Consider the following 115,343-nt stretch of genomic DNA (forward strand, 5'->3'; position numbering starts at 1 on the left):
CGATGAGCAGCCTCGACCTTGTACTCAGCCGTGTACGACCGGCGCTTGCGAGGAGGCATGAGGACATCCTTTCAGCAGGACGACTGATCCTGCTAACTCGGTGTCCACTACCCGGGGTGAACCTCAGTACAGCCATCAGCGAAAGACCGCATAATTTGGACCGGACAGAACGCGGCTTCCTTGAACCTGCGGGGTATGGCCGCGCCGCCACGCGGAGCTTAAGACCCGAGACAGCTGCGGTGCCACTCACCCACGCAACCGTGATCATCACAGTCAGTCGCCTTTGTCCGCGAGAAGGATTCGGCTGACCGACGCTGCGCTAAGCTGAGCGACCGCACCGATCTTGCGAGTCGTCAGCTCCGGGTCGGCAGCCTTCGCGTCACAGACCAACTTTCGCCGCTGTTCCCGCAGCTCGTTCGCCTTGCTCAGCGCCTCGCTGTGCGCCAGGTCGGCAGCTTCCTTGGCGCGGATGGCTTTGCGGACGTCGTCCTCAGCAGTTGCCAGCGCCTCGGCAACGCCCTTCAGCTCGTCCAGCAAAGACGAGTCAGTACGGGCATCATCCGTCGAATCAGGCATCCGTGGCCACCTTCCCGCGCTTGCCGGTACCAACTGATTTTCCGTCCGCCGGATGCCGCAGTTCAGACGAACAACAGGCCGGACGTGGCCGCCGGTCGTAGCCGCAGTCCGGTTGCGTCGTCTGCTCCGTCGGCAACCACGCTGTAGCGTGCACGCTACCAGGTTGCATGCCTGTTACAAGGTGGCGCGCTACAGGCGGGCGGACTCGTCTCGATGGTCCCAACCTGGGCCAAGCTGCTTTGACTGGCCGTGTTCGCCAGCCTCATGGAAGCCGGTCCGCTGGACTCAAGTTCGCTACTCGCTGCCTGCTTACCGAAGCGGCGGGATCTCCCTTAGCGGCCCGGTGATGTTCTTCCGGAGCGCGCGGTAGCGGATGCGGATCTGCGCCCGCGCTTCGGGCGGCAAGGAGCTACCCGTTCGCCGGCGATGGGTTGCGGCCACGCGTTCGATCACCTTGAGCCATTTGTTCCGGGAGATCAGCGTCGCGCACGCTGGGCAGGCCGCCCAGTCACCTCTGCTGCCCTGGCTGCGGTCGTCGGGGTACACGAAGTCCCGGACCGGCAGAACAAACGCCGGGATGCCGTCGGAGCAGAAGTCGCACCGGCCGCCGCGGAATCCGGGCGGCGCGTCGATGGGCACCGGGGCGTGGTCAAGGTCCTCGGCGGCGTCAACACGCGTGTGGATGTAGCGTGCGCCCTTGTCGCTCCATTCGATATCCAGGACGTTCCGGCAGACGGTGCACACCATCACCACGTCGGATTCAGACATCAGAGCCTCCTGTGTTCGTGCCGACCCGTCGCGCGAAGGTCAACGCGTCGGCGTCTCGAAGGTGAATGCGCAACTCGACGGTCTCGTCGTCGTGGGCTTGAACCCTCCCTGATCCGCAGGGACCGAAGATCACGACCGGCTCGCCGCGTCGCTCGACGATTTCGCCGTCCAGCACATGCACGAGCTGTGCCATCAACCGATCTCGGCGGTGCCGCAGCTCCTCCGCCTCAGCGCCGCGGCCGCACACTCGGCGAATCGCCTCCCGGTACTCGGGCAGCAACCGGCGGGTGATCTCCTCCGCGATGCGGTTAGCGGAACTGGTCGGAGACACCGTGATCGTGTAGCGGGCACTCGGGTCCGGCTGAAACTGCCTCAGCTCGGCTGCGAAGGTGCCACGCAGGACGAGTCGGCCGTGATAGCGGGCTTGCCACCCGCCGTGCCGGACCTGGATCAGTTCGTCGGCCCGGCCGACAAGGAGCGCGTCGTGGTTGTCCGCGTGGTAGCCGGGCCTGCTCGACCAGCTGTCGCCTAGCTTTTCGGCTATCTCAGTCGTCAACTGGTTGACGTCGCGAACTTGCGTTCCCTTATCCATCACTGGCTCGGGTGTTGGTCGCCGGGCCACGCATGAGTGCCACGCCTGAACTCGCCGCCGCCCGGTCGCGCCCATACGGCCGGAAGACGACCGCCATCGCTCAACCATTTGTCCAGGGCTACGAACTTGTCCGCCAGAGCGACACGCTGGTCATCAGCGGCCTCGAACAGGTCTGCTGATTCCTTGCCGGTGTCCAGCTCCTGGGACCTGGTCTCAAGGTCGCCGATGTAGGCGAGCAGGTCGCGGATCTCGGCAAGCGTCTTGTCTGGGTTCATCGGATACTCCTTTTGTTCAAGCACGAATCACCACGCCTGCGGCAACCAAGCGTCGTCGTTGACCTGGTCGCGCACCGGCATCACCCATGCCCGGTAATCCTTGCCGATGCGCACATGCGTCGGCCGGTGTTCGTCTTCCTGCCGGAGCTCGATGTATTCCGGACGTCCGCGGCCACCCCGTCGCTTGGCAATTGCGGCGAAGTCCGCGAGATGCGCGCCGTTGATCGCACCGGGCGCGGTGCCTGCCGGGAGAATGCCTTTGCAGGCGTTGGGCAGGTCGGGGTAGGTGTAGTGGTCGACGAGCTGGACTGTGTGCGTTGCAGCGAAGTCGGTGACCGTCATCGAGTCGCCCTCGACCTTGAGTCGCGTTTGTCCCGCGCGACGGAGCATCGATTCCAACGCTTTGACAGCTGCTGCCTCAAGGAACACCGTTCCGGGGAATTCGCCGTCGATTCGCACCACAGCGTGCGCGGCGCGGAACCTGTCGGTGGACCAACCGTGCAAGAAGCCGAGTTCGGTGTGCAGCCGGATAAGTCCGAGCATCGGCAACGTCTTGTCGGTGCTCGTGGTCCGCGCCAAGTCGGCCAGCATGCCGACAAGGTCAGCGCCGTTGGTGGTGACCACAGCTGTTGCGGATTTCTCGATTGTCTCAGTCATTGCCTCTCCCGGGTTGTCATGGGACAGGCCGACATTCCGTGTCGGCCACGGCGTCCGGGCGAGCAGATCTCGTCCGGCACCGTGATCGCACGGGATCAGGACAGCGACGCGAGCACCATGTCAAGCGTGGCGACGGTTTGCGCGTCCAGCTTGTCCACGCCGCCCGTGACCGCGCGGACCATGTTCCGTTCCGGACGCGATGCACCCCGAACTGGCTGGGCGTGATGGGTGTAGGTGTTGACCGCCTGGACCACGCCATACGCCGTGTTCTTCCACGGAGCGACTCGGTGGTCGAAGTTCCACAATCGCGACAGTTCAGCGCGCTCCGCCGACGCCAGCGTCATGCTGCGCTTGCTCTTGCCCTCGATCGGCGCGTGTGCGTCCAAGAACGCGCGCCATGCTTTCTCGCTGACGTCGGTCTCGCACAACGTCTTGACCTCCGCTGCGAAGTCGTCGGCAACGGTGTGCACGATCGCGAGTGCATCGCGGACCTCAGTCATGCGCTTCTTGCTGTACTTGCTGTGCTTGATCTTGATCTGCTGCCCCTGCTCGTGCAGGCCCGCAGCGAGGGTGTTGTCGCACACGACCACGGTCACGGTGCGCTTGTATGTCGTGGCAAGCGATCCATCCAGCGACGTGCAGGCCAGCAGATTCGGCCGGAACTCGACGCCCTCGGGCGTGGTGATGTTCTCCGGCACCTCAACTGAAACCCACGCTTGGGCACCGCCTTTGAGCAGGCCCGCGGATCCGATTTGCAATTCGTCGTCAAGGATCGTGGCGACGTTGGACACCAGCCAGTCGCGGTACTGGTGGATTTCGTAACCATCTGCGAAGTAGCCGAATATTGCACCGGTGTCGGCGCGTCCGACCGGGAAGCGCCTGCCGTCGGCAGCCAGCGTCATGCCGCCGCCGTCCTCGTAAGTCACGGCTGCGGCCCCGTCACTGCCAGTCCAGTAGAACAGGCCCGCCGAAGCGTGCTCGGTGCGAGGCTTGTCGAACGTAACCATCGCAGTTCCCTTGACCGCGTCCCAGTAGAACAGTCGCCGGTTCACGTCCTCGACGGGAATCGCGCCCGCGTAGTGGTTAGGTTCCGCGCCTTGTTCGGATGCACGGTAGTGCCACGCCTTGCCGCGTTTGTCGGTGAACCCCACCAGTGTGTTGGTGTTGAGCCACGTAAGAGTTTCCTTGGACATGTTGTCCTCCCTTGCTCGCCCTAGTTGGCGTGGCCACGTCCTTCCGGACGGCCGTGACCAAACCGACTCGGTGCAAGGGGCACCGCGTCACACCCTCGCTCCGAAGGCGTTCACGTGTTCCACGTAGTACGGACCCGCGTAGCGAGTCCACCGGCGCGACACAACCGCAACGATCGCGGCCCAGAGTCGCGGGTTGAACTCCGGAGCCTCTCCTTCTACATGCGCACTGCGCTCAGTCAGCACGCCTTCCGGAGTTTCGCGCGGGTCCAGTTCGGACAGCCAGGTGTGCCGCCGGTACGGCCCCGACTCGGACGGTTCGCCGAAGCCCTCGCGCTCCAGCCAATCGGCGCATTCCCGCGCGTTGTCGAACGTGTATGACTCCGTGCATTCGTCGATGCGATCGCGCTCGTCGTCGCCCTCCTGCCACGGCGCGTAGCTCGCACTGTGCACATCAATGGTGATCTTCATTGGGCCTTCCTTCCACGTTCCATAGCGGACAGGCCGGGCAGCGTCTCGGTGTGGCACCACACGGCGAAGGCATCCTGAATTGCCATACGCGAACTAGCGTTTCGCCGGTTGTACTCCAGCCACGCGAACGCGAAACCGTCCGGGATCGGCACAGGCGGCTGTCCGCCGGTACGGCGGCATCCGTCCTCAAATCCCCACAGGTACGCGTTGCGGTTCGCGAACGTGATCGTTTCTTCCCAGTCACGCGGCATTCCGACCGTGAACACGTTGACCTTGACCGACTCCATAGTCATCACTTCCCTTGCTTCGCATTCCGCGGATTAGCAACTTCCCGACACAGCAAAGCTGCGCTAGCAGGCGAGCCCGCACTTCGCGCAACGCCTGCAGACGCGCATGCCGTCGCACAAGCCCTGCTCGTGTGGTGCGTAGTCGAGGTGCGCCCAGCGGCAACCGGGCCGGGTTATCAGCCACTGCGCGAACGCTTCCGGCACGCGCCGGAAGATCCCGAGGAACCGGTGAAATCCCGTTACTTCGCGCGCGTCGAACATGTAGACCAGCGGCATGCTCGTGTTCCTTTCCCTAGCGGACAGGGAAGCGCACGCGCTTCAGTCGCACATTGGCGGCGGCGGACGCTGTGCCGCGTTTCCGCCGGGCGCGCTTTCGTGCGCGCGCAACCCTGTCAGTTAGGTGGCTCCCTCTCACGGAACCGGCGCCGTGCGCCCCCGTTGCGTTCCCTGCTAGCCCTCCCTTGCCCGGGGAGCAGTCGCTAGCGTCCCGCTGGCGAGTGGCGCGGCACTGTGTCCGGCAGACTCGCCAGGGTTGTCCGTGCGTCCACTGAGGACATAGGCCGCACGGATATCGTCGCGGGTGCGTGGCTATGAAGTGCGCCGGTATCCACCCGTGCGCACGGGTGCGGATGACTCACACAGTCCCCCTCACGGGGTGGGCGCTCTGCGCGCCCGCTGGCTGGATTGAGAACGTACCGACTCGCTGACACTGGCGACGGGCGCGTAAGCGCGGCATTCGGTCCCGTGGATGGGACCGCGCTAGCAGTCTCCGCCTTCCCCGCCTAGCCACGTCGGCACGTGAGGCATCCGCTCTGTAGTTGACTCTGGCCAGTACAGGGAATTCCCTTGCGTCGTCCCGCTATCCGGGGGCCACTGGCCAGAAACTCGGCTGGCTCTAAATCTTTCGTCCCTGCCGTGTTACATCAACCATACGACGTTACAACGACAATACAATACTCCGACAGGGTGACACTATCCGCACGGTTCAAGAACGGAACATCCGTAGTCACTAGCCGACATCTGTCCACAATGGACTAAATATTCGAGAGCCGGCACAGCCTACAGACACAGGTGGCGGCCGCGGGGAGACGCGGGGCGGGATCGCCAGCCCGCGCGCGAGGAACCGTGGGATGACGGCGAGCAGACAGAGCTCGCCGTCACCCCACGGCGGCCACGCAGTCCCAAAACCGAAAGGCAACCACACGCCCAAAATGACTGTTCAGATGCCAGCCGGACACCGAGTCGGGCGTCGCATCGGCAAGGTTAGCGGGACGCCGACCTTGCACTTCATTCGGTCAAGGGGGTTCCGCTCTAGCGGGAAAGCAGAAAGGACCGCGGATAGGAATACCATTCGGCGGTAGAGAAAGTTTACCATTTGAACTCGGCAAATTTCGGCAGCATCAATAAAAACAGGTCAGAGTCGGCAGGTTGCCAGAACGCCACCGCCGCAGCTGGGAGCGCATGGGACGACCGGTTGCTAGCTCGCCCGCCGGCCGCGTTGCGGGAAACCCGTCCGGACCAGCTCGTTTGCCAAGCTGATTGTATCGTCATCGACCTCTTGGTCAATGTCGACCAACGATGTTCTGAGCAGTTGCAGCGTACGGAGAATACTGTCGTGCTGGCCGAGTTGTGTTTGCAGGCGCATGAGATCGCGGTAGATGGCTTCATTGTACGGGTCGAGTGCTCGGGCTCGTTCCAGGAGCGCGAGTGCTCCTTCCGCGTCGTCGGTTCTGGTCGTGCGGACGAGCAAGCTGAATGCGTCGAGGACCTCGCGGCGCAACGCTTCGCGAGGACCGACAAGCCACTCGGAGAGACTGTCCTCGGCAATGTCCCCTCGGTACAGCTCCGTGGCTCGCCGCAAAGCGCCAGCGGCATCAGCGGGCCGGTCGTGTCGGCGGCCAACAGCCAGTTCGTCATACAACTGCCAGAGGTCAACCGTCATGGTCGCTGGGTCGAGGCCGTAACGGCTGCCTCGCCGCACGATGATGTCGTTGAGGTCGCCGCCTGTTGCTTCCCGGAGTGCGCGCCGCATCTGCGACAACGAGGCATGAAAGCTGTTGTAGGGGCGTGTGCGCGGAGCGTCCGGCCAGAGCGCAACGTTCACCGTGTCGCGGCGGCAGCCGTCGGGATGCAGTGCTAGGTATGTAAGAAATTCCTGCTGCTTCGGAGTGAACGTGTCAATGATGTCGCGGTCGTCAAGAACACCGCAGGTGAGACGGAGCCGGCCGAGCACGAACAAGTGCAAGGACTTGTCACCGCTCGAGGCCGGTGTCGGGTTGGGCGAAGGAGCGCTGTCTGGTTCGGGCTCGTCGCGCGCAGGGGCAGCGACAGTTTTGTCGGCTGTCGTACCGAGTTCGGCACCACGCTGCAGTTCCGACGGAATGAACTCGTACTCACGCACGAACCGCTCGGGCTGTTTGGCCGCGGCGTCGCCCGGCATCTGGGCTGCAGCGGGACGTTGCGTGTGTCGCTCGTCGGGTTTCGACTGCGCAGCCTCCAGTAATGCAAGGAGGTGGTGGGCGTCGGCGGAGGGGAGCGTGAAGAGCCTCGTGCCAGCCAGGTCGTGCGTGGCGGGATTGGACGTCTCCACCGTGCCGTCGCCGCTCACGTGCACGGTGGCACCGCCCGGCCACGATCCGAGGAGCAGGCCCGCCAGGCCCAAATGCGCACCACTCTCAAGCACGGCGCGGATTCGCCGGTCGGTGTCCCGGAGTGATTCAGCGACCAGAAGGCACAGTGCGGCGGGATAGTTGCTGTGTTGCGCGTGGAGCCGATGGGAACGCGTGAGTAATTGCGTTTCCATGACATCCAGCGCATCTGAGGCCGAGTCGACGATGCATAGTTGAGCAGGTAGACGATCCGGCAGGGCGTTGTCGAACAGGTGCCGTGCGCCGGCGGCGGACGCAACGATCTGGAGCGCGCCGTCGTCGCAGCTCGATTGGGCAAGCAGCGCCGTGGTCAACGCCCGTGCTGCCGCCGCTGCGCCGGGGCCAGTCAATCCGAGTCCTCGGGTGCGGGCGAGGTCAAGCGCGATCGCCTGGCCGTCGCGGACGCCCACGACGGTCGTTCCATCGGTTCGGATCGCTTTTCGTGCGGTGGCGAGTGCGCGTTCCCGGACCGCGACGTCAGCCGGTTTCCCGCGAACGGTCTCGCCAGGTGGCGCGGCGTCGATGGCAACTCGCAAAGCGCGCACGACCGGCTGGCTCGTCGGGTCGGGCGGTTCATGCGCACCGGGCCGGTAGCGGCGGCGCCTGTTGAGGCGCACGACGGTCGCTGCGATCGTGATCAAGGCCGCAAGACCGAGACCAACGAAGCCTCCGGTAGGCAGCGAGATCCCGTCTGCGGAGGCTTCGTGGTCGGGCGCACGGTGCTCGTCCGGCTGGAGCGTAGGCGGGTTGGCGAGGATTGGTGGTCTAACTGGTGCGGGGACAGTCTTCGACGGAGTCGGCTGGCCGGGCGTGTCCGCCGGAGTGTGCAGTTCCGGCAGAACGAGAGTCCAGCCGGGCATCACGTGGTCGGGGTGACGGAAGGTCCTCCCATCGGGCTGGATGCGGTTGAAGTTCAAAGCGGCAATGGCGGGCCATGCGGTTGAGTCGCCGAGTTCGCGTTCCGCGATCTGCGAGAGCGTGTCGCCAGGTCGTACTTCCACCACGCGGCCATCCGCGGTTGTCTCCGGCGGTGCCGGAAGGTTTACCGCGTCGGCCGGTAACCACAATCGCCACCCGGGTTCGAGCAGGTCGGGGTTTGCCGACAGGAGCACGGGATTGAGCTGAGCGATTTCGTGGTAGCGGGCACCGTAGCCCAGATGGCGCGCAGCCAGGCCCCACAGGGTGTCGCCGTGTGCGACGACGTACGGAACGGCCGATCCTTCTGTTGCTGTGGCCGCAGGCGAAGTCCCGTGAGCTGTCGCGCCGTCGGGCGAGGGTCCGGGATGAGGGGGCGCGGTTGCAGCGACAGGCGCCGCCAGAGCCGCTGCGGCAGACATCGTGCTGCCGGAGAGCGTCAGGAGTGCGGCCGCGACAAGGCCGGAGATCCACCGAAACAGCGGCAAGCGGTACACCTGATCGGAAACGCCATGTATGCCGTATCGGATCTGGCGGATCGACTCAGCCGCGATGGCGACGGTCAGTACCAGCCAACCGCTCCAGGCCACGGCGACCAACAGCCAGGCCACCAGGTCGCCGGTGAGCCACGCCCACCGCACGGCTGTCCAGAGTCGCTCTGGCAACTGTGCGAGCGGAACCTGTCCGAGCGCCTCCCGAGGCAGCAAGCGGGCAGGGCTGGCATTGAGTTCGACGAGCCCTACAGGAACCCCGGCGACGACGGCCAGCAGCGCGGTCGCCGCGGCCGCTCCGCGCAGCCGCAGGGCAGTCACGGCAGGCCACCGTCACGAGTGCCGACACCGAGTTCCGCCCGAGCGCTGCCGGTTGCCGCGATCGTGCTGCCGAGCAGCCCGATCGGAGCGGGTTCAGCGACGGTGACCACCACCTGCACTGCCCGCGGCCCGGTGACAGTGACCTGGCCGGCGTGCCCGCTGTGTGCGAGATACGCAGCTGCTGCGCTAGCTGCCGCGGCACTGTCGACGGCGACGCGCGCACCACGGGTGTCCACAGCGGTGTTCGCGGCTCGCGCGGCCTCGGCAGCGAGCGCGTCTGCCCGGGCGATCGCGCGCAACCGAGCGGAGCCGTCGACCACCAACGCCAGGACGAGCAGCAGCGCGGGCACCAGGACCGCGATGAGCACACTCGTCGACCCAGCGTCGTGGAGCGACTTCCGGCTGGTCATTGAATACCTCGGTATGGATCCACAGGGCTACCGAAGGTGCTGGTAACGATGCGAGCACCGACCGGCAGCGGAAGAGCGAGATCACTGAGCCGAACGCTGCAGGCGACGCGCGCTCGAGTTGTTCCTACGTGTCCAGGGGCCATCGAAGTCACCTCCACTACCACGCTGACGTCGGCACAGGCGACGCCTGCACTGCGCAGCCGCGCGCGGGCCGCGTTCTCTCCCGCAGATTCGGCGGCGGAGCCGCGGGCGATCGAGGCCGCCCTCGCTGCAGCAGTGGCCGCGTCGTCAACGGCTTGCTGGGCCGAGCCGACTCTCGCTCCAGCAACGATCAGCAAGCCAACCGCGACGACGACCAGCAGGAGCACGGCGACTTCGACGCTCACCGACCCTTCGTCACCTCCGCAGCGAGGTGAGTCGAGCGTGCCACAGTCCGCGGTGTTCATGATCCGCCGCCATCGGACGGGACGGTGAAACGCTCCTTCACCACTCGGGCGGTCGCGGTGACGCGCAAGTCCAGACCCGGGATCGGGACGAGACGTATCGCCGTTCCGGATACGTCAACCTGAACGACCTGCGGGGACATCGAACCGTCGACCTGTGGGGCCGTCAGCATGCCGTGTCCGGCGCGGTCGACGAACGAGCGTGCGGCCTCGGCAGCGTCTCGTCCAGTCGCGCCGACTGGACGGCCGGCATCGGCTCCGGTCTGCGCGGCCTGCGAGACGACGGAATGCGCGTGCCACCACAAGCCGCCTTGCACCGCAGCAAGAATCAAAAGGAGCACCAAGGGGAACAGAATGGCCAGACCAACTGTCTCTGCCCCGGCATCCCGGGGCAGCACGCTCTCGCTGATCCTTGCCGACTCCGTGTTCATCGGGGAACCTCCGCCCCGTTCAGCTGTAGTGCCTTGACCGCCGGGGCATCGGGCAAGCCCTGCGCTCGCGCAGGCTCGGACTCCGGCGCAGGCGAGCCTGGGTTCCGCGGTCGATTCGTTCGGCCGGTGGACCTCTTCCGCCTCGCACGAACGGGCTTTTCTGCCCCTTGCCAACGGGCGAGGCTGTCGCCGGGGACATCGGTGAACTCGGCCAACTCGTCGATGCTGATGATTCCCCGGGACTCAGCCAGGGCCGACGCCAACTTGTCATCCACCTCGGACAGTTGCCGGACAGCCTCGGCACGCCGTTGGGCAAGTTCGGCGACCCGCGTCGCGATGTCTGCCCGCTTGGCAGTGAGCGGCCGGTCGTTCTCCTCGACCCGCCGCGCGATCTCGTCGTCTGTCGGGTTCATCGAATTGCACCTTCCACATTCGACTGTTCCGAGAGTTGCGCAGGGAGCGCCCCTTCCCAGGGAAAAGATCCGGCACAAGTCAGATCACGAGCTGCAGTGACTTGGTAAAAGGTCCGCTCCAGCAGGGATTCGGCAGTACTTTCCACCTCATCGACCGGGATGTTGTGCAACGACCCCAGTTCAAGTTCTGCTTGGTGCGCACTCTCGATGCCGCGGAGCTTTCGGTTCCACTCTTTTCCCAGCAGCGCAACTCCGCCCAGGGATCGGGCAGCCTGGTCCAGTTTCCGGTCGACGTCGACGAGGGCACGTGCCATCGACCGCGCGACTTCCGAATGCCGTGGATGCGCGCCAAGCCGGACACAGGTGCCCCGCGCTGAGCGGGTCTGGTCCAGGCAGTGCAGAATCTCCCACGCAAGTCGATGCGCCGCGGTAGGGACTTCTGGGTCGGGCCAGGTGCGTGCTGGTGCTGCGGCAATGTACTCAGCAGCCTCGAAGACGCGGACGGCGATCCCATTGGCTCGTGCCCCCATGGTCTCGAAATCGCGTGTCCGATAGCAGAACTCTCCCGGCCGCGCCGCTCCGCGGCGGCTGTTCCCCAGGTAGCCGCACTCGCCCGTGGTGTAGCACGCGAGATTCTCAAGCCCGCAGACCACGCCGGAACCGAAGAAAATGACCCCGACGACCGCGAGCCACAGCGAGTTTGCGCCCACAGTGATGCCGACGACGACAAGCAGCACACCCGTTACCGCTAGCCCACTGGCGCGGCCTGAGGCGAACGCACGAACCATCTCCAGCCGTAGCCGGAGTCCGGGCGAGTCCGGGTTCAGCAGGACGAATTCCGGACCGCCACTGCGGCGGGAGTCCGAGAATTCGGCGTTGTCGTGGTTGGTCATGATGTTCCCTCCCCGATGGTCTGCCGACCTAGTTGATCTGCGCCTGGTATTTCTGGACGGCGGCCCGGATCGCGACCGCAAGCCCCAGCGCGATGGCCAAACCGATAGCAACGAGTACCGCCTTCTCCACGGACTCAGAACCGCGATCCCCCGACGCACGCGCACGTGCCCACTGCTGCTCGACGACAAAGACCAGCGCGAATACGGACTTGACCACGATCAGCGCAAGCATCGCCCGCGCTCGCACCGCTCCTGCGATGAATTGCTCCCTGGACATTGATACTGCTCCTCGGAAGTAGGTGGAAACTGCTGTGTTACAAGGGCTCCCGGCGCGCTTTGGCTAGGGGCTGCCGAGAATGAGGCGGACCGCAGCTGGATACAGGACCAGCAGGAGGAACGCGGCCAACAGCAGCGCGACCGGCAGAGCAAGGCGCTGGGAGCGAGCGTTCGCGTCGGCCTTGCCGGCCGACAATGCCGCGGTACGCAAAGCAGCGGACTTCGCCAGGAGCGTCCGGTAGACGGCAGCACCGTCGGCCGCGGTGGCGACGATGCTCGCCAGGTCTTCCAGTTCGGGCACGCTCATCCGCTGTCCGAGAGACGCCAACGCGTCCCAGGCCGTCGTGCCGGCATGCACTGCGTGGTTGAGGGACCGTCGGATTCGGGCGAACGCCCACGAGTCGCCGACTGCAGCCGCCTCGTCCAAAGCCTGGCCAGGGGCTCGTCCGGTTGCCCGTTCCTGCGCCACGAGGTCGAGGTACGCCGCCGTCGCGTGGCGGAACTCTTCGCGCGCCCGGGCGGCATCCTCCTGAACGGCGAACACGGGAACCGCCGACCCGGCTGCCGCGGCGACCGCCACGGCAGCCAGTGCCACAGACAGAGGCAGTCCGAGGCCCAGCAGTTCGCAGAACAGGCAGAACACCCCGGAAGCCGCAGCAGCACCGCCAGCCCAGACCATCCGCCGGGTGATGAAGCGTTCGGCGGTCAGGTCGAGCACATCGAGGTCGTGGGCAGGGATTCCCCACCAGCGACTCGACGACCGCGCAGAACTGCTCGCGAGCCGCCGAACCCAGCGTGCCCGGCTATTGATCGGCAGCGTGCTGTTGTCACGGCGAGCACGGTCGTCCAGCTCTGCGATCGCAGCGGCAACGTTGACGGGGGCCGGGCGCAGCCATGCGAGAACGGCGAGCAGAACGGCGACCCCGACGAGAGACCCCAAGGTCGCGGCAACGAATCCGGCGCTCATTGTTCCGCTCCACCGTGAACAACCGAAGGGCCGCGCCTCCGTGCTGACGCAGGTGTGCGAGATTCGAGCCCGAGTAGCCGGGCAGGGCGGCGAGTCCGGGTCAGCATGTGCATCCACCAACAGGCTGCGCCGAGCAGTACGCCGATGCCCGCCATCACGACCTGGCCGAGCAGGTCGTCGAACGGCGCAAGGAACTCACGGGCAAACGCGAACAGCCCGGCTAGTAACACCGCGGTGATGCCGAGGATCACGTGGACGTCGGTGCGCGGTTTCGCCCGATCAGCCTCGACATCGCGACGCGCCGCCGCTTCTCGCTCGAGCGCAGTGGCGGTCGCGGCGAGGATCTCGACGAGCCCGCGCCCGCCGGTCCGAGCGCGAAGAATCAGAGTCAGCGCAACCTCGTCCGCCGCTTCGTCGCCGACCTGGTCAGCGAACGCGCGCAACGCCGACTCCAAACTGCGCGTACGGAGGCGAACCGCCAGGGTCTCGATCTCGACAGCCAACGGTTCCGGAGCCGTGCGGGCCGAGCCGATGATTGCCTGTTCCAGACCTCCGGCACCGGATCCGAGGAGATCGGCCACTCGCCGCACCCAGGCAGCCAAGGCATCCAATCGCACAATCAGCTGTTGCTCGCCGTCACCGGTGACGAGAACGGGCACCGCCACGGCTGCGGCAGCTCCCAGGAGCGCGGCAACCGGCCACCCGGTGGCCCACCACACGGCCGCGCCGACAGCACCGGCGATGAGAACCGTCCGCAGCGGCACCCTGTCGAGGTGCTTCCACCGCGGCGAGGTCGTCGAGGCTGCTCCGGCCGGAGGCTTCCAGAGGAACGCCGCACCGGAGCAGAGGACCGCGCCCGCTGCCGCGGCACCGAATACGAATGGCCACACGGTCGTCATCGCCGACTCTCCAAAACTGTCCCCGCCGCGCTGAACTGCCGGCTGTCGAATCCGTGTCGCTCCAAGCGGTCCAGCAGGGCGGGGCTCGGGACATACTCCGGAACCGCATGCCCGTCCTCCGGTGCTGGGACGAAGACCCGGGTGACGTCGGGACGACCGGCATCACCGACCGGACCGACCTCAATCACTTCCGACACGAACCGCATCCGACCAGCTGTGCGGCGGTGATCCTCGCGCGTGACATGCACGATCAGGTCGATGGCGGACGCGGTCCACTGATGCGCAGCATCGATCGCCAGCGGCGGACTGGCCAGTTGGCCGAGCGCACCGATCCGGTCGAACACCGCCAGCGCGCTGATCGCGTGCAGTGTGCACATACCGCCCGCAGCACCGTTGCCCAGTGCGCGCAGCATCGCCGTGACCTCGCCGCCGCGAACCTCTCCGACGATCACCCGGCTCGGCGAGTGCCGCAGCGTCTGCTTGAGCAAGTCGTCCAGGGTGACCTCGCCGATTCCCTCCGCGTTCGGCGGTCGTGCCTCCAGCGGGGTAACCAGCAGACGCGGTCCCAGATGCAGGCCGAGTTCGTACTCTTCTTCCACCGTGACGACATGCTCGGAATCCGGAATCTCGGTGCACAGCGCCCGAAGCAGCGTGGTCTTGCCCGCCGCAGGTCCCCCGGAAACGATCAGGTTGCACCCCGCGCGAACGGCAGCTCGCAGAAACGCCGCGAGGAGTGGAGTGAGCGTCCCGTTAGCGACCAGGTTGTCCAGGCGGACGTCGACGAGACGGTGCCGGCGGATCGCGACCCGCGGCCGGTCCGACACCTCCATCACTGCCGCGACTCGGGCACCCAGCGGCCCGCCAGCTCCGATGCGCAAATTCCCCAGCGGCTGTCCAGCGTTGAACTCCCGGGAAGTCTGCCCTTGGCGGGCGAACATCGCGGCGAGCATCTCCACCAGCTCGGCATCGGTGTCGGCGACCGAGTGCGGCCACGGCTCGATCGTTCCGTCGGCAAGCTCCAGAAGCACACGGTCGCACCCGTGCACATGGATGTTCTCGACGTCCTCTCGGCACAGCAGCTCTTCCAGCGTGCCCAGGCCCGACAGCGCGGCCACCACCGACCGGAACAACCGGCGTTCGGCCTCGACGGTCAGCGGTGGTTGCCCGGCATGAGCACGCTGACGCACCCATTCACTGACCTCCTCCGCCGTGTACGCACGCATTCGCGCCAGCTGTTCCGACTGGGACAGGGTTTTTTGGCGGTGAGCCTCGTCGCGCTCGAGCCGTGCTGCGACCGATTCACGGAGCTCACGCACAATTTTCGGCGGTACCTCCTCGGCAGCAACAGTATTCGGCGGCGCTGGAACCGCGGCGGGAGAGATCGCGTGAAGAGGGACTTCGCCGCCAGAAGGAAGCCGGTAGTCAGCGATGCCTCCAGCCGTGGAGTATCCGTTTGCGGGCAAGGTCATTGGGTGCCTCCGATGAGCGGCAGCGAAACGGGGCGCGGGTCCAAGGTCCGGATCTCGGCGGGCGTGTAACGGTGATAGGTGCCGTGGAGGCGACGCGCGACAGGAAACACCGCACGAAGCAACGCTGAACGGTGCGGCAGTGCGCCCGCACCATGGCCGTCGGAAAGAACTGCCGCAGTCTTCGTATCCTCGGGAATGCCCACAGCCACCTCGTGGCCGAGTGCCGCCCGGACCTCCCTCGTCGCGGGCTGAGTAGTGACACACACAGCCAGGGCGAGCTTCTCCGGCGCAACGCGTCCGGCCAGTTCTTCCAGCAACGGGCGGGCTGCAAGCACATGCCGTTGTGTCGGCCGCACTGCGACCAGCACCAGGTCGGCCGCCTGTACCAACGGCCACGGTGTTGCCGCGCCGAAACGGCCGACGTCAACGAGGGCATCCGCAGGACGTCCTGTCCGCGTCTTGAATGCCGCAAGCGCGACCGTCAGACGCGTCCACCCCTCCGGTCCCACCGCCGCGCGTTGCCCGGGTGCACTCAGACCGGCAAGCAATCCGACGTGCTGAACCGGCGGAACCGCCTGGACGTGATCAATGAGGGCAGTCGGATCGCCGGCCGTCGCGTGCCGCGTCGCTGTTGCATGCGAGAGCACTCCTACGTCCGCGCGGACTTGACCGGCGAGCAACCATTGTCCGAACCATCCTCGCGCAAGGTCACCGCCGTCTGGGTCGCAGTCGGCCAACACCACGGGTGCTGGCCACGTTGCTGCCAACGCGGCCAGGGTTGTGGTGGCTCCCGGCGCGCCTTTGCCGGAGATGATCGTGATCATTGCCATTTCCTTCATTCCTTCCGACGACGACCTCGGCGCGTCACGCACCCGGACCGAGTTGAGCGACAACAACCGATCCCGCCGCCGCATTGGACGCAGCAGCTGCGGCGTCAGCACCCACGACGACGTCGACCGTCACCGCACCGGACGAGTCCGGAGGCCCGACCCCGAGCACCCGCGCCCGAAACGGCACACCGGCCTGCGCCTGCTGCGCAGTTGCTCCAATGCCTCCCGAAACAGGACTGACCTGCACGAGGTCTCCTGCGCCCAAGCCACGAGCGGGAAGATGCCCCGGCTTCACCGACAACCCGATCAATTGCTCGCCCGGTCCTGGTACCGGCTGATCGACGATCTGCGCTGGGGCGAGGACGGTGCCCGCAGGCAAGGTCGAGCGCGCGAATCGGCCGACCACCTGCGCCCGGTCGCTGGCCGGGACGGAAGCAAGCGGCTGATCCGGGACTGCTTTGGCTATTCCGAGGTCCGCGTCGGCAATCGCCTGTCCCCAGCCCACGTTACGGCTCAGGACCAGCACGTCGACCCGCTCGTCCTGAGCCGTAAGCAAGGCGTAGTTGCCGTAGCCGGCCGTCGCGACCGACACGACGGCAGCACTCAATAGCCACCAACGCCGCCGTCGCGGAATTCGCGGTACTTCGGCCGCGTCATTGCGGCCTCCCGCCCCGTTGCGGTCCGCACGCAGCCGGGAATTTGACACAGCAGTGCTCACCGGGGCACTCCCTCCCCATTAAATGAAGATTATTATTCTCTTCGCGCCCTTTATCAGATTCAAATAGCGCTGGCGCTAGCTAATTCCTGTACGCAGGGCTTGTATCTCGGCAACGGAATACGTGGCCGAAGTGCGGGACAACATCTCGGGGAACTCGCCCCCGACAGCGGTCGTACCGTCGGAGCCAGTCCACTGCACCGACCACGCGATCGACCATTCCGCTCGCACCTGATCGGACGGCAGCCCGTACGAAGACACCGAGTAGACGAACCCACAGTCCGGGCTAGCTGTGTGAAGGCCAGCAGAACGGCTGTACGGAGTTCCTGGCCCGCTGCACGAGGCCGTACCACCGGCACCGGAGTCGAAGGTCATGCGCTGCGGAACCGCGGTTACCTGCGCCCACACCGGTCCGACTTGAACTTTCCTGACCGCGGTGGTCCAGGCGCTGCGTTCCGTCCAGATCCAGGTGTTCTCGCCGACGATCGTGGCGTTCCGGCCGTCCGGAAGCCGAACATTCGGCGAGTACCGAGGTACCGGCAGCGGCAACCGCAACTGTTCGAACGCCTGCGCAGCCAATTCCGCTGGCGTGGGCAGTGGCGGAGGAGCGGGCGCTGCAGCTGGAGCTGGAGCCGCAGGCAGCGAGGGCATGCAGCGCATCCCGAAGGCGCTCCCCATCGGTCCGCCCGTACGGCCGCCCACGCCGAATCCGCCGATGAAGCAGCCGGGAGGCAGCCCGCTCGGTCTGACAGACTGGTTCGGTGTTCCAGCATGTTGGCCGGGCGGCCCCGCTGCAGGTGGTGGACCGCGGTGAGCCGGAGCTTCGCCTCGCTGATCCAGCACGCGCATGTCCACGCCAGGCGGCGCGTACCTGCCAAGTGGGTCGGACGGAGTGACGATCACCTGCCCGTCGTCACCACCATCTGCCACAGCAGTGACCGGATTGACCAACGACAGCCCACCTACGACCGCGGCGGACACCGTAATCGTGGCAAGACAGCAACGAGTGCGCATCAGCACTCACCGCCCGGAAACTCGGTCTTGGAGACCTTCCACGTCCCGGCGGCTGCATCTCGAACCAGCTGCGCGTGAACCGGCATCCGTGCCACGCCAACTGTCTTCTTCGCTCCCGTCCGGGCATCCGCCTGGCCCGCGTGCGAAGCGTCCTGGCAATCTACCACCTTCGCGGTCGAACCGGACACATCGATCGAAGAGATTCGCACGGTGACCTCGCCATAAGTGGTAACGCCTGCTGCCTTCTGCCGCTGCATCGCGTCCAAGGTCGTCGTCAGCTGCGGATCCGCAGCGATTTCGGCAAGCGCGGACCGCCACGAATCCTGCGAGCCTTGGCCGACGCGCAACGAACGGGGCCAGAACTCGGTGTACGCCAGCTTGACCGCTTCTCGATCGGTCGACGGTGAGGAACTCTGCGCAGGCCGCTCAGGAGAAGGAGCAGACAAGTTGGGAGACGGCGAGGACGGCTTCTCAGTGCCTCCGCCACAACCCGTCAGGACCACGGTGCCTGCCAAGACGCCCATCAGGGCGAGAACGCGACGCCGTCCGCCACCGCTTCCAGTCAGCATTCCAAGTCCCTCCAGTTCCTTGGCCGCAGCCACGGCTTGCTCGTTCACGCCGTCACGCGATGAGAAGGCCGGCGAGCGCACCTGCCAGCAGCGACGGCCCAGCGGGGAAGCGCGTCTTCCAGTTCCTCGAGTGCGCTGCGACAACGAGCCCGACGATCGCCGTGAGGCAACTCGCTACGGCCAGCCCACGGATGAGTCCAGCCCATCCGAACCACCCTAGGTACAACGCGAGGACACCGTAGAGCGCTGTGTCGCCGCCACCCGTGTGCCGCGGCAACAGGACCTGGACAGCGGAAGCCGCTACGAACACGACAGCGGCCGAGCCGCACGCGAGCACGAGCCGACTCCATTCGCCGCGAACGATCGCGGCGGCAACAAAGGTGACTAATCCGCCAGCACCCATCGTCGTTACCAGAGCAAAGGGCAGCCGACGATACGACAAGTCCGCCAACGCCAGACTGATTCCGAGCAAGCAAGCCCAGCACCACGTCACCAGCACCGAGGTCGCACCGAACTTCAGCCAGCCGACGCAGTACAGGCCGCCGATGGCCACTGAGATCGCCAGCACCGCGGCGACGCGGGCCCGAGCCGACCTGAACGGGAGCGGGCCGGTCACTCGCTCCGAAACTGCGACCGACAACGGCCCGAGGACCAGACCTGCTCCCCCAGTCACCCACGGCAGAACGGACGTCACGAGGGCCTCCTAATACAGGAAAAAGCGTCATCGCAGTGCCTCCAGCCATGCTTTTGCGTTGCTCTCGCTACCTGCACGTGCTCCTACTGTGAACCACCGTTGCTGTGCGCGGCGGGCTCGAACGAGGACAAAATGGCGCTGATCCTGTGCTGGTTTTGTGCTCGTTTTGTGCCGATCGCTCTCGACCTGGCGATTTACCGGTGTGACAGGCGGACTGCAGCCAGCAGGAAGGGCTCCGCCGCTTGACACTTCCGAGATTCGCGTTGCCAACGCGCTGCCCCTTTGCGCCGGAACGGTGGGCCGGCAGGTGTTCCCCGTCCACCGAAGAATGGGGCGAGACGCCTGGCCATCGGCCCGGCGAGACCAGACGTCTCGCTGCTTCCGTCCCCGGCTCCGTTCCCCGGGTACCACCCCGGTCTAGCCCGCCGACCTCGAGTGAGCGCAAGGTAACGACCAGCTGAGTTTGGACTCACCACGCGCATGTTCACCCATTCAGTCCACAGAACGCGCGATCGGGAGGAAACGGTGGCGACCGGTTGTCCACATCAGGTATTCAGCTGATGTGGACAACGACGAAGGCACGTCATACGGGCAAGCGCTCCATGACGTGTTATCCCTGCTGATCGGGCAATGGACGATCCCCGTCATCACCGCGCTTGTGGTAGGCGAACTGCACTTCAGCGAGTTGAGGAACGAAGTGAACCGCGCGATCGCCGGACAGCGGACTCCGATCAGCCCGCGCGTGCTGACCGACACCCTCAAACGGTTGGAGAAGAACCACGTAGTCATCCGACGGGAGGAAGATGATGCCAAGGTCGGCACAGCACGAGTCTGGTACGACCTCACGCCGGACGGACGGGAACTGCTCAGCATGCTGAGGCCTTTGGCCAGCTGGGCGGCAAACCGCCCGAAGCCAGATCCAGCTTGATCTACATCGCGCCGCTGACCTTGACCTGATTCCGGCCGGCGTTCTTCGCCGCGAAGACCGCGTTGTCCGCAGCGAACATGACATCGTTCAGCTCAGGTCCGGCTGTGGGGAACGCAGCTGCTCCAATGGAGACAGTGATCTCCACGTGCTTGCCGCGCGTCCGCTCAACTTCTGCGGACGCCACACGTTCTCGAATGCGTTGAGCCACGGCGACTACGGATTCCGCATCGCTGCCCGGCAGCATCACTACAAACTCGTCACTGCCGAGATGCCCGCACAAGTCATCGCTCCGAACGACGGAACGCAACGCGGCACTCGCCGAGCGAAGGGCCTCGTCACCCACAGCGCGACCGTGAGCGTCATTCACTTTCCCGAGACGGTCGACGTCGATCAGCACGATGCCGAAGGTGATGCCCAGCCTGCGGGCGCGGGCGAACTCGGCTTCTGCAAGTGCTCGCCAGGTGGCAATGTTGAGGAGCCCGGTTTTGGGATCCGTCCGCGCAGCCTGCTCAAACTGCCGGACGAGCGCGCTGCGGTGCAGTGCATAGAGCGGGACGAACACCATTACGAGCAGCCCGGGAAGCTGCCCGATCAACAGGGCAGCCACGACTCCCATGCACAGAGTTGCCAGTTCGAGGAGGTTTTCGTTCAGGCGGCCGATCAGATGCTTCGGCGACCAGGTCGCTGTGGACAATGCGATAACGGACCCGACGATCGCTGAGTTGACCACGAAGTACGTCGCGACGACCGCCACGACGCCGAGCCCGGTCCACAGGCTCCGGTCGTGGCCGATCGGGATCACGCCCGCCGCGCGGCCGCACCAAGCCGCCACTTGGCAAGACAGGATCACGTTGCACACGCTGAATACCGTCCGATAGGCGTAGACCCCCTCAACGCCCCGCCAACTGCGGAACCACAGATGCGCGTAGAGCGCACCCACGACGACTGCAGCAAGAGGTGCCGGAAGGATGAGCGCCGCGGCAAGCGTCCATACCGAGGAAAAGTTCACGTGGGGCGTGTCGGCGAAACGGCGACGGCGGCGCTCGACTTGACGAGCCATCTCGGCTGCCGCCACTCCGAGACCAATCACGAGCAGACATCGGAGGAGGTCGTCCGGCGTCACTCGGGCCGATACGGTCGCGCAAACAACGACGGCGATTGCGGCTGCCTCAACGAGCAGCACGAAGGCAAGAACGCTCGCAGAGAGTGACCAGATTGACCAGCTTCTCACCCCGTGTCCCCCACGGGGGTGTCCTGAGCCGGTGGCTCGATTCATACTGATCTCGCTTCCGTTCCCAAGGGGAGGTCCGCGGTTGTGAATCCGTGTTCCTAGCTGCGGTCCTTCCCGCCGCCGGATATCCCTGGAGGGCTCGCATGCGCAACAAAGACTGGTGAACGTCGTCGGGCTGGCGGCGCGGGCTCGTCCTCGGCGGCTCTCTCCTGCCGCGGGCGGGTTCGCGTCCAGACAAAAGCAGCACCAAGAGCCACAGCGGACGCAAGAGCACCAGACGCCGCCACGGTGGATGCCGGCCCGATTCGGTCAGCCACAACACCCGCGACCACGATGGCCACACCTTGCGACGTGATGATGCAGGTGCTCAACCGCCCCATGACCGTTCCTCGGCGGTTGTCGGGAACAATCGCCAGGACAACGGGCTGCAGCCGAACCAAGTAGTACGTCGACAAAGCGCCGGACACTGCCCACGACAGAGCGGCAACCGGCAACGACGACACCATCGCCGCCGTCAAGGGCAACCCTGCGGCGACCGCCGGAATGAGCACCGTCGACGGCGAAGCGATCGATCTGCTTCTCCCGGCCCACCAGCCGCCGATAGCGCTGCCCACTGGATTCGCCGCCATCAGCAGGCCGACCGCGAACGACGCAGCACCCGCCGTTTTCGCGAACGGCGCGGCAACGCCTTCAGGCACTTCCAGCAGGCCGATCATCGAAATGAGGATCACCGGGGCGACAAGCTGAGCGGCGTAGCGCGGGTTTGCAACCGACGCTGCCGACGGCTCAGCGGAGGACGCCTGCCGCGCCGCAGGACGTGGCCGGACACCGACGAACACGATCCCGGCGCTGAGCAGGAACGTTCCGCCGTTGATCGCGAGCACCGATCCGGCTCCGAGCAGCGGCACCAGAAGTCCGCCCAGGCCGAAACCGGCGACCTGGGCGATCTGCATCGTGACCTGGCGCAAGCCGAGTCCCGCCTGGAGGAGATCCGCGGGAAGAACGTCCGGAAGCAGCGCGAGCTGCGCCCCCTTGAACGGTGCGCCAACAAGAGTCAGCACGCCGACCAGGCACCACATCGCAGGCAGCGGCAGCCCCGGCAGTGCCATCGCGATCGCCAGGCCGCCTCGAACCACGTCAGTCGCCACAATCACCGCGCGGCGCGGGTACCGATCGGCTAGCCCGGACAGGAAGAAACCGCCGAGCACGGACGGCGCGAACGTCAAGGCATAGGTCAACGCAGTCAGCGAAGCTGAGCTGGTGCGGTCGAAGACCACCAGCGCCAACGCAACCCGGGCAAGCTGGTCACCGGCGACCGACAACGCTTCGGCCGCCCACATTGCGCGGAATTCCGCGCAGCTCAATGCCGCGGAAAAGTTCCCGCGGCCGTCCTCAGCCATCGGTTCGCCCCCTCCCCGGAGCCCACCCATCCGACCCGCACCTGCACTACCGGCGATCTGCGGATATTCCAAGGTATGCCCGGGGCGTATGCAAATGGATACAAACAGCTACAGTTCACCCGTTTGAATCGCGTACGCAACGCTGAGTGACCAGGCATCCGGACGAGCTGGTGCGCGGTGGCTCAGGCGCTTCAGCCGGCGAACGCTGAAGCCTCTCCTCGCGGCACCCTCGCCGGCTGCCAAGGGGTGTCTGACGGCGCTCGAAGCAGCGGCCGACCTCGCAGAATCACCGTGATAGCTTAGGCGCTCCAAGGCGGCTCACTTCTGCCAAAGCCGCTTTGACGGGGCCGGTAGCTCAGTTGGTTAGAGCAGGAGACTCATAATCTCTTGGCCGTCGGTTCGAGTCCGACCCGGCCCACTCCACCATCCTTCGACTGAACTGCCATCGCATCGTCCCAGCCGCGGCAAGACGGCTTCCGAAACCCACCTGATTGTCAGGGTTGCCCGATATTTCGGACCGGGTTAATTCGCACCAGCGACCCGCATTGCTGCGTAAGGTCGAGTCCGTGGCGACTCAACGTCCCTTCGAGCTGAACGGCAGTCCGCTCCGCCTGCCATCGCCCGTCGTCGAACTGCAGGACGACCGTCTGAACCTGAACGGCATCCGGCTCCTGCTCAAGCGCGACGACCTGATCCATCCTGACGTACCCGGGAACAAGTGGCGCAAGCTGAAGTTCAACGTCGAAGAGGCGCTCGCCCAAGGCCATAAACAGCTCTTGACTTTCGGCGGCGCGTACTCAAACCACTTGCGCGCAACGGCCGTGGCGGGTCGGCACTTCGGGTTCAGCACCGTCGGCGTAGTTCGGGGCGAGGAGCACCTGCCGTTGAACGAGTCCTTGTCCTACGCCACAAGCATGGGCATGCGGCTCGTATACCTGGACCGAACGACTTACCGGCACAAGACCGACCCAGAGGTGCTGGACCGCCTCATAGGCCAGCTCGGCCCCAGCTATGTGCTGCCGGAGGGCGGCAGCAACGGCCTGGCCGCACGGGGATGTGCCGAACTCGTCGATGAAATGGCCGACGACTTCGACACCATCTGCTGTGCTTCCGGAACCGGTTGCACCCTGGCGGGGATCGCCGCGCGCCTCCATCCAGAGCAGCAAGCGATCGGGTTCAGCGTACTGAGGGGCGGAGACTTCCTCGGAGATGAAGTGCGGCGGTTTCAGCGCGATGCCTTCGACACCGAGACGCGCAACTGGTCGGTCGACACCCGCTTCCACTTCGGCGGCTACGCCAGGCGGACACCGGATCTGGACTCATTCATCGCCGACTTCGCCCAGCGTCATGGCGCGGCGCTGGACTGGGTGTACGAGGCGAAGATGATGTACGGAATCTTCGCGCGAGCCGAAGCCGGCGAGTTCGCTCCGGGGAGCGTCATCGTGGCGGTAGTGTGCTGATCAAACCGTTTCGTGGTAGCTCCGTTGAGCCTGTTTGGATGTGTCGGAACTGCACCAGGTCAGCTGCCACTCACCTGAATTAATCGTAAAATCGCGTCCGAAACCTAACCACATTCCGCTCATCCGCTGATTGGAGGGGTTTATCACCAATTGCAGGGTTCCGTGGTAAGTGGCTCCTTGGTAGTAGCCGCCTGGCGATGTCTGCTCGCGCCACGTGCCGGTTGCCACAGCCTTGTCCAGCGCCAGTTCCAGCCTCAGACGCGAACCTGTCGAATGCGGCAGGCTCTCGCCGATGAGCCGGTTGTCGCGTTGACGCAGAACGACATAGTGCTCGCCGACGAACTCCTTGCCCCGGCCGCTGCTCGGGTAGACGTAGCGACTGTGCCAGATTCCGGAGACGTCATCGCTCTGCGTGTTCCGTTCCCCCGTCTCCGCGGCAGCCGACGTTTCTTCCGTAAGAACCGGGCTAATAGACGCCAACGACAGCGCGGCGCTAATTTTGAGCAACAACGACCGCCGATTCACTCCGGAACCATCGCCATTCGCCCAGGTCGTCGCCATCTTGGCCAGTTCGTGAACGTCGGCTGCACCCAACCGTGCGACGACGTCCTCCAGCGAAGTCGCTGGACGCTCGATCTCTGCAAGCTGCGCTCTGCCCTGATGAGCGGAGTCGGCAGACCGATGGTCAGCGACGTCCGCAAGCAGGTCAGCCACCCTGCATTCGTAGAGTTCCGCCAGTCGGCAGAGCACGTCCAACGGCGGAGCGTGCCCTGTCGCGGCGGGCCACAGCTCCCAGTACGAGAAAGCCTTGTCAGTCTTCGGTTCGGCTGGCCAACGCAGACTCCATCGCTCGGCGGCCTCGCGCTGGCTCCAGCCGTGCGCCAGGCGAAGTGCGGTGCGCATGTTGACGTGGTACCGGTCGGACAATACTGCCGCGATCTCCGCCCACGTCCTAGACTTTGCGCGAAGCTGAGCTGAAAGCTCACGCTGCTTGCTGCGCACGCTGACCGTGGCTGACGGCATGGCAGTCCCCCTTCAGACGATTCTGAACGGACCATACGACTCTTTCAGTATGGAGCAAGTTCTCCCCGTTGAACAGGGAGACACCCTCCCCCAAGATCACAGTTGCGCCGTGTGGTTTACCCGCTTGAGCTGCGGTTTCGTTGGTTATGGCACCCCGGCGGCTGGTCAGACACCCGCAGTCGCGAACCCGACCCGCAGGCACCGCGCCCCCATTGCCAGCGGGGACAGGAGTTCCCAGCCGCCGGGGTGCCGCCAACTCCCGGCAACTGACGGAAGAGGCGGTATCGGTGATTGAATCGGCAACGTTCGACCGGTCGCAGACCGGTCGTGCATCGCAACCCGACGAAGCACGAATCGAACCGACGCAGCTCTACGATCTCGCGGTTCTCGCGCTCGTCGCCCATGCACCGCGCGCTGATGCCAACGCGGATTCCTGTCGCTGTCGTAACTGCGGAAAGCCTTGGCCGTGCAACACAATCCGGCTCGCCGCGAGGATCAGGGACGGATTCTGATGACGGCTACGGGAAGCTGGGCCCTCGGCCGCGTCTCCCCCGGGGAACTCTCTGTTCGAACTGCACGCCCAATCTGGATGACCAGCTACGAGGACGGCCTGGACCACCTTGTCAATGACGACGAAATGGTTCGCGCACTCCGGCTGGGCAGGTTCCGTGCGCTGTGCCGGACGCTGGTAATTCCTGCACCAATGACGCATCCGTCGCTGCCACCATGCCCAGGATGCGTGGCTGAGCAGCGCCGCCAACTGCACGTCGAGCGGCTGTTGCGGACCTTGGGACAGTCGTTGTCCGCGCACTCTGTCGCGCGGCATTGCTCACCTGGCTTCGTGCGCAAGCTCGCCGACGTTGCCCACCACGTCCTAGCGAGTTCTTCACCGGTCGGACGCCATGCGATGCAGGGCGAGCAAGCTGTGCCAGCCGCGGTCGTCGACCGCAAAGACTCGACTCGGCTGCGGAACGAATCGTGACGGCGAGTCTCCGAGCACGGCCCTGGACTCGCAGCGCGCTCCTCGCTATCGAATTGCGAGCCGCGCGTCTCCACGAACGCCGGGGCCTCATCGAGCTGGCGCGGAGGATCGGCGTCAACAAGGCAACTCTCTCTGCCTGGGAGCACGCCGCGAGGACACCGCGCATTGAGGACGTCGCGGGCATCCTCGGAGCACTCGGCGTTATCGGCGAGCACAAGGCACGGATCCTGGAGTTGGCACGGCACCCAGACACGGACTCGATGATTTTCGGTCGCCGGGGCGTACCCCGCCACTTCGCCGTGGCAGAGGTATGCGCACGCGCAGCGGAACGCATCGTCGATTGGCACCCACTGCTCGTGCCAGACCTACCGCGAACGGCCGACTACGCCATCTCAGTCGCCAGGTACTCACCGCCACAGACGCGATCGGAAATCGAGCACATACGCGCGCACTGTGAGGCGAACCGCGCAATATTGAGCGAGAAGGGCGTTTGCGTCTACATCGGCGAACAAGCATTGATGCATCCGATGGACGATGCGACCGTCGTCGCCGAGCAACTGCACCGTCTCATCCGAATTCAGCAGACCAACCGTCGAGTCTCCGTGCGCGTCGTGCCGAACAATATCGGCAGCCACGTTGGACTCTCTGGCACATTCACCGCCTACCAAACCGAAGTAGGACAGATCGTGCACAGACCACTTAGCTGCTGCGGGGAGTTCCTGCTTGACGGCGACGGGCTCTACGCCAACCTTGACACCCAACTTGGCGATATCGCTCTTACCGCGGCCGACTCCGCAGCATTCATCGCCCGCCACGCCATGCGACTTGCGACGGCTGCCTCGTAGATCACGGCGCGCAGGTTTGAACTCTGCCGCAGATCCCAAGAAACGCTGCCGCATAGCCATCCGGCGGCAGTGAGCACAGCGCGGAGGAGCGCTGAACCGGACAACTGTCGCACCAACAGCCGACAGGCCAGCCGTCTAACCCGCGTCTGCACCATGAGCGCGTGTCGAACACTTCGCTTGTCAGGGCCTTAGCTTCGCCAACTTACTTCCGACTACCGCCCTGGCACGGTCTCTCTGCTACAGCGGAGAGAGCACCAACCTCACGGGTGCACTCAACCTCAATGGACTAATGAGATCGCAGTGATCGTGGGCCACGCCAGCAGACGCAGGGCGCGTTCGTATGCCAGGACGGACTTCAACTCTGCCCAGAGCCGTGAACGGGCCGCAGGTAGCCCATCCACGAAACTCCCTCTCAGCGCGACGAGCCGTCGACGCTCGCCGTCGCGGCGTTGTGCGCTCAACCCTGGCTCCATGGATACAGAGCACTGAACTGATCGAACACGTCATTCAACTCCTCGTCCCGGGCCACATCGTCTACAGCGATCGACGCTCCGGAGAGCACGTCCGCGGCCGCAAGCACTCCGACGACAGCCTGCACTATCACGGCGTATCTGCCCGGCGGCAGATCAGGTGGCAACTGCACCCGAAACTCACGAGGTCCCACCCTCTGAAGACTGCCTGTCATCAATTGGTGACATCAACACCGCCAACTTCTGGTAGACCGATAAATATCCGGACTCGACCTAGCCGAAAGCGTACGGAAGCTCTCCTATCGGCTGCGCAAAGTCCACGTCGCCGGGCCATCTGGCTCTACGGTGCCCGCGCAGCCGAACCGACCTTGCTGGGGGCTCTCGCACCAGTTCGCCGCGACCACTGATGCCACGGGCGAGCCACTGTTCTGACTCCGCGACTCCATCACCGCCTGGTGATTGACTCTTGGGCCGAGGTTGCGAGACGGCCGTGGGCGCGCTCCTCAGCACGATCACCGAAATGAACCTGCACGTCCGCCTCGCACCTGGCAGCCAGGGACCCGACGTGGACGGGTTCTCCGAAAGCCACCGCGCCCACGACGAAAAGTCACTTGGCGGCACCATAACATGCAAGCAAAACTCGCCTCGGTCTCAAAATTCACGAAATATGCAAACGACTATCGGGCTTTCGGGGATATATCGCACCGCGCAACTCCTTAATTTTTCCGGCACGCGCGGAACTCGCCCAGTCTCGACCCTGACCAATGGAATCGACACGCGTCCATATTGACCAAGGAAAACAGAAAGGACTGGCATTCAGGCGGGGTTTCCTGAAGCAAACTTCGGTCGGCGATCACATCGAGCACACCAAAGGCCGGCGCCTGACCGGGCGAGCGAAGGCGTGCCGTCCCGATTTCAACTCAGAAGAACGCTCAGCGCACACAATATCGCCCCGGCCGCGAACGCAAATATCGCAACGCGCAAGCACCTGTACTTTCGCTCAACGATGTGCGAGGTCTGAAAGATCTGATCTACCAGAGCCGCGTCCAAGTGGTGTTCCGCCTGTGCCACGCTCGCTGCAACCTGTGCTCTGCCTTGCCCTACGATGTCTCCGTAGTAACCAGCGAGCTTCGGCCGGCCTCCTCCCTTACGCCGCGTCCGCGGATACACGCCGTATGCCAGCGCCGATATCGCCGAAGCCGCTGCGGCGATCCCCATCCACCAGATCCACTGAACCGAGGCCGCCAGCTGAAACGGACTCCACTTTCCGCCGAGAAGACCGTTGAGGAGCGCACTGCTGGCAATGCCCGCGGCAGCAAGCAACAGCGCAGCTTTGGCGTCCGCCCGAACCAGTTCTTCGCGTGTGTTCGACAGCAGCTTGTAGGCATACTCGCGCGAGACTTCCGAAAGCTCAATTCTCCCTCCGGAAGCGTCGACGGCTGGTTTCTCGACACCAGCGACATCGGCGGGGCCTTCTCCAACAGCGCCATCGGAGGGCAGGGGGTCAGCCAAAGTTCCGCTTCCCTGCGCGAAACGCGCGTTGATCACGCATTCGCCGCTCCCTTGCCGCGGCGAAGGAATCCTTGTTGCGCGCCGCTTCGCGCGCAATTCTAGCCCCTTCCCTGACTGCGGACTTGTACTCGATCGCCGTGGCCGCCCTGACCAAACTCGTCACGTTAGGTCGGGAATACTTGCCGGACAGGACTGCCGCACAATATTCGGCTCCGTGCTCGACACACCACTTCGAGGTCAGCACCTTCCCCTCGCGCTCGCCCTCCCCGACCCCCTCCTCCGGAATCTTATGGATTGTCGCATCCTGCCAGATGTCCGTGCTCGGAGTGCCGCAATCACAGCTTGCCGCAAGGTAGTCGTTCCCGCTGATCCATTCCCACAACGTTCCTGTCACCAACATTTGACCCCGGTCAGCCTGCTGCGCGCACTTGGCGGCATAGTTGACGGCCCGTCCCGCCCAGACTGGCTCGTGACTGTCGTCGCCAGGAATTCCTACACGTTTCACAAGCAGCGGACTGTGCGCTATTCCCACCTTCATCCCGGTTTCGGGCAGTGTGTTCCACTTTTTGGCCAGCCGCGGGGAAAGAGAATCCGCTCCAAAGGTTTGAAGCGTGATGCCTGCGCACACCGCCCGGCGGCGCCGGCCTTCTCCCCAGAACAACCCGAATCCACCGTCGCCTTGGATCGCGATGAAGTCCGCCTCGAACTCGTCGAGAATCATGGCTGCGTTCCCCGTGGCGGCTTCGTAGATGCTCGCCGTGCTCCGCGCTCGCTGGTTCAAGCCGAATCGAGTTGACCCTTTCAGGTCGAACACCACGGCAGCCGCTTCCCTCAGGCGATACCAGATCCGGGCGTCGTCGACCGGAAGGCTGGCGATGTCGAGATCGCTGCCGACGTCCTCCACTTCGGGCATCGACTCCAGTTCGTCGGCGACATGCCGGTCAGCCGCGTCGAGGAGCCCTTTCAGGTCAACTTCGGTCACTATCTAGGCCCTTCTCTCGCCCGCGCGCCAGCAGCCCTTCGGCTAACGGTTAAAGGTCGCACTGACCGGCGTAGTGTTACAGGGCGACTGGACACCGCCCGGCAGCCGAGTCGACCCGCACATCAAACCGGCTGCCGGGTCACGACTGTCGCCTCAGTATTTTCCGCAGCAGATCACCGGTTCTCTCCTCCAGTGGAACGCCCTGCGCACCACTGGTCTCCTCGATCCTTTCCGCGACACCGGCCCGGAGGCTTCGTTCAGCACCTGGGCCGCCGGAATGCGGAACCCGTCGAATACGCCTCGGTGACGTTCACCCCTCGTAGCCAATCTTGTCGATCTTGCCAGGGACGGCGACTCGGCATCGGTGCGGCCGGATGGTCGACGTATCCGGCCTCGACGCCTGCCGTACGGGCCGATCTCCGGCTCGGTGCGCAGCAGCGGTAGCCGCGCCGCCCCCAATCTCGCCGACGAGCTCGGGGGCGCACGGGATCGGCGCAGTCGTCGTTAACCCTGGCGGCGCGGCGGAGACAGGACGCACCGCGGTAGTCATCGCCGAACGGGGGACACGAACAGGGACGACCACAACAAAGGTTCGAGCCGAATTAGCCGTCGGCGACGAACCTGAACCGAATTTTCGCTGCCTAAAAATCGCTGGCGTGGTATTATTTTGACATCTTCTCGCACCGCTGCCGCAACCGGAGATTATGTCGACTCGGGTGATGTAAAGTGAGGATCAATCCCCTACTGAAGAAATGGAGTGCGCGTCATGCGGTCGTACTGTGGCTGCCTGTGCGAACACGCCGGCCACTTCGACATCTGCCAGCAGGCCGTTCAGAGCGAGCGCCGGCAGATCATCCAAGGCCTGACCATCACTCCCGATTCCGTGGTGTGCCAGGCATGTTTCGATGCAGTGCTCGCCCTGGCGAAAGATCGCCATGACGAGCAGGGGGCACGCACTACGTCATAGCCGCCGCTGGGCTGTCGAGACCAGAGTTACGCCCCTGTCTCGACAGCCCAGCGGTTTTACTTTTTGCCGATCATGACGGCATGGAATCAGAACGTGTCGGTGTCGGTCCGATTTCTGCGACATCCGCAGCACGCTGTCTCTTTTATCTCAAACCATCGCAGTTCGTCATCGCGCACGCGAGAAGTCTTCTTAGCTGTGATCGGATGCGAATTTCCAGCCGGACACGGGCGGGGCCCGCCACGGGAATGGACACGGGCCCCGCTTTTGCTGTCACGGGCGGAGCAGGAGCTTTCCGCTCGTGCGACGATCTTCCAATTCGATGTACACGTGCCGTGCTTCGGCCAACGGGAACTCCCCGCCGATGTGTACTTTGAGCTCGCCCGCGGCGATCCAGTCGAATACCTCCGCCGCGCGGGCACGCATTTCAGCGGTGTCGGCGGTGTAGTGGGCGATGCTGGGCCGGGTCACGTACAACGAGCCGCCGGAGTTCAGGCGCGGGATGTCCAGTGGCGGGGTCGGTCCGCTGGCAGTGCCGTAGATGGCAAGCACTCCGCGGGGCTTGAGGCTCGCCAGGCTGCCCTCGAAGGTGGCAGCCCCGACCCCGTCGTAGACAGCGGACACTCCCGCGCCGCCAGTGAGTTCACGGACCTTCTCGGCGAAATTCTCGTAGGGCACCGCGGCGGAGGCTCCGGAGGCCAGCACCGCAGCGATCTTCGACGGAGTGGACGCGGTGCCGATGACCCGGCCGCCGCGCAGGCCGGCGATCTGGGTCAGCAGGTGGCCTACTCCGCCTGCCGCGGCATGCACAAGAACGCTGTCGTGCGCCCCGACCGGATACGTGCTGGTGGCCAGGTACTGAGCGGTGATGCCCTGCATGAGCGCCGCGGTCGCCAGCTCGTCGGAGACGGCATCCGGGATCCTCACCGCGCGCGCCGCGTCGACGACGGCAATCTCGGCGTGGCTGCCGCTGCCGCCGCTGAACCAGCCCACTCGCTCCCCAGGGCTGAAGTCGGCCACGTCTGACCCGACCTCGGTAACGACGCCGACGCCCTCGACCCCGACCGCAAACGGGACGTCCCTTGGCACGGCTCCGTCGCGCTGGTAGACATCCATGTAGTTGATGCCGGCGACGCGGACCTCGACTTGAATCTCGCCCGGACCGGGCGCAGGCGCCGCGGTGTCGGTAAAGGCAAGTGCCTCGGGCCCGCCGTGCGCGCGGACGATAACTGCTCGCATGTGTCTGTTCCTTTCCGGTCAGCCGCGCAGGCGGACGTTGATCTGTTTGGCCTGGGGGAAGCCGGCGTGCATGCCTTCCAAGGACACTTCGCGTCCGAAGCCGCTGTCCTTGTAGCCGCCGTAGGACTGCCCGACAACCCGGCCGCCGCCCTGGTTGGCCTGAACCCAGCCGGCTTCGAGCCGGTGTGCGGTCACGAGAGCCTGGTCAAGGTTCCTGCCCCAGACGCAGGCGGCCAGGCCGTAGTTGCTGTCGTTGGCCATGCCGTGCGCTACTCAGCACCGGACCAGGACGAGCGACGCCGCGATCGGTCGCCGCCACATCACGGTCCCGCCGCTCTGTCTCGCCGAAGTCCGCGGCGGTGAAACTGCGGACGTTCGCCAAGACAGGATGCCGCGTGGATCCGCCCGATTTCCCCGAGACGGCAAAGGAAACGGGACGAATCCGCGCCGACACGACAGTTCCCGGTTACCGTCTGGCACCGCCTGCGGTTTCGGCCGGCGGCCATCCCGCCGTCAGCAGATCCTCCCGGATCGTGCGTTTCACGATCTTCCCGTAGCCGGATTTGGGCAGTTCGTCGCATTTGAGGACATGGCGCGGGAGCTTGTACCGGGCGATGCGCGGCACAAGCCACTGGAGCACGTCGTCATCGGTGAGTTCTGCACCGGCCTCGGGCACCCACAGCGCGACGCCTACCTCGCCCCATTTCGGGTCCGGCATGCCGAGCACGGCCACCTCGGCGATTCCTGGGCAGCCCAGCAGTTTCTCCTCGATATCGCGCGGAAAGACGTTCGAGCCGCCGGAGATGTACATGTCCGAGGCGCGACCGGTGATGTAGAGGTATCCCTCGGGGTCAAGCATGCCGAGGTCACCCGTGTGGAACCAGCCGTCTTCGAACGTCTCGGAGTTGGCGGAGGGGTTGTCGAGATAGCCCGCGCACACCGCGGGGCCAGCTACACAGATTTCGCCGACCTGCCCGGCCGGCAGTTCGGTGCCGCCGGCCCGGATGCTGACCTGCATGCTGGTGCGCGGCCTGCCGCAAGTGCCGATCTCCACCCCGTCGGGTCGCGGACGTCCGTGTTCGGACGGCGGGAGCACGGTGATGTTGCCGGTCACCTCGCCGAGACCGTAGTACTGCACGAGAACCTCGCCGACCGCCGCACGCGCGCGTTCCTGATCGGCGATGAACATCGGGGCTCCGGCGTAGATGACATGCCGCAGGGACGAATGCTCGTGCTGGTCGACAGCAGGGTGCTCGGCGAGCGCCTTGAGGATCGTGGGCACGGTGAACATGTTGGAGACCCGCTCGCGTTCGACCAGGCTCCACACCTCGTCCCCGTCCAGCCGCCGCGATTCCGGGATGACGGTGGCGGCGCCGCGGGCCACCTGCGGCAGCAGGTGGATCCCGGCGCCGTGGGAGAGCGGTGCGACGGCCAGCGACACGTCGTTCTCGCCCAACCCGGGCATCAGGTCCGCGATGTGGTTGACGACCACGAAACCCATCTGGTCGTGGGTGAGGACCGCGGCTTTGGGAGTGCCACTGGTTCCGGAGGTGAAGAAGTACCAGGCGTGGTCCTCTGTACCGACCTCAGTGTCGCCGGGCTTCTCCGCACAGGCCGGCAGGGCGGAGATCGAATCGGCCCCGTCGGCATCGACGAGCAGCGTGCCCGCCGGCAGGGGAAGCTTTTCCCGGACAGCGTCGGCGTGGGGCTTGCCGTCGGGGTGCACCAGCATCGCCACCGGGCGGCACACCCCGGCGATCCCGGCGACATCGTCCGGCGTCAGCCGGCTGTTGGTCGGGGCGAGAACCGCTCCCGCCCGCCACACGGCGAACATGGCCTGGATGAATTCGGGATGGTTCGGGCTGTGCAGCAGGACGCAGTCCCCTGGATGCACGCCTCGCTCTCGCAGCGCCGCCGCCAGGGCATCGGTGCGCTCGTCGAGGTCACGCCAGGTCCATCTGGTCGCGCCGTGCACGACCGCGACCCGGTCCGGGATCCGGCGCGCGGTCTGGGTCAGCAGGGTGGCGAGGTTCATGGCCCGTCGCCGCGGGATTGCGTGGGTCCTGGTCACTGAAGGGCCTCCAGCACTGTCGCGTAGTTGGCCACGGCCGCGCCGCCCATGTTGAAAACGGCGGCCCGGTCGGCCGTGGACAGTTGCATGTCCCCCGCCTCACCGGTCAACTGCATCGCGGCCAGCACGTGTTGCGAAACCCCGGTGGCCCCGATCGGATGTCCCTTCGACTTGAGCCCGCCGGACACGTTGAACGGAAGATCCCCGTCCCGCTGCGTGCGTCCCTCGGCGAGCACCTCCGCGCCTTTGCCTTTCTCCGCCAGCCCGAACGCCTCGTACTGGAGTAGCTCGGCGACGGTGAAGCAGTCGTGCGTTTCCACGAGGTCCAAATCGGACAGTGAGATTTCCGCGACACGCAGCGCTTCCCGGAAAGCGCGTCGTGCGCCGTCGAACGCGATCGGGTCGTGTCGAGCGGCCAGGGCCATCGGCTCGTTCGCCTGCGCGCGCGCCCGTACCGCGACCCCGGCCCGGCCGCTGACCGGCTGGTCCGCCGACACGACGAGTGCCGCCGCGCCATCGGAGACCATCGAGCAATCCGTGCGCAGCAAGGGATCGGCGACGACCGGGTTGCGCTCGGACTCGGTCGCGCAGAACTCGAAACCGAGGTCCTTGCGCAGATGCGCATAGGGGTTGCGGACGCCGTTGCGGTGGTTCTTGGCCGCGATGAGCGCGAGCGCCTCGCGGGGGTTGCCGTAGCGATCGGCGTACTCGCGCGCGATGCCGGCGAAGATCCCGGCGAAACTCCCCGCTCCGTCCTCGGTGCGGCGATGCGCACACCCGAGCAGGATGTCGTTGACGTCGGCTCCCGAAGACGCGGTCATCTTCTCCGCACCGATGACGAGCACCCGGCGAGCCCGCCCCGCCTCGATCTGGTCGAGCGCGGAGTACAACGCGGCGCTCCCCGTGGCGCAGGCGTTCTCCGAGCGTGTCGCGGGAATCCGCGCCAGCATGGGCTCTGCCGCGCCTACGAGAGCCGCGTCGAAGCTCTGCCGCGAGAAACCGGCGCCGAAGACGCCCACCGAGATCGCGTCGATGTCGCCGGCTTCCAGCCCGGCGTCCTCGATCGCCGAGATCGCCACTTCCGCCATGAGCGACTCGACATCCGGGTTGTCCAGTTTGCCGAAACGCGTGTGCGCCCAGCCGATGAAATGCGGTAACGCCGGCATGGTCGTCCTCCTGCCGCCGGTGAACTCCTGTGTCCGTCCCGATCCTCGGCCGAGGCAGGCTCAGGGGGTACCTCGCCAGCGCGAGAAGGACGTGACACGATTCCTCCGAAGAGAGGAAAGTGCTGTTGAGCGACCTGACGGAAGGGGGCCTGTGTGGCTGACCGCGCCTTCGAAAGGCAGGTCGACGACCTCGCGGAAACACTGCGCCGGGCCGTCGTGGTCGATGACGCCGAACTGAACATCGTGTACGCGAGCCGGCACTACGGGGACGAGGACGAACAGCGGATCCGGGCCGTGCTCCAGCACGACATCGGGCTGGAAGCGACGCGCCACATCCTCGCTCAGGGGGTGACCCGGTGGAACCGGCCCGGCCGGATCCCGCCGCATCCCGAACTGGGCATGGCGGCACGGCTGTGCGCGCCGATCCGGCTGCGTGGCCTGTTGCTGGGCGTGGTGCTCGTCATCGACGCCGACGGCTCTCTCAGCCCGGACGAGGTCGGCACCATCGCGCGAGCGGCAGAGGACCTGGCACCGCACCTCTACACCGCGCGCTCGGCCGTGGACCGGCTGCGGGACGAGCGCGAGCACGCGGTCGCGGGCGTGCTCAGCACGGACGCGGACATCCGCGGAAAAGGATTGGCGTACCTGGAGCGGACCGGTTGGCTGGCCGGAACGTCAGGCGACCACTGGCAAGTGCTGCACCTGACGGTCGCCCAGCACTCGGACGCCATCTCGGTAAAAACGGCGCTAGCGGTGGCCATCGCGGAGGTCACTCGCTCGCCGGAAGCCACGGGCACGACGACCGACAGCACCAGCATGACGATGCTGCAACACCGTCCGGTGCGGACCACGCCAGACGAGATGCGAGCCACCGCACAGAAGCTGACCCGGGCCGTCGACACATTGCTGAGTGCGCCCGGAGCCAGTGCTGCGGGGATCAGCGACCCCGTCGCATACCTGGCCCAGGCATGGCGGGCACGGGAAGAAGCCGTGCTCGCGGCTCGAGCAGCCGCCCGCGGCGACGACGGTGTGGCCGCCTGGTCGGAACTGGGGCCAGACGCACTGCTCCTCCAGTTCCCCACCGGTTCGCCAGAACGGCCGGTCGGCCTTGTGCTGCCCGCCGCTCTCCGAAGGCTGCTCGACGTCGACCGGTCCGGTCAGCTGACCGCGACGTTGGCGGCCTTCCTGGACCACGCCGGTTCCCGGCCCCGGGCCGCCGCCGCGCTGCACATCCACCGCACGACCCTGTACTACCGGCTGGACAAGATCACCGAGATCACCGGGCTCGACCTCGACGACGGCGAGAACCGCCTGCTGCTGCACCTGGGGCTACGGCTGGTCGCGCTCTCGGCCCGGTGACGGACGGACCGTTGCTCAGTCCCTGGGCGAGACAGCCGCCCCGGGCCGGGTGGCTCGTTCGACGAGCTCCAGCACGTGCAAGTAAGAATGGCCGGTCGCGCGGGTCATCCCCAGTTCGCAGGTGCGATTGCACGAGACGTAGGCAGCGAAACCGCCAGGGTGCTCGTTCAGCTCATCGGCCTGGGCCGTGGTGGCGGCAGCGGTCAGTTCCGGACGGAGCAGGCCACGGTCACCCGCGAACCCGCAGCATCCCCACGACGGCGGGACCGTGACCGATTCCGCGACGGACTCGGCCACCGCGCGAAGGTCGCCTGCCATGCCCATGCGGACCGCCGAACAGGTCGGATGCAAGGCGATGTGCCCGATCCGTTCGGTGACGGCCAGCTTGGGCAGGACATGCTCAGCGGCGAACTCCACGGCGTCGAGCACGCGGATCGCGCTGTAGTGCCGACCACCCGCCTCCACCATGTGACGGAGTCCCTCGGTACAGGACGAGGCGTCACCGACGATCGGGATACGGCCCTCCTCAGACGCGGTCCAGAGCCCCGGCAGTACCCGCGCGGCCATCTCTTCGTAGCCACGGGTCATGCCCTTCGATCGCCATGGCGTGCCACAGCACAGGCCCGGCAGGCCCTCCGGTGTCCGCAGCCGCAGACCGGCACGGGCGCACAACAAGCGGAAGGCATCCGCGGCGCCCGTACCGCCCTCCGGGGAGCCGAACATCGTGCCGGTGCAGGAGGAAAACAGGACGGCCGCCGGTTCCTCGCCCGGAGCGGGAACGGAGCCGCGACGCCGTCCGCCACCGGGAAGATCAGGCGACCACCGCGGGACCACGTCCTCGCCGGCGACCTTGCGCGCCACGTCGCTCGCGCGCGTGACCGCGGCCGCGGGAAGGTGCTGCGCCGCGGTGAGCGCGGTCGCAGCCACCCTGGTGAAACCGTCCCAATGCCGGGCCGCGGCACGCCAGGCCGCCGGAGCCACCGTCCCCGCCTGTTCTGTCCGGAGCCGCTTGACCAAATCACCGGTATTGATCAGCACAGGACAGGCGGTCTGGCACATCCCGTCCACGGCGCAGGTGTCGATGCCGTCGTAGTCGTACTCCCGGCTCAGCTCCCCCAACAGCTCGAGGTCGCCGGCCTGCCGTGCGCGTTCGATCTCCCGCCGCAGCACGATCCGCTGCCGCGGAGTGGTGGTGAGATCGCGGCTGGGGCACACGGGCTCGCAGAACCCGCACTCGACGCAGCGGTCGACCTCGTCCTCGACCCGCGGAGCGGACTTCAGGTGGGTCAAGTGGCCGGCCGGGTCGTCGGAGAGCACGACGCCGGGACTGAGCAGCCCGCCGGGATCGCACAGGCGCTTGATTTCGAGCATGATCTCGTAAAGTTCGTCGCCGTACTGGCGGCGCACGAACGGCGCCATCATGCGGCCGGTCCCGTGTTCGGCCTTGAGCGATCCGCCTCGCCGCAGGATGAGCTCGACCATGTCGTCGGTGAACCGCGCGAAGCGGTCGAGCGGGGCACCGGAGCCGAGGCGCTCGGTTAGCATGAAGTGGATGTTGCCATCCTTGGCGTGGCCGAAGATGACGTTGTCCTCGTAGCCGTGCCTGGTGAACAAGGCAGTCAGCTCTTGGCACGTCGGCAGAAGCTCGGGCACAGGGACGACGACGTCCTCAAGCAGGGCCGTGGTGCCCGAGGGCCGGGCCTCAGCGACCATCGCGTAGAGGCCCTTGCGGATATGCCAGTAAGCGGCCCGCGCAGACGCGTCGCCGGTCAGCGCCGGTGTCCCTGCGACGGGCAGCCGCTGTAGCACGACTTCCGCGGCGTCGGCTGCCTCCTGCACAGCCGCGACGGAGTCGTCCTGGTATTCGACGAGCAGCGCCGCGTGCTCACGGACCGCGAGACCGCGGAGCAGCTCGTCGGCCCGCGGATCGCGCTGGCCGACCCGCAGGGAAGTGGCGTCGAGGAGTTCGATGGTGGCGGGCCCGGTTTCCGTCAGCGCCGGAAGCGCACCGGTCGCCGCGGAAAGGTTGTCGAACACCAGCAGCCCGGTGCGCGCGTGCGCGAACACCGGCACGGTACGCAAAACGACCGAGGCGATGAACCCGAGCGTTCCCTCGCTGCCGACCGCGAGGTGGGCGAGAATGTCCACCGGGCGGGAGTAGTCGAGCAAGGAGTTCAGCCCGTACCCCATGGTGTTCTTCATTGAGAACTGCTGCTCGATGCGAGACCGGAGATGCGGAGCGTGCAGGATCCGCTGCCGCAGCGCGGCCAAGCCGCGGTGCAGACCGGGTTCACCCGCTCGCAACCGGTCGTCGGCCCCGGGCTCCGCAGTGTCGATCACCGTCCCGGAAGGCAGGACGAACACGAGCGACTCGAGAGTCGCGTAACTGTTCGCCGCGGTACCGCAGGCCATGCCGCTCGAGTTGTTCGCGACGACCCCGCCCACTGTGCAAGCGACTTCGCTGGCCGGATCCGGTCCCAGCTTGCGGCCCCAGCGCGCCAGCCTGGCGTTGACCTGCCGCACGGTCGCCCCCGGGGCCACCCGGACCCGGTGACCATCGTCGAGCACTTCGATCTCGCGGAAATGCCGGCGGGTATCGATCAGCACACCGTCGGTGCCCGCCTGCCCGGACAGGCTCGTTCCGCCCGACCGGAACGTCACCGGAACACCGGCCTGTCCGGCGGCTGCGAACACTTGCCCGATCTCGGCCGCGTCCGCCGCCGTTACCACAGCCCTCGGAGTCAGCGCGAAATGGGAGGCGTCGTGGGCGTAAGCGAGCCTGTCGGTCGCACGCATACGGACGTCGCCGGCGCTGGTGACCGCCGCGTTGAGCGCGGCCACCAGAGGCGCATCGATCTTCATCCTGCTGACTCCGTCGTTCCTCGGGACGCGCCGGATCAGCCCAAGTGCGAGCCGCCGTTAACGTCGATGGTTGTGCCGGTGAGGTAGGACGCCGAAGACGACCACAGGAACAGTACGGCGTTGGCGATGTCGAGCGGGTTCGCCAACCGGCCGAGCAGGGTTTTCGCGGTCAGTCTGGCGATCACGTCGGGGTCGTCGCCGACCATCCCGGTGTGCGTGGCACCGGGGGCGACGCAGTTGACCCGGATCTTGTTCTCCGCGAGCTCGCGGGCGGTGCCGCGGGTCAGGCTCATGACGCCGGCCTTGGTCGCGCCGTACACCGGCCCGCCGACGTAGCCGCCGCCCGTGTAAGCCGCGACCGACGCCGCCAGGACGATCGAGGCGTCGGTCGCCAGGCAAGGCACGGCCGCGCGGATCGTGTTGATCGACCCCATCAGGTTGATCATCAGACACCGCTCGATGGCTGCGGCCTCCACGTCGAGGACCCGCCCGGGCAGGGTCACGCCCGCGGAGACGAAGACGTTCGCCACCGGCTGGTCCGCCGACAGGGCGGCGAAGGCCTTCTCCAGCGCGGTGGGGTCGAGCACGTCGGCCTGATGGTAGGAAACGTGATCGCCCACGGCCCGCAGGGCGTCGCCGGGTTCCGGGGAGAGGTCGATCACCCCGACCGCGTCGGTGTGCCTGGACACCTGACGGACGACTTCCAGGCCGATACCACTGGCACCACCGACCACTACTGCGGGACGGGTGACCAGGTCGTTGTCGTCATTGATCACTGGCATGTCGCGCTGACTCCTTCGGACTGCTCGCTCTGGCACCGTCGCTGTCGACACGAAGCCATTGTGGATCCAGAAGCCAGGATACATACAATAGGGCGGTGACTCAAGGGCCTCCTCGGGCACACCGCTTCCCCGGATGCCCAGCCGGACGACACCCGGGGAAGCAGAAACTGGCTCACGACTCCAGGCCTGAGGACCGCGATGTCAGGGCAGCAGAAGAACCGTCGCCACCCGCTCAGCCCGGAACTCTCCTCGCAGAGCCCCAGCTCGTGGCCCACCCGCTCGCGCTTCCTCCGCAGATACCGGAAATTGCGAGGATTCACCGAAGCAGTTCCGCGCTGATCGGGAGGCGGAGAACCTCTGCCTGACGTTCACCAGCTCGATCCTGTCCGAGGACCCGTTCAGCTTCGGCCACTCTGTGTCCACAATGGACAATCTGAGCGAGGGCCGGATCGGATGGAACATCGTCACCAGCGTTTCGCACAACGCGGCGCAGAACTACGGCCTCGATGAGATCGTCGCCCGCGACAAGCGCTACGAGTGGGTCGACGAGTACATGGACGTGGCCACAAACCGTGGGAGGAATCCTGGGATGACGGCGTCGGCCTCGCGGACCGGAAGAGTGTTCGAGGACGCGAACTCCGGCAAAAAGGCCAAGGTTTCCGACGTCGCCGGAGCGCTGTCCAACAACCTGAAGATCGTCGGCACTCCCGAAACGATCGAGGACCAGCTCGAACAGTGGCAGGACGCGGGCATCGACGGCGTCAACATGATTGCCCAGCGATTCCCGGTTCCTGCCGGGACTTCATCGAGCAGGTCATCCCGGTACTGCAGAAGCGAGGCCTGGCCTCAGGCAGCGCATGTTCCCCGACACCGATGGCCGGATTCCCGACCGCCACCCGGCGGCCGCCCACCGTGGCGCGTTCGTCGACTCAGACGCGGGCAACAGCACCAGCGGAACCGGCGCGAGCTGGCAGTGACCAACTGGTGCCTGCTCTCCGGCGAGAGCAGGCACCGCGCTCGATCGCCAGTGGCCGGTGCGGCAGCACGGTCGCTGCACCGGCCACTGGCGATCGAAGTCCGGAACAGTTCGGCACAGATTGTTCGAATCCGAGCAGTACCCGCTCGGACAACTGGATGTTAGTATTCATATCGTGGCAGCAAAGAGCGCAAAGTCGCATCCCGAACCGATGGCCGAGCGCGTCTACGCACTGACAAAAGATCTTGTTTTCACCGGCGAACTCCCGGGCGGCCACCTCTTCAGCGAAGGCGAGATCGCAGAACGCGCAGGCGTGAGCCGCACGCCTGTCCGCGAAGCGCTTCTTCGCTTGCAGAGCGAAGGGTTTATCCGGTTAATCCCGAAACGGGGAGCCATCGTCGTGCCCATTTCGCCAAACGAAGCCGAAGACGTGCTCGACGCGCGCCAGGCCGTGGAAACTGCCGCCGTGCGCCGATTGCAGGCACGCGCCCACTTGCTGCCTTCAGCGATGAATTCGGTCCGCGCAGCCCTCGCCGAGCAGCAGAAAAATGCCGACAGCGGAGACATAACGGCATTCGCCAAGGCCGATGAGTACTTTCACCGGTCAATTGTCGAAGCTGGCGGCAACGATATACTTATCGGGTTTTACACTACACTTTCCGATCGGCAACAGCGAATGAGCGCACGCACTTTACACGTGATGCCCACTAATTTTCCCATTATTCTCCGCGAACATGGGGAACTGATCGACCTCATCGAGTCGGGCGAATTTGAACGTTTTTCGTCCGCTCTGTCCGCACACCTTGACCGGTTCCACCGCAGCTGATCCGGACCCAGGCCTCCGCAGGTCGAGCATTGACGTTCCGTCCGCACCGGACGATCAGGACACTGCTGACACGAGCGGGAAAACTTCGAACAGCCCGGTCACACGACACCTAGACCCTCGCGGTCGCGCTCTGCTCGCACGGCAGCGCATACCCTCCCGAATCACCTGAGTCGCTCCGCCTCGCAAGCCCAGGCGCAGCTCCGGCCACCACGCGCACCGCTTCATCACGGACGAAGTTCCCGCATGGCAACAACTCCGCGAAACCACGGTGGCGAACTGTCGTCATTGACGTCCTCCGGATCGGTTGTTAGGGTCATCACTCCGTGGATCCATGAGCCAGGATACACGTCCTGAATGGGTCACTCAAGGCCAGTTGCCTTCCGAGGATCCTGCGTCTCCCACGCCCGGTAGCCACCGAAGGAGCTGATCTGCCGTGCCTCCACCACCGGAAAATGCTTACCCGCATGCGAAACCGGTGCCGTCCGCCCGCTGGCGGAGGGTCGGGTTGCTGTTGTTCCTCGTCTACTTCACCGCGTTCGCCGAACGCGCCAACGTGAGCGTCGCGGCTCCGTCCATCGCTAAGGAACTGCACTTGAGCGCGGCCGCGACCGGCGTGGTGCTTTCGGCCTTCTTCTGGGGCTATGTCGCCACTCAGGTGCCAGGCGGCTGGCTCGCCACGAAGCTGGGCCCGACCCGGATCATCGCGACCTCGTTGTTCATCTGGGGGTTCGCGGCGATCGCCCAGGCACTGTCCGGTTCGATCGAGCCCCTGCTGTTCTCACGGCTGGCCATGGGACTCGCCGAGGGCGTCGTCTGGCCGACGTTCGCCGTCATGTTCGTGAAATGGTTCCCGGTGGGCGAGCGCGCGCGAGCGGCCGGCCTCTCGCTGCTGGCCCTGCCCGCCTCCTCCGTCGTCATGGCACCGTCCGCGGGATGGCTGATCCAGACCTGGAACTGGCAGACGATGTTCGTGGTCCAGGGCGTACCCGCGTTCATCCTGGGCGTGGTCGTGCTGGTCTTCCTGCGGGACAGCCCGGAACAGGACCGCCGGTTGTCCGAAACGGAGCGCGAGTACATCCTGCGGCACCGCCTGGCTCACAGCGATGACGGCAAGCGCGGTTCATTCCTGCAGGTGCTCAAGACACCGGCCGTCTGGGCGTGCAGCCTGGTCTACTTCCTCTGGCTGACCGGTTTCTACAGCTTCGGACTGTGGCTTCCGACCGTCCTCAAAGAACTGTCGGCACGAGGCATCGAAGCGGTGGGCTGGCTTTCGGCGATCCCGTTCGCGGCGGCGGGCGTGGCCCTCCTCTTCAACGCGCGGGCCGCTGACCGCTCCCGGCACGGCAAGTCGCGTTTCGTCATCCCGGCGTTGTTCCTCGGTGCGTTCGGCCTGCTCGTCCAGCACTTCCTCCCGCACAGCCTGCTTCTGCAGCTGGCATTCCTGCTCATCACCGCATTGGGCGTGTACGCGGCTTTCGGCCCCTGGTGGGCTTGGGCGCTGCAGTACGTCCCGCCGGAGCAGGCGGGGCCGGCCACCGGCGTGATCAACCTGTTCGGCAGTCTCGGCGGCCTGGTGGGCCCCGTTGTCGTCGGATACGCGGCGAACGGCGGCTCCACCCAGAAGGGCTTCTACGCACTCGGTTTCTTCATGCTGGCCAGCGCACTGGTCGCCACCGCGATCGCGAGCTTCGGAAAGCGGGCACCGGCCGCGGGGCCCGCACGCACGAGTGCACCCGTGGCGGCACAGGAAGGATGACCGTTCCGGGTGTGGACGGGCGCCATGCGTCCGTCCACACCCGGCGTCACCTGCTAGTCCGACTCCGCGAGTGCGTCGTCCTCGGGCAGCCGGCCGGCCAGCTTCTCGGCGGCGTTGGTCAGATGCCGGCATACCGCCGCCTCGGCCTTGTCCGCGTCCCCCGCGCGCAGCGCCCGCACGATCTGAGCGTGCTCTTTCCATGGGCCCTCGAAGCCTTCCGTGGCTTCCAGCACTCCGACCATCGCCCGTTCCACCACGGACCAGAGAGAAACGATCGCTCGCTGGAAATAGTCGTTGCCCGTCGCTTCCAGCAACGCCATGTGGAACTCACGGTCGGCGGCCAGCAGTGTGGCCGCGTCATAGGACGACACGTTCGGACGATGGGTGTCGATGATTTTCTGCAGCTTGCCAAGCGCCGGGGCAGGACGCGCCTCGGCCACGTTGCGGACCGCACGGGACTCCAGAGCGAGCCGCACCTCGTAGACCTCGCGGACGTCGCGCCTCGTCAGCTTGCGCACCATCACCCCACCGCCGGTCAGCGGCTCGAGGAGCCCCTCGGTGACGAGTTCCGGTATCGCCGCGCGGACCGGCATCCGGCTGACCCCCAGTTGTTTCGCCACCAGCACCTGGTTGAGCTTGACCCCGGCGGGAATCTCGCCCAGTGCGATCGCCTGGCGCATCCGGTCGCGAACCGTCCGGACAAGGGCAGTGGTGTCCCGTGGCGGCAGTTGCTCCAGCGCCGACACGTTTTGCTCCATGACCACCCGCGCTACCTCTCCTACGTCAGCTTTCAGACGCAGTATAGCGATAGGTGGCTCGTGGATCCATCAGCCATCCCGGACCGGCCCGGTGGCCGCGAGGTCCGTCCTGGCGGTCAGCGTGGCGCTGCGGTCCCAGGGGGCTCCCGGTCCTCGATGAGGACCACGTCCAAGGTGCGCGGGCCGTGCACGCCCTCGACCCGGTCAAGCTCGATGTCGCTCGTCGCCGACGGACCGGAAACGAAGGTCAACGGACGCTCGGGTGCCAAGCGCGCCAAGCCTTCCGGGACCGTGGCGACCACTTGCCGGCGTCGTACCACGCACAGGTGGTAGTCGGGCACGAGGGTCAGCGCGCGCCGCCCCTGGCCGGGTCCCCCGTCGAGCACGATCGTCCCGGTCTCCGCGATCAGCACCGCGCACCCGGTCACCACGGCGTCGACCTGGTCGAGCTGCTCCACAGCGAGCGGCGGATCGTCGCACAGCCAGCGGACCTCCGGTCCCAGCCACTCCGCCGGAACGCCCCGGGGCGCGACACCGGCGTGCACCCGCTTCGCGCTCAGCAGACCGGCGATCGTCGCGGGAACCTCCGCCGCGGCCACCCGGCACACCCGTGCCTGGTAGTCCTCGATGCGCTCGGCCGCCAAGCCGAGCAAGTCCGGGTAGGCACGGTGCCGGTCGTAGTCCCGTGGGATCGCGGGCGCCGCGGCCCGGTCCGCCAGCGCGGCCCGGATCCGGTCGAAGATCTCCGTCCGGGCCTCAGTCACGATTTTCCCTCCACCACGCGCGGAAAGACTCCCGTGCCGGAAGCGGCGCGTCACGCGAAGCGGTCCACTTCGAACCCGGCCACGGGAGCCGCGAAACGTGGTCGTGCGGCATGATCCGCGCGCCCAGCGATCCCAGCCGCTGGGCGGCTTCGTATCGTTTCGGGTCGCCGAGTACCCGGGCGAGCGCGGACATCGCCAGCGCCTCCGGCCGTCGAGCGCTTTTCGCCTCGACGGCCTTGGCCCGCAAATGGGTGAGGACGTCGGGGATGTCGATGCGGACCGGGCACACTTCGAAGCACGCGCCGCACAGCGAAGAGGCATACGGCAGCGACGCCGCCTGCTCGTCGTGCGGGTCCGCGACCAGTTGCGGGGTCAGGATGGCGCCGATGGGGCCGGGGTACACCGACCCGTAGGCCTGCCCGCCGGTCCGTTCGTAGACCGGGCACACGTTGAGGCAGGCAGAGCAGCGGATGCAGCGCAGTGCCTGCCGTCCGACCGGGTCGGCGAGTGCCGCGGTGCGGCCGTTGTCGAGCAGCACCAGATGGAACTCCTCTGGCCCGTCGCCCGGCGTCACGCCCGTCCACACCGATGTGTAAGGGTTCATCCGCTCCGCGGTGGACGACCGCGGCAACAACTGGAGGAACACTTCGAGATCACGCCAGGACGGCACGAGCTTTTCGACGCCCAGCACGGTGATCAGGGTTCGCGGCAGGGTGAGGCACATCCGGCCGTTACCTTCGGATTCGACCACGGCGACGGATCCGGTGTCCGCGACGGCGAAGTTCCCGCCGGAGACGGCCACCCGTGCGGAAAGGAACTTCTCCCGCAAGTACCGGCGTGCCGCTTCGGCGAGAGCGGCCGGCCGGGCCGGCAGATCGGCCGGGGCACCGGGCATCTCGCGCCGGAAGATGTCGCGGATCTCCTCGCGGTTGCGATGGATCGCCGGCACCAGGATGTGCGACGGCCGGTCCCGGCCAAGTTGGATGATCACTTCGGCAAGGTCCGTCTCCACCGCGCGCACTCCGCCGGCCTCGAGCGCTTCGTTGAGACCGATTTCGGCCGTCGCCATCGACTTGACCTTGACGACCTCGTCCGAGCCAGTCGCCCGGACGAGCCGGAGCACGATCTCGTTCGCCTCGGCGGCGTCACGGGCCCAGTGCACGACACCGCCGCGTTCGGTGACTGTCTTCTCCAGCACTTCGAGGTACTCGTCGAGGTGGAGCAGAACCTCGTCCTTGATCGCCGCGCCAGCCGCTCGAAGCCGCTCCCAGTCGGGCAGTTCGTCCACCACGCGCGCGCGTTTGCCTCGGATCGCTTGCGTCGCGTGGCGAAGGTTCTTCCGCAACGGGGTGTCGCTCAGGGTTTCCCTCGCCGCCTTGGGAAAAGCCGGCGTTCCCAGCCACGTCACGGGGTTGCGGACCACGGTTCCTCCTCGGTCGACGCCAGGATCTCGGCCAGATGCAGCGGACGGGCGCCGGCGTCGAGCCGCCGGAGGCCGCCGCCGATGTGCATGAGACAGGAACTGTCCCCGGCGGTCAGCACCTCCACACCCGAAGCCTGTACCGCGCGCACCTTGTCGGCGAGCATCTCCGACGACGTGTCGGCGTTCTTGAGCGCGAACGTGCCACCGAACCCGCAGCAGGACTCCGCGCCGGAAAGCGGTACGAGACGGATGCCGCGCACCGACTTCAGCAAACGCTCGGGCCGGTCGGCGACGCCGAGCATCCGCAGCGAGTGGCAGGTCGGGTGGTAGGTGACCGAGTGCGGGAAATAGGCTCCGACATCAGTCACTCCCAGCACGTCCACCAGGAACTCGGAAAGCTCGTAGGTCTTGTCCGGCAGAGTCCCGGCGAAGCCGGGCAACCGCCGGTAACTGTGCCGGACCATGCCCGCACAGGACCCAGACGGCGCCACGACGACGGCGTGGCCGGCGAATGCTCGTTCGAAGGCTGAGGCCAGGTCCGCAGCTTCCCGCCGGTAGCCGGTGTTGAAATGCATTTGGCCACAACACGTCTGCCCGGCGGGGAAGTCGACAGTGCAGCCGAGCCGCTCCAGCAGACGGAGCGTCGCCTTCAACACTCCAGGATAGAGCGTGTCGGCCAGGCAGGTGCCGAGGAGAGCGACCCGGACGCTCATTTCCGGCCTCCCTGCGCAGTCGCGCTGTCCTGCCCGACGCATCTGATCTCGCTCATCCGCACTCTGTTCCGCTTGATGGTGAGACCACTATCGCTGGGCATATAGGCACACACAATAAGAATATGAGCACAGACAGCGTGCAATAATGCACACCATGAACCTCGAAGATCTTCGTTATTTCCTGGCGCTGACGCGGTACGGAAAGCTCACCGTGGCTGCCGCCCGGCTCTCGGTGGAGCACACGACGATCCGGCGCCGGATCACGGCACTGGAGAAACACCTCGGGCAGCGGCTCTTCGACAAGACGCCCCGCGGCTGGACCCCGACCCCTGCCGGACGGCGGCTGCTGCCGCACGCCGAACGCATCGAGGCCGAGGCGGACGCCGCGGCTGCAGCCGTCGCTGATCGCGCGCACAGCCCGCAGGGCACGGTGCGGATCGTGGCGACCGACGGGTTCGGCAGCTCCGTGATCGCACCGGGGCTGGCCCGGCTGCGGACGCGACACCCGGGCATCGAGGCCGAGCTGGTGACCAGCAGCCACCTGCTCGACTACGGGGTGGGCGAGTTCGACCTCGCCGTCACCATCCACCGCCCGGAACGCCCCGGCTTCCACGTCGAGCACCTGTGCGACTACCACCTGCGTCTCTACGGCAGCCCGGATTACCTCGCGTCGCATCCTGAGATCCACGAGCAGGACGACCTGACCGAGCACGACCTCGTCTGGTTCGTGGCGTCCCTGCTGGACCTACCCGAACTCCAGAGCGCCGAGGACATCGCGGCCCAGGCCAACGTCGTGTTCCGGACCACCAACCTCTTCGCCCAGCTGGAGGCGACCGCAGCCGGGATCGGACTGGGGCTCGTGCCCTGTTTCCTCGCCCATCACGATCCCCGGCTGCGGCCGGTGCTGCACGACCACGTCCACGCCCTGCGCAGTTTCTGGGTCATCATCCCGGACCGGCTGCTCAACACCGAGCGGGTCACCACGGTCGCGGCGCATCTGGCCGAGACCGCCCGGCTCGCTGCCGGCCGGCTGATCCCGCCTGCTCCCGATACCCGGGTCAGGCGGTCTCGGTGATCGGCCGGTCCACCCAAGACATCAGCCCGCGCAGCTGCGCGCCGACCTGCTCGATACCGTGGGCCTTGCCTTCGGCCCGCAGCTTGAGGAACAGGGGGCGGCCGTTGTCGTCCTCCGCGATCCACTCACGCGCGAAAGAACCATCCTGGATCTCGGCGAGGATCTTGCGCATCTCCTCGCGGGTCGCGTCGGTGACGATCCGCGGTCCCCGCGTCAGGTCGCCGTACTCGGCCGTGTCGCTGCACGAGTACCGCTGCCGCGCGATACCGCCCTCGTAAATCAGGTCCACGATCAGCTTCATCTCGTGCAGCACCTCGAAATACGCGATCTCCGGCTGGTATCCGGCATCGACCAGGGTTTCGAAGCCAGCCTGGATCAACGCCGACACTCCCCCGCACAACACGGCCTGCTCACCGAAAAGATCGGTCTCGGTCTCCTCGGCGAACGTCGTCTCGATCGTCCCGGCACGAGTGCCGCCGATCGCGCTCGCGTAGGACAACGCGACGTCCTTGGCGTTCCCGGACGCGTCCTGCTCGACCGCCACCAGGCACGGCACACCGTGACCGTCCACGAACTGACGGCGCACCAAGTGCCCGGGTCCCTTCGGCGCCACCAGCGCGACGTCCACTCCGGCCGCGGGCTCGATGTAGCCGTACCGGACGTTGAAGCCGTGGCTGAACAACACCAGATCGCCGTCGTTCAGGTTCGGAGCGATGTCGTCGGCGTAGAGCGACCGCTGCACGGTGTCGGGCGCCTGAACCGAGATCAGATCTGCCTCGGCCGCCGCCTGCGCCGGCGTGACCACCCGCAGTCCCTGCTCCTCGGCCTTGGCACGGGACTTCGATCCCTCCGGCAGGCCGACGCGGACGTCGACACCGGAATCCCGGAGGCACAGTGCGTGCGCGTGCCCCTGACTGCCGTAGCCGATCACCGCGACCTTGCGGCGCTGGACCAGACTGAGGTCGGCATCGTTCTCGTAGTAGATCGTCGTAGCCATCGAGGACTTCCCTTCTCCGAACGCGGACGCGTCCGCATAGTGTACCCCGGCTCCTGGATCCAGGATCATGGCGTGAGGAATCGAGTAGACTGGGCAGGCGAACATGCCGGAGACGGACCTTTATGCCGAGGGATCCGGCTGCCGGCCGCGCCGTTAGCGACAGGGGGATTTCCAGTGCCCATCAGCTCCGCCGTCGACGGATTCCGGCTGGCCTATGACCGGTACGGGACGCCTTCCCCCGCCTGCCCTGCCGTCGTATTGCTCCACGGCTGGCCGGGAGACCGCTCCGACCACACCGAGGTGGCCGCCCTGCTCGCCGGCCGGTTCGACGTCGTGGTCCCGGACCTGCGGGGATTCGGCGAGTCCGACAAACACCGCCAGGATCCGTGCCGTTACTACGATCGCGCCGCCCAGGCACGCAGCATTGCCGGACTCGTCGAAGAACTCGGGATCTCCCGCCTCGTCGTGGCCGGCTACGACGTGGGAAGCCGCGTCGCGCAGCACCTCGCGAAGACGCGCCCGGACCTGGTGCGGGCCCTGGTCGTCACCCCGCCCGCGCCCGGGGTCGGCCGGCGCATCGCGGCTCCGAAGCCGATGGAAGAGTTCTGGTACCAGTGGTTCCACCAGCTCGAACTGGCCGAGGAACTCGTCGACGGCAACCCCGATGCCGCCCGCGCATACCTGCGGCACTTCTGGACACGCTGGTCCGGTCCCGAGTTCGCTTTGGACCCGCAACGCTTGGAGCACCTCGCTTCCGCCTACGGGCGTCCGGGGGCGTTCGCGGCTTCGATCAGCTGGTACCGGGCCGGCGGCGGAAGCGTCGCCAGCGCACTGGCCGAAGTCGCTCCCGACCCGGCCGAGCGGCTGGCCGTCCCGACTTCGTTCCTCTGGCCCGAACGCGACCCGCTGTTCCCCGTCGAGTGGTCCGACCGTCTCGGGGATTTTTTCGGCGATGTCTCCGTGGAGCCCGTCGGCGGAGTGGGGCATTTCGTTCCCGTCGAGGCGCCGGAGACGTTCGCCCGAGCCGTTCGCGAGGCCGCGGAGGCTCACGGCGCCTGATGCGCGAAGACCCTGGACTCTCCACAAAGGACAGAATCCTGCGGCCGCGCGCTATCGCCCTTCCGACGTGCCCTTCGTGCCTCGGGCAACCTGGATTCGGCCCACGCCAACATATCCGGTGCACCCTGCCTGCAAGATTGCGGCCCGTGACCCCCGCCGCATTTTTAAATGCAAGGATAGATACACCTGCTATTCTGACGTGGTGACAGCAGGGGCTCGCCCACCGGCCTGACCCCGCGCCGCTGGTCCGGGTACGAGATAGACCAGACAGCTATCCGCGCTCTGTTTTTCACCGTCTGGACAGCGGATCCCGCCGCACGCGTCGCTTTCACCCCACGCGGTGCCAGCCGCCACCAGCAGGCCGATCCGGGTGCGGCAAGGCCGCGCGGCCTTGCCTCGAAGACCCCGATCCTTGCCGAAGGACAACTGTGACCACGACACACTCCCCCGTTTCACTCGGGTTCGACCGATCGGTTCCCGTGGGCCGGCGCCACTGGACGGGTGCGGCCGCCGCAGTTTTCGTTTGTGGCTGGGGCGGCAACCAGTTCACCCCGCTGCTCGTGCTGTACCGCGAGGCGGGGTGGTCCGTCGCCATCGTGGACGCGCTGCTCAGCGCCTATGTCGTCGGCCTGGTCCCCGGTTTGCTAGTCGCCAGCCGGTTGTCCGCGCGCTTCGGCCACAAGCGCGTGATGACCGCGGCGGTCGCGGTGTCCCTGCTGTCCGGCTTGATGACGGCGGCCGGCGGCTTCGCCTCGGGCAGCACGATGATCACCTGGATTTCCGTGGGCCGGTTCAGCACCGGCGCCGCCGCGGCCATCGCGATGGCCGCCGGGACCACCTGGGTCACCGAACTGTCGAGCGACCCCGCCGCCGGGACCCGCCGGGGCGCACTGTGGCTGACGCTCGGCTTCGCCGCGGGCCCGGGCGTGGCCGGGCTGCTCGCACAGCTTCTGTCCACGTCGAGCGGTCATTCGGCGATGGTCGTTCCCTACCTGCCGCATGTGGTCCTCGCGGCGGTGTTGCTGCCGATGCTGCCTCGCCTGGCTGAAACGCGGATTGCCGACGGCAAACCCGTCGCCCGTCTCACAGTCGCGCGCAACCCTCGGTTCGTGCGAGTCATCCTGCCGATGGCACCGTGGATCTTCGGCTCCGCCGGCATCGCCTACGCGATCATGCCGCAGGTCGTCGGGAATTCCGTGCGGTCCTGGGGGCTGGCCTACTCGACGCTGCTGACGGTGTGCACGCTGGGCGCGGGTGCGCTCGTCCAGCCTTTGGCCAAACGCCTCGACCATCACGGCAGCGCCCGCGCCGTCGCGATTTCCATGGCCGTCATGTCCGCGGGCCTGGCCGCCAGTGCGATCGCGGCCGGCACCGGTTCGCCGGCGCTCGCCCTCGCGGCCGCGATCACCTTGGGCCTCGCCTACGGTATCGCCGTTGTTTCCGGATTGCTTGAACTGCAGCGGCTCGCCGCGCCCGGCGAACTGGCGACGCTGACCGGCGTCTACTACGCGCTCGCCTACTCAGGCTTCCTGCTGCCCACGGTGCTGGCCCTGCTCGCGGGCGTCGCGAGCTACCCGACGTTGCTGAGCGGGCTGGTTCTGATCGCCTTGAGCGGCATGCTGGTGATCCTGCGCCACTCGCGGGCACATCTGCCGGCTCCCGCGGCTCACCGCTTGCCCGAGGCCGGCTGACGAGGAGATCACCACGTGCCCGCGGTCGAACCCCCGTCGACGGTCATGATGGAACCGGTGACGTAGTCCGAACCTGTCAGGTAGAGCACCGCGTCGACGATGTCCTGCGGGACGCCGGTTTTCCCATTGGGCGCAAGGGTTCGGAAGAACGCCCAGTTCTCTTCGCCGCGAGGAAGGATCGGCGTGTCGATGATTCCGGGCGCGACCCCGTTGACCTGGACCCCGGAGCTGCCGAGTTCGAGTGCCAGGCCCTTGACGGCGTGATTGAGACCTCCCTTGGTCATCGCGGTGAGCAAGCAGGGAAGTTTGACGTTGGGCTGCATCGCGATGCAGGCGGTGATCGCGATGATGTGGCCCGATCCGTTGGCCGACATGTGTTTCGCGGCCTCCTGAGCGGGATAGAAGAACCCCTTGAGGTTGGTGTCGAGAATGGACTCGACGTCCTCCTCGGTGAAATCGCCAACCGGTTTGGCGATGAAGACGCCCGCGTTGGCGACGAGAATGTCCACCTTCTCAAAAGCTTCGATCGCCCGCGCGAACAACGTGCGAGCTGTTTCCGGCTTGCCGATGTCCCCCTCGACGAGCAGGAAGTTCTCCGGGTTCCCGATGCTCGCGGCGGCTTCCCGCAACCGCTCGGCGGTACGGGCGTTGCCGACGACGTTGTACCCCATTTTCAGGTACGCCTCGGCAATGGCCAGACCAAGACCGCTCGACGCCCCGGTCACTATCGCGGTTTTCTTCGCGTCCATTTCGACCTCCTCGATTCGTGGATACGGTGGGTGCTGCTCGTTTGCGATCAAGTCGCGTCGTAAGCGGTGAGGGGGTCGTAACCGGGCTGCTGGAGCATCGCGTGCAGAGCCCGCCGCCGGCCGCCCAGGTTGCCGCCGGCGAACAGCGGGAGCACCAGCGCGTCCTGCAGCAAGCCGTTCAGCGGATCGGCCTCTTCGTAGCTGTCGACGCCGACCACCCGCATCAGCTCGGTGATGACGCGGACAGCCGTTTCCGAGCCGAAGATCTTCGAATAGTTCGCGAGCTCCGGTGCGGCCGGATGTCCGGCGTCGACCGCATGGCACGCTCGCCAGCTGAGGGCACGAGCGGTTTCGATGCTCATCTTCGCGTCGGCCAGCGCATAACCGACGGCCTGGTGCTCGACGATGGGCACGATCCCGCCACGGCGTTCCGAACGAGCGAAGTCCAGCGCGTGCTCGAAAGCGGTCCGCATCAACGCGACCCCGAGCATTCCGATGAGCGCCGCAGCGCCGGTGAAGCTCGCCCCGCTGAGCCGTAGTCCCGCACCCTCCTCGCCGAGCAGGTTGGCGTGCGGCACAACGGCATCGCGGAAGGTGAACTCCGGCAAGAGATGAGCCCGGTAGCCCGGGGTTTCGATTGCCCGATCGAGCTGGATCCCGTCTCCCGGCTTCTCCACCGCGATGATGGAGACACCGCGTTCGGGTGGGGCGCTGGGGTCGGTCCGGCAGACGACACAAAGGACATCGGCGCCCTTGCGATCCCAGCCTGTCGCCGAGGAGACCCACTTCTTGCGCCCGGAAATGATCCAGTTCTCCCCATCGCGCACCGCACGAGTGCGCACGCCCTCACCGGGAGCGGGTGAGGCCGCGTTCGCACTGCCGCCGGGCTCGCTGGCACAGACTGCGGCCGGCGGAGCACGCGTCCCCGTGAGAAACGGTGCCAGCAGACGCGTCTGCTGTTCCTTGGTACCGCCCACGAGGATGGGCTGGAGCCCGAGCACAGTGCCCACCAAAGTCAGTGCGACGCTCGGGTTCTCGCAGTACAGCTCCTCGGCCACGATTGCGGTGTCGACGAGACTCTGATTGTCGCCGCCCGCCGACTCCGGTATGCACGCACGCAGGAAGCCATCCGCGACGAGTCGGGTATATGCGGGTTCGTTGCGAGGAAACGTTTCTCCGGCGTCCGCAAGCGCTCGGTCCTGGCCTTGACCTCACGCAGGACGTCGCGCGCGAACTGTCGTGACTCCGACCGCAGCCGGCGTTGCCGGTCCGTGAGATCAAAGCTCAACACCATCGTCGCGCCGCCTTTCCCTTGCCAGCGGAAGCCGAGTACCTGTGGGGAGGAACACGGTTCAGCACAGTGTCAGGGGCGGGCGGTCATCGGACTAGAACGAATCTGCACCGGCACTGGAACGGACGTGCACGACCTCGCCGGCCGGGCAGCGCCGCTACCGTCAGTCGTCCGGGGAAATGATCAGGACGTGCAGGGTTCGCGGACCGTGCACGCCCTCGACGCGATCCAGCTCGATGTCGCTGGTGGCGCTCGGCCCGCTGATCCAGGTCTGCGGCCGCCGGGGGTCGAGCGCGGACACCGCTTCCGGCAGCCCGGCGACCACCTGCTCAACGCGGACCAGGCACACGTGCAGGTCGGGCACGAGAGTGGCGGCACGCCGGCCCTGGCCCGGACCGTGGTCGAGCACGATGGTGCCGGTTTCGGCGATGCCGATCGCCGCGGTGGTCACGACTCCGGCGCAATGGTCGAGCTCGACGATCGGCACGCCGGGCCCGTCGGCGACGATCCCGGTGCCGTCTGGCAGGTACGCGGCCGGGAAACCGGGCGGGACCAGGATTCGCGACGCGCCGGTTCCCGCTTGGGCAGACCGGCTCCGCAGCACCTGGGCGATCGCGCCCGCGACGCTCGCCTCCGTGGTCCGTTCGACGAACGCGCGGTAGTCGGCGACCTGCTCGGCGAAAAGGTCCACGAGGTCTTCGCGCGGCAGGTCCCGGCGCTGGTCCGGCCGGTCGATGGGCACGTCGGCCGCGGGGTCACGGGTGGCCACGTCGGACAGGGCACGCCGCGCCCGCTCCAGGATCTGCGTGCGTGCGGTCACGGCTGTCCGCCTTCCTGCTGTTCCGCTGACAGCGGGCCGTCCGATTCGCGGATACCTCCGTCGGTGCGTTTCCACCAGTCCCGGAAGGACTCTGTCGCGGGGACCGGGATGTCACGCGACTGCGACCAGCCGGCGGCAGGCCCGGGCATGGGGCCCAGCACTGCCCGGCCGCCCGGCGTCGGGCGGGCGCGCTTGGCGACGATCCGTGCACCCAGCCCGGCTGCTTTCTCCGCGATACCTGTCCGGCGCGACGAGGACAGCATCCAGGACGCGGCCTTCATCGCCATGTCCTGCACCGAAGGCAGGGTCGAGGCAGCCTTGTTCTCGTCGACGACCCGGCTGCGGAGATGCACCAGCACCTCGGGAATGTCGATGCGCACGGGGCAGACTTCGAAGCAGGCGCCGCACAAGCTCGAGGCGTAGGGCAGCGAATCGGCCTGCGGGTCGGATCCGCGCAGCTGCGGGGTGAGAATCGCGCCGATCGGGCCCGGATACACGGATCCGTAGGAATGCCCGCCGGTCCGCTCGTACACCGGGCAGACGTTCAGGCACGCGGAGCAGCGGATGCAGCGCAGTGCCTGCCGTCCGGTGGGATCCGCCAGGACGTCGGTTCGGCCGTTGTCCAGGAGGATCACGTGCACCTCTTGGGGGCCGTCGCCGGGGGTGACCCCGGTCCACATCGAGGTGTAGGGGTTCATCCGCTCGCCGGTGGACGAGCGCGGCAGCAGCTGGAGCATGACGTCGAGGTCCTGGTAGGTCGGCAGAACCTTCTCGATGCCGACGACCGAGACGAGCACCTCGGGCAGGGTCAGGCACATCCGGCCGTTGCCCTCGGATTCGACAACGGTGAGCGTGCCGGTCTCGGCGACCGCGAAGTTCGCTCCGGACACGGCGACCTTGGCGCGCAGGAACTTTTCCCGAAGATGGGTTCGGGCAGCTTCGGCGAGCCGTGCCGGCTCGTCGGTGAGGTCGTCCGGGGCAGGCTTGCCGACCTTGCCCATCTCGCGGAGGAAAATCTCGCGGACCTCGGCGCGGTTGCGGTGGATGGCGGGGACGAGGATGTGGCTGGGCAGGTCGTCCCCGAGCTGGACGATCAGCTCGGCGAGGTCGGTTTCCCAAGCCCGGATGCCCGCCGCTTCGAGCGCGGCGTTGAGCTCGATTTCCTGGGTGGCCATCGACTTGACCTTGACCACCTCGTCCGCGCCGTGCCTGGTCGCGATCTCGACGACGATCCGATTGGCCTCGGCGGCGTCGTTGGCCCAGTGCACGACGGCACCCGCGGCGGTCAACGATTCCTCGAGCTGTTCGAGATACTCGGGCAGGTGCCGCAGCACCCGGTTCTTGATGGCCTCGCCTGCCAGGCGCAGCTGCTCCCATTCCGCGACCTCGCCGACTACGTTCGCGCGCTTGGCACGGATGGTGCCGGTAGCGTGGGCGAGGTTGCGGCGAAGCTGGCTGTCCGAAAGCGCTTTCTTCGCCGCCACCGGGAACTTCGGCGTGCCGAGGAAGGTTCCGCTCATCGTGCCGCCACCTCCTCCGCGACGGTCCGGACGCCCGTCGAGTCCGTCGCCGCGAGGATTTCGGCGAGGTGCATCACCTGGATTCCCGAACGTTCTCGCGAAAGCAATCCCCCGATGTGCATGAGGCACGAGTTGTCGCCCGCCACCAGAACCTCCGCACCGGACTCTCGGACGTGCCGGGCCTTGTCGCTGCCCATCGCCACCGATGTGTCGGCGTTCTTCACCGCGAACGTGCCACCGAACCCGCAGCATTCGGTCGCCGCCGGCAACTCCAGCAGTGTCAGCCCCCGGACTGCCCGCAGCAGCCGGCTCGGCCGGTCCCCGACGCCGAGCATCCGCAGCGAGTGACAGGTCGGGTGGTAGGTCACGCGGTGCGGGAAGTACGCGCCGACATCCACCACGCCGAGCACGTCCACGAGGTATTCGGTCAGCTCGTAGACCGGCGGAGCCGCCTCGACCGCGCGCACCAGGCCGGGATCTCCGGACCGCTCGGCCAAAAGCCGGTGCTGATGGCGCACGGACCCCGCACAGGATCCGGACGGCACCACGACGGTGTCGCAACCCGCGAACGCGGCGAGGTGGTTGCGCAGCAGCGGCACCGCCTCGTCCAGATAGCCGGTGTTGACCATGGGCTGCCCGCAGCACGTCTGCGCGGCGGGGAAGTCGACCTTCACGCCGAGGCGGCGCAGCAGGGTGACCACCGCACGGCCGGTCTCGGGGAACAGCGCGTCGTTCATGCACGTGACCATCAGGCCGACGCTGGACATAAGTCCTCCGGAGAAGAAGGGACGGAGGGATGTGGTCGGACCAAGATAGCTGTATGGTTCGACCAAGTGCAACATCGGCGGCGAGAAAGGTGAACTGTCCATGCGGGACAACGTGCTGACGATCGGGGGCCGGGTTCCGTCGGTCGCACCGGATGCGTGGGTCGCCGACACGGCCACCGTCATCGGGGCGGTCACGGTCGGAGCGGGCTCCGGGGTCTTCTACGGGGCGGTGCTCCGCGCGGACCTCGAATCGGTCTCGATAGCGGTCGGGAGCAACATTCAGGACAACGCGACTGTGCACGCCGATCCCGGCTACCCGGCCCGGATCGGTGCCGGGGTCTCCGTCGGACACGGGGCTGTACTGCACGGCTGCACGGTCGCGGACGGCTGCCTGATCGGGATGAACGCGACCGTCCTCAATGGAGCGGAAATCGGAGCGGAATCCCTGGTGGCCGCCGGTGCGCTAGTCCCTGAGGGCATGCGGATCCCGCCGCGGTCGCTCGCTGCCGGCGTACCCGCCAAAGTCCGGCGACCGTTGACAGCCGAGGAAGTCGAGGGCCTGCACCGCAACTCCGAGGTGTACCGCGGCCTGACCGGACAGCATCGCGCCTTGTCCGGCTCGGAGTGACCGTGTCCACCACGGCCTCTGGGCGTGAGCCGACCTACCAGATCGTGCTGAACCACGTCGAGAAACAACTGATGTCGGGCGACCTCCGCCCCGGCGATCGATTGCCGCCGGAACGGGAGCTGGCCGCCCGGCTCGGCGCAAGCCGGCAGGCCGTCCGGGAAGCGATGCGGGTCCTGCAGGCACAAGGCGTCATCCGCTCCCAGGTCGGCACCGGCGACGGATCCGGCACGATTGTCGTTCCCGCACCAGCACGGGCGTTGGGCCGCGTGCTGGCACTCCACCTCGCCGTCGATTCGTTCCCCGTCGACGACGTGACCGAGGCGCGGGTGATGCTCGAGCGGTTCTCGGCCGGCCTGGCAGCGCGGCGGCGCAAGGCCGCGGACCTGCTGCGGATGGAAGCCGAACTGGACACAATGGACGCGGATCTCGGACCTGAGCAGTTCAGCGACGCCGACGTCGCGTTCCACGTCGCCATCGCGGGCGCGGCGGGAAACCGTCTCGTCAACGAGCTCACCGTGGCCATCCGGGAATCGGTGAGACGCTTGCTGCCCGGCGCCGTGAGCGACCAGGGCGGCTGGGAGTCTCTCCGCGACCAGTTGCGGGCCGAACACCGACAAATCCATGCCGCGCTCGCCGCGAGCGATGACGCCGCCGCCGCCGATCTCATGGAGGCGCACGTCCGAAGGTTTCACAGCCACTTCTAGCCGCTGTCCCGGGGCTCCGCCCCCTGCACGGAGCCCCGGGAGCTCATCCGATCTCGAGGATGAGATCCCCGCCCTCCACCTGCTGGACACGGCTGATCGCGAGCCGCCGGACGGAACCCGCGCGCTGGGCAGTGATGGAGGCTTCCATCTTCATAGCCTCGATCGTGGCGACGACTTGGCCCTCGGAGACCGGATCGCCCTCGCCGACCTGGAGCGTGACGACGCCGCCGAACGGCGCGGCGAGGTGCGCCGGATCGGCCCGGTTCGCCTTCTCCGCGGTCTTGACGGCGGTCCGGACCGACTCGTCGCGGACGACCACCGGACGCAGCTGCCCGTTGAGCGTCGTCAGGACCGTGCGATAGCCCCGCTCGTCCGGTTCGCCGATAGCCTCCAGCTGGATCAGCAGCGTGACTCCGGGTTCCAGGGCGACGGTGTGCTCCAGCTCGGGCTCAAGCCCGTAGAAGAAGTCCTTGCTGGACAACACCGACGTGTCGCCGTAGGCCTCGCGGTGCGCCAGGAACTGCTGGGTGGGCCCGGGAAACAACAGCCGGTTCAGCGTCGCCCGGGGTTCCTCGCGCAGTTCGCGCCGGTCTTCCTCGTCGAGCGTGGCCGCCGGACCAGCCGCGGCCCGGCCTTGCAGCGCCCGCGTGCGGAAGGGTTCCGGCCACCCGCCCGGAGGGTCCCCGAGCTCGCCGCGCAGGAAGCCGATCACGGAGTCCGGGATGTCGAACTTGTTCGGCTCCGCCTCGAAATCCGCCGGTTTGACGCCCGCGCCGACCAAGTGCAGCGCGAGATCGCCGACGACCTTCGACGACGGTGTCACCTTCACCAGCCTGCCCAGGATCCGGTCGGCCGCGGCGTAGCAGTCCTCGACCAGCTCGAATCGGTCGCCCAGACCGAGTGCGATGGCCTGGGTGCGCAAATTCGACAGCTGGCCGCCGGGGATCTCGTGGTCGTATACGCGCCCGGTGGGCGACGCCAGTCCGGACTCGAATGGCGCATAGACCCGGCGGACCGCCTCCCAATAGGGCTCCAGATCGCCGACAGCCTGCAGCGACAGCCCTGTCGCGCGGGCGGTGTGATCAGTCGCGGCGACCAGCGCCGAGAGCGACGGCTGTGAAGTCGTACCCGACATCGACGGGACCGCGGCGTCCACTGCGTCGGCCCCCGCCTCGATCGCGGCGGTCAGTGTGGCGAGCTGCCCACCGCCCGTGTCGTGGGTGTGCAGGTGTACCGGCAGGTCAAATTCCTTGCGCAGCGCGGAAACCAGCTTCGCGGCGGCGGGCGCACGGAGCAGGCCCGCCATGTCTTTGATCGCGAGCACGTGCGCACCCGCGGCGACGCTTCGCTCGGCCAGCTTCAGATAGTAGTCCAATGTGTACAGTTTCTCGGCCGGGTTCGAGAGGTCCGAGGTGTAGCACAGTGCCACCTCGGCGACTGCCTTCCCGGTTGCCCGCACGGCTTCGATCGCCGGGCGCATCTGCTCCACGTCGTTGAGCGCGTCGAAGATGCGGAAAATGTCGATGCCGGTGGCCGTGGCCTCCTCGACGAAGGCGTCGGTCACCTCGGTCGGGTAAGGCGTGTAGCCGACGGTGTTGCGGCCGCGCAGGAGCATCTGCAGGCAGATATTCGGTACTGCTTCGCGCAATTGCGCGAGCCGTTCCCACGGATCTTCGGCCAGGAACCGCAGCGCGACGTCGTAAGTGGCACCGCCCCAGCACTCCAGCGACAGCAACTGCGGCAGGGTGTGCGCAACAGCCGGTGCCACCGCGAGCAGGTCTTTCGTGCGCACGCGGGTGGCGAGCAACGACTGGTGTGCGTCGCGGAACGTCGTGTCCGTGACCGCGACAGCATCTTGTTTTCGCAGTGCTGCGGCGAATTCCTCGGGTCCGCTGTCAAGCAGCCGCTGTCGGGTGCCCGGCAAGGCGCCAGCCGCGGCACCATGCAGCGGCAGTTTGCCGACCGGCTCAATCACCTGCGGGCGGGGCCCGTTCGGCCGGTTCACCGTGGTTTCAGCGAGATAGGTGAGCACGCGGGTGCCGCGGTCCGCGGGCGGGCGGGCGTTGAGCAGGCGTGGCCGATCCTCGATGAAACCCGTGGTCACCCGGCCCTCGCGGAAGTCCGGGTCGTCGAGGACAGCGGCCAGGAACGACAGGTTGGAGCTGACTCCCCGGATGCGGAACTCCGCGATCGCACGCCGCGCGCGACGGACGGCATCGGCGAAGTCGTGGCCCCCGCAGGTCAGTTTGACCAGCAGCGAATCGAAGTGCGCGCTGACCTCGGCGCCGGTGTGCACGGTCCCGCCGTCCAGCCGGACCCCGGGACCGCCGGGTGTCCGGAACGCGGAGATGACGCCGGTGTCGGGGCGGAACCCGTTGGCCGGATCCTCGGTGGTGATCCGGCATTGCAACGCGGCCCCGGAAAGCTTCACCTGGTCCTGGGTCAGCCGGAGTCCCGGCAGGGTGGCGCCCGCGGCGATGCGCAGTTGCGCGATGACCAGGTCGCGTCCGGTGACCTGCTCGGTGACGGTGTGCTCCACCTGGATGCGCGGGTTCATCTCGATGAAGACGTGGTTGCCGCGTTCGTCCACCAGGAACTCCACGGTGCCCGCGTTCCGGTACCCGATCGCGCGGGCGAAGGCGACCGCGTCCGCGCAGATCCGCTCGCGCAACTGCGGATCCAGATTGGGCGCTGGAGCGATTTCCACGACCTTCTGGTGGCGCCGCTGGACCGAGCAGTCGCGCTCGTACAGATGCGCCACGTTGCCCTCGCCGTCGGCGAGGATCTGCACCTCGATGTGGCGCGGGTTCACCACGGCCTGCTCCAGGAAGACGGTGCCGTCGCCGAACGCCGATTCCGCCTCGCGTGACGCCGCGTTGACCGCATCCCGCAGCTCGCCCGGTTCCGTCACACGCCGCATGCCACGCCCGCCACCGCCGGCGACCGCCTTGACGAACACCGGGAAACCGATCCCCTCCGCCGCCAGGACCAGCGCGTCGACGTCCGTCGACGGCTCTGACGACCGGAGCACGGGCACCCCGGCGACCTTCGCCGCCGCGACGGCACGAGCCTTGTTGCCGGTCAGGTGGAGTACTTCGTGGGAGGGCCCGATGAAGGTGATTCCCGCGTCGGCGCACGCCTTCGCCAGCGCCGGATTTTCCGACAGGAAGCCGTAACCGGGATAGACCGCGTCCGCACCCGCACGCCGAGCGGCCTCGATGATCTCGTCGACGTCCAGATAGGCGCGCACGGGATGCCCTGGCTCGCCGATCTGGTAGGACTCGTCGGCCTTGGCGCGGTGCAGCGAGTTGCGGTCCTCATAAGGGAAGACCGCGACCGTCGACACGCCGAGTTCGTACGCGGCCCGGAACGCGCGGATCGCGATCTCCCCGCGGTTGGCCACGAGCACCTTGCGGAACATCTGTCTCCTTGCCGGATCCGCAGGCGGGCCCATGCTGTGCGGATCGAGAACGTGGACGAGCGGATCGCAAGGACCATTGTGAATCCTGAGTCCTGGATCCAGGATGCTTGGACGGTAATGATGTGACCGGGAAGTGTCAATCCGCCCCGCCGAATCCCGGATGAGGCTCCCCCGCCACAGTCGACTGTGCATCTTTGCACGGCATACGTGCCAATTTTCGTCTTGAGTGTGCTGTTTTCCCAAGTCAGAGTAGGCACGACATTGACAGGTAAGGAGTGCAGCGCATGAGCGTTTTCGGTTTCGTCGGCCTGGGCAACATGGGCCGGCCGATGGCGGAGAACCTGATCAAGGCCGGCCACGAGGTGCGCGGCTTCGATGTCGTGGCCGAGATCCGCGACGCCGCCGCGGCCGCCGGGATCACGATCGTGGGCTCGGCGAACGAAGCCGCGCACGGAGCGGATGTTCTCGTCACGATGCTTCCGAAGGGCGAGCACGTACGCGCTGTCCTGCTGGCGCAGGACGGTCCGTTCGCCCAGTTGAAGCCCGGTGGCCTGGTGCTCGACTGTTCCTCGATCGACGTCGTCACCAGTCGCGACGTGCATGCCGCGGCGACCGAAGCCGGGCTGCTCGTCCTCGACGCACCGGTTTCCGGCGGCGTCTCCGGCGCGACCGCCGGCACGCTGACGTTCATGGTCGGCGGCTCGGACGCGGCACTAGAGGCGGCCGGGCCCGCGCTGGATGCCATGGGCAGCAAGATCTTCCACGTCGGCGGCGCCGGCGCGGGCCAGGCGGTCAAGGCCTGCAACCAGATGGTGGTCGGCGCGGCCCTCGCGGCCACCGCCGAAGCGTTCGTGCTCGCCGAGAGGCTGGGGCTGACGCCGCAAAGCTTGTTCGACGTCCTCAGCACCTCTTCCGGCAACACCTGGGTCCTGCACAACTTCACGCCCCGCCCCGGCCTGGTCGAGGGTTCCGCCGCCGACAACGGCTACAAGGCCAAGTTCGCCGCCGCGCTGCTCAACAAGGACCTCGGTCTCGCGTTGAGCGCCGCGGACAGCGCCGGCGTCGAACTCGTCGTCGGCTCCAGCGCGAAAGCGCAATTCGACAAGCTCGTCGAGCACGACGGCAGCCTCGACTCGTCCGCGGTCGTGAAGGTCGTCGACGTCAAGAACTGACGGCCCCGCACGAACAGTCCGACAAGCCCCGAAACAGGAGCAACCGAATGACCACCTCCGTTCCCGAGTACCTGAACTACGTCAACGGCAGCTGGGTCCCCGCCCGCGACAACACCTGGATCGACGTCGAGAGCCCGCGCAACCGGCAGATCATCGCCAAGGTGCCCCGAGGCGGCGAGAAGGACATCGCCGACGCCGTCGACGCGGCCGGCCGCGCTTTCCCGGGCTGGCGCGACACGGCTCCGCGCAACCGCGGGCGTCTGCTGCAGCAGATCGCCGACAAGCTGGAGCCGGAGATCGAACGCATCGCCCGGATCATCGCGAACGAGAACGGCAACGCCCTGCGCACGCAATCGCGCGGCGAGGTCACGTTCGCCGTGGACGTCTTCCGGTACTTCGGCTCGGTCGCCAGCGAGGTCAAGGGCGAGACGATCCCGCTCAACTCGCACGTGCTCGACTACTCCCGCCGCGAGCCGCTCGGCGTCGTCGGCGCGATCGTGCCGTGGAACGCGCCGGTGCAGCTCGCCGTCATGAAGATCGCCTCGGCGCTCGCCGCCGGCAACTCCCTCGTCCTGAAGGCCGCCGAGGACGCCCCGCTCGCGGTGCTGGAGATCGTCAAGATCTGCCACGAGTTCCTCCCGCCGGGCGTGCTGAACGTGGTCGTCGGCTACGGCACCGAGGCGGGCGAGGCCCTGATCACCCACCCCGACGTGCGCAAGCTGTCCTTCACCGGCTCCACGGCCGTCGGCAAGCGGGTCATGTCCGCCGCCGCCGAGCGGATCGTGCCGGTGTCACTGGAGCTGGGCGGCAAGAACCCCCAGATCGTCTTCCCCGACGCCGACGAGGACTGGGTCGCGCAGGGCACGATCTCCGGCATGCGGTTCGCGCGGCAGGGCCAGTCCTGCACGGCGGGCTCCCGGCTGTTCGTGCACCGCTCGATCGTCGACTCGTTCGTCGAGAAGCTCACCACCCACCTCGGCAAGCTCAAGGTCGGCGACCCCCTCGACGAGGAGACCGACATCGGCACGATCGTCAACAAGAAGCAGTTCGACAAGGTCTGCGGCTACATCGACGAGGGCCTCCAGCGCGGCGAAACCGCGGTGGCGCTCGGCGGGCTGCCCCCGGCCGACGGACCGCTGTCGGAGGGCTACTACGTCCAGCCCACGGTGTTCGTCGGCATCGAGAACTCCTGGCGGCTGGCGCAGGAAGAGATCTTCGGCCCGGTCCTGTGCGTGATCCCGTGGGACGACGAGGACGAGGTCGTCCGGATGGCCAACGACACCCACTACGGCCTGTCGGCATTCATCTGGACCCACGACATCGGCCGCGCCCTGCGCACCGCCCACTCGATCGACGCCGGCTGGATCCAGGTCAACCAGGGCGGCGGGCAGGTGCTCGGCCAGTCCTACGGCGGCTGGAAGCAGAGCGGCATCGGCCGGGAGTTCTCCCTCGAGGGCATGATCGAGAGCTTCACCGAGCGCAAGCACGTGTCCATCGACACCTCGCGGTGAGGGTCCGGCCATGACCGAAGACGCCTTCACCCAGGAGTTGAACGCCGTCCTGAACACCGATCCGCCGGCCGCCCAGGTCGTCGACCGGGTCGCCACGCAAACGGTCGACGATGTCGCCGTCGTGACCCTGGCGAAGCCTGAGGCGTTCAACGCGCTCTCGCTGGCGAGCTGGCGGCGGCTGCGGACGGTGTTCACCGAACTCGCCCAGCGCGACGATCTGCGAGCGGTGGTACTGCGCGGCGCGGGCACGAAGGCCTTCGCAGCCGGTGCCGACATCAAGGAGTTCCCCGGGACCCGCATGACCGCGGCCGCGGCGACCGACTACAACGAGTCGATCGCCCGGGCGCTGCGGGCGGTCGCGGAACTGCCGGTCCCCGTCATCGCGGCGGTGCAGGGACTGGCCGTCGGCGGCGGCTGTGAGCTCATCACCGCCTGCGACGTCCGGATAGCGTCGACCGACGCCAGGTTCGGCATCCCCATTGGCAAGCTGGGAGTCACACTCGGGTACACCGAAACCGTTTCGGTGGCCCGGCTGATCGGCCCGGCCGAGTTGAAGTACCTGCTGTTCAGCGGCGACCTGATCGGCGCGGGCGACGCCCACCGCATCGGCCTGGTGCAGCGGCTCACCGAACCCGGCGACCTGATCGACGCCGTGACCACACTGGCGGGCCGCATCCGGGCGCAGTCGGCGCTCACCCTCAAGGCCGCCAAGCTCGTCACGGGGATGGTCGGCCGCCCCCTCACCGACGCGGACGCCGACACCCTCGCGCGCTTCACGGTCGAGGCCTACGAGGGCCCCGATCTCAAGGAAGGCGTCGCGGCGTTCACCGAACGCCGGACGCCGGTGTTCGGCCGGAAAGGAGAAAACTGACATGGGCGCACTCGACGGAATCCGCGTCGTCGACCTGACCCGCTACTTGTCGGGCCCGACGCTCACGATGCTGCTGGCCGACCTCGGCGCCGACGTCGTCAAAGTGGAAACCCTGCCGACTGGAGACCCAGCCCGGCAGTCGGGGCCGTTCCACGATGACGAGAGCGTCTACTACATGGCTTCCAACCGCAACAAGCGGAGCGTCGCGCTCGACCTGCGCAGCAAGGAAGGCAAGGAAGCGCTGCTCAAGCTCGTCGCCGGAGCCGACGTGTTCGTGCAGAACTTCAAGCCCGGCACCACCGAGAAGATGGGCCTGGGTCCGGAGGTTCTGCGCGAGCTCAACCCCCGGCTGGTCTACGTGTCGCTGAGCGGATTCGGTCAGCGGCCGCCGGGATCGGAGCTCGCGGGCTTCGACCAGACCGCCCAGGCGATGTCCGGGCTGATGAGTGTCACCGGCACCGCGGACACCGGCCCCCTGCGGGTGGGGATCGCGATCGCGGACTCCGCCACCGGCGTCTTCGGCGCTGTCGGCGTGCTGTCCGCGCTCTACGAGCGGGAACGCACCGGGGTGGGCACGGTGGTCGAGGGTTCGCTGATGCAGTCCATGCTGACGCTGCTGTCGTATCAGGCACAGAAGTACCTGAGCCTCGGTGTCACGCCGGTCCAGGACGGCAACGACCACCCGATCATGTTCCCCCAGGGCACCTTCAAGACCCGCGACACAGCGATGACCCTCGCCTGTGGCAACGAGAAGATGTGGCAGCGCCTGTGCGCGGCACTCGGCCTGGAGGAACTGCAAGCGGATCCGCGCTTCGCGGACAACGCCGGCCGGATGAGCAACCGGACCGAACTGCGCAAGATCATCGAAGAAGTGCTGGCCGCCAAGACGACCGACGAGTGGATCGCCACAGTCGGCGCCGCCGGCGTGCCGTGCGGGCCGGTGCTCACGATCCCGGAAGCGCTGGAACACCCCATCACGGCAGGGCTCGACATGGTCGCCGATGTCGAGCACTCCACACTCGGCGCGATGAAGGTGCTCGGCCAGTCCGTGAACATCGGCGGCACCGATGCGGGATGGCTGCGCCGCCCGGCTCCGATGCTCGGGGAACACACCGAGGAGGTGCTCACCGAGATCGGCTACGGCACGGAGCAGATCTCGAACCTGTTCGACGGAGGCCAGGCGGCACAGTGGAAACGCACCAGCGAATAGTGCGGCCACCTCGTTGACGCCCAAAGCCGGCTCCCCCCGCGGGGAGCCGGCTTTCTCGTTCCGTCGCCGCACGCGAGAGCGGCGACTCATGCACCGGAGGACTCCGCGATCGACGTGACCAGCTTGTCCGCCGCGCAGCTGAGGTGCTTGTCCATCGCGGCCTCAGCGGCATCCGGGTCCCGGTCCGTCAGCGCTCGGGCGACCTCGGCGTGTTCGTGCCACAGGCAGTCGAACACGTGCCCGATGTGCATGACGCTCACCATCGCGCGTTCCACGATGGACCACACCGGCACGATCGCGCGCTGGAAATGCGCATTGCCTGTCGCGGCGAGGATGGACATGTGGAATTCGCGGTCCGCGGCCAGCAGCTCTCCCGTGTCGTAGGTCGCGAGGACCGGAAGGTGCCGGTCGACCACGTTCTTGACGTGGCGGATCTGATCCGCGGATCCTCGTTCGGCGACGACGCGCACCGCCCTGGTTTCCAGAGCCAGCCGCACGTCGTACACCTGGCGTACGTCGGTGGCGGTGAGCTCCCGAACCGCCACTCCCCCACCCGCAAGCGGCTCCAGCAGTCCCTCCGCCACGAGTTCCGGGATCGCCGCCCGGATCGGCATCCGGCTCACCCCGAGTTGTTTCGCGACCCGCACCTGATTCAGCTTCGCGGCGGGAATCTCCTCCAGCGCGATCGCCAGCCGCAGCCGGTCGCGAACAGTCCTGACCAAGGCAGTGCTGTCCCGAGGCGGTAGTTGCCCCAGCGCCGGCACCTCGGACGACGGGCCCTCGGAACCTCGCGCGGCGAGACCCTCGTTCACCATCTGACACCTCTCGTCGGTCGTGCGCCCATCCAGCGGGGATCGCGAGCTCTGGCTCCGAAGCCACCGACGAGCGGTCAGAACCCCACGTCCGCCCGCGAATCCGAACCGCGCTCGTGGACGCCATGCCACTTAGCTGCAAGATCCTGGATCCAGGCGGCTTGCGTCACTTCAGTATGCCACGTATCCTTGATCCTGGATCCACAAATTGGTCGTCGGCGAAAACCCGCGGACCGCACGACTGTCCCACACTGGTGGTTCCCGCCGCGGCAGCGGTCTGCCCACCGGAGGGCCGCTGCCGACACTCTGCGGGCCCGCGACTCGAAAGCCCCTCCCGCACATTTCGTTGCCCACGACCGAAGACTCGAAAGGTCTGTTCCGACATGGTTGACACCGTCGTTGCCGAGAAACAGGAACGCTCCGCGCCGCCGCCCGGGACGCGCCCGGCAGTCGTCGACTGCGACGTCCACCCCATCCTCACCACTCCGCAGGCGTTTCTCCCCTACCTGGACGAGTACTGGGGCGACCAGCTGATCGGCGCGCTGTCGCCGAACTACGAGCCGAACTACCACCCGCGCCACTCGCCGATCGCGCAACGGCCGGACCTGCGGACGGATCCCGACGGCCGGGCGGCCACCCGAGTCGAGGATCTGGTCGCCGACGTCTTCGCGGACGGCCACACCGACTTCGCGGTCCTGAACTGCCTTTACGGCATTCAGCAGATGCACCAGCCGCGGCGCGAAGCGGCGCACGCGCGCGCACTCAACGACTGGATCGCACACGAGTGGCTCGCCCAAGACGACCGGCTGCGCGCATCGATCGTCGTGCCGCAGGGCACGCCCGAACTCGCGGCCGAGGAAATCGCGCGCCGCGCAGACGACAAGCGGTTCGTGCAGGTGCTCCTGCTGGGACAGTCCGAACTGCTCTACGGCCGCCAGATCAACTGGCCGATCTGGGAGGCGGCCGAGGCGGCGGGTCTGCCGGTCGCGATCCACCTCGGCGGTGTGTTCCGTCAGGCCCCGACCTCGACCGGATGGCCCACCTCGTATCTGGAGTGGTACGTCGGGCAGCAGTCGAACCTTGAGGCGCAGATCAACTCGATCGTCTCCGAAGGCGTACTGCAGAAGTTCCCCAACACCCAGGTCGTCGTCTCCGAAGTCGGCTTCCACTGGCTGCCGCCGTTCGTCTGGAAGTTCGACAAGCTCTGGAAGAGCTACCGGCACGACGTGCCCTGGCTCGACCGTGCCCCGTCACAGCTGATCCGTGAGCACTTCAAGTTCACCACCGCGCCCTCGGACGGCGCCGAAGAGCCGGGTGGCCTCGACCGGATCGTCGACCGGATGGGCAGCGACGAGATGCTCGTCTACTCCAGCGATTACCCGCACCAGCACGCGTCCGGGCCCCGGCAGATCGAGGCCGGCACCTCCGACTCCAAGCTGATCGATCGCATCTACCGGCAGAACGCCTGGGACCTCTACCAGCTCAGCGTCCCCGGCACCGACTGAGAAAGGCGGAACAGCACATGACTGTCATCGACCACGCCCCCGCTGCCGCGCCCGTGAGCGAACCGGTGCTGGGCAACGGAATCTTCGACGTCGACATCCACCCCGTGCCGCGCGAGGGTCTGATCGCCAGTTACCTGCCCGAGCGGTGGCGCCGGCACATCCACGAGTACGGCGTGCGCACTACCAACGGCCTGACCCACGTCACCGAATACCCGCAGATGTACGGCGGCGCGATGCGCAACGACTCGTGGCCCGACGACGGCTCGTACCCGGGCTCGTCGCTCGACCTGATCCGTTCACAGCTGCTGGACCCGTTCAACATCACCATCGGCGTGATGCAGTGTCTGGCCCCCGGCGGCCAGACCCTGAACCCGGCGAGCCAGGCACTGGACCCGCGCCTCGCCGACGTGCTCACGCGGGCGATCAACGACTGGCAGCTCGAGCACCTGGTCTACCCCGAGCCGCGCCTGCGCGCGTCGGCACCGGTCGCGTTCGAGGCCGCAGAGTTCGCGGTCAAGGAGATCGAGCGAGTGGGCTCCAACCCGGGCGTCGTCTCCGTGCTGGGGCTGAGCAAGACGATGGAGCCGCTCGGCAGCCGCAAGTACTGGCCCATCTACGAAGCCGCGGTCGCGCACGGTCTGCCGATCCAGCTCCATCTGTCCCAGGGCGGCGGCCACGCCAACACCGGCACCGGCTGGACCTCGTACCACACCGAGTACCACACCGGGCACACGCAGAGCCTGCAGTCCCAGATGCTCAGCTTGATCCTCACCGGCACCTTCGACCGGTTCCCCGAACTCAAGATCATGTTCGTCGAGGGCAACGTCGTGCACTACGCGCCGCTGGCGCAGCGGCTGGACTACCACTGGAAGACGCTGCGCAGCGAGGTCCCCGACCTGCAGCGCAAGCCGTCGGAGTACATCCGCGACCACATCTGGGTCTCGACCCAGCCGATCGACGAGCCGGAGAACCCGCGGCACCTCGCGGAGATGATCGAAGAATTCTGCCCGGACAACGTGGTATTCGCCTCCGACTACCCGCATTTCGACTTCGACTCGCCGGAAACCGTTTTCCCGGCGGCGTTCCCGGCCGATCTGCGCGAACGCATCCTGCGCACCAACGGACTGCGGTTCTTCGGATTGGACGGCTGATCGCATGTCGAAGTACGTGGTGGCGGGCACCTCCGAGATCAACCCCGGCGAGCGCAAGATCGTCGAACTCGAGGGCCGCAAAATCGGCGTGTTCAATGTGGACGGCGAGTTCTTCGCGCTGCTGGACCAGTGCCCGCACGCGGGCGCGTCGCTGTGCAGCTTCGGCACGGTCTTCGGGGTGTCCGGCGCGGAGAAACCGGACGGCGACATCTCCTACGAGCGCAACCGCGCGCTCCGGTGCCCTTGGCACGCTTGGGAATACGACATCCGGACCGGCGAGTCCTTCTTCGACCCCCGCAATTCGCGGATCCGCAAGTACGAGGTGGAGGTCGTTCCGGGGTCGCCCGAGGACGTGGTCGACCCCGACGGCGGACGCCAGAAGGGACCGTTCGTGATGGAAGGCTATGCCGTGAGCGTGGAGGACGACATGGTCGTCGTCGACACGAGCAGGCGGCGCCCCGCGCGCGGGCCACGCACGCAAGCCCAGTCTCGGGCCTGATCACTCTCACCTTCCTGCCGGGCCGGCCCGCCCGGCCCGGCAGGATTCCCCGGCCACCCGACTTCTGGCCGCGCGTTCCGAAACGGATGGTTCCGATGACGCACTCAATCCCCCGCGACCCCGCCGAGGTGCGCGCGATCATCACCGAGATCGTGCAGGAAGCCGAAGGCATCAAGTCCCTGCGGCTGGAGCCCGTCTCCGGCGACAAGATGCCGGCGTGGGAGGCCGGCGCCCACATCGACCTCGTCCTCGGCCCCGACCTGGAGCGCCAGTACTCGCTGTGCGGCGACCCCACGGATTTGAGCAGCTGGCGCATCGGAGTCCTGCGCGAACCCGAGAGCCGCGGCGGTTCCTCTCATGTGCACGAAAAGCTGTCGGTCGGCGACGAGATCCTCTGCCGCGGACCGCGCAACAACTTTCCCCTCGCCGACGCCGAGCGCTACCTGTTCATCGCCGGCGGCATCGGCATCACCCCGATCCTGCCGATGATCCGCGCCTGTGAGGCGGCCGGGAAACCGTGGACGCTCGTCTACGGCGGTCGACAGCAAAGCTCCATGGCGTTCCGGGACGAACTGTCCGAGCACGGCGACCGCGTCACCTTCTGGCCGCAGGACGCGCACGGCCACCTCGATCTGGCCACGGTCCTCGGGTCCCCGGAGCGGGGCACCGGCGTCTACTGCTGCGGCCCCGGCGGCCTCCTGGACGCCGTCGAGGAACGCTGCGCGAGCTGGCCCGAAGGGGCATTGCACCTGGAGCGGTTCCGCCCGAAGGACGGCGCCCTCGACGGGGAGAACACGGCATTCGAGGTCGTCCTCGACTACTCCGACATCACGCTCACCGTCGGCCCAGACCAGTCCATTGTGGAGGCTGTGGAGGCGGCGGGCGTGCACGTGCCCACGTCTTGCCGGGAAGGAACCTGCGGCACCTGCGAGACAGTCGTGCTGGAGGGAGAACCGGACCACCGAGACTCGTTTCTCACCCCGCAGGAGAAGGCCTCCGGCGAGGTCATCATGCCGTGCTGCTCGCGATCGTGTTCCCAGATCCTGGTCCTGGACCTGTGACCTTCAGCCTAGATACGGCGTCCGCGATGACGGGCGGCTGGTCCGTGGTGCTCCCCCCGGACCAGCTGACGCGCGGCTCGACGGAATTCCCAGGGGACGAAACCACATCCGGCGACGGCCATGATCCGCGCCATGCCGACGTGGGTCCCCGGCGCGGCCGGTGAGCGATTGCCGGACCGTACCAGGCCTCGTGCGCGTTCATCCAAGCTCCACTATGGATCGCCGGGATACCGTTCCGGTACGTCCGGCGGATACGGAGCCGCCGGCAACCCTGTGGAGACATGCGATGACAGCGAGCACGCGGCAGCCGCCCCCGACGACCGGCGTGCACCACTTCTCCCCCCACGGTCTCCGACATCGAGGCCTCCGCCAAGTGGTACATGCGCGTGTTCGGGCTGGAACGGGTGCCCGCTGCTTTCCCGCACCACGGTGACGAAGACGGCGGATACGCCGTCCTGCTGACCGACCCGCGAACCGGGCTGCTGACCGCATTGCACCATCACGAGGCGCACGACGGCAGTACGTTCGACGAAGGTCGTACCGGCCTCGACCACCTGTCGTGGGGCGTGTCGGCGCGGGCAGGCCTCGACGTCTGGGCGGACTGGCTCGACGAACTCGGGGGCGAGCACTCCGGCGTGATCGACAAGGCGGGTGCGTTGCCGTACTCGGTGGTCGTGCTCCGCGATCCGGACCGCATCCAGCTCGAACTGATCCACCTTCCCGGGTAGCGGACACGGCGCAGCACGCGCCTGTAGACCTCCTTGCCGATCTCGGGCGTGGCGAAGGCGTGCCGGGCACCAGTGTTGGCGTCACGCCAGATGCGGCCGAGCGTGCCATGCCGCGGCGACCGAGGCAGCGAAGACGCAGATGTGCAGTCCGAAGCCCGCACGCGGCTACCGACGCGGCGGAAAGGCTCTCGATGACGACCCGCGTGGCGCTCACGGTAACTCCCCGGGATTGGCCCCGACTAACTGCCCTCAGTGCCCGAGACGGGCGCGGGCAGCTCGCGGCATAGAGTCTCCGCGGAGATCGAGCGTTTGCACACCGTCCAATGCTCGAGGTTGAGCACCCACACGCGTTCCAGCTCATCGCCAGCCTTCCGCGGGTGTGGCTCAGAACTCGTGACGTCTCGCGCGCCGCTCAGCGGCTGCTCCACCTGTGCTGCCACCATCGCTTGTGCGGCCACGGACGTGCGGAACGCCTTCATTCCGTCGGCACCATGCGCAACCCGGGGCCCGTCAGCTCTCAGGCAATTTCAGCGAGCCATTGACCTGAGCAAACCGCCGTATCAGGAAGTTCACGAACGAGGGGCCTTTCGCAATCTTGTCGGAACCGTCGCCAGTCTTCATTCCGAACTCTGCGTAGCTTTCCGCGACAAAACGCAAGCACGCCGGCAGATCTGCGTCAGTGATCTGGGTACCGGCCTCAGCCACCGCCCTCAGCTGTTTTGGCGATCGCACCTCTTTGCCGACCAGCACTGTCGCCGCGACCATCGCCACGTGAAATTTGTAGTTCGTGCGCTCCGCTACGGATTCAGCGGACAGGAAACTGTCAATTGCTTTTTGCGCTTGCGCGAGCCAGAGATAGATTGCGACCGGAACATCCTTCGAAAAGATCTTTCGGTACTCGTCGTCGCGCTTGAGGAGGCTGGACGGCCTGGCTCGCGAGTCAGCCGGCCGGCCCAGCCCCATTGCCATCACCGCCTGCGCGAGGAACGCGATGCTGACGATCCGTTCCACGCTCCTGCCCGTGTTGCGATAGAAGTTCTTCCGCCGGTCGTAGTACCAGCCGTTGCCGAAGAAGTAGGCTTCGATGTCACGCTGGACATCGTCCGTGGCGCGCAGCGACGCGGCCGGGACTGAGGTCTGACGGTTTGTCGCGCGGATGACGCGGTCCCGCGTCGCTGGGTCATTGCCAGCGACGAGGATGCGGACCAGCACTGCACGGTCGAACGCCGGGTGCCCGCTTTCGATCGAGCGCAGAACATTGTGAATCGTGTGCGAAGTCTGCAGCCCGTTGACGACCTGAACGTCGTCCAGCGAGTAGGTCTTCCCTACCGAGCTCGCTCTCGAGCACACGATCGTAACCCCGTTGTTCAGCCACCAGAACTCCGGTCCGTCGGGATCTCGCAAGGATTCTTTGATCTCGAGGTTGACCTCGACATCTCCCTGGTAGTCGCGGACGTTCCAGTCGAAAATGTGCCGGCGAAGCTCGCCCTTTTCATCGCTAAGGAACGTCACGTAGTCGGACAGCTTCACCAAGGCCACGTGACTGTTGCCGCTGGTCGCGTTCTCCTGGTAGGTGAGCTCGGTCGTGTACGACGGAACGCTGTTGGCCCGTGTCCACAAGTCCGCAGCTCCAAGGAACTCGACGTGGCCGATCGCGCCTGGCACGACCTCTGCGAACTGGCACTCAAGGTCTCGCGCCTTGCGTTCGACCTTGGCATTGATCGCATTGGGACCGCTCGTGCGCCCGCGAGTCGCGTACACGAATCGGATCTCCACCTGCGGGTGCCGGGTAGCCAGTGCACGCAGTGCCTTGCGGAAAAATCCGGTACGCAGGACTGTGTCGGGTGAGTAGAGTTCGAGCAGGGAAGCGTCTTCTGCGGAGAGGCTGAGTAACCGTGCGGCGGCGTCCGCGACCTTCTCGATGGCAGTCTCGCTGAACGAGGTCTCCCGTTTCGCCTGGACGAGCCAGAGTTCCAGCTTGATCTCGACCGGAACCTTGCTCGGACGGAACTCGGGCTGAAAGACATCGCTGTCCTCGGACAACAACACGCCGCCAAGGAACACGAAAATTCCGTCGACGGCTCCGTCGTTGCTGCCGCCGACGATTCCGTTGGAGACTTCCTCGACTGAGAGTTCGCGTGCGCGCAACGCCTGCTCTGCCGCGAACAGCTCGAAAGCCTCGTCCTCTCGCAGCGGCACAGTTCGCTCCGCCTGCCGCTGCTCGAGGACCTGGTCGAGCAGCACCAACTCGTTGTCTGCCACGCGAAGGATCCTAGCCGAGCCAGTCGACGGATTCGGCGGGACGAGCGGAAGAATCGTTCGCAGCTCAGCTGCGCGTGGCTGGCGAAGCCAAGCTCCGTGCAGCGTCCACTCAGCCCTTGTCGACAGCTGTCCAGCCGAACCTGGGCGACGACGACGCCATGCCCTGTTGAGCGACTCCACTGCAAGCAAAAGAGCAAGCGGAGCACACGCCGCCACCCGAACACGCTCAATGCCGGAGCCGGACCGATATTCGCGCGCAAAGACGACGAAGTCCGAACAGGAAAGCCGTTCACGCGCACCCCGCCAACCCCGCCACAACTCCACGGTCACCAAACCACTGACCATCAATGATTCTGCCGGTCAGCAACGACGTGCCCGCCCATCCGCTTCGACGACGAGGTCAAGCCCGCCGCCATCAATTCCGCGACCGCCGATCTCGCACTCACGAGCGGGCCAACCGCAAGCCCCCAGCCGGAGGCCAGCCCGAGGCTCCGATCGATCCGCAGTGAAGCGACGCGACCCTAGAACCGTGCCGCTTCACCGTGGCCCGCGTACGGCTACTCGCGAACGTCTGCGTGGAGCGCCGTGCTCTCCCGCGCAGGGCGGACGCTGGCAGACCGCGAATCGCCGTCGTCCGCGATGGTTTCGAGGCTTTGGCCGTTGCTGCGCGGACCGAGCGTTCCGACGATGACGCACATCAGCACCAGCAGAGCCGCCGAACCGACGAACACGCCCATCGGCCCGAAACTGGCGAGCAGGGCAAGCCCTGCAAACGGCAGGATCGCGGCGGACAACCGCGACAGGGAATACGCGATTCCGATGGCTGTGCTGCGCACCTGTGTGGGGAACAGTTCGGCTTGGTAGATGTGGTACGCGCCGCTGAGGACGTTGTTCGCCATGGTGATGATCAGCCCCATCGAGACGATCAGCGCCGGTGCGGTCGCCGTGCCGAAGAGCAGTCCGGCCGCGGCGGTCACCAGGCCGGAGCCGATGATCAGGTATTTCCGCTCGAACCGTTCGACCAGCGGGACCGCGATCGCTGCGCCGACCGGGGCGCCGATGAACGTCAGCGCGGTGTAGCCGAGCGAATCGACGATGTCGTAGCCCTTGGCGAGCAGAACAACCGGCACGAGCGAGGAAAAGCCGTACTGGCCCACGGTTTGCAGGAGCTGGAACAGCCACAGCATGACCGTGCGCTTGCGGTACGGAGGGCGGAACATGTCGGCGAGCTTCACCCTGCGCACCGGCAGCGGGTCGGCAACGCGCACCGGCGGCAGCGTTCCCCGTTGCGCGCGAACGGTTTCCTCGACCTCGGCGACCACGCGGTCGGCTTCGGCGGCGCGTCCGTGCTCGACCAGCCAGCGGGCCGATTCGGGCAATCCGCGGCGCAGCACGAACACGACTAGCGCGCCGAGGCTGCCGATGACCAGCAGCCAGCGCCAGCCCTCCCACAGCAGGTGGGAGCGCGCCACGAAGAACCCGCCGAGCAGCGCCACGACCGGGGTGCCGAAGAAGCCGATGACGTAGGCGACCGCGATCATCCGGCCACGGGCCAGGCGCGGCATGAACTCGCTGAGATAGGTGTCGATGAGGATCAGCTCGGCGCCCATGAACACCCCGCACAGCAGCCGCAACGCGATCAGCACGGTGATGTTCGGGGAGAACGCGGTCGCCAGGGACAGCACCGAGTAGACGCCGAGGTTGACCATGAACATCCGGCGCCTGCCCAGCCGGTCCGACGCCGCGCCGAGGAAGATCGCGCCGACGATCATGCCGACGAACGGCGCGGCGATCAGCGCTGCCTTCACTGCACGGGCCAGGTGCCACTCCTGCCCGAGCACCCCGCCGAGCACGCCGCCCAGGAAGATCTCGTAGATGTCGAAGAACGCCGCGGCGCCGACGAGGAAGGTGAGCTTCCAGTGCCACCGCGAGACCGGGAGTCTGTCGAGGCGGGCGGCGATCTGAGCGACTCCGACCTGTGCTGGACCTGATGCTTCCACGGCGTCCTCCTCCTTGAGGCACGGCAGCCGAACTGCCGGTCGGGCAGGAAAACTACGTCGCAGTCATCACACGGTCAACAAATCGCTCCGAGCCTGTACCACTGGCTCAACCGAGTGGCATTTGCCTGGCGTTTGCTGTCCGGTTGGCCGCACCTCGGCCGGGTCAGAGCTGGCCGTGGCGCTTCCGGATCAGCGGCGAGATGCGCGGCATCAGCCGGCGGCTGAGCACGACCTCGGTCGAGGTCCGTTCGACGCCCTCCACCGCGATGATCTCGTGGAGGACTTCCTCCAGCCCGGCGTTGTCCCGCGCGACCACCCGGCAGAGCAGGTCCGCGTCGCCGGCGACGGCGTTCGCCTCGATGACTTCCGGGATCTTCGCGAGACCTTCGATCGTGGCGTCGAGTTTGCCCTGCGCCACCTGCAACCGGACGTAGGCCAGCCCGGCATAGCCCATCGCCGCCGGGTCGAACTGCGGCCGCCAGCTGATCAGCACGCCGAGCCGCATCAGCTTGTCCACCCGCGACTGCACGGTCGCCCGCGCGACCCCGAGCCGCCGGGCGTACTCCCGCACCCCCGCGCGCGGTTCCTCCGCGATCAGCCGCAGCACGGCCAGATCCATCCGTTCCAGGTCCTCGGACACCGGGCCTCCTCCGCGCCTCGCCCGCCGCCGGGTGGGCCAGATGCCCGTTCGAATTCCGGCCGGTCGCACCTGACTGTACCAGTGGTCTAGAAGCCAGCAGATTGTTTGCAACATCGGCAGCAGCGGGGCACGCTTCTGATGACCATCGATCGTCAGGAGGGGCCAATGGAAGCGCTCGGCGGCGGCACCGTTCCGACGGCGCGCATCCGCCCGGTCGCAGTGCCCGCACCCGCGCCGGGGCTGATCGAGCGCTACCTCGCGTTGCCCGACATCGCGTGCGGGGCCGCGGACGCGCTCGACGCCCTCGGCCTCGACGGCGTGTGCCGCCCCGGGCTCCGCGCGGCCCGGCCCGGCAGCCGGGTCTGCGGTCCGGCGGTGACGCTGCGATACGAACCGGCCGCCGACCCGGCGGACGCCGTGCTGGGAGACCGCGACCTGTACCGGCTCGCGCCCCGCGGCGCGGTCGCGGTCATCGCCACGGGCGGGCACACCCGGCATGCCGTCGTCGGCGACATCTCGGCCGCATGCGCCGCGCTGGCCGGCGTCTCGGGGATCGTCGTCGACGGCGCCGTCCGGGACCTCGACGCCCTGTCCGGCCCCGACGTTCTCCCGGTATGGAGCCTCGGCGCGGTGCCCGCCAACGCCCGGGGCCGGCTCGACGCCGCGGAACTCAACGGTCCCGTGCACCTCGCCGACGTCCTGGTGCGGCCGGGAGACCTGGTCGTCGCTGACGACAACGGCACCGTCGTCGTGCCCTCCGAAGCCGTCGAAGACGTGCTCGCCCGCTGCGAAACCGCACACGCACACGAAACCCGCCTGCTCGCCGATCTCCCCGTGCGGCGGCGCCGACGCCCCGAAGGAGCACCGCAATGGGCCTGACGCTCGCCGAGAAGATCTGGCGCGCCCACCTCGTGCACGCCGACCTGATCTACCTCGACCTCCACCTGCTCCACGAGGTCAACACCCCGATCGCCTTCGACGCGCTGCGCACCGCCGGCCGCCGCGTCCGCCGCCCGGACCTCACCCTCGCCACCGAAGACCACCTCGTCCCCACGCGCGACCTGTTCCAGGCCATCGACGAACCGGCGATGCGCAGGCAAGCCGCACTCCTCGCCGAGAACTGCGCCGAGTTCGGCATCGAGATCTACCGACGCGGCGACCCGCAACGCGGCATCGCCCACGTCATCGCCCCCGAACTCGGCCTGGTGCACCCCGGCATGACCGTCGTGTGCTGCGACTCCCACACCACCACCATGGGCGCGTTCGGAGCGCTCGCGTTCGGCATCGGCACCTCGCAAGCCGAGCACGTGCTCGCCACCCAGACCCTGCCGTTCCCGCGGCCCAAGACCATGCGCGTCACGGTCACCGGCACCCTCGCGCCCGGCGTCACCGGCAAAGACCTGATCCTCGCTCTCATCGCGGAAATCGGCACCGCGGGCGGGCAGGGACACCTCATCGAGTACCAAGGCGCCGCGATCGAAGCGCTGTCCATGGAAGCACGGATGACCGTGTGCAACATGACCGTCGAAGCCGGCTCCCGCGCCGGGCTCATCGCACCGGACGAGACGACCTTCGACTACCTGCGCGGACGCCCGCACGCCCCGACCGGCCCGGAGTGGGATGCCGAAGTCGCCTACTGGCAAACCCTCCGCTCCGACGACGACGCCGAATTCGACCGGGACCTCGTCCTCGACGGGGACAAAATCAGCCCCTTCGTCACCTGGGGCACGAACCCCGCACAAGGCGTGCCGCTCGACGCCACCGTCCCGGACCCGGCGTCGTTCGCCGACCCGGCCCTCCGCGCCGCCGCCGAACGCGCACTGTCCTACATGGACCTGAAACCGGGGACCCCGTTGCGCGGCCTCCCGATCGACGCCGTGTTCATCGGCTCGTGCACCAACGGCCGCATCGAAGACCTCCGCGCCGCCGCCGACGTCCTCCGCGGCCGCACCGTCGCGCCCGGCGTCGAGGTCTACCTCGTGCCCGGATCCGACACCGTCCGCCAGCAAGCCGTCGACGAAGGACTCGACAACGTCTTCGCCGCAGCCGGAATCCAGCTGCGTACCTCCGGCTGCTCCCTCTGCGCCGCCGTCAACGAAGACCGGCTCCGCCCCGGACAGCGCGCGGCGTCCACCAACAACCGCAACTTCGAAGGACGGCAAGGCAAAGGCGCCCGCACCCACGTCGTCTCCCCCGCCGTCGCCGCCGCGAGCGCAGTCGCCGGCCACCTCGCCGCCCCGAAAGACCTGGAAGCCTGATGCAGCACTTCACCGTCCACACCGGACAAGCCGCACCCCTGCGAGCCAGCGACGTCGACACCGACCAGATCATCCCCGTCCGCTTCCTGACCCGCCTCACCAAAGCCGGCTACGGCCAAGACCTCTTCGCCGACTGGCGCGACGACCCCGCCTTCGTGCTCAACCGCCGCCCCTACGACCAAGCCACCATCCTGGTCGCCGGCAAGAACTTCGGCACCGGCTCCTCCCGCGAAGCCGCCGTCTACGCCCTGGCGGACTACGGCTTCCGCGCGATCATCGCACCGCGATTCGGCGACATCTTCGCCGGAAACGCCTACCAGAACGGCCTCCTACCCGTCGCTCTCGCCGCCGAGACCGTCGAACAGCTGTGGGAACTCCTCGACCGTTCGCCGAACAGCCCCGTCACCGTAGACCTGCAAACCTGTATCGTCCGCGCCGACGGCATCGAGGTACCCTTCACCGTCCCTGCCGAAATCCGCACGCGCCTCCTGAACGGCCAGGACGACATCGCGCTCACCCTCCAGCACAACACCGCCATCGAGCAATACGAAGCCAACCGTCGGCCGGCGCTGCCAACCACCAGCCGACCACCTCGCTGAAACGCAGCTCGATGCCACCAGCAGACAGGATGCCTGTGCCCGACCCCAAGCGCGTCAAACCTGTTCGAGTCGGCTAGCTTCACAGAATCGGAGAGTTCGGCAGCGATCTCCCGAGCCGCGCGCAAGCCGGTTGTCACGCCTGCTCAGACATGATCCAGTCGCGGACCAGCCCTCGGACGGGGAAGAAGTTCGCTGTTGCGCGTTCCCACAGGACTCGCCTCAAACCCACATACGGCGGCGGTTGCCACTCCGTACGAACTTCGTCGGCCACGCCCGGTTCTCCAGGCAGTGCAGGTTCGCCGCGTTCGTTCACCACCGATCCGGCCCGCACAGAAACCTGCCGCCGCGGCCCTCAGTTCGCGTCCTCGACCAGGACCAGCGCAATTGCGCTGGAGTCAAGAGGCAGACCAGAGAGTTCCGGACTCAGTCGGATACGCCACTCGCGCTCATGCATCCAGTCCGACTGCTCCGGCCCTACAGCTCGCAGTTTCACGCCGGTGATTCAGCCATCCTTCGGTGAAACCCATTCCAGTGCAGCGGATCTGCACGAAACCTATTCGTCACTCCTGATACCGTCGGCGTTTCGGTGACGACAACCATAGTTCGATACTCGCGCACCCACTCCGCGCAGTGCGAAGCCTGCGGAGGCGACCGGGATAGCAGCATCACTGCCTAAGGGCACCATCCCAACCACCGTCGCGCTTGAACGAGCCCGCCGACCTCTCCTGACAGACCTAGCAGCGGCTATGCCTGACCCGTCCGCAACAATGACGACATGACGCAGCGCGACGCCGACTTTGGGGTGGGTCCAACGCTCCCCGTCTCGTTCGACGTCGCGACGGTCACCGACAATATGCTCGCACGCGGCGAGGTGCTGTCTTCCGTCGAAGTCGACGCGGCTCTGCTGCAGCTTCCGCGTGCGGACGGCCCGCTGTTGCTCGCTTTCGCGCATCTGCACAGCCTGATCACCGCGGCCGACCTCGCCAGGACGATCGGCGAGGCCTGGGCCATGGCTGAGTACCCCGACCGTCAGCTCGGACACGAGATTTGGCGGACGCTGTTCGCCGTCGCCGGGTACACCGACGACGGCCACCCTGTGCCCCGGCCGGAGCGGCCGCTGCGCCTCTTCCGCGGCGCAGTTGTCGAACGGCGCGGCGACTGGTCTTGGACCGACAACCAGAACACCGCCCGCCTTTACGCTGCCGGCGGGCTGCGAGGCAGACCGGTTGGCCAGGTATGGACGGCGCTTGTGGAACCGGCTCGCTTGCTCGCACGGAACACCGGGCGCGACGAATCGGAGTACGTGGTCGACACGAAAGGCCTCCGCATCGCAGAGTCAGCACCCGCCTGACAGGACTCGGGGAGGGCGTGCACGACGTGCGAAGCGCCCGCCTTGCCGCCCCAAGCCGTTGCATTGGCGTACCGGTGTGCGCGGAGGTTCTAGCCTCGAAACCGCACCGGGAACGTCCGGTGTGTCACCATCTCGGCCGCCCGTGTACAGAGGTTCGGTCAGTGCATTCGCCCCCTGTGCCTCCGAGAACGCAACGATCACTCGACTCCGAACCACGTGCTGGCAGGCCAACTCGGCTCCATGATGACACCTACTCCGCCGAAGTTGACCCGGTCTCGTCTCGTCGAGGAATGCGCACTCGATCAGCTTCGGGGAGCTGTCGATGGCCTCAGCGCCCGGGTACGTGTCCTTCACCCTGTGTGGACGGGCGACGCCTCTTCCCGCATTGTCCACCGCCACTTATGCATAGCAGCGCGAGCCTAATCGCCGCAGGGGCTACAGACCCTCGACCGTTAAGACGGAGCAAAGTAAGAGACCATGCCTACCACTGCTGCATATACCGGATCACAGAAGGAGCATCCTTCGCCAAGGCACTGCGCCAGCTCAGCCTCCCAGCATTCTGCAGCCTGCCCACAACCACGATGGGATGGACACCGAGCGCACTCGCAGTCCGCGACAACCACGCCTGGCTGGGACGCTCCGAAGGCTGAGGCAATACTCCAGGAATAACCCATTCGGCAGCTAGCCGGTTGGCTTCATCTTCGATCCTTTGCCCTTGCAGGTCGCCCTCGTCGAGAACGATGCCGGCATCGGTATGGCCCAGCACAATATGTGCGATTTCATGCAGAAGTGTAAACAACACCTTATCGAGTCTATGCCCACGCCCAGATAATCCAATTACCGGAATCCCGTCCATCTGGAACGATGCACCGTCGATTTTACTACCCGGGAATGCCTCCACATAAACCAGGCGCACCCCCGCACCGGCAAGGCGCGACGGCAAGTCCGCGAAGCCTGCAGGATCTCGCACTTCCCGACTCAGCCGCTCGGCAAGCACCTTGAGCGAACGATCGGAGTACGAACCGACAACCTGGGATTTCGCCAGACGTCGCACGCACGCCAGCCAAACCACCTGCGTAGAGGACACACCCTCGGCAGCATTGCTTCGCCGAGCAGCCATTGGCAGCGACGGAATCTCCTCCGGACTGCCAATCTCAAGCAGTTGGCATAATTGTTCCGCCTGCCCACGAAGCGTCGTCGCCGAGATAATACCACGTTTACGCAAGACGCCAAGAGGCGCCCTTTTATTCAGCAAGGCACGAAGACGAACATCGTCCAACTGCCGCTGAATCACGCCATCTTGCTCTTGTCTCCATAAGTGGTACTCATCTTGAAGGCGTAGCCAGTATCCAGGGCTTTGCCCCATAGCCGCCCCTATCTGGGCAGCCGACTCGCGAGTTATCTCTTTCTTTCCAGCGATTATCTCCGAGATAACCTGCGCCGGACGGTCGATGATCTCTGCAAATTCCGCCTGCGACCATCCCCACGCCTCGAGTTCCTCCAGGAGGTGAACTCCGACCGGAAAGACCTCGACCGGATTAGCCGTCATTGCACTCCCTCCCGGACAGCAGCCGGGGCGATCGCCACCACCGACACGCGGTCTACCGTCGCCGCGTCGAACTCCAGCAACAGCCTCGCCTCGTCCACAAGCTTGATTGAACACCGATCGCCGGAGTCACGATTATGCACTCGAAGATCAAGTGACCGAAGTCGCGCGATTTCGCTGCGGTCACTAGCAGCCACCAGGGCTTGATGTCTTCGCCGGACGGCAGCCACCATCAGCGGCGACCACACGGCCGATCGGTAGCCCGGGTCGAACACAAGCCGACGGAGCGTCACGTCTGCGTACTGAACGCGCACCAATACCTCCGTCCATCACCCATAGCCCGATGACAGGCAACTGCCGCGTCGGAGCGTAGCGGGAGATCAATACATAGCCCAAGTAGACGCGCCCTCAGCACCCGTCGTTCCAAGTACATGCATACTGCCATTCACCCCTTGACTGAAGTCGACTACACAGATTAGGGTACCGCCGAACAGGTCAAGTTCTTCAAGGCTCAAGGAGGCCACCATGACCGCTGACACTGAAGCTGACCGGAAGCGCTACGAGATCGTCGTCAACGGCCGCGAGAAGGTAGTCACCTCTGGCGAGGTGACGTTCGAGCAGCTGGTTGAGCTGGCGTTCCACCCCGTACCCAGCGGCCCGAACTGGGTTTTCACCGTCACTTACCGTCGCGGCGGCGGACACAAGCCGGAAGGAACGCTCAAGCCAGGCGAGAGCGTGAAGGTTAAGAAGGGGATGATCTTCAATGTCACAGCGACTGATAAGTCTTGACCCGGGGCTGAAGCGCCTGCGCGACGAAGGCTACGACATCGCGATCATCGCGGGGTACCTCGTCATCAACCACGTGCCCTACGCGACCCCCTGCCGCGAAGTGGCCGCCGGGACGCTCGCGTGCGCAATCACCGTCTTCGGCGATCTGGTGCAGCCGCCGGCAGACCACACGATGCGGTTCGTCGGCGAGCAGCCATGCACCAGCGACGGCGCTCCGCATTCGAAGATCATCAACAGCGACGGGAGCTTCACCGAGACGATCACGCCGGACCTGGTGGCGAGGTACTCGTTCTCCAGCAAGCCACCGTCTGGGCAGTATTCCGACTTCTACGAGAAGGTCACGACCTACGTAGCCATCCTCGGTACCGAAGCGCACGCACTCGACCCATCTGCGACGGCGAAGGTCTTCCGCCCGTGCTTGAACGACGGCTCGGACGACTCCGTCTTCCATTACATCGACACTGCATCCAGCCGTACCGGCATCAACGCAGTCAGCCGCAAGCTCCTCGGTCAGAGGATCGCGATTGTCGGGCTCGGCGGCACAGGGTCCTACATCCTCGACCTCGTGGCCAAGACCTGGGTCAAGGAAATCCACCTCTTCGACGGCGACAAGCTCCAGCAGCACAACGCATTCCGCACCCCGGGTGCGATCTCAAAAGACGAGCTGGAAGAAGCCCACAGCAAGGTCGACTTCCTGACCTCCGTCTATTCGAAGCTGCGAACCGGCATCATCTCCCACGAGTACGCCGTTGATGAGACCAACGTCCACGAGCTTGCCGGGATGAACTTCGTCTTCCTCTCCATGACCGACGGGAACGCGAAGAAGCTGATCGTGACGGCGCTCGAGGAGAACGGGACCCCCTTCATCGACTGCGGCGTCGGCCTCTACCGGGTGGACGACATGCTGGCCGGCCAGATCCGAACCACCACCAGCGCCCCAGGGCATCGCGAACTGGCCCGCACACACGTGCCCTTCTCCGACGGAGAACCGGACGAGTACGACCAGAACATCCAGATCGCCGAGGTGAACTGCTTCAACGCGACGATGGCCGTGCTCAAGTGGAAAAAGCTGAACGGGGTCTACCTCGACTTGGAACGCGAGTTCAACTCAGTGTACGTCCTGGACGGCAACACCATGATCAACAACGTCGAGGAATCCGATGCGGGCAACGATCACCCATGAGTTTATAGAGACGGTCCCCGACCGACTCGACGACGGCATCATCTACATCAGCCTCACGTACGCCACCGCAGTCCACCGCTGCTGTTGCGGGTGCGGCCACGAAGTCGTTACTCCTCTGCACCCGAAGCAATGGTCGGTCACCTTCAACGGCGAGACAGTCTCCCTGTCGCCGTCGATCGGCAACTGGAGCTTCGCTTGCAGGTCTCATTACTGGGTGCGGGAAGGGCAGATCAGGCCTGCCCGAATATTCGGCACTGCAGAGGTCGCACGTCTTCGCGCCGAGGACGAACTGCTCCTGGACCGGCACTTCAACCGTTCGGAGGGCGAGAAACCCGACGACCGTGTCGAAGCCGGAGCAGGTTGGTGGCGCACGATTGCGGCGCGGTTTCGGTGCCCGCGAAGTTGACCGTGCGCTCGACTGTTCTAGTCATCGAGTTCCCAGCACAACCTCGAGAATGATGATGGTTTCGCAGGTCCGCAGCGGCATGCGCCCGGATATCTCAACATCCGCGACTAGGCCGGACGATCAGCGCCAGAAGGGCCGGGTGCCGATCTTCGACCTTGCGGCTCGCGGCCTCGCCGATGAACGATTCGCGGCTGGCGCCCAGCAGAACCGGGACTCCGAGGCCGTCCATCGCGAGCAGCCGATGCAACAGGTACACCTTGCCCTCGACAGTCGCCCCCCGAATCCGATCCCCGGGCGTGTCAAGATCTCGTGATCCTGCAAACTTCAGTGCCCGCGGCGATGCCGATGAGGTGGATGCGACCTCGGCCTACACGTCGTCGTATACGGGCTGCGTGTTCACCTGGACCACACCGCGATGGAGCATGCCGACGTAGTCGACGCCGAACTGCCGTCGGGTAGAGCGAACCGGGCACGTCGTTGACGATCGTCGCTCCCAGGTCGATCGCCACGGCGGCGATCTAGACAACGAGTTTGAACGATGGCGGAGCCGGGGCGCCCCATCCGGTGAGCAGCACAATTCCTAAACGTTTTGCCCGATCTGCTCGCGTTCACGTATTTCGAAACTGCTTTTGTTGGACTCAACGCTTTCGAGGTCGCCATGGGCAGAAATGCGCTGAATTCGTGGAAAACATGAATTCGCGCGCGGACGACTGGATAGGCTCTGGCGCGCCCGAGGGGGACGCCTGATGGGATTGGGACACGTGGGGCGGGCTGCAAGCTTGTTCGCGGTGACGAACATCGAGGACATGCTCGTTCTGACGGTTTTCTTCCGCGAGGCTTGCGGCACCCGTACCGCGAACGCGCGCGTCGTGGCTGGCCAGTACTTGGGCTTCAGCGCGATCCTGGTCATTTCAGCGCTCGGCGCTGGCCTGCTGCCTATCCTGGCAACCTGTACCTGGATGTTGCCTCTCCTGCCGAGCCTGCACGCGGCATGGCAGGTCTGGCGGGAATACCGTGCAGTCGGCGAGGAGCTTGAGCACGCGCCCGAACGCGGGACGGGTACGGGCGTACTCCAGGTCGCCGCGGTGGCCCTCGCCAACGGGGGCAACGTCGGCGTGTAGGTCGCGGCCTTCGCAGTCGCCGACATCGACCGCCTGATCGGCTATTTCGTGGTCTCCCTGATCGGGGTGGCCGTGTGGTACGCCGCCAGCTGGTATCCGGCCAACCGTCAGCCAGTCGCCAAGGCATTGGCCCGATGTGCCATTTGATCCTGCCGGTCGCGCTCATCGCGGTCCGTCTGGTCATCCTCCTCGAAGACTGAGTGTTCGGCGATAAGCAGGACGCGCCGGTGCCGAAGCCCGATCCGGTACCTGAGGCATCCGGCCTGGTAGACACCCGGACATGGCGTCGACTCCGGTGTTTGACTCCGCTGAGGGTGCTGCCACGATGGGTTCGCCCGAACGACAACTCGGCCGGCCGGCATTAAAAGTCCAGCGCGCCCTGAACACAGTCACTACTGGCTGCCCAACGATCGGCTCGGCGTAAACGTGTCGCAGGAGCGGCTGCGCAAGCTTCGACGACACGTACACCGACAGGAAGGGCCATGACCATCGGCTCTCGATACCTTTTGTCCATGCGATTGAATGTCCGTCGTCAGACGACGCAAGACGATGAAGACCGTTGGGCCCGTGAAATGGCGAAGTCATCATCGCCGGAGTGGCTACGCCGCCGCGTAGGTCGTATGTTGCAAGTTCTCAACACGCGCGTCCTCCGCAAGCCGGTGATCTATCCGGAGATAAATGTGCTACGGCATTACCGCGTGAGTGCCGAGCAACTCGATGCTATGCATGATCTGACAGCTCGGCAGGTCGCGGCACCGCTGGCACTCGCGTTTGCGACGCCATTCCTCACGATCGCGCTCGCTGCGCTAGTTAGCGTTTCACCAGACTGGTTGGCTGTACATCTCGGGAGAGCGACGGGGCTCGTCGGGTTCACGATCGAACTGTTGGTGTTGTTCTGGTTCAGGTTGCCGAGCACTTTGGTCATCATCGATGTCAAGATCGTGTTGGGGTTGCTGGCAGAAGTCCGCCGTCACAATGGCCTGGAGGTGAAGGTCTCCGACTCCGGAGCGCAGTCGATTCGGTCGGAACGCGCGCGAGCTAAGAGCGTCCTCCGCGCGCGGGCACGCGTCTTGCGAAAAAATGTCGCTCGGGTTGCCGGACGCAAGGCCGGGGAGCCGGGCTTCGCCGAGTGCGAGCGCCTAGCAATCTGGTTGTACTGGTCAGCCGATGACCTGGACGATGAGACCCGCGTACATCGAGCTATCCGCGCCTGCGGGCAGATGCTGGTGCACTTCGATGGCCCACGGCCCTGGTCGATACCAGATATCGCGCGACCGCCCGCGGCTGCCTCCGTCGTGCCGCCCACGCGGTCTCAACGGCTGAGTGCAGCGGTCACGCGGGTCGTTCAGGCAAGCTCTATCGCCGCTGCCCTGGGAGTCACCGGTGCCATCGTCCAGTTGCTGGCAAAGGTGCTGTAGCCGCGAACCGATCCCGGGTTGCACACGTCGACCTGCGCAGCTCCGCGCAGAAGGACGTCCGGCAACCACACACGCCAAGTAGTCAGCCGCGGATCGACGCCATCCAAGGTGCCAGCGAACTCGTTGCTGAGTGGGCAGGAGCACCACTCAGTGAGCAACCCTGGCCGCCCCATGCCATCCGGCGAAACAACCATCACGCCTACTCGTTGCGCTGGACCGCAGCCGGTTGTCACCAAGCAGGAGCCACGTCAACCAGCGTAAGCGCCGCCCCCGTTATGGCATTCCGCGGTGTGCGGCAGGACCGGCAGAGAGCAATGTTGCACCAACCGTCTGCTGAGCCACAGCTGAAGTGCGGCCACATAAGTATTGTTAATCCGGATCCGGAGGATCATGCCGCTCAACTTCTGTGGCTTCCTCCAGCCAGCACTCCTTGATCGCGGTACCTGTTTCGTTCTGGACGAGACGAAAGCTCAGTTCCGCTTCGTGATACTCGTGAACGTGCATGTAGTGCTTGTTCCAGTCGCGGTCTTGCACATCAACGCGAATACGATCTTCAACATAAAAGTCGGCCTTGAATGCGAAGCCGTCCAGAACGACAGTCGCACGCGCTCGCGCTGTGAACTCCTCCCAGTCGTCGCCAGCCGGCTGACACGAGAGGCTGCCGAACTCCAAGTCGATCGACTCGACCTCGATCGGGCCTTCGCTTAACAGTGACGAAAACTGCCAGCCGTCATCAAGTTGCTCACCCCACCGGCCCGGCACCGGAGAGCGGCCACCCGCAACAATCAACTCGGCGCATTGATTGAGAGCTGCTTCGACGGTGTCATTGTCGGGCTGGAGGTAAGTTCTCGGCAACGTTCTTGTCAGGTGGTCGACCGGAGCTGCCGCACCGGCCACACTTGCCGCGATCAGAAGCTCGGCAGTAGGCGCGATCTGCTCAAATTCGCGTTTCAACGCCGGTGCCAGCTCAGGTGGCTTACCAATGCAGAAGTCTCTGCTGTTGTTGGTGACGAACACTACCGCCTGGCACCCCAGGGAGGCCACATCAAGAACTGAGTGCCAGATCAGGACATCCCTATAGCCGTTGCGACCTTCGGCGTCAAATGGCTGCCTGCCCTCCATGGCTCGGTTAAGGACCTGCAGGTGGCTCACAGATGGGACGGGGATAACCTCCGCACCAAGTTCGTTCAGTCGATTGCGCAGCTCGGTTTCATAGTTAACGACAAGTGATTGGACGTGCGCGAGGAGCCTGTCGCGTTTGGTGGGCAGGCTCAGGCTAAGCAACCGCTCGACGCGATGCAGGTTGAGCGCATGGAGTTTCTCTACGAGATCGTTCGCGTCGTGTTTCCGTCCGCGTACTACCTCCTGGACGACGACCTCGGGCACGAAGAGCGAGATCTGTCCTTCGTCGACGAGGTCGCGCAGCTTATCCCAGGCACGTCCGGTCAACTGCCATTGGTTCCACATCGCGTTCGCGTCCAACACGACCGCGATGGGAGCGCAAGTGCCCGGTCTATCCGGCAATCCGTCGTCCATCGCACCAAGATAGCGCGCAGACCCGGGCCAACTCCTCCCACCGGTAACCCAACCGCACCTGACGAAGCCGCCCCGAGCCGGAGCGACGAGCCGGATCGGCGGTCCTAGTGACTTCGCTTGCCTGCTCCACTGGCTTAAGTGGGCAACGACGGCGTCTCGTTCATCGCTGCCTCATCACGTTGCCGGGCAGCCATTCGCTCCTCGAACTCGGATCGAACTATCTTGACGAGCTGGCGAGACCGCGCGGCACCTACTCTGAGTTGGATACGCAGCGTGTCAGCTGATATCGGCTTCTGGTGCATTGCGCGATGAGCCGCATCTTCTTTCCGCGCCTGGGTCAAGAGTACATCGGACATGCGACTGCGAACTGTCTGCTCGGCGCTCGGCTGCACGAAGTCCTGGTCGAGTTGAGCCGTCGCGCCCGCGACGACGTCTTCATAGTAGTCCGAACGGACCGCCAGGTCGGACTGATCGGCCTCGCGTACTGGCGTCCTGTAAGTGAGCTGATTGCCAATCGCCAACAACAGCCCAGGACCGACCTCTGCCCAGCCAATCAACAGCAACGGCCCCACCGAGTCGAACGCTCCCTTCCCGAATTGCCCTGAGGCAAGAGGCTCGGCCACGTTCAACGCAAGAGTGACCGCGCTCGCGAAAACCAGTAAGCGGCGAGCAGGTCGCAGCACCTCCGGAGACGCGCCCGCAAGCGCGAGGTGCCGCACAGCAAGAAGAAGTCCCAGGATCGACAGGTCAACCGCAGGGGCAACCAAGGGCGCGACCCAAGCAGGCACGCCGAGCCGGAGCGCCAAGCTGAGAACGTTGCCGAAACCAAACAGAAACGTCAGACCAACAACCGCGCTCATGAGCGCGGTGACAGCCCTGACAACGCCGCCGTAACCAGCCGGCGGTTGACAGGTGAAGCTGCGCCGGTCAGAGGACATCAGATATCACCGCCAGGCTTGCCAACCCGGAAAGTGCCCTCGACCACCAGCATCCCGTTCGAAACGCGCTGGTCAGACTTGGGACCGTCTGCATGTAGCCCTGCCCGAGGCCCGGCCAGGGCGGCGGCACGTTACCGAGATCACCAACCGACAGGAGGCAATGCCGCCGCCACTGGCCTCCGAACGGGGGTGTTCCCGACACTGGCTGGGCTTTCAAGGACCGGGGCGTGTTCTCCCCACGCGAGCGGGGACGGTCCGCACTCGTGTACTCAACTGGCCGCAGCTCTGACCGACGCCGCAATGGTCGTAGCCGCGATGGACCCCTCAACCGGGATTCACATGGGCTCAGGCGCCAGCAAAGCGACCTCATTGTTCCGGAGCCGCAGGTGGTGGTACGCCAAGGCGTCGCACGCCGCGATCGCGCAGGCCTGCGCGAGGGTGGCGTGCGCGCCGACGGTGCTCCACCGGCCGGTCCGGTCGCCGGACACGATCCGCACCCGCGTCACCGGGCTCCCGCCGGCGATCAGGGTTCGCACCTCGCACTCGATGAAGTGCACCTCGGCGAGCCAGGGCAGGTGCGGCAGCACCGCTTGCCGGACCGCGGTCTGCACCGCTTCCACCGGGCTCGCACCGTCTGTTGTCGCGGACATGACGGCGTCCCCGACGCGTATCTGGGCCGTTGCCGCCGAACCGGCGCGGACGTCGGGAAGAAGCCGGCACGACACCGGCTCGATCGGCTCCGCCTGGTCGCCCAGTTCGTCGTGCAGCAACAATTCGAGCGACGCGTCCGCGGCTTCGAAGGACCACCCGGACGCCTCCAGCGCCTTCACTCTCCGCATCGCCTTGTCCAGGATCGCGGGCGCAACGGCCAGGCCGAACTCCGCGGCCTTGAGTTCGAGGCTGGCCCGTCCGGCCAGTTCGGTGATCAGAATGCGGGCGCGGTTGCCGACTGCCGCCGGGTCGAGGTGGTGGTAGAGGCCGGGGTCGACCTTGATCGCGCTGGCGTGCAGACCGGCCTTGTGCGCGAACGCCGACGCGCCGACATAGGGACGGCGAGGGTCTTCGGCGACCTCGGCGATCTTCGCGATCGCCGAGGAGGCGCGGGTCAGCTGGCTCAGCCCGGACGGCGGCAGCACCGGCAGGTCGAGTTTGGTCGTCAGGTTGCCGGCCACGGTGAAGAGATTCGCGTTGCCCGTCCGTTCGCCGTAGCCGTTGGCGGTGACCTGGACATGGGTGGCGCCCGCCTGCACCGCGGCGACCGAATTCGCCACCGCGCATCCGGTGTCGTCGTGGCAGTGGACGCCGACCCGGAAACCGGTCCGCTCCGCGACCTCGTGCACCGTTTCGGCCAGCCGCGCCGGGAGCTGGCCGCCGTTGGTGTCGCACAGAATCGCGACGTCGGCACCGGCCTCCATCGCGGACTCCAGTACGCGCAGCGCGGTGTCCGGATCACGGTGGTAGCCGTCGAAGAAATGCTCGGCGTCGAGGAACACCCGGCGGCCCTCGGCGGTCAGGAACCGCACGGTGTCGGCGATCATCGCGAGGTTCTCGGCGACGTCGGTGCGCAACGCGCGTTCGATGTGCCGGCGGTCGGCTTTCGCCACCAACGTCACCACCTGGGCTCCGGACGCCAGCAGTCCGCGCACCTGCGGGTCCTGGTCCGCGGACCGGCCGGGTTTGCGGGTGCTGCCGAACGCGACGAGCGCGGCGTGCCGCAGTCGCAGTTCTCCTTCGGCCGCGCGGCGGAAGAACTCGGTGTCCTTCGGCATGGCGCCGGGCCAGCCGCCCTCGATGAATCCCACGCCGAGGCCGTCCAGCAGCCGCGCCACGGCGAGCTTGTCCTCCACGGAGTAGGAGATCCCTTCGCTCTGCGCCCCGTCGCGCAACGTCGTGTCGTAGAGGTGGAACGCGTCGCCGAGCGGTGTTTCCGCCGGACTGGTGCGGTTCATCGCGGCGTCCCCGGAGCGAACCTGGCGAGGGAGGCGGAGCTGTCCCACACCTGGCCGTTGACCGGGCACGCGGGCAGCCGTCCGGCCAGCGCGTCGGTCAGCTGGGCGACCGCGGAATCGGTCATGCGCACGATTGTCTCGGCGGTGAGACCGGCGATGTGCGGAGTGACGACGGCACGCGGATGAGTGAGCAGCCGGTGGCCCGGCGGCAGCGGCTCGGGTTCCACCACGTCCACGGCCGCGCCTGCGATCTGCCCGGATTCGAGGGCGTCGGCGAGGGCGTCGGTGTCGACGACTCCGCCGCGGGAGCAGTTGACCACAAAGGAACCGCGCGGCATGCGGGCCAGTTCGACGGCGCCGATCATCTCCCGGGAGGTGTCGTCGAGCGCGGGCGCGAGGGCGAGGATCGTCGAGCGGGACAGCAGTTCGTCCACTGTGGACACCATCTCGGCGCCGGCCAGATTGCCCAGGCGAGGGTCGGCGTAGGGGTCGTAGCCCAGCACGGTCGCGCCGAACCCGAGAGCCAGTTTGCGGGCGATTTCGCTGCCCACGTAGCCCATCCCGATCACGCCGACGGTTTTGCCGTGCAATTCGAAGACGCCGTCCAGGTCGCTGCGCGCGCTCCAGCCGGTGCCTTCCCGGGTGGCGGTCATCGCCCACGGCAGCTGTTTGAGCAGTGCTAGGATGAGTATGACCGTGTGCTCGCTGACCGGGATCCGACCGAATCCGACGTGGTTGACCACCAGGACGCCCAGTTCGGTCGCCGCGTCGAGGTCGACGTTGTCGGTGCCGAACCCGGAGGTGGAGACGACCTTCAGCCGGGGCGCCGCTTCGAGCACGCGCCGGGTGAGTTTTCCGGGTAGCGGACCCACAGCGCGTCCGCGTCGGAGGCCGCCGCGACGATCTCGGACTCCTCGGAGGAGTCCACCACGACGACCTCCGCGCCGAGTTCGCGCAGCCGATCGGCCCCCGATTGCTCGTACATCGGGCGCCACAGAACGATTTTGGACATGATTCGTCAGCTCCATCCGCGTGGGCTTCGTGATCGACACCCGCGGACGGCGACCTGACTTCCAGAGCTGCGCAGCTCTGGTCACAGTGGCGGGACCGCGCCGGATTCGCACCGGCTTCCCCGTTTCCGCGAGCACTTGCTAGGCCTAGAGATCTATCACGGAAGCCGGGCGGGGAACGCTTCTGCCGCGGGGGCTAGGGGCCCCTAGCCCCCGCGGCCCGGCGTCACCGCCGACGGCCCCAGACCGTTTCGAGCATCGCGACGGTGTCCTGGGTTTCCGGGACGTCGTGCACCCGGATGACGTCCACCCCGGCCGACCACGCCGGGGCGACCAGCGCCAGCGAGCCGGGAAGCCGGTCTTCGACGCCGCGGCCGGTGATCTCGCCGATGAACGACTTGCGGCTGACCCCGAGCAGGACCGGGATGCCCAGGGCGCACAGCCGCGGCAGCCCGCGCAGCAGGCGCAGGTTGTCCTCGACGTCTTTGCCGAAGCCGATTCCCGGGTCGATCCACAGTTCCCCGGCCCCGGCGGAGCGCGCCGCGGCCGAGACGCCCAGCAAGTGCGCGCTCACCTCGGTGACCACGTCGTCGTAGCCCGGCTGGGCGCCGGGCAGCACCGGCACCGCCGTCGAATGCATGCCGACGTAGCCGGTCCCGAGGCGGGCGGCGAGCCGATGCAGAGTGCCGGAGACGTCGTTGACGATCGAAGCGCCGCGGCGCACGGCCGCTTCGGCGACCTCGGGGTGGCGGGTGTCGACCGAGACGCGTCCGTGCTTCGCCAGGGCGGACACGATCGGGGCGATCCGGTCCAGTTCCTCGTCCGGGGAGACCGGGGCGGCTCCGGGGCGGGTGGACTCGCCGCCGACGTCGACCGCCCAGGCACCGGCGGCGAACATCTCCTGTCCGGCCGCGACGGCCCGCTCGGCGGCTTCGTACCGGCTGCCGGACCAGAACGAGTCCGGGGTGGCGTTGAGGACGCCCATCACCTTCAGCGGACCGACATCCGGCCTCGTGACGGGAGCGGGGCGGTCCAGCCCGGGCAGCGGCGACCGATCGATCGTCATGTCCGCACGCCGAACTCTTCGAGCATTGTTTTTCCTTTCACAACAGCAAGATTCCGCGGAGCGCGGGTCAAGACTCGCGGTTTCCGCCGCGGCCGGGGCGTTTCGCCAGTTGCGCGGCCAGCGCCGCCCGCGCGCACCCGCTGCCGCCCTGCTCGCACTCCGCGCACAACGCGGGCGGGCATTCGGGCAGAGCGGCCGCGGCGCGCTCGATCTGATCGACGAACGAACTGAGCTGCTCGAGCTGCGTGCGCAACGCGCGCACGCGGGCCCCTTGCGCACCCGCCTGGCGACGCTGACCCGCCAGGCTCTCGTAGGCGGCGCCGGTGAGCACGACCAGTTCGGCCCCGTCGACCTGGATCCGGCGCGGTTTCGGGGGCATTACGAGGGCACTGCGAGTTCGGCGACGACCTCCGCGGTGGCTCGAGCGAAGTTGAACGTGATGAAGTGCAGCCCCGGCACCCCTTCGGACAGCAACCGTCGCGACAACAGGATCGCCTGTTCGATGCCGAGCGCACGCACGGCTCGGGGATCGTCCGCGACGGCGGCGAACCGAGCCGCCAGCCGCGCCCGGAACGGCGCGCCGGACAGCTGCTCCGAGCGCGCGATGGTCCGCATCGTCGTGACCGGCATCAGCGCGGCGATGATCGGCGTCTCGCACCCCGCCGCGACGACCCGGTCCCGCAGCCGCAGGTAGTCGTCGGCGTCGAAGAACATCTGCGTGATCGCGTAATCCGCACCCTCCCGGCACTTCGCGACGAAACGCGCGGTGTCGTCCTCGACGCTCGCCGAGCGCGGATGCCCGTGCGGGAAGGCTGCCACGCCGACACAGAAATCGCCGTGATCCCGCAGCAGCCGGACGAGTTCGCTCGCGTACGCCAGGCCTTCCGGATGGCGAACCCACTCGCCGCTGACGTCGCCCGGCGGGTCTCCCCGCAGCGCCAGCACATTGACGACCCCGGCGTCGGCCAGCGCGCCGACGAACGACCGCAGCTCCCCGACCGAATGGCCGACCGCGGTCAGATGCGCCACCGGCAACATCGTGGTGTCCCGGGCGATCCGCGAGGCGACCGCGACGGTGTTGTCGCGGGTCGACCCGCCGGCGCCGTAGGTCACCGACACGAAACCCGGGCGCAGCGACTCCAGCCTGCGCACGTTCTGCCAGATCCGGTCCGCGTCGTCGGTCGCGCGCGGCGGCATGAACTCCAGCGAAAGCACCGGCGTGCCCGCGGCCAGCCGGTCCCGGACCGTGCGCAAGGGCACGGTCCGCTGCGCGGGAACCGCGGCGGGCGGAAAGACCGCCCGCCGCGGCGAAAGCTGCCCGCTCGTCACGGGCGCGCCCTCAGCCGACCGGTCGCCTCGACCAGGTTCGCGAGGGTGGCCCGCACCTCGGGGTAGCCGCGGGTCTTGAGCCCGCAGTCGGGATTGACCCACAGCCGCTCGGCGGGGAACGCCGCGACGGCGGTGCGCAGGTGCCCGGCGATCTCCTCGACGGACGGGACGCGCGGCGAGTGGATGTCCCACACCCCGGGGCCCGCCTCGTTGGGATAGCCGGCCTCGGCGAGACCCGCGACGATGGCCATGTTCGAGCGGGCCGCCTCCAGGCTGATCACGTCGGCGTCCATGTCGATGATGGCCTGCAGCACGTCGCCGAACTCGGCGTAGCACATGTGGGTGTGAACCTGGGTGTCGTCCCGCACTCCCGAGGTGGACAGCTGGAACGACGCGACGGCCCAGTCCAGGTAGGCGGCGCGTTCCCCGGTGCGCAGCGGGAGGGTTTCGCGCAGTGCGGGCTCGTCGACCTGGATGATCGAGATGCCCGCGCGCTCCAGGTCCAGCACCTCGTCGCGCAGCGCGAGCGCGACCTGGCGGGCGGTGTCGCCCTCGGGCTGGTCGTCCCGCACGAACGACCACGCCAGCATCGTGACCGGGCCGGTCAGCATGCCCTTGACCGGCCGTTCGGTCTGGCTCTGGGCGTAGGCGGACCACTCGACGGTCATCGGCTCGGGACGCGCCACGTCGCCGACGATCAGCGGCGGCCGGACGTAGCGGGTGCCGTAGGACTGGACCCAGCCGTGCTGGGTGGCCAGGAACCCGGTGAGCTGCTCGCCGAAGTACTGCACCATGTCGTTGCGCTCCGGCTCGCCGTGCACCAGCACGTCCAGGCCGATCCGCTCCTGCTCGGCGATGACCGCGCGGATCTCGGCGCGCATCGCCTCGGCGTAGGCTTCCTGGTCCAGTTCGCCCTTGCGCAGAGCCGCGCGGGCCTTGCGCAACTCCTGCGTCTGCGGGAACGAGCCGATGGTCGTCGTCGGCAGCTGGGGCAGGTGGATCCGGTCCTGCTGGGCCTGACGGCGCTTCCCGTACGGACTGGCGCGGTGCAGGTCGGCGTCGGTGACACCGGCGACCCGCTCGCGGACCGCGGGCACCCGCACGATCGGCGACGCCGCGCGCGAGGCCAGACGGCTCTCGTTGATGTGGAGGACGTTGCCGATCGCGGCGCGGCCCTCGGTCAGGCCGCGGCGCAGGGCGACGATCTCGTCGAGTTTCTGCCGGGCGAACGAGAGCCAGCCCGCGATCTCGGGGTCGAGACCGGTTTCGAGCGTGACGTCCAGCGGCACGTGCAGCAGCGAGCAGGACGCGGCGACGTCCACCGAACCGGCCAGCCCGAGCAGCGTGCCCAGGGTGCCCAGCGCGGCGGGCAGGTCGGCGGCCCAGATGTTGCGCCCGTTGACCACGCCCGCGACGAGGCGCTTGTTCTCGATGCCGCCCGCAGCGGCGAGGTCGTCCAGGTTGGCCGCCGCGTTGTTGGTGAAGTCCAGGGCCAGGCCCTCGACCGGCGACGAGGCCAGCACCGGCAGCGCCTCGCCGAGCCGGTCGAAGTACGAGGCGACGAGGATCTTCGGACGGATCTCCCCCGCGGCCAGCGTTTCGTAGGTTTCGGCGACCTTGGCCAGCACGTCGGCCGGCTGGTCGGTCACAAGAGCGGGCTCGTCGAGCTGAACCCACTCCGCGCCGGCTTCGCGCAGCTGCCGCAACAGGTCGGCGTACAGCGGCACGATCCGGTCGAGCAGGTCCAGGGGCCGGAAGCCCTCGGTGCCGGTCGGGTCCTTGGCCAACAGCAGGAAGGTGACCGGTCCGACGAGCACCGGCCGGGTCGTGACGCCTTGGTCCAGCGCCTCGGCGAACTCGGTCAGCGGCTTCGCCAGATTCAGCGCGAACCGGGTGTCCGGCCCCAGCTCCGGCACCAGGTAGTGATAGTTCGTGTCGAACCACTTCGTCATCTCCAGCGGCGGCGCGTCCGCGGTGCCGCGCGCCATGGCGAAGTACCGGTCCAGCTCACCGGCCGGGGTCGTCGCGTCCGGGACGGCCGCGAGGTGCCGCTCGGGGACCGCGCCCAGCAGGCACGCGGTGTCAAGCACGTGGTCGTAGAACGAGAAGTAGTTGCTCGGGATCTCGTCGACACCGGCCTCGCGCAGCTCGACCAGGTTCCTCAGCCGCAGATCACGGGCGGCCGAGAGCAGGGCATCGGCGTCGCTGCGCCCGCTCCAGTAGGACTCGATCGCTTTCTTCAGCTCCCGCTGGGCGCCCTGGCGGGGATAGCCGTACACGGTCGCACGGCTGGTCGGAATGGTCTGGGTCACGGGGCTCTCCTTCGCGAGTCCGCGTGGACCTGCGGGAGGGCATGCCGAACCGGTGACCGGCACCCGGCCCCGATTCCGGCGACGACCCAACCCGCGAGGTCACGGCCTGCACCCCGCGGTTGCCGGGTGCACAGCGGGCAGGTCTTCGGACTCGCGGGCGTTCCGGCGTGCGCCGGGTTCCTACTGGCCGTCGCTTCCCAAGCCCGGCCGGGCTCAGTGCTGTCTCCGCGGAGACTGACGGCGGTCGTTCCTGCTCACCGCTGCGGGGCAGTCCCGGATTCGCACCGGGTTCCCTCTTGCCTCGATCCCCGCCATGGCACTCACGGGGATCGAACCAGCTGCGCCACCACTCTAGCCGCCCACGCTCGCCTTTTCCTCCCCCCGCGCTCGAGCCCGCGCGATCACGAGCGGACGATCGCGCGCTGCGGTTTGCCGTTGCAGGTGTTCGACGGGCAGTTCGGGCTATTGGCGGCGAACTGTTCTGATGTGCGCGGTCCAGCCGGCGATCCGCGCCGAAATGAAGATCGGCGTGAACACCGGGGTCTTGCCGCGCTCCACAGGCGCGGCGGCCCCGCCACCAGCGCCCAGTCGTACGGACGCTGTCAGGCGTGCTTGAACTCCGCCGCCCGCTTCTCCGCGAACGCCGCCATCCCTTCCTTCTGGTCGTGCGTCGCGAACAGCGCGTGGAACACCCGCCGCTCGAACAAGACGCCTTCGGCCAGCGTGGACTCGAACACCCGGTTCACCGCCTCCTTGGCCGTCGTCGCGGCGACGAACGACATGGACCCGATCTTCTCGGCGACGGAGATCGCCTCGGCGAGCAGGTCCGCCGCCAGAACGACCCGTGACACCAGCCCGGCGCGCTCGGCTTCTTCGGCGTTCAGGGTGCGTCCGGTGAGGATCAGGTCCATCGCTTTCGCCTTGCCGATCGCGCGGGTCAGCCGCTGTGAACCGCCCATGCCTGGGATGACGCCGAGGGTGATTTCGGGCTGGCCGAAGCGCGCGGTGTCCGCGGCGAGCAGCAGGTCGCACATCATCGCGAGTTCGCAGCCGCCGCCCAGTGCGTGGCCGGCGACCGCGGCGATCAGCGGGGTGCGGACTCGGGTGAGCGCGTCCCAGCCGGCGAACCAGTCCTCGGCGTGCATTTCGCTGTACGTGCGCGGGGCCATTTCCTTGATGTCCGCGCCCGCGGCGAACGCGCGGTCCGAGCCGGTGAGCACGATCGCGCCGACGTCGGCGGAACGGTCGAGGTCGGCAGCGGCTTCGGTGAGTTCGCGCATGGTCTGCAGGTTCAACGCGTTCAGCGCCTTGGGGCGGTTGAGCGTGATCTGCGCGACGCGCGGGGCCGGGCGGTCGACGGTGATGGTCTCGGTCATGCGGTTCCGTTCTCCCGGAGGGTGGTGACGATGGCGGAGAAATCGCGGCCAGGGCCGTCTTCGGCGACGAACTCGGTGTAAAGGTCGGTCGCGTGTTTGCCCAGTGCGGTGCGGACGTCGACGGCCTCGGCGGCGGCTTGGGCCAAGCGAAGGTCTTTCAGCATCAGGCCGCTGGCGAAGCCGCCTTCGTATCCGCGGTTCGCCGGGCTGGCGGGAACCGGGCCGGGCACGGGGCAGTTCGTGGTGAGTGCCCAGCATTGGCCGGACGCGGTCGACGCGACGTCGAACAGCGCCTGGTCGGTGAGCCCCAGTGCCTGGCCGAGCGCGAACGCCTCGCTCACCGCGATCATCGAAACGCCGAGGATCATGTTGTTGCAGATCTTCGCTGCTTGCCCGGCCCCGGAGTCTCCGCAGTAGACGAACTTCGCGCCCATCCGGTGCAGATACGGTTCCGCGGCGATGAAGGCTTCGGACCGGCCGCCGACCATGAACGTCAGCGTGCCCGCTGTCGCGCCGACCACCCCGCCCGACACCGGGGCGTCGACGGCCTGGTGCCCAGCCGCGACGGCCAGTTCGGCCGCGCCCCGCGCGTCGGCGACCTCGATGGTCGAGCAGTCGAGGAACAACGTGTCCGGTTGCGCGAGCGGGACGATCTCGCGGTACAGATCCAGGACGTGCTTGCCGCTGGGCAGCATCGTGAGCACGACCTGCGCCTCGGCCACCGCGGCGGCTGGCGAGTCCACAACGGACACTCCGGCAGTCGCAGCCGCGTCCGCCGCCTCGGGGACCGGGTCGTAGCCGACCACCCGCTCTCCCGCCTTGACGAGGTTGGCGGCCATCGGGCCGCCCATGTTGCCCAGACCCAGAAAAGCGACGGCCATCAGTTCCGCACCCCCGCCAGCTCAGCGGCGCCGAGATCGGCGAAATAGGAATCGACCAGCTCGTCGGTCACTTCGGCCACTGTGGACGGAGACCACCTGGGCGACCGGTCTTTGTCGATGATCTGCGCCCGGATTCCCTCGACCAGCTCCGCGGAGGACAGCGCGCGGTGCGAGATCCGGTACTCCTGGACCAGCGCGCTTTCCAGGTCCGGCAACCCGGCCGCGGTGCGCAGAGCGCGGAGCGCGACCTTCAGCGCGATCGGCGATTTGCCCTCGATCTGCTTGGCCGCCGAGACCGCCGCTTCTCCCCCGTCGCGGAGCCGGACGAGGATGTCCTCGACGGTGTCCGGCGCGTAGCAGCGGTCGATCCACTCCCGCGCTGCGGCGAGCGGGCTCGACGGCGGGGTTTCCGCGACCAGGTCCAGTGCCGCGTCCGGGGTGCGAGTGGCCAGCGCGTCGTAGAAGTCCGGGAGCCGGTCGGCCGGGACGTAACGGTCGGCGAGTCCACAGTGGATCGCGTCGGAACCGGAAAGCTGAGCGGTGGTGAGCGCGGCGTGGGTGCCGAGCTGGCCCGGCGCGTGGGACAGCAGCCAGGTCCCGCCGACGTCGGGGACGAACCCGATGCCGGTCTCGGGCATGGCGACGCGCGACCGGTCGGTGACGACTCGATGGCTGCCGTGCGCGGAAATCCCGACGCCACCGCCCATCACCAAGCCGTCCATGATCGCGACGTACGGTTTCGGGTACCGGCCGATCAGCGCGTTCAGCCGGTATTCGTCGGCCCAGAATTCCAGCGACGCGGTGCCGCCGGAACGGGCGTCCTCATAGATCGACCGGATGTCGCCGCCGGCGCAGAGGCCGCGCTCGCCCGCACCGTCGACCACCACCGCGCGCACGCCCGGGTCGGCACGCCACTTTTCCAGGTGCTCGGCGATTTCCCGGACCATGCCGTGGGTCAGTGCGTTGAGGGCCTTCGGCCGATTCAGGGTGATCCGGCCCAGTCCGCTGTGGACGAGGAACTCGACGTCGCTCATGCCGCCTCCCGCAACATCCGGCGGGAGATGATGACCCGCATGATTTCGTTGGTGCCTTCGAGGATCTGGTGCACGCGCAGATCGCGGACGATCTTCTCCACGCCGTATTCGGCGAGGTAGCCGTATCCGCCGTGCAGTTGCAGCGCGTCGTTGGCGATGTCGAACCCGGTGTCGGTGCAGAACCGTTTCGCCATCGCGGACAGCGACGTCGCGTCCGGATCGCCGCGGTCGTACGCGTCCGCCGCGCGCCACAACAGGGTGCGCGCGGCTTCCAATCCGGTGCGCATGTCGGCGAGCCGGAACCGCAATGCTTGAGCGTCCGACAGCGGAGCGCCGAATGCCGTGCGTTCAGTCAGGTGGCGCACCGTCTTGGTCAGCGCGGCGTCCGCGCCGCCGAGCGAGCAGGCGGCGATGTTGAGCCGCCCGCCGTCCAAAGCGGACATCGCCACCCGGAAGCCGCCTCCTTCGTCGCCGAGCAGCGCCGTCGCTGGAACCCGGACACTGTCGAACACGACCTGCCGGGTCGGCTGGGCGTTCCAGCCCATCTTGCTTTCGTTGGCGCCGAAGGAAAGTCCCTGCGTTTCCCGGTCCACAATGAACGCCGAGATCCCGCTCGCGCCGGCTCCGCCGGTACGGGCCAGCACCACGTACACCTCCGAGGAGCCCGCACCGGAGATGAACTGCTTCACCCCGTCCAGCACGTACTCGTCGCCGTCGCGGCGGGCTCGCGTGGACAGTGCCGCGGCGTCCGAACCGGCCCCCGGTTCGGTCAGGCAGTAGCTGCCCAGTGATTCCATAGTGGACATTCGCGGCAGGTAGCGGTCGCGCTGCCGTTCGTCGCCGAACCGGTCGATCATCGCGGCGACCATGTTGTGAATGGACACGTAGCCCGCGATCGACGGGCATCCGGTGGCCAGCGCCTCGAACACCAGCACGCCGTCCAGCCTGCCCAGTGCGGAGCCGCCGACGTCCTCAGGCAGGTACAGCCCGCCGAGGCCGAGTTCGGCCGCTTTCCGCAGCACGTCGACCGGGAAATGCTTGTCCCGGTCCCATTCCAGCGCGTGCGGTGCGAGGTGTTCGGCGGCGAATTCGGCCGCCGTGTCGCGCAGCGCGCGCTGCTCGTCGGTGAGATGCACGGCGCGCCTCAGTCCATCGTCGGGATGACGAAGCTCGCGTTTTCCTTGGTCCCGGAGGGCCAGCGCGAGGTGACGGTCTTGGTCTTGGTGTAGAACCGCACCGCATCCGGGCCGTGCTGGTTCAGGTCGCCGAAGCCGGACCGCTTCCAGCCGCCGAACGTGTGGTAGGCGATCGGCACCGGGATCGGCACGTTCACGCCGACCATGCCGGTGTCGACCCGCGACGTGAAGTCGCGGGCGGTGTCGCCGTCGCGGGTGAAGATCGCGACGCCGTTGCCGTATTCGTGCTCGCTCGGCAGCCGCAGCGCCTCCTCGTAGTCGGCCGCGCGCACCACCGCGAGCACCGGGCCGAAGATCTCCTCGCGGTAGATCCGCATCTCCGGTGTCACCTTGTCGAACAGGCAGCCGCCGAGGAAGAAGCCGTTCTCGTGCCCTTCGACAGTGACGTCCCGGCCGTCCACCACCAGCTCCGCGCCCTCGGCGACGCCGATGTCGACGTAGTCGCGCACCCGCTGCACCGCGGCCGAGCTGACCAGCGGGCCGAAGTCGGCGGTCTCGTCCAGCGCGGCGCCGACCTTGAGCGTTGTGACGCGGGCGGCCAGCCGTTCCACCAGCGCGTCGGCGGTCGCTTCGCCGACCGGCACCGCGACCGAGATCGCCATGCAACGCTCCCCCGCCGAGCCGTACCCGGCGCCGACGAGCGCTTCCACAACCTTGTCGAGGTCAGCGTCCGGCATCACGATCAGGTGGTTCTTCGCGCCGCCGAAGCACTGCGCGCGTTTGCCGTGGTCCGCAGCCTGCGAATACACGTACTGCGCGATGTCCGACGAACCCACGAAGCCGACGGCCTCGACCCGCGGATCGGTGAGCAGCGCGTCCACGGCTTCCTTGTCGCCGTTGACCACCTGGAACACGCCCGGCGGCAGGCCAGCTTCGAGAAACAGCTCGGCCAGCCGCAACGGCACCGACGGGTCGCGCTCGGACGGCTTGAGCACGAACGCGTTGCCGCACGCCAGCGCCGGCCCCGCCTTCCACAGCGGGATCATCGCCGGGAAGTTGAACGGCGTGATCCCGGCGACGACGCCCAGCGGCTGGCGCATCGAATACACGTCGATCCCGGTGCCCGCGCTGTCGCTGAACTCGCCCTTGAGCAGGTGCGGGATGCCGATCGCGAACTCCACGACCTCAAGTCCGCGCTCAATGTCGCCGCGCGCGTCGGCGACGGTCTTGCCGTGTTCGGACGAGAGGAGCCGCGCCAGGCTGTCCTCCTCCGCGCGGACCAGGTCGACGAACCGCATCAGCACGCGGGCGCGGCGCTGCGGGTTCCATCGCGCCCATTCGCGCTGTGCCTCGGCGGCCACGCCGACCGCGGCGGCGACTTCTGCCGCGGAGGCCAGCGGGACCCGTGCCTGGACCGTGCCGGAGCTGGGGTCGTAGACGTCGGCGAACCGCCCGGACGTGCCAGGAACCGGTTTGCCGCCGACGAAGTGCGTGAGTTCAGCAGTCACAACGAAGCCTTTCGGAAAGAGCGCAGGAGAGAGCCGCCACACGGAAACCGCGCGGCGCGACAAGCACCGGATCCCGCCGCGGCACGGCAGGACGGCGCGGACCTACCGCAGCGGCGGCGGGTCGGCGTCTTTCACGCAGGCAGGGGTCAGCCACATGCGTTCTGCTCCATCCTCGTGGACGAACACGGACGTCCACAGCCGGTATCCTGGCTCCCGGATCTGCCCCGTCCCGGCCTTCCCGGCTCTCGCCAGTGGCCTTTCCCGCGTGGGACGGCACTCCCCGGTCACAGTGGCGGGACCGCGCCGGATTCGCACCGGCTTCCCTGCACCGTGGACCTGTGGACACCATAAAGTAGGAAGTCCAAGTATGTCGAGAGTGGCGCACCCCTCATCCGGGCGGCCGATCCGCCGCTAGGCTGCGCGCGCTCATCCCAGCGGCGGGTACGGCAGCACGCTGCTCGTGTGGTCGGCCACCCGCAGCGGGCGGCCGATCGCCGGGAACGCGCGCTGCGGGCACGCCGGGCGCTCGCACACTTTGCAGCCGATGCCGATCGGGGTCACCGCCGCGTCCTTCCCGAGCGCCAGCCCGTCGGAGTACACGAGCCGGTTCGCGTGCCGCAATTCGCAGCCAAGGCCGATCGCGAACGTCTTGCCCGGTTCGCCGTGCCCGCCCGCCGCACGCGTGACCGTGCGGGCGAGCCAGAAGTACTTCTTGCCGTCCGGCAGTTCGGCGATCTGCGTGACGATCCGGCCCGGCGAGGAAAACGCCTCGTAGACGATCCATAGTGGACACGAGCCGCCCGCGCGGGAGAAGTGGAATCCGGTGGCCGACTGGCGTTTCGACACGTTGCCCGCGCGATCGACCCGGACGAACGAGAACGGCACCCCGCGCGCGCCGCGACGCTGCAAAGTGGACAGTCGATGGCACACAGTCTCGAAGCCGACGCCGAACTCCCCGGACAACAGCGTCACGTCGTAGCGAAGTCGTTCCGCTGCACCGAGAAACACTCGATACGGGAGCACCAGCGCGCCCGCGTAGTAGTTGGCGAGGCCGATCCGCAGCAGCCGTCGCGCGGTTTCGTCGGCGAACCCGCTGCTGGCGGCGAGCCGGTCGATCTCGGCACCGGACTCCAGCATCGCCAGTTCGGACCCCAGCCGGAACGCGACCTGTCCCGGCCGGAGCATCGGCGAGAGCTGCAGAACCTTGCGCCGACGGTCGAAGAAGTGTTGCCCAGTACCGAGCTGCTCGGCGACCACCCGCACGCCGTGTCGTTCCTTCAGCGCGGTGACCAGCCCCGCGCGCACTTCGCCGGGATGCAGCCGCAACTCCGCCGCGAGGTCTTCCGCGGCTTGGTCAAGCGTGCCGACGTGGTTGTTGCGGGCGTAAAACCAGTCGCGGACCTTCTCGTGCGGCTGCTGCACCGTCGTCTGGTCCACTCCCTGCTCCGCAGTGAGCGCGGCGATGTTCTCGACCGCTTCGCGATAACGGCGGTGCAGCGCGACCATCGTGCGGGCGACGCCCGGCAGTTTCGCGGTCAGTTCGTCCATTTCGACCGGTGAGATCGCACCGTCCACCGTGTCGTCGGCGAACACCTCGCGCACGTCCGCGACCAAGCGGACGGTGTCCTGCGGCGCGAAGAACTCGGCGTCCACGCCGAAGTGCTCAGTGAGCTTCAGCAACACCGGCAGGGTCAGCGGACGGCCGTTGTGTTCCAGCTGGTTCACGTAGCTGGGCGAGATCTCCAGCAGCCGCGCCAGGTCCGACTGGGACAGCGACCGGTCCTCGCGCAGCTGCCGCAGCCGCGCCCCGGCGTACATCTTCTCCACACACTGACTTTAACAACTGTTACAAGACCCGAGCCAACCTTCACAAGACTTCACCGGCGCGAGCGCTGGCCACGTAACCGCGCGAGTGCCACGCTGACAGCCAAGCCGCACAACATTCACAAAGGAACGCGATGACCGACCACACCGTCCGCACCTACCGGTCCGCCGAGCCGCTGCCGCGCGAAGAGCAGCTGGCCTGGAAGCTGGCGTCCGTCGCCACCGATCCGGCGCCGGTGCTGCCCGAGGTCGCCGACATGGTGGTCAACCGGGTGATCGACAACGCCGCGGTCGCCGCCGCCTCGCTGTCCCGGCGGCCGGTGTCCGCCGCCCGCGACCAGGCGCTCGCGCATCCGGCCAGCCCCGGCGCGGCCGTGTTCGGAGTCTCCGGCCGGTACTCCCCAGAGTGGGCCGCGTGGGCCAACGGCGTCGCGGTCCGCGAACTGGACTATCACGACACCTTCCTCGCCGCCGACTACTCGCACCCGGGCGACAACATCCCGCCGATCCTCGCCGTCGCACAGCACACCGGCCGCACCGGAGCCGACCTGGTCCGCGGGATCGCCGCCGGGTACGAGCTGCAGGTCGACCTCGTCCGCGGAATATGCCTGCACGAGCACAAGATCGACCACATCGCGCACCTCGGGCCGTCGGTCGCCGGCGGCCTCGGCGCGCTGCTGCGGCTGGACACCGAAACCGTGTACCAGGCGATCGGCCAAGCGCTGCACACCACGACGACCACCCGCCAGTCCCGCAAGGGCGAGATCTCGTCCTGGAAGGCCTACGCGCCCGCGTTCGCCGGGAAGACCGCGATCGAGGCGGTCGACCGGGCGCTGCGCGGCGAGGGCGCGCCGAGCCCGATCTACGAGGGCGAAGACGGCTTCATCGCCTGGCTGCTCAGCGGCCCGGAAGCGCGCTACACCGTGCCGCTGCCCGAGCCCGGCGAGCCCAAGCGGTCCATTTTGGACACCTACACCAAGGAACACTCGGCGGAGTACCAGAGCCAGGCGCTGATCGACCTCGCCCGCAGGCTCGGGCCGCGGATCGGCGAACTGGGCAAGGTGGAACGGATCGTGATCCACACGAGCCACCACACGCACTACGTGATCGGCTCCGGCGCGAACGACCCGCAGAAGTACGACCCGAACGCCAGCCGCGAAACGCTCGACCACTCGATCCCGTACATCTTCGCGGTCGCTCTCCAAGACGGCAGCTGGCACCACGAAGCCTCCTACGCCCGGGAACGCGCGACCCGCCCGGACACCGTGGAGCTGTGGCAAAAAGTGTCCACTGTGGAGGATCCAGAGTGGACCCGGCGCTATCACGAGCCGGAACCGGCGTTCGGCGGCCGCGTCGAGGTCACCTTGGCCGACGGGACCACGATCACCGACGAGATCGCCGTCGCCGACGCCCATCCCGCCGGGGCCCGGCCGTTCGCCCGCGAGCACTACGTGGCGAAATTCCGCACCCTCGCCGACGGGGTGATCGCCCAGGCGGACCAGGACCGGTTCCTCGACGCCGTGAGCCGACTGTCCGAACTGGACGCCGACGAAGTTCGCGAACTCGCTCTGCCGTCGGCAATCGACGCGACCCCGAAGACGAAGGGGATCTTCTGATGCTCCACGCCACTCCCCCAGCCGCGGAGAAGCGCGCCGGGTTCCGCGAAGCCCTCGGTTCAGGACGGCTGCTCCGACTCCCCGGCGCGTTCAACCCGCTCAGCGCGAAGCTGATCGAACGACGCGGCTTCGACGGCGTCTACATCTCCGGCGCGGTCCTGTCCGCCGATCTCGGCCTGCCCGACATCGGACTCACCACCATCACCGAGGTGGCCGGGCGCTCGCAGCAGATCTCGCGCGTCACCGCGCTGCCGACGCTGGTCGACGCGGACACCGGGTTCGGCGAGCCGATGAACGCCGCCCGCACCGTCCAGCTGCTGGAAGACGCCGGGGTCGCCGGGATGCACCTGGAAGACCAGGTGAACCCGAAGCGATGCGGCCACCTCGACGGAAAGGACGTCGTGGACCGCGAAACCGCGGTCAAGCGGATCAAAGCCGCCGTCGACGCCCGCCGCGACCCCAACTTCGTCATCGCCGCGCGCACCGACGCCAAAGCCGTGCACGGCATGGACGAGGCAATCATCCGCGCGAAGGAATTCGCCGACGCGGGCGCGGACCTGCTGTTCCCCGAGGCGATGGCCGACGCCGCCGATTTCGAGAAGCTCCGCAAGGCCGTCGACATCCCGATTCTGGCGAACATGACCGAATTCGGGAAAAGCGAACTCCTCGACGTGACAACGCTCGAATCCGCGGGCGTCAACGTGGTCATCTACCCGGTGACCCTGCTGCGCCTGGCCATGCACGCCGCGGAAACCGGCCTGCGCACGATCACCGAAGAGGGCAGCCAAGCGTCGCTGCTCGAACAGATGCAGCACCGCCGCGACCTTTACGACCTGCTCGACTACTCCGAATACAACGCCTTCGACGAGAACGTTTTCAACTTCCGCGTCTGACCCGGCGCGCATTCCTTCAAGGGGACACCTATGTCTGCACCCGCTATCCACAAAGGACTTGCCGGAGTCGTCGTCGACACCACCGCGGTCTCCATGGTCAACCCGGACACCAACTCGCTGACCTACCGCGGCTACCCGGTCCAGGACCTCGCCGCGCACTGCAGCTTCGAAGAGGTCGCCCACCTGCTGTGGCACGGAGAACTCCCGACGGCAGACCAACTGGCCGAGCAGAACGCGATCGAACGCGCCCACCGCGCGCTGCCGCACGATCTCGTCCTCACCCTGCTCGCCCTGCCCGAATCCGCGCATCCGATGGACACGCTCCGCACTGCGGTGAGCATCCTCGGCGCGAACGACCCGGACGAGGACGACAACAGCCCCGCCGCCAACCAGGCCAAGGCGCTCCGGCTGTTCGCCGCGCTGCCGACGGTCGTCGCGCTCACCCAGCGCCGGCGCCGGGGCCTGCTCCCGCTCAACCCGCGCGACGACCTGGGTTACGCCGAGAACTTCCTCTATCTGGCACTGGGTTCGGTGCCGGAACCGGCGATCGTCCGCGCGTTCGAGACCTCGCTGGTGCTCTACGCCGAACACAGCTTCAACGCGTCCACCTTCACCTCGCGCGTCGTGACCTCGACACTGTCCGATCTGTACAGTGCGGTCACCGCCGCGATCGGCGCGCTCAAAGGACCGCTGCACGGCGGCGCCAACGAAGCCGTGATGGAGACGTTCGAGGAAATCGGCTCCGCGGACAACGCCGAGAAATGGCTCGAGACGGCACTGGCGGAGAAACGCAAGATCATGGGCTTCGGCCACCGCGTCTACAAGAAGGGCGACTCGCGCGTCCCGACGATGCGCCAGGCCCTGCAGGTCGTCGCCGAACTCCGCGACGGGCACCGGCTGCTGGACCTGTACGAAGCTCTCGCGCGGGCGATGTACGCGGAGAAAGGCCTGCACCCCAACCTCGACTACCCCGCCGGACCCGCCTATCACCTGATGGGCTTCGACACCCCGGTGTTCACGCCGATCTTCGTCGCCGCCCGCATCACCGGCTGGACCGCGCACATCACCGAACAACTCGCGGCGAACAGCCTCATCCGCCCGTCCAGCACCTATAGCGGGCAGGCTCAGCGCGCCGTCGCCCGAGCCTGATCGCGTCACGCCCGCGCGTCGTGGAATTCCGCCGGCGTCTCGAAAGCGGCCCGCCGCGACGCGCGGCGCAGTGTCGCCAGGACCAGCGGGCCGAACACCGCTATCGCCACGACGTTAGTCACTGCGCGGCCGGTGTCCCAGCCCAGAGAGGTCGCCGCGTCGAAGAGGAAGTAGTGGCCGAAGTTGGTCAGTGTCGAGGCGTTGGGGTCGAAGGACAGGGCGGTGTGCGCGCCGAGCGCGAACGGCCAGAACGAGAGGTTCAACGCGAGCCCGTATCCGAAGGCGGACACCGCGCCGTACGCCGCCAGCAGGACGATTTCGAGACGGCCCTTGGCGCGGGGAAGCAGTCCCGCGCCAAGCCCGACCCAGGCGCAGCCGAACATCTGGAACGGAAGCCACGGCCCGATCCCGCCGGTCAGCAGTGCCGAGGCGAACAGCGACACCGCGCCGAGGGTGAAGCCGAACCCAGGGCCGAACACCCGTCCGGCGAGCACCAGCAGGAAGAAGACGGTCTCGATGCCGCCTGCACCGGCCCCGAGCGGACGCAGTGCTGCGTTGACCGCGGCCAGCACTCCCAGCAACGCCAGCGCTTTCGCGTCGATCCCGCCGTCTGCCAACTGGGCCAGAAGGACGCCGAGCACCAGTACCAGGAGCAGGCCGAACACCAGCGGCGCTTCGGCGGCCGCATCGGCCAGCAGCGTGCCGGGAGCGACGAAGAACGGCCAGCAGAACGCGGCGACGCCCAGCACGGACGACACAACCAGCAGGACCGCCGACCAGCGGCCGATGCGCACCGGGCTCACCGCAGCGCCTCGGCCACCTGGTCGACGGTCAGCCAGCCGCCGCCGAGGATCTTCGCCACCTGCGGGGCGAACAACGGCGACGACACCACCACGTCTGCGGTCGGCCCGTCGGCGACTACTTCGCCGTCGGCGAGCACCACAGCCCGATCACACGTCTCCGCCACGAATTCCACGTCGTGCGTGGCGATCAGGACCGCGCCAGGAAAGGACCGCACCAGCGCGGTGAGCCGCTGCTTGCCGGGGTAGTCGAGGCCGCGGGTCGGTTCGTCGAGCAGCAGCACCGCGGGGTTGGCGGAGAGTTGCACGGCGAGCGCGAGGGCGAGGCGCTGGCCTTCGGAAAGGTCGCGCGGATGCGCGTCCGGGTCGATGCCGGGGGCCAGTTCGTCCAGGATCTCGCGAGCGCGGGCAGAGCCCAGTTCTTCGCCGACGGTGTGCAGGTACAGCAGATCGGCCGGGGACTGCGGGACCAGAGCGGCGAGTTCCCGGCGCGGCAACGGCTTCAGGTTCGCGGGATCCGTCCCGCGGATCGCGACCTCGCCGCGGTTCCGGGTGCCGCTGCCCTGCAATGCCCACAGCAGCGACGACTTGCCGGAGCCGTTTCGCCCCATCAACGCCACCGTTTCCCCGGCTGCCGCGCTCAGCGACACTTCGCGCACAGCGACCGTGCCGCCGTATTGGACCACGACATCTCGGCTGGACAACGTCTTCGCGCCGGTCTCGAGTGGTGGCGGCACCGGTGCCGCGGGAAGTTCGGCGCGCAGTGGCTGCGCCCGGCGGCGGGCGTCGCGGACCGACAAGGGCAACGGATCCCACCCGGCGAGCCGCCCCAGCGCGACCACCGGCGGGGCGATCGGCGCGGACCGCATCGCCTGGGCTGGCTCGTCGACGGTCACCCGGCCGCCGTCCACGGTCAGCACCCGGTCGGCGTACTGCAGCACTCGTTCCAGCCGGTGCTCGGCGATCAATACGGTGATGCCGAGGTCGTGGACCAGCCGGGTCACGACGGCCAGGACTTCTTCCGCCGCACCGGGGTCCAGCGCGGAGGTCGGTTCGTCGAGAACCAGCACCCGCGGGCCGGCGGCGAGCACGGAGCCGATCGCGACCCGCTGCTGCTGTCCGCCGGACAGCGTGCGGAGCGGACGGTCCCGCAGCTCCGCGATGCCCAGCAGGTCCATCGTCTCCTCGACCCGCTTGCGCATCACGTCGGCGGGCGCGCCCAGCTGTTCCATGCCGTAGGCCAGTTCTTCCTCCACCGAATCGGTGACGAATCCGGCGACCGGGTCCTGCCCGACCACTCCGACCACCGCGGCCAGCTCGCGCGGCCGATGCGTGCGGGTGTCCCGGCCGGCGACGGTGACCCGGCCGGCCATCCGCCCGCCGGTGAAGTGCGGCACCAGCCCGTTCACCGCGCCCAGCAGCGTCGATTTCCCGGAACCGGTGCGGCCCACCACCAGGGCCAGCTCGCCCTCGTCGATGCGCAGGGAGACGTCGCACAGCACCGGTGTCCCCCGGTAGGCGATGCTCACCTCGCAGAAGTCGATCACCGCAGCACTCCCTGCCGGTACCGCGCGGTCAGCGCGGGCGGGGGCGGTGCGGCGACCGCGGGCAGCAACCCGGCGAGAATCCCGGCCAAGGCCAGCACGTCCATCCCCGGTGCCAGCAGCGGCGGGTTCAGCACGACCGGATCCGCCGACGCGACCAGCACGACCACGACGACACCGGACGCCGCGACCGCCCACTCCGGCACCGACCAGGGATCCGGCCGGTAGCGGCTCCGCTGGACCCGTCTCCCGCCGAGATAAAGCCCCAGGCAGCACACCGCCGCGCCCGCGACCAGCATCGGCGGCCCGTAGCTGTGCTGGTCGGCGGCCAGCAACCCGTAGCTGCCCACGCACAAACCGAGCAGGCCGGCCAGCATCAGCGCCGCGGCGGTGCGTCGCGCGGCCGCGGACCGCTCCCGGCTCTGGCCGTAGCCGCGCGAGTCCATCGCCGCAGCCAGCGCGATCGCCCGGTCCAGCGCGTCGGCCAGCACCGGCAACGCCACCGTCCGGAACAGTTTCCCGGTGGTTCCGCGCAGCGCTCGGGCACGCATGATCCGCTGGCCGCTCTCGATCAGCTGCGGCGCCACCGTCAGCGCGATCACCACGGTGGTGCCGATCTCGTACAAGGCACCGGGCAGCATCCGCAGGACCCGCTTCGGATTGGCGAGCGTGTTGGCCGCGCCGACGCACACCAGCAACGTGGCCAGCCGCAAACCGTCGTAAGCGGCGCTCAGAATGCCCTCCAACTCGACCGGTCCGCCGAGGCGCACCCCGGCCATCCAGTGCGGCAGCGGAATCTGCGGCACTGTGAACAGCAGATGCCCGCCCCCGGTGAAGGCGGAACCGAGCAGAATCCGGAACAGCACCCGGAACCCGATCACCACCAGCGCCAGGACCAGGTACGCGCGAAAACCCCGCGCCCACGGGGCCTCCCCGCGCCGGAGCGCCACCACGAGCCCGGCCACCGCGAGAATCAAGCCGAGCAGCAATGGGTTCGTGGTCCTGCTGGCCGCCGTCGCCATGCCGAGCGCCCAGATCCACCACGCCGCGGGATGCAGCATCCGCGGCAGCGCGGCGGCGCCGATCACTCCGCCGCCCGTTTGCGGCGGCGCCGGACCACGATCGCGGCAAGGATTCCCAGCAGCCAGATCGCCCCGAACGCCACCACCGGCAACGTCGGGAATCCAGTCGTGGCAACGGCATCGGACGCGGCCGCCGCCGGTTCCGGAGCGCTACTCGATCCCGATGGCCGAGAAGACTCCGCCGGGGCGGACACGTTAGCCTGCATCGACGGCGGCTCGCTCGGCGCGATGGCTCCGGAACTCCGCGGCGGCTGCGCGCCCGCAGACGCCTGCTGCAGCGGTGCGCTGTCCCCTGTCGGCGGACCGTTCTGCGCACCCGGGCCCACTACACCGCCTTGCGGGCGAGGCTGTCCCGCCGGGGCGACCAGCGCGGTCACCGCAGAGTGCGGCGGCTGCCCGCTCCCGAACGACCATCCCTCGACCTGGCCTGCTCGCGGGGTTGCGCTCATCGCGCCCTCGTTGCTGTACTCCCACCGGTTCGTGCCGACGTTGCCGTCCCAATACGACCAGTACGCCGTGGTCGGCGGAGTATCCGTGCACGGCTCCACCGCCGGCGAGGGCCGATCGTCGATGCGACACACGAAAGCCGGACCGTCGTGCACGGTTCCGGCGGTACGGAATCCTGCCGCGCGCAACGCGTCATATCCGGTTTCGGGCGGTGTTCCCAGACAACGCTGCACCACTCCCCCGCCGAGAGATCCGAAGTCCACGACCACCAGCACCCCGGAAGTCGCCGTGCACGCCGGTGCCGCCGCGACAACAGGCGCTGCGACGACGGCACCGCCCATCGCCAAAAATCCGGCCGGCAGCACCGCCGTCCACCGCCTCACGACCGGGATCCCTTGCGCCGCACCAGGAACCAGAACGTGCCCGCGGCGAACAGCAACCCGGCCAGTACCGCTGCCGCGACACCCTCCGGGCCGGTCCAGAACGACGCCGGGCGGGACTCGAGCGCTCGCGCCTGCCCCACCCGATCGGGCGTCGAGGCGGTCACCGGCACCGGCTGTGCGCTCGGCGCCGGGGCAGGGGGGCCACTCGCAGGCACATTCAAGACTGTGGTCGACACCGCGGGCGGTTCCGGCGCCACCAAGTCGGTCCGCGGCGCGGCGACGGGCCTGCCACCGGACTTGCCGACAACCGGGCCCGGAGCACCGCGCACCGGGATGCCCGGAGGCGCGTCGTCGTGCGGCGGGTTGCCGGGCGGGCGCGGCGGCACCGGGCCGGGAACCGCGGCGGCCAGGCCCAGCAACGCCTGCGCAGTGGCCCGGCGCAGGCCGTCCTGCTTGCCCAGGTTGTCGGAGCCGCTGGGCTTGAGCCAGAAAGACTTCGCGTCACGGTTGATCGTGTCCAGATCTGTCTGGCTCTTCGCGATCGCGCCGGCCATCGCCGGAACCGGCACGCTCTGCGGCACCTGCATGGCGGCCAGCCACCCGGTCGCCCGCGAAGCCGCCTTGCCGTCGCCACCGAGCGCCAGCGCCATCGCGGCCAATCCGGAGGAGTTGGTATTCACCTGCGCCGGGTTCTTCGGATCCGCGCTGAACGCCCCGGTCACGGGATCCTGCTGAGCACGCAGCCAGCCCAACGCCTTCGCCACCTGCGGTTGGTGGCCGCCGATCTCAACGAGCGCCCACATCCCCATCGCGGTGGTGTCCGCGCTGACTTCGGCGTCCGACGCGCACTGCCCGGTCGCGTCGCCGACCGGCACGTTCAACCGAAACCCTCCGCCCGGACACTGCTGGCGCAGCAACGCCGCCGCACCCGCGGGATTGCCGATCCCGGCCTTGCGCAAGCCGATCAGCGCCAATGCCTGGCTGAACACGTTGGCCGGAGTGCGTGCCC

General features: G+C 67.3%; 106 protein-coding genes, 1 tRNA gene, 1 pseudogene and 3 riboswitches (1 of these 111 running past the window's edge). Of the genes and pseudogenes, 35 read left to right on the top strand and 73 right to left on the bottom strand.

From position 1 onward, the window contains the following. Positions 1 to 273 precede the first annotated feature (273 nt). From PUT80_RS23780 to PUT80_RS23890, 23 genes are all read right to left on the bottom strand, one after another. Positions 274 to 576: a hypothetical protein gene (locus PUT80_RS23780; RefSeq protein ID WP_275293496.1), complete on the bottom strand. Its 303-nt coding sequence runs from the start codon at positions 574 to 576 to the stop codon at positions 274 to 276. Positions 577 to 885: 309 nt separating this feature from the next. Then, a complete protein-coding gene (locus tag PUT80_RS23785) occupies positions 886 to 1,344 on the bottom strand; it encodes a hypothetical protein (protein WP_275293497.1) in 459 nt (152 codons plus the stop codon). After that, on the bottom strand, positions 1,337 to 1,966 hold the full coding sequence (locus PUT80_RS23790) for a hypothetical protein (protein ID WP_275293498.1): 630 nt from the start codon (positions 1,964 to 1,966) through the stop codon (positions 1,337 to 1,339). Before PUT80_RS23790 ends, PUT80_RS23785 begins: the two co-directional genes overlap by 8 nt. Then, entirely contained in the window at positions 1,936 to 2,211 is a 276-nt protein-coding gene (locus tag PUT80_RS23795; protein ID WP_275293499.1) for a hypothetical protein, read from the bottom strand. Before PUT80_RS23795 ends, PUT80_RS23790 begins: the two co-directional genes overlap by 31 nt. Before the next feature lie 27 nt (positions 2,212 to 2,238). After that, positions 2,239 to 2,835, bottom strand: coding sequence for a hypothetical protein (locus tag PUT80_RS23800; RefSeq protein WP_275293500.1), 597 nt, complete (start codon positions 2,833 to 2,835; stop codon positions 2,239 to 2,241). Between the two features lie 128 nt (positions 2,836 to 2,963). Next, positions 2,964 to 4,061, bottom strand: coding sequence for a DUF932 domain-containing protein (locus PUT80_RS23805; RefSeq protein WP_275293501.1), 1,098 nt, complete (start codon positions 4,059 to 4,061; stop codon positions 2,964 to 2,966). 87 nt (positions 4,062 to 4,148) lie between these two features. Continuing rightward, on the bottom strand, positions 4,149 to 4,529 hold the full coding sequence (locus PUT80_RS23810) for a hypothetical protein (protein WP_275293502.1): 381 nt from the start codon (positions 4,527 to 4,529) through the stop codon (positions 4,149 to 4,151). Then, positions 4,526 to 4,816, bottom strand: coding sequence for a hypothetical protein (locus tag PUT80_RS23815; protein ID WP_275293503.1), 291 nt, complete (start codon positions 4,814 to 4,816; stop codon positions 4,526 to 4,528). The genes PUT80_RS23810 and PUT80_RS23815 overlap by 4 nt, the downstream gene beginning before the upstream one ends. Positions 4,817 to 4,879: 63 nt before the next feature. After that, positions 4,880 to 5,092: a hypothetical protein gene (locus PUT80_RS23820; protein WP_275293504.1), complete on the bottom strand. Its 213-nt coding sequence runs from the start codon at positions 5,090 to 5,092 to the stop codon at positions 4,880 to 4,882. A gap of 1,201 nt (positions 5,093 to 6,293) precedes the next feature. Beyond that, a complete protein-coding gene (locus PUT80_RS23825; RefSeq protein ID WP_275293505.1) occupies positions 6,294 to 9,191 on the bottom strand; it encodes a BTAD domain-containing putative transcriptional regulator in 2,898 nt (965 codons plus the stop codon). After that, entirely contained in the window at positions 9,188 to 9,601 is a 414-nt protein-coding gene (locus PUT80_RS23830; RefSeq protein WP_275293506.1) for a hypothetical protein, read from the bottom strand. The genes PUT80_RS23825 and PUT80_RS23830 overlap by 4 nt, the downstream gene beginning before the upstream one ends. Beyond that, positions 9,598 to 10,047, bottom strand: coding sequence for a TadE/TadG family type IV pilus assembly protein (locus tag PUT80_RS23835; RefSeq protein WP_275293507.1), 450 nt, complete (start codon positions 10,045 to 10,047; stop codon positions 9,598 to 9,600). The genes PUT80_RS23830 and PUT80_RS23835 overlap by 4 nt, the downstream gene beginning before the upstream one ends. Continuing rightward, entirely contained in the window at positions 10,044 to 10,475 is a 432-nt protein-coding gene (locus PUT80_RS23840) for a TadE/TadG family type IV pilus assembly protein (RefSeq protein ID WP_275293508.1), read from the bottom strand. Before PUT80_RS23840 ends, PUT80_RS23835 begins: the two co-directional genes overlap by 4 nt. Further along, the gene (locus PUT80_RS23845) at positions 10,472 to 10,888 is read right to left on the bottom strand and encodes a hypothetical protein (RefSeq protein ID WP_275293509.1); all 417 of its coding nucleotides are present in this window, start codon (positions 10,886 to 10,888) and stop codon (positions 10,472 to 10,474) included. Before PUT80_RS23845 ends, PUT80_RS23840 begins: the two co-directional genes overlap by 4 nt. Next, positions 10,885 to 11,781, bottom strand: coding sequence for a hypothetical protein (locus PUT80_RS23850; protein ID WP_275293510.1), 897 nt, complete (start codon positions 11,779 to 11,781; stop codon positions 10,885 to 10,887). The genes PUT80_RS23845 and PUT80_RS23850 overlap by 4 nt, the downstream gene beginning before the upstream one ends. A 28-nt stretch (positions 11,782 to 11,809) precedes the next feature. Continuing rightward, entirely contained in the window at positions 11,810 to 12,058 is a 249-nt protein-coding gene (locus PUT80_RS23855) for a hypothetical protein (protein ID WP_275293511.1), read from the bottom strand. A 63-nt stretch (positions 12,059 to 12,121) separates the two neighbouring features. After that, positions 12,122 to 13,024 carry a type II secretion system F family protein gene (locus tag PUT80_RS23860; RefSeq protein WP_275293512.1) on the bottom strand — a complete coding sequence of 301 codons (903 nt, stop codon included), beginning with the start codon at positions 13,022 to 13,024 and terminating at the stop codon, positions 12,122 to 12,124. Then, on the bottom strand, positions 13,021 to 13,788 hold the full coding sequence (locus PUT80_RS23865) for a type II secretion system F family protein (RefSeq protein WP_275293513.1): 768 nt from the start codon (positions 13,786 to 13,788) through the stop codon (positions 13,021 to 13,023). The genes PUT80_RS23860 and PUT80_RS23865 overlap by 4 nt, the downstream gene beginning before the upstream one ends. Before the next feature lie 131 nt (positions 13,789 to 13,919). Continuing rightward, positions 13,920 to 15,392, bottom strand: a complete 1,473-nt coding sequence (locus PUT80_RS23870; RefSeq protein ID WP_275293514.1) for an ATPase, T2SS/T4P/T4SS family — start codon at positions 15,390 to 15,392, stop codon at positions 13,920 to 13,922. Continuing rightward, complete coding sequence (locus PUT80_RS23875) at positions 15,389 to 16,216, bottom strand: hypothetical protein (RefSeq protein WP_275293515.1); 828 nt, start codon at positions 16,214 to 16,216, stop codon at positions 15,389 to 15,391. The genes PUT80_RS23870 and PUT80_RS23875 overlap by 4 nt, the downstream gene beginning before the upstream one ends. A gap of 40 nt (positions 16,217 to 16,256) precedes the next feature. Next, on the bottom strand, positions 16,257 to 16,940 hold the full coding sequence (locus tag PUT80_RS23880; protein ID WP_275293516.1) for an SAF domain-containing protein: 684 nt from the start codon (positions 16,938 to 16,940) through the stop codon (positions 16,257 to 16,259). Between the two features lie 1,010 nt (positions 16,941 to 17,950). Continuing rightward, a complete protein-coding gene (locus PUT80_RS23885) occupies positions 17,951 to 18,568 on the bottom strand; it encodes a hypothetical protein (protein WP_275293517.1) in 618 nt (205 codons plus the stop codon). A gap of 4 nt (positions 18,569 to 18,572) precedes the next feature. Beyond that, on the bottom strand, positions 18,573 to 19,214 hold the full coding sequence (locus tag PUT80_RS23890; protein WP_275293518.1) for a methyltransferase: 642 nt from the start codon (positions 19,212 to 19,214) through the stop codon (positions 18,573 to 18,575). 562 nt (positions 19,215 to 19,776) lie between these two features. Here PUT80_RS23890 and PUT80_RS23895 point away from each other — a divergent pair. Then, positions 19,777 to 20,142 carry a helix-turn-helix domain-containing protein gene (locus tag PUT80_RS23895; RefSeq protein ID WP_275293519.1) on the top strand — a complete coding sequence of 122 codons (366 nt, stop codon included), beginning with the start codon at positions 19,777 to 19,779 and terminating at the stop codon, positions 20,140 to 20,142. 1 nt (position 20,143) lies between these two features. Here the strand turns inward: PUT80_RS23895 and PUT80_RS23900 are convergent, their stop codons facing one another. Further along, a complete protein-coding gene (locus tag PUT80_RS23900) occupies positions 20,144 to 21,325 on the bottom strand; it encodes a GGDEF domain-containing protein (RefSeq protein WP_275293520.1) in 1,182 nt (393 codons plus the stop codon). A 146-nt stretch (positions 21,326 to 21,471) separates the two neighbouring features. Next, positions 21,472 to 22,773, bottom strand: a complete 1,302-nt coding sequence (locus tag PUT80_RS23905; RefSeq protein WP_275293521.1) for an MFS transporter — start codon at positions 22,771 to 22,773, stop codon at positions 21,472 to 21,474. Between the two features lie 344 nt (positions 22,774 to 23,117). Between PUT80_RS23905 and PUT80_RS23910 the strand changes: the two genes are divergently transcribed. Both PUT80_RS23910 and PUT80_RS23915 read left to right on the top strand, forming a co-directional pair. After that, a tRNA-Ile gene (locus tag PUT80_RS23910) sits at positions 23,118 to 23,191 on the top strand. A gap of 148 nt (positions 23,192 to 23,339) precedes the next feature. Continuing rightward, positions 23,340 to 24,233, top strand: coding sequence for a pyridoxal-phosphate dependent enzyme (locus PUT80_RS23915; RefSeq protein WP_275293522.1), 894 nt, complete (start codon positions 23,340 to 23,342; stop codon positions 24,231 to 24,233). Here the strand turns inward: PUT80_RS23915 and PUT80_RS23920 are convergent, their stop codons facing one another. Further along, the gene (locus PUT80_RS23920) at positions 24,234 to 25,256 is read right to left on the bottom strand and encodes a hypothetical protein (protein WP_275293523.1); all 1,023 of its coding nucleotides are present in this window, start codon (positions 25,254 to 25,256) and stop codon (positions 24,234 to 24,236) included. Positions 25,257 to 25,845: 589 nt separating this feature from the next. On the opposite strand from PUT80_RS23920, the gene PUT80_RS23925 reads away from it, so the two are divergent. Further along, entirely contained in the window at positions 25,846 to 26,238 is a 393-nt protein-coding gene (locus tag PUT80_RS23925; RefSeq protein ID WP_275293524.1) for a hypothetical protein, read from the top strand. Further along, complete coding sequence (locus PUT80_RS23930; protein WP_275293525.1) at positions 26,235 to 27,083, top strand: Scr1 family TA system antitoxin-like transcriptional regulator; 849 nt, start codon at positions 26,235 to 26,237, stop codon at positions 27,081 to 27,083. Before PUT80_RS23925 ends, PUT80_RS23930 begins: the two co-directional genes overlap by 4 nt. 1,385 nt (positions 27,084 to 28,468) lie before the next feature. Here PUT80_RS23930 and PUT80_RS23935 read toward each other — a convergent pair. From PUT80_RS23935 to PUT80_RS23965, 7 genes are all read right to left on the bottom strand, one after another. Beyond that, positions 28,469 to 29,101 (bottom strand): Pycsar system effector family protein, encoded by a 633-nt coding sequence (locus PUT80_RS23935; protein ID WP_275293526.1) that lies wholly within the window; start codon positions 29,099 to 29,101, stop codon positions 28,469 to 28,471. Then, positions 29,058 to 30,047, bottom strand: coding sequence for a hypothetical protein (locus tag PUT80_RS23940; RefSeq protein ID WP_275293527.1), 990 nt, complete (start codon positions 30,045 to 30,047; stop codon positions 29,058 to 29,060). Before PUT80_RS23940 ends, PUT80_RS23935 begins: the two co-directional genes overlap by 44 nt. Before the next feature lie 733 nt (positions 30,048 to 30,780). Then, on the bottom strand, positions 30,781 to 30,984 hold the full coding sequence (locus PUT80_RS23945) for a hypothetical protein (protein ID WP_275293528.1): 204 nt from the start codon (positions 30,982 to 30,984) through the stop codon (positions 30,781 to 30,783). 300 nt (positions 30,985 to 31,284) lie between these two features. Beyond that, positions 31,285 to 32,250, bottom strand: a complete 966-nt coding sequence (locus PUT80_RS23950; protein ID WP_275293529.1) for a quinone oxidoreductase — start codon at positions 32,248 to 32,250, stop codon at positions 31,285 to 31,287. A gap of 18 nt (positions 32,251 to 32,268) precedes the next feature. Next, positions 32,269 to 32,511 (bottom strand): aldehyde dehydrogenase family protein, encoded by a 243-nt coding sequence (locus PUT80_RS23955; protein ID WP_275293530.1) that lies wholly within the window; start codon positions 32,509 to 32,511, stop codon positions 32,269 to 32,271. 205 nt (positions 32,512 to 32,716) lie between these two features. Beyond that, positions 32,717 to 34,285: an AMP-binding protein gene (locus tag PUT80_RS23960; protein ID WP_275293531.1), complete on the bottom strand. Its 1,569-nt coding sequence runs from the start codon at positions 34,283 to 34,285 to the stop codon at positions 32,717 to 32,719. A 32-nt stretch (positions 34,286 to 34,317) separates the two neighbouring features. Next, positions 34,318 to 35,487 (bottom strand): thiolase domain-containing protein, encoded by a 1,170-nt coding sequence (locus PUT80_RS23965; protein ID WP_275293532.1) that lies wholly within the window; start codon positions 35,485 to 35,487, stop codon positions 34,318 to 34,320. Between the two features lie 153 nt (positions 35,488 to 35,640). Between PUT80_RS23965 and PUT80_RS23970 the strand changes: the two genes are divergently transcribed. Beyond that, positions 35,641 to 36,846 carry a helix-turn-helix domain-containing protein gene (locus tag PUT80_RS23970; protein WP_275293533.1) on the top strand — a complete coding sequence of 402 codons (1,206 nt, stop codon included), beginning with the start codon at positions 35,641 to 35,643 and terminating at the stop codon, positions 36,844 to 36,846. 15 nt (positions 36,847 to 36,861) lie between these two features. Here PUT80_RS23970 and PUT80_RS23975 read toward each other — a convergent pair whose 3' ends face one another. Together PUT80_RS23975 and PUT80_RS23980 are read right to left on the bottom strand one after the other, a co-directional pair. Then, complete coding sequence (locus tag PUT80_RS23975) at positions 36,862 to 39,708, bottom strand: FAD-binding and (Fe-S)-binding domain-containing protein (RefSeq protein WP_275293534.1); 2,847 nt, start codon at positions 39,706 to 39,708, stop codon at positions 36,862 to 36,864. A gap of 35 nt (positions 39,709 to 39,743) precedes the next feature. After that, positions 39,744 to 40,490: an SDR family oxidoreductase gene (locus PUT80_RS23980; RefSeq protein WP_275293535.1), complete on the bottom strand. Its 747-nt coding sequence runs from the start codon at positions 40,488 to 40,490 to the stop codon at positions 39,744 to 39,746. Positions 40,491 to 40,872: 382 nt separating this feature from the next. On the opposite strand from PUT80_RS23980, the gene PUT80_RS23985 reads away from it, so the two are divergent. The 3 genes from PUT80_RS23985 to PUT80_RS23995 all read left to right on the top strand — a co-directional run bounded on the left by PUT80_RS23985 (position 40,873) and on the right by PUT80_RS23995 (position 44,048). After that, positions 40,873 to 41,631, top strand: a complete 759-nt coding sequence (locus PUT80_RS23985) for an LLM class flavin-dependent oxidoreductase (RefSeq protein WP_343076901.1) — start codon at positions 40,873 to 40,875, stop codon at positions 41,629 to 41,631. 10 nt (positions 41,632 to 41,641) lie between these two features. Continuing rightward, positions 41,642 to 42,292 carry a GntR family transcriptional regulator gene (locus PUT80_RS23990; protein ID WP_275293536.1) on the top strand — a complete coding sequence of 217 codons (651 nt, stop codon included), beginning with the start codon at positions 41,642 to 41,644 and terminating at the stop codon, positions 42,290 to 42,292. 433 nt (positions 42,293 to 42,725) lie between these two features. After that, positions 42,726 to 44,048 carry an MFS transporter gene (locus PUT80_RS23995; RefSeq protein WP_275293537.1) on the top strand — a complete coding sequence of 441 codons (1,323 nt, stop codon included), beginning with the start codon at positions 42,726 to 42,728 and terminating at the stop codon, positions 44,046 to 44,048. Positions 44,049 to 44,101: 53 nt separating this feature from the next. On the opposite strand, the gene PUT80_RS24000 is transcribed toward PUT80_RS23995, so the two are convergent. The 4 genes from PUT80_RS24000 to PUT80_RS24015 form a co-directional block, all read right to left on the bottom strand. Beyond that, positions 44,102 to 44,794, bottom strand: coding sequence for a GntR family transcriptional regulator (locus tag PUT80_RS24000; RefSeq protein ID WP_275293538.1), 693 nt, complete (start codon positions 44,792 to 44,794; stop codon positions 44,102 to 44,104). Between the two features lie 128 nt (positions 44,795 to 44,922). Next, positions 44,923 to 45,570 carry a lactate utilization protein C gene (locus PUT80_RS24005; RefSeq protein WP_275293539.1) on the bottom strand — a complete coding sequence of 216 codons (648 nt, stop codon included), beginning with the start codon at positions 45,568 to 45,570 and terminating at the stop codon, positions 44,923 to 44,925. After that, positions 45,563 to 46,993 (bottom strand): lactate utilization protein B, encoded by a 1,431-nt coding sequence (locus PUT80_RS24010; RefSeq protein ID WP_275293540.1) that lies wholly within the window; start codon positions 46,991 to 46,993, stop codon positions 45,563 to 45,565. The genes PUT80_RS24005 and PUT80_RS24010 overlap by 8 nt, the downstream gene beginning before the upstream one ends. Then, positions 46,975 to 47,706, bottom strand: a complete 732-nt coding sequence (locus PUT80_RS24015; RefSeq protein ID WP_275293541.1) for a (Fe-S)-binding protein — start codon at positions 47,704 to 47,706, stop codon at positions 46,975 to 46,977. The genes PUT80_RS24010 and PUT80_RS24015 overlap by 19 nt, the downstream gene beginning before the upstream one ends. A gap of 154 nt (positions 47,707 to 47,860) precedes the next feature. Here PUT80_RS24015 and PUT80_RS24020 point away from each other — a divergent pair, with 154 nt between their 5' ends. After that, complete coding sequence (locus tag PUT80_RS24020) at positions 47,861 to 48,781, top strand: LysR family transcriptional regulator (RefSeq protein WP_275293542.1); 921 nt, start codon at positions 47,861 to 47,863, stop codon at positions 48,779 to 48,781. Here PUT80_RS24020 and ilvC read toward each other — a convergent pair. Next, complete coding sequence (ilvC, locus tag PUT80_RS24025; RefSeq protein ID WP_275293543.1) at positions 48,765 to 49,778, bottom strand: ketol-acid reductoisomerase; 1,014 nt, start codon at positions 49,776 to 49,778, stop codon at positions 48,765 to 48,767. The genes PUT80_RS24020 and ilvC overlap by 17 nt on opposite strands. A gap of 174 nt (positions 49,779 to 49,952) precedes the next feature. Here ilvC and PUT80_RS24030 point away from each other — a divergent pair, with 174 nt between their 5' ends. Beyond that, positions 49,953 to 50,837: an alpha/beta hydrolase gene (locus PUT80_RS24030; protein WP_275293544.1), complete on the top strand. Its 885-nt coding sequence runs from the start codon at positions 49,953 to 49,955 to the stop codon at positions 50,835 to 50,837. A 479-nt stretch (positions 50,838 to 51,316) separates the two neighbouring features. After that, positions 51,317 to 52,528, top strand: coding sequence for an MFS transporter (locus tag PUT80_RS24035; protein WP_275293545.1), 1,212 nt, complete (start codon positions 51,317 to 51,319; stop codon positions 52,526 to 52,528). An 8-nt stretch (positions 52,529 to 52,536) separates the two neighbouring features. On the opposite strand, the gene PUT80_RS24040 is transcribed toward PUT80_RS24035, so the two are convergent. From PUT80_RS24040 to PUT80_RS24065, 6 genes and pseudogenes are all read right to left on the bottom strand, one after another. Then, positions 52,537 to 53,277: an SDR family oxidoreductase gene (locus PUT80_RS24040; protein WP_275293546.1), complete on the bottom strand. Its 741-nt coding sequence runs from the start codon at positions 53,275 to 53,277 to the stop codon at positions 52,537 to 52,539. 47 nt (positions 53,278 to 53,324) lie between these two features. Next, positions 53,325 to 53,855 carry an acyl-CoA dehydrogenase family protein gene (locus PUT80_RS24045; RefSeq protein ID WP_275293602.1) on the bottom strand — a complete coding sequence of 177 codons (531 nt, stop codon included), beginning with the start codon at positions 53,853 to 53,855 and terminating at the stop codon, positions 53,325 to 53,327. Between the two features lie 18 nt (positions 53,856 to 53,873). Next, positions 53,874 to 54,449: pseudogene (locus PUT80_RS24050) on the bottom strand (acyl-CoA dehydrogenase family protein); the annotation flags it as partial. Positions 54,450 to 54,731: 282 nt separating this feature from the next. Beyond that, positions 54,732 to 55,388: a lactate utilization protein C gene (locus PUT80_RS24055; protein WP_275293547.1), complete on the bottom strand. Its 657-nt coding sequence runs from the start codon at positions 55,386 to 55,388 to the stop codon at positions 54,732 to 54,734. Beyond that, positions 55,385 to 56,908 (bottom strand): LutB/LldF family L-lactate oxidation iron-sulfur protein, encoded by a 1,524-nt coding sequence (locus PUT80_RS24060; protein WP_275293548.1) that lies wholly within the window; start codon positions 56,906 to 56,908, stop codon positions 55,385 to 55,387. The genes PUT80_RS24055 and PUT80_RS24060 overlap by 4 nt, the downstream gene beginning before the upstream one ends. Beyond that, positions 56,905 to 57,675, bottom strand: a complete 771-nt coding sequence (locus PUT80_RS24065; RefSeq protein WP_275293549.1) for a (Fe-S)-binding protein — start codon at positions 57,673 to 57,675, stop codon at positions 56,905 to 56,907. Before PUT80_RS24065 ends, PUT80_RS24060 begins: the two co-directional genes overlap by 4 nt. Before the next feature lie 100 nt (positions 57,676 to 57,775). Between PUT80_RS24065 and PUT80_RS24070 the strand changes: the two genes are divergently transcribed. After that, positions 57,776 to 58,303 (top strand): gamma carbonic anhydrase family protein, encoded by a 528-nt coding sequence (locus PUT80_RS24070; protein ID WP_275293550.1) that lies wholly within the window; start codon positions 57,776 to 57,778, stop codon positions 58,301 to 58,303. Between the two features lie 2 nt (positions 58,304 to 58,305). Continuing rightward, the gene (locus PUT80_RS24075; RefSeq protein WP_275293551.1) at positions 58,306 to 59,007 is read left to right on the top strand and encodes an FCD domain-containing protein; all 702 of its coding nucleotides are present in this window, start codon (positions 58,306 to 58,308) and stop codon (positions 59,005 to 59,007) included. Positions 59,008 to 59,050: 43 nt separating this feature from the next. On the opposite strand, the gene PUT80_RS24080 is transcribed toward PUT80_RS24075, so the two are convergent. Next, entirely contained in the window at positions 59,051 to 62,428 is a 3,378-nt protein-coding gene (locus PUT80_RS24080) for a pyruvate carboxylase (protein ID WP_275293552.1), read from the bottom strand. Between the two features lie 284 nt (positions 62,429 to 62,712). Here PUT80_RS24080 and mmsB (PUT80_RS24085) point away from each other — a divergent pair, with 284 nt between their 5' ends. From mmsB (PUT80_RS24085) to PUT80_RS24100, 4 genes are read left to right on the top strand one after another with little or no spacing between them, the layout of a single operon-like run. Further along, complete coding sequence (mmsB, locus tag PUT80_RS24085) at positions 62,713 to 63,600, top strand: 3-hydroxyisobutyrate dehydrogenase (protein ID WP_275293553.1); 888 nt, start codon at positions 62,713 to 62,715, stop codon at positions 63,598 to 63,600. Positions 63,601 to 63,647: 47 nt separating this feature from the next. Further along, the gene (locus tag PUT80_RS24090; protein WP_275293554.1) at positions 63,648 to 65,111 is read left to right on the top strand and encodes an aldehyde dehydrogenase family protein; all 1,464 of its coding nucleotides are present in this window, start codon (positions 63,648 to 63,650) and stop codon (positions 65,109 to 65,111) included. A 10-nt stretch (positions 65,112 to 65,121) separates the two neighbouring features. Continuing rightward, positions 65,122 to 65,982, top strand: coding sequence for an enoyl-CoA hydratase-related protein (locus PUT80_RS24095; protein ID WP_275293555.1), 861 nt, complete (start codon positions 65,122 to 65,124; stop codon positions 65,980 to 65,982). 1 nt (position 65,983) lies between these two features. Further along, positions 65,984 to 67,192 carry a CoA transferase gene (locus tag PUT80_RS24100; RefSeq protein ID WP_275293556.1) on the top strand — a complete coding sequence of 403 codons (1,209 nt, stop codon included), beginning with the start codon at positions 65,984 to 65,986 and terminating at the stop codon, positions 67,190 to 67,192. An 86-nt stretch (positions 67,193 to 67,278) separates the two neighbouring features. On the opposite strand, the gene PUT80_RS24105 is transcribed toward PUT80_RS24100, so the two are convergent. Next, positions 67,279 to 68,007 carry a GntR family transcriptional regulator gene (locus PUT80_RS24105; protein WP_275293557.1) on the bottom strand — a complete coding sequence of 243 codons (729 nt, stop codon included), beginning with the start codon at positions 68,005 to 68,007 and terminating at the stop codon, positions 67,279 to 67,281. 380 nt (positions 68,008 to 68,387) lie between these two features. Here PUT80_RS24105 and PUT80_RS24110 point away from each other — a divergent pair, with 380 nt between their 5' ends. From PUT80_RS24110 to PUT80_RS24130, 5 genes are all read left to right on the top strand, one after another. Beyond that, a complete protein-coding gene (locus tag PUT80_RS24110) occupies positions 68,388 to 69,509 on the top strand; it encodes an amidohydrolase family protein (RefSeq protein ID WP_275293558.1) in 1,122 nt (373 codons plus the stop codon). A 17-nt stretch (positions 69,510 to 69,526) separates the two neighbouring features. Beyond that, complete coding sequence (locus PUT80_RS24115; protein WP_275293559.1) at positions 69,527 to 70,660, top strand: amidohydrolase family protein; 1,134 nt, start codon at positions 69,527 to 69,529, stop codon at positions 70,658 to 70,660. 4 nt (positions 70,661 to 70,664) lie between these two features. Then, positions 70,665 to 71,159, top strand: a complete 495-nt coding sequence (locus PUT80_RS24120; RefSeq protein ID WP_275293560.1) for a Rieske (2Fe-2S) protein — start codon at positions 70,665 to 70,667, stop codon at positions 71,157 to 71,159. A gap of 95 nt (positions 71,160 to 71,254) precedes the next feature. Beyond that, a complete protein-coding gene (locus PUT80_RS24125; protein WP_275293561.1) occupies positions 71,255 to 72,220 on the top strand; it encodes a PDR/VanB family oxidoreductase in 966 nt (321 codons plus the stop codon). 356 nt (positions 72,221 to 72,576) lie between these two features. Then, positions 72,577 to 72,948 (top strand): VOC family protein, encoded by a 372-nt coding sequence (locus PUT80_RS24130; RefSeq protein ID WP_275293603.1) that lies wholly within the window; start codon positions 72,577 to 72,579, stop codon positions 72,946 to 72,948. A 510-nt stretch (positions 72,949 to 73,458) separates the two neighbouring features. Here the strand turns inward: PUT80_RS24130 and PUT80_RS24135 are convergent. The 3 genes from PUT80_RS24135 to PUT80_RS24145 form a co-directional block, all read right to left on the bottom strand. Beyond that, complete coding sequence (locus PUT80_RS24135; protein WP_275293562.1) at positions 73,459 to 75,210, bottom strand: AIPR family protein; 1,752 nt, start codon at positions 75,208 to 75,210, stop codon at positions 73,459 to 73,461. A 557-nt stretch (positions 75,211 to 75,767) separates the two neighbouring features. Next, entirely contained in the window at positions 75,768 to 77,210 is a 1,443-nt protein-coding gene (locus PUT80_RS24140) for an MFS transporter (protein WP_275293563.1), read from the bottom strand. 163 nt (positions 77,211 to 77,373) lie between these two features. After that, the gene (locus PUT80_RS24145; RefSeq protein WP_275293565.1) at positions 77,374 to 77,850 is read right to left on the bottom strand and encodes an Lrp/AsnC family transcriptional regulator; all 477 of its coding nucleotides are present in this window, start codon (positions 77,848 to 77,850) and stop codon (positions 77,374 to 77,376) included. 165 nt (positions 77,851 to 78,015) lie between these two features. Between PUT80_RS24145 and PUT80_RS24150 the strand changes: the two genes are divergently transcribed. From PUT80_RS24150 to PUT80_RS24165, 4 genes are all read left to right on the top strand, one after another. Beyond that, the gene (locus PUT80_RS24150) at positions 78,016 to 78,729 is read left to right on the top strand and encodes a hypothetical protein (protein WP_275293566.1); all 714 of its coding nucleotides are present in this window, start codon (positions 78,016 to 78,018) and stop codon (positions 78,727 to 78,729) included. Beyond that, complete coding sequence (gene leuC, locus PUT80_RS24155) at positions 78,720 to 80,108, top strand: 3-isopropylmalate dehydratase large subunit (protein WP_275293567.1); 1,389 nt, start codon at positions 78,720 to 78,722, stop codon at positions 80,106 to 80,108. Before PUT80_RS24150 ends, leuC begins: the two co-directional genes overlap by 10 nt. Then, entirely contained in the window at positions 80,108 to 80,707 is a 600-nt protein-coding gene (leuD, locus tag PUT80_RS24160) for a 3-isopropylmalate dehydratase small subunit (RefSeq protein WP_275293568.1), read from the top strand. The genes leuC and leuD overlap by 1 nt, the downstream gene beginning before the upstream one ends. 775 nt (positions 80,708 to 81,482) lie before the next feature. Further along, complete coding sequence (locus tag PUT80_RS24165) at positions 81,483 to 82,058, top strand: hypothetical protein (protein WP_275293569.1); 576 nt, start codon at positions 81,483 to 81,485, stop codon at positions 82,056 to 82,058. Between the two features lie 481 nt (positions 82,059 to 82,539). Here PUT80_RS24165 and PUT80_RS24170 read toward each other — a convergent pair whose 3' ends face one another. Beyond that, complete coding sequence (locus PUT80_RS24170) at positions 82,540 to 83,607, bottom strand: HigA family addiction module antitoxin (RefSeq protein ID WP_275293570.1); 1,068 nt, start codon at positions 83,605 to 83,607, stop codon at positions 82,540 to 82,542. 522 nt (positions 83,608 to 84,129) lie between these two features. Here PUT80_RS24170 and PUT80_RS24175 point away from each other — a divergent pair. From PUT80_RS24175 to PUT80_RS24185, 3 genes are read left to right on the top strand one after another with little or no spacing between them, the layout of a single operon-like run. Then, entirely contained in the window at positions 84,130 to 84,393 is a 264-nt protein-coding gene (locus tag PUT80_RS24175) for a multiubiquitin domain-containing protein (protein WP_275293571.1), read from the top strand. Beyond that, positions 84,368 to 85,576, top strand: a complete 1,209-nt coding sequence (locus tag PUT80_RS24180) for a ThiF family adenylyltransferase (RefSeq protein WP_275293572.1) — start codon at positions 84,368 to 84,370, stop codon at positions 85,574 to 85,576. Before PUT80_RS24175 ends, PUT80_RS24180 begins: the two co-directional genes overlap by 26 nt. After that, positions 85,554 to 85,982: a DUF6527 family protein gene (locus PUT80_RS24185; protein ID WP_275293573.1), complete on the top strand. Its 429-nt coding sequence runs from the start codon at positions 85,554 to 85,556 to the stop codon at positions 85,980 to 85,982. The genes PUT80_RS24180 and PUT80_RS24185 overlap by 23 nt, the downstream gene beginning before the upstream one ends. A gap of 94 nt (positions 85,983 to 86,076) precedes the next feature. On the opposite strand, the gene PUT80_RS24190 is transcribed toward PUT80_RS24185, so the two are convergent. After that, the gene (locus PUT80_RS24190; protein WP_275293574.1) at positions 86,077 to 86,229 is read right to left on the bottom strand and encodes a hypothetical protein; all 153 of its coding nucleotides are present in this window, start codon (positions 86,227 to 86,229) and stop codon (positions 86,077 to 86,079) included. A gap of 541 nt (positions 86,230 to 86,770) precedes the next feature. Here PUT80_RS24190 and PUT80_RS24195 point away from each other — a divergent pair. Both PUT80_RS24195 and PUT80_RS24200 read left to right on the top strand, forming a co-directional pair. After that, positions 86,771 to 87,103, top strand: coding sequence for a hypothetical protein (locus PUT80_RS24195; protein ID WP_275293575.1), 333 nt, complete (start codon positions 86,771 to 86,773; stop codon positions 87,101 to 87,103). Positions 87,104 to 87,585: 482 nt separating this feature from the next. Further along, positions 87,586 to 88,521: a hypothetical protein gene (locus PUT80_RS24200; RefSeq protein ID WP_275293576.1), complete on the top strand. Its 936-nt coding sequence runs from the start codon at positions 87,586 to 87,588 to the stop codon at positions 88,519 to 88,521. A 369-nt stretch (positions 88,522 to 88,890) separates the two neighbouring features. Here PUT80_RS24200 and PUT80_RS24205 read toward each other — a convergent pair whose 3' ends face one another. The 15 genes from PUT80_RS24205 to PUT80_RS24275 all read right to left on the bottom strand — a co-directional run bounded on the left by PUT80_RS24205 (position 88,891) and on the right by PUT80_RS24275 (position 106,423). After that, positions 88,891 to 90,057, bottom strand: a complete 1,167-nt coding sequence (locus PUT80_RS24205; RefSeq protein ID WP_275293577.1) for a PIN domain-containing protein — start codon at positions 90,055 to 90,057, stop codon at positions 88,891 to 88,893. A 134-nt stretch (positions 90,058 to 90,191) separates the two neighbouring features. After that, positions 90,192 to 90,995 carry a hypothetical protein gene (locus tag PUT80_RS24210; RefSeq protein ID WP_275293578.1) on the bottom strand — a complete coding sequence of 268 codons (804 nt, stop codon included), beginning with the start codon at positions 90,993 to 90,995 and terminating at the stop codon, positions 90,192 to 90,194. A gap of 335 nt (positions 90,996 to 91,330) precedes the next feature. Beyond that, complete coding sequence (gene cimA, locus PUT80_RS24215) at positions 91,331 to 92,944, bottom strand: citramalate synthase (protein ID WP_275293579.1); 1,614 nt, start codon at positions 92,942 to 92,944, stop codon at positions 91,331 to 91,333. Further along, positions 92,941 to 93,783, bottom strand: coding sequence for an NAD(P)-dependent oxidoreductase (locus PUT80_RS24220; protein WP_275293580.1), 843 nt, complete (start codon positions 93,781 to 93,783; stop codon positions 92,941 to 92,943). Before PUT80_RS24220 ends, cimA begins: the two co-directional genes overlap by 4 nt. Beyond that, positions 93,759 to 93,956: a hypothetical protein gene (locus PUT80_RS24225; RefSeq protein ID WP_275293581.1), complete on the bottom strand. Its 198-nt coding sequence runs from the start codon at positions 93,954 to 93,956 to the stop codon at positions 93,759 to 93,761. Before PUT80_RS24225 ends, PUT80_RS24220 begins: the two co-directional genes overlap by 25 nt. 26 nt (positions 93,957 to 93,982) lie before the next feature. Further along, positions 93,983 to 94,121, bottom strand: a riboswitch (cobalamin riboswitch). Between the two features lie 59 nt (positions 94,122 to 94,180). Next, positions 94,181 to 95,020, bottom strand: coding sequence for a dihydropteroate synthase (folP, locus tag PUT80_RS24230; protein ID WP_275293582.1), 840 nt, complete (start codon positions 95,018 to 95,020; stop codon positions 94,181 to 94,183). A 67-nt stretch (positions 95,021 to 95,087) separates the two neighbouring features. Further along, a complete protein-coding gene (locus PUT80_RS24235; RefSeq protein WP_275293583.1) occupies positions 95,088 to 95,399 on the bottom strand; it encodes a hypothetical protein in 312 nt (103 codons plus the stop codon). Beyond that, positions 95,399 to 96,274 (bottom strand): methylenetetrahydrofolate reductase, encoded by an 876-nt coding sequence (locus tag PUT80_RS24240; protein ID WP_275293604.1) that lies wholly within the window; start codon positions 96,272 to 96,274, stop codon positions 95,399 to 95,401. Before PUT80_RS24240 ends, PUT80_RS24235 begins: the two co-directional genes overlap by 1 nt. A 71-nt stretch (positions 96,275 to 96,345) precedes the next feature. After that, entirely contained in the window at positions 96,346 to 98,661 is a 2,316-nt protein-coding gene (metE, locus tag PUT80_RS24245; RefSeq protein WP_275293585.1) for a 5-methyltetrahydropteroyltriglutamate--homocysteine S-methyltransferase, read from the bottom strand. 118 nt (positions 98,662 to 98,779) lie between these two features. Continuing rightward, positions 98,780 to 99,000, bottom strand: a riboswitch (cobalamin riboswitch). A 263-nt stretch (positions 99,001 to 99,263) separates the two neighbouring features. Next, a complete protein-coding gene (locus tag PUT80_RS24250) occupies positions 99,264 to 100,037 on the bottom strand; it encodes an enoyl-CoA hydratase (protein ID WP_275293586.1) in 774 nt (257 codons plus the stop codon). Continuing rightward, positions 100,034 to 100,918: a 3-hydroxyisobutyrate dehydrogenase gene (mmsB, locus tag PUT80_RS24255; protein WP_275293587.1), complete on the bottom strand. Its 885-nt coding sequence runs from the start codon at positions 100,916 to 100,918 to the stop codon at positions 100,034 to 100,036. The genes PUT80_RS24250 and mmsB (PUT80_RS24255) overlap by 4 nt, the downstream gene beginning before the upstream one ends. Then, complete coding sequence (locus tag PUT80_RS24260; RefSeq protein WP_275293588.1) at positions 100,918 to 101,952, bottom strand: enoyl-CoA hydratase/isomerase family protein; 1,035 nt, start codon at positions 101,950 to 101,952, stop codon at positions 100,918 to 100,920. The genes mmsB (PUT80_RS24255) and PUT80_RS24260 overlap by 1 nt, the downstream gene beginning before the upstream one ends. Continuing rightward, on the bottom strand, positions 101,949 to 103,088 hold the full coding sequence (locus tag PUT80_RS24265; protein ID WP_275293589.1) for an acyl-CoA dehydrogenase family protein: 1,140 nt from the start codon (positions 103,086 to 103,088) through the stop codon (positions 101,949 to 101,951). The genes PUT80_RS24260 and PUT80_RS24265 overlap by 4 nt, the downstream gene beginning before the upstream one ends. Before the next feature lie 8 nt (positions 103,089 to 103,096). Next, positions 103,097 to 104,596: a CoA-acylating methylmalonate-semialdehyde dehydrogenase gene (locus tag PUT80_RS24270; protein ID WP_275293590.1), complete on the bottom strand. Its 1,500-nt coding sequence runs from the start codon at positions 104,594 to 104,596 to the stop codon at positions 103,097 to 103,099. A 178-nt stretch (positions 104,597 to 104,774) separates the two neighbouring features. Next, positions 104,775 to 104,961, bottom strand: a riboswitch (cobalamin riboswitch). Between the two features lie 61 nt (positions 104,962 to 105,022). Further along, entirely contained in the window at positions 105,023 to 106,423 is a 1,401-nt protein-coding gene (locus PUT80_RS24275) for a short-chain fatty acyl-CoA regulator family protein (RefSeq protein ID WP_275293591.1), read from the bottom strand. A 131-nt stretch (positions 106,424 to 106,554) separates the two neighbouring features. On the opposite strand from PUT80_RS24275, the gene PUT80_RS24280 reads away from it, so the two are divergent. Genes PUT80_RS24280 through PUT80_RS24290 form a run of 3 tightly spaced genes read left to right on the top strand, consistent with a single transcriptional unit; the run spans position 106,555 to position 110,078 of the window. After that, positions 106,555 to 108,036: an MmgE/PrpD family protein gene (locus tag PUT80_RS24280; RefSeq protein ID WP_275293592.1), complete on the top strand. Its 1,482-nt coding sequence runs from the start codon at positions 106,555 to 106,557 to the stop codon at positions 108,034 to 108,036. Beyond that, positions 108,036 to 108,929, top strand: a complete 894-nt coding sequence (gene prpB, locus PUT80_RS24285; RefSeq protein WP_275293593.1) for a methylisocitrate lyase — start codon at positions 108,036 to 108,038, stop codon at positions 108,927 to 108,929. The genes PUT80_RS24280 and prpB overlap by 1 nt, the downstream gene beginning before the upstream one ends. Before the next feature lie 30 nt (positions 108,930 to 108,959). Continuing rightward, positions 108,960 to 110,078, top strand: a complete 1,119-nt coding sequence (locus tag PUT80_RS24290) for a bifunctional 2-methylcitrate synthase/citrate synthase (protein WP_275293594.1) — start codon at positions 108,960 to 108,962, stop codon at positions 110,076 to 110,078. A gap of 5 nt (positions 110,079 to 110,083) precedes the next feature. Here PUT80_RS24290 and PUT80_RS24295 read toward each other — a convergent pair whose 3' ends face one another. The 5 genes in view from PUT80_RS24295 to PUT80_RS24315 are tightly spaced (each overlapping or abutting the next) and all read right to left on the bottom strand, a layout consistent with a single transcriptional unit that may run on beyond the window. Continuing rightward, complete coding sequence (locus PUT80_RS24295; RefSeq protein ID WP_275293595.1) at positions 110,084 to 110,881, bottom strand: ECF transporter S component; 798 nt, start codon at positions 110,879 to 110,881, stop codon at positions 110,084 to 110,086. After that, the gene (locus tag PUT80_RS24300; RefSeq protein ID WP_275293596.1) at positions 110,878 to 112,425 is read right to left on the bottom strand and encodes an ABC transporter ATP-binding protein; all 1,548 of its coding nucleotides are present in this window, start codon (positions 112,423 to 112,425) and stop codon (positions 110,878 to 110,880) included. Before PUT80_RS24300 ends, PUT80_RS24295 begins: the two co-directional genes overlap by 4 nt. Next, positions 112,422 to 113,510, bottom strand: a complete 1,089-nt coding sequence (locus PUT80_RS24305) for an energy-coupling factor transporter transmembrane component T (protein ID WP_343076900.1) — start codon at positions 113,508 to 113,510, stop codon at positions 112,422 to 112,424. Before PUT80_RS24305 ends, PUT80_RS24300 begins: the two co-directional genes overlap by 4 nt. Beyond that, positions 113,507 to 114,334, bottom strand: coding sequence for a hypothetical protein (locus tag PUT80_RS24310; protein ID WP_275293597.1), 828 nt, complete (start codon positions 114,332 to 114,334; stop codon positions 113,507 to 113,509). Before PUT80_RS24310 ends, PUT80_RS24305 begins: the two co-directional genes overlap by 4 nt. Beyond that, positions 114,331 to 115,343 carry the 3' portion of a prenyltransferase/squalene oxidase repeat-containing protein gene (locus PUT80_RS24315; RefSeq protein WP_275293598.1) on the bottom strand. Its footprint extends 439 nt past the window's final position, so 1,013 of the gene's 1,452 nt are visible here — the last part of the coding sequence; its start codon lies off the right edge, out of view — the gene reads right to left on this strand; the stop codon is at positions 114,331 to 114,333. The genes PUT80_RS24310 and PUT80_RS24315 overlap by 4 nt, the downstream gene beginning before the upstream one ends.

It is taken from the genome of Amycolatopsis sp. La24 (assembly GCF_029087445.1).
Lineage (GTDB): Bacteria > Actinomycetota > Actinomycetes > Mycobacteriales > Pseudonocardiaceae > Amycolatopsis > Amycolatopsis nivea.

Excerpts from the sequence above, each read along its gene's own strand:
- PUT80_RS24080 (WP_275293552.1), bottom strand. The coding sequence starts at position 62,428 with ATGTTCCGCAAGGTGCTCGTGGCCAACCGCGGGGAGATCGCGATCCGC.
- PUT80_RS24020 (WP_275293542.1), top strand. The coding sequence starts at position 47,861 with ATGAACCTCGAAGATCTTCGTTATTTCCTGGCGCTGACGCGGTACGGA.
- PUT80_RS23905 (WP_275293521.1), bottom strand. The coding sequence starts at position 22,773 with ATGGCTGAGGACGGCCGCGGGAACTTTTCCGCGGCATTGAGCTGCGCG.
- PUT80_RS24180 (WP_275293572.1), top strand. The coding sequence starts at position 84,368 with ATGTCACAGCGACTGATAAGTCTTGACCCGGGGCTGAAGCGCCTGCGC.
- PUT80_RS24205 (WP_275293577.1), bottom strand. The coding sequence starts at position 90,057 with ATGGACGACGGATTGCCGGATAGACCGGGCACTTGCGCTCCCATCGCG.
- PUT80_RS23855 (WP_275293511.1), bottom strand. The coding sequence starts at position 12,058 with ATGTCCAGGGAGCAATTCATCGCAGGAGCGGTGCGAGCGCGGGCGATG.
- PUT80_RS24015 (WP_275293541.1), bottom strand. The coding sequence starts at position 47,706 with ATGAGCGTCCGGGTCGCTCTCCTCGGCACCTGCCTGGCCGACACGCTC.
- PUT80_RS24170 (WP_275293570.1), bottom strand. The coding sequence starts at position 83,607 with ATGACGGCTAATCCGGTCGAGGTCTTTCCGGTCGGAGTTCACCTCCTG.
- PUT80_RS24260 (WP_275293588.1), bottom strand. The coding sequence starts at position 101,952 with ATGAGCGACGTCGAGTTCCTCGTCCACAGCGGACTGGGCCGGATCACC.
- leuD (WP_275293568.1), top strand. The coding sequence starts at position 80,108 with ATGCAGCACTTCACCGTCCACACCGGACAAGCCGCACCCCTGCGAGCC.
- PUT80_RS24040 (WP_275293546.1), bottom strand. The coding sequence starts at position 53,277 with ATGGACGCGAAGAAAACCGCGATAGTGACCGGGGCGTCGAGCGGTCTT.
- PUT80_RS24090 (WP_275293554.1), top strand. The coding sequence starts at position 63,648 with ATGACCACCTCCGTTCCCGAGTACCTGAACTACGTCAACGGCAGCTGG.
- PUT80_RS23845 (WP_275293509.1), bottom strand. The coding sequence starts at position 10,888 with ATGAACCCGACAGACGACGAGATCGCGCGGCGGGTCGAGGAGAACGAC.
- mmsB (WP_275293553.1), top strand. The coding sequence starts at position 62,713 with ATGAGCGTTTTCGGTTTCGTCGGCCTGGGCAACATGGGCCGGCCGATG.
- PUT80_RS24250 (WP_275293586.1), bottom strand. The coding sequence starts at position 100,037 with ATGACCGAGACCATCACCGTCGACCGCCCGGCCCCGCGCGTCGCGCAG.
- PUT80_RS23925 (WP_275293524.1), top strand. The coding sequence starts at position 25,846 with ATGACCAGCTACGAGGACGGCCTGGACCACCTTGTCAATGACGACGAA.
- PUT80_RS24060 (WP_275293548.1), bottom strand. The coding sequence starts at position 56,908 with ATGAGCGGAACCTTCCTCGGCACGCCGAAGTTCCCGGTGGCGGCGAAG.
- PUT80_RS23815 (WP_275293503.1), bottom strand. The coding sequence starts at position 4,816 with ATGGAGTCGGTCAAGGTCAACGTGTTCACGGTCGGAATGCCGCGTGAC.
- PUT80_RS23950 (WP_275293529.1), bottom strand. The coding sequence starts at position 32,250 with ATGCGAGCAGTTATCGTCCGCGCGCACGGCGGGCCCGAGGCACTTGCC.
- PUT80_RS24235 (WP_275293583.1), bottom strand. The coding sequence starts at position 95,399 with ATGCCCCCGAAACCGCGCCGGATCCAGGTCGACGGGGCCGAACTGGTC.
- PUT80_RS24210 (WP_275293578.1), bottom strand. The coding sequence starts at position 90,995 with ATGTCCTCTGACCGGCGCAGCTTCACCTGTCAACCGCCGGCTGGTTAC.
- PUT80_RS23860 (WP_275293512.1), bottom strand. The coding sequence starts at position 13,024 with ATGAGCGCCGGATTCGTTGCCGCGACCTTGGGGTCTCTCGTCGGGGTC.
- prpB (WP_275293593.1), top strand. The coding sequence starts at position 108,036 with ATGCTCCACGCCACTCCCCCAGCCGCGGAGAAGCGCGCCGGGTTCCGC.
- mmsB (WP_275293587.1), bottom strand. The coding sequence starts at position 100,918 with ATGGCCGTCGCTTTTCTGGGTCTGGGCAACATGGGCGGCCCGATGGCC.
- PUT80_RS23820 (WP_275293504.1), bottom strand. The coding sequence starts at position 5,092 with ATGCCGCTGGTCTACATGTTCGACGCGCGCGAAGTAACGGGATTTCAC.
- PUT80_RS23975 (WP_275293534.1), bottom strand. The coding sequence starts at position 39,708 with ATGAAGATCGATGCGCCTCTGGTGGCCGCGCTCAACGCGGCGGTCACC.
- PUT80_RS24095 (WP_275293555.1), top strand. The coding sequence starts at position 65,122 with ATGACCGAAGACGCCTTCACCCAGGAGTTGAACGCCGTCCTGAACACC.
- PUT80_RS23965 (WP_275293532.1), bottom strand. The coding sequence starts at position 35,487 with ATGCCGGCGTTACCGCATTTCATCGGCTGGGCGCACACGCGTTTCGGC.
- PUT80_RS23875 (WP_275293515.1), bottom strand. The coding sequence starts at position 16,216 with ATGATCACGATCATCTCCGGCAAAGGCGCGCCGGGAGCCACCACAACC.
- PUT80_RS23960 (WP_275293531.1), bottom strand. The coding sequence starts at position 34,285 with ATGAACCTCGCCACCCTGCTGACCCAGACCGCGCGCCGGATCCCGGAC.
- PUT80_RS23805 (WP_275293501.1), bottom strand. The coding sequence starts at position 4,061 with ATGTCCAAGGAAACTCTTACGTGGCTCAACACCAACACACTGGTGGGG.
- PUT80_RS24100 (WP_275293556.1), top strand. The coding sequence starts at position 65,984 with ATGGGCGCACTCGACGGAATCCGCGTCGTCGACCTGACCCGCTACTTG.
- PUT80_RS24125 (WP_275293561.1), top strand. The coding sequence starts at position 71,255 with ATGACGCACTCAATCCCCCGCGACCCCGCCGAGGTGCGCGCGATCATC.
- PUT80_RS24200 (WP_275293576.1), top strand. The coding sequence starts at position 87,586 with ATGACCATCGGCTCTCGATACCTTTTGTCCATGCGATTGAATGTCCGT.
- PUT80_RS23810 (WP_275293502.1), bottom strand. The coding sequence starts at position 4,529 with ATGAAGATCACCATTGATGTGCACAGTGCGAGCTACGCGCCGTGGCAG.
- PUT80_RS24120 (WP_275293560.1), top strand. The coding sequence starts at position 70,665 with ATGTCGAAGTACGTGGTGGCGGGCACCTCCGAGATCAACCCCGGCGAG.
- PUT80_RS24115 (WP_275293559.1), top strand. The coding sequence starts at position 69,527 with ATGACTGTCATCGACCACGCCCCCGCTGCCGCGCCCGTGAGCGAACCG.
- PUT80_RS24280 (WP_275293592.1), top strand. The coding sequence starts at position 106,555 with ATGACCGACCACACCGTCCGCACCTACCGGTCCGCCGAGCCGCTGCCG.
- cimA (WP_275293579.1), bottom strand. The coding sequence starts at position 92,944 with ATGAACCGCACCAGTCCGGCGGAAACACCGCTCGGCGACGCGTTCCAC.
- PUT80_RS23780 (WP_275293496.1), bottom strand. The coding sequence starts at position 576 with ATGCCTGATTCGACGGATGATGCCCGTACTGACTCGTCTTTGCTGGAC.
- PUT80_RS24070 (WP_275293550.1), top strand. The coding sequence starts at position 57,776 with ATGCGGGACAACGTGCTGACGATCGGGGGCCGGGTTCCGTCGGTCGCA.
- PUT80_RS23945 (WP_275293528.1), bottom strand. The coding sequence starts at position 30,984 with ATGGCGATCTTTCGCCAGGGCGAGCACTGCATCGAAACATGCCTGGCA.
- PUT80_RS23840 (WP_275293508.1), bottom strand. The coding sequence starts at position 10,475 with ATGAACACGGAGTCGGCAAGGATCAGCGAGAGCGTGCTGCCCCGGGAT.
- ilvC (WP_275293543.1), bottom strand. The coding sequence starts at position 49,778 with ATGGCTACGACGATCTACTACGAGAACGATGCCGACCTCAGTCTGGTC.
- PUT80_RS23830 (WP_275293506.1), bottom strand. The coding sequence starts at position 9,601 with ATGACCAGCCGGAAGTCGCTCCACGACGCTGGGTCGACGAGTGTGCTC.
- PUT80_RS23850 (WP_275293510.1), bottom strand. The coding sequence starts at position 11,781 with ATGACCAACCACGACAACGCCGAATTCTCGGACTCCCGCCGCAGTGGC.
- PUT80_RS24175 (WP_275293571.1), top strand. The coding sequence starts at position 84,130 with ATGACCGCTGACACTGAAGCTGACCGGAAGCGCTACGAGATCGTCGTC.
- leuC (WP_275293567.1), top strand. The coding sequence starts at position 78,720 with ATGGGCCTGACGCTCGCCGAGAAGATCTGGCGCGCCCACCTCGTGCAC.
- PUT80_RS23795 (WP_275293499.1), bottom strand. The coding sequence starts at position 2,211 with ATGAACCCAGACAAGACGCTTGCCGAGATCCGCGACCTGCTCGCCTAC.
- PUT80_RS24225 (WP_275293581.1), bottom strand. The coding sequence starts at position 93,956 with ATGTCCAAAATCGTTCTGTGGCGCCCGATGTACGAGCAATCGGGGGCC.
- folP (WP_275293582.1), bottom strand. The coding sequence starts at position 95,020 with ATGACGATCGATCGGTCGCCGCTGCCCGGGCTGGACCGCCCCGCTCCC.
- PUT80_RS24065 (WP_275293549.1), bottom strand. The coding sequence starts at position 57,675 with ATGTCCAGCGTCGGCCTGATGGTCACGTGCATGAACGACGCGCTGTTC.
- PUT80_RS23785 (WP_275293497.1), bottom strand. The coding sequence starts at position 1,344 with ATGTCTGAATCCGACGTGGTGATGGTGTGCACCGTCTGCCGGAACGTC.
- PUT80_RS23870 (WP_275293514.1), bottom strand. The coding sequence starts at position 15,392 with ATGACCTTGCCCGCAAACGGATACTCCACGGCTGGAGGCATCGCTGAC.
- PUT80_RS24290 (WP_275293594.1), top strand. The coding sequence starts at position 108,960 with ATGTCTGCACCCGCTATCCACAAAGGACTTGCCGGAGTCGTCGTCGAC.
- PUT80_RS23835 (WP_275293507.1), bottom strand. The coding sequence starts at position 10,047 with ATGAACACCGCGGACTGTGGCACGCTCGACTCACCTCGCTGCGGAGGT.
- PUT80_RS24165 (WP_275293569.1), top strand. The coding sequence starts at position 81,483 with ATGACGCAGCGCGACGCCGACTTTGGGGTGGGTCCAACGCTCCCCGTC.
- PUT80_RS23955 (WP_275293530.1), bottom strand. The coding sequence starts at position 32,511 with ATGGCCAACGACAGCAACTACGGCCTGGCCGCCTGCGTCTGGGGCAGG.
- PUT80_RS23920 (WP_275293523.1), bottom strand. The coding sequence starts at position 25,256 with ATGCCGTCAGCCACGGTCAGCGTGCGCAGCAAGCAGCGTGAGCTTTCA.
- PUT80_RS24105 (WP_275293557.1), bottom strand. The coding sequence starts at position 68,007 with ATGGTGAACGAGGGTCTCGCCGCGCGAGGTTCCGAGGGCCCGTCGTCC.
- PUT80_RS24150 (WP_275293566.1), top strand. The coding sequence starts at position 78,016 with ATGGAAGCGCTCGGCGGCGGCACCGTTCCGACGGCGCGCATCCGCCCG.
- PUT80_RS24110 (WP_275293558.1), top strand. The coding sequence starts at position 68,388 with ATGGTTGACACCGTCGTTGCCGAGAAACAGGAACGCTCCGCGCCGCCG.
- PUT80_RS23980 (WP_275293535.1), bottom strand. The coding sequence starts at position 40,490 with ATGCCAGTGATCAATGACGACAACGACCTGGTCACCCGTCCCGCAGTA.
- PUT80_RS24185 (WP_275293573.1), top strand. The coding sequence starts at position 85,554 with ATGCGGGCAACGATCACCCATGAGTTTATAGAGACGGTCCCCGACCGA.